The 115,343-nt window shown below is 72.5% G+C and carries 97 protein-coding genes, 1 tRNA gene and 1 riboswitch (1 of these 99 running past the window's edge); of the genes, 62 read left to right on the top strand and 36 right to left on the bottom strand.

Going from position 1 to position 115,343, the window contains the following annotated elements; genetic code table 11:
* A protein-coding gene (locus tag ADL34_RS07280; protein ID WP_062664625.1) for an alpha/beta hydrolase family protein crosses the window boundary here: on the top strand, positions 1-27 show its end. The gene continues 1,128 nt to the left of window position 1, outside the view; only the last 27 of its 1,155 coding nucleotides appear in the window; the start codon falls outside the window, past its left edge; the stop codon is at positions 25-27.
* Here the strand turns inward: ADL34_RS07280 and ADL34_RS07275 are convergent.
* Complete coding sequence (locus tag ADL34_RS07275) at positions 8-1,516, bottom strand: MFS transporter (RefSeq protein WP_062664623.1); 1,509 nt, start codon at positions 1,514-1,516, stop codon at positions 8-10. The two genes, ADL34_RS07280 and ADL34_RS07275, sit on opposite strands and share 20 nt — an antisense overlap.
* Before the next feature lie 391 nt (positions 1,517-1,907).
* Here ADL34_RS07275 and ADL34_RS07270 point away from each other — a divergent pair, with 391 nt between their 5' ends.
* Complete coding sequence (locus tag ADL34_RS07270; RefSeq protein ID WP_062664621.1) at positions 1,908-2,696, top strand: ABC transporter ATP-binding protein; 789 nt, start codon at positions 1,908-1,910, stop codon at positions 2,694-2,696.
* Complete coding sequence (locus ADL34_RS07265; protein ID WP_062664619.1) at positions 2,693-5,263, top strand: ABC transporter permease; 2,571 nt, start codon at positions 2,693-2,695, stop codon at positions 5,261-5,263. The genes ADL34_RS07270 and ADL34_RS07265 overlap by 4 nt, the downstream gene beginning before the upstream one ends.
* Before the next feature lie 79 nt (positions 5,264-5,342).
* Here ADL34_RS07265 and ADL34_RS07260 read toward each other — a convergent pair whose 3' ends face one another.
* The gene (locus ADL34_RS07260; RefSeq protein ID WP_062664617.1) at positions 5,343-6,794 is read right to left on the bottom strand and encodes a DUF2079 domain-containing protein; all 1,452 of its coding nucleotides are present in this window, start codon (positions 6,792-6,794) and stop codon (positions 5,343-5,345) included.
* 192 nt (positions 6,795-6,986) lie between these two features.
* Here ADL34_RS07260 and mfd point away from each other — a divergent pair, with 192 nt between their 5' ends.
* Complete coding sequence (gene mfd / locus ADL34_RS07255; protein ID WP_062664615.1) at positions 6,987-10,517, top strand: transcription-repair coupling factor; 3,531 nt, start codon at positions 6,987-6,989, stop codon at positions 10,515-10,517.
* A 136-nt stretch (positions 10,518-10,653) separates the two neighbouring features.
* Here mfd and ADL34_RS07250 read toward each other — a convergent pair whose 3' ends face one another.
* Complete coding sequence (locus ADL34_RS07250; RefSeq protein WP_062664613.1) at positions 10,654-10,839, bottom strand: Rv0909 family putative TA system antitoxin; 186 nt, start codon at positions 10,837-10,839, stop codon at positions 10,654-10,656.
* A 194-nt stretch (positions 10,840-11,033) separates the two neighbouring features.
* On the opposite strand from ADL34_RS07250, the gene ADL34_RS07245 reads away from it, so the two are divergent.
* The 16 genes from ADL34_RS07245 to ADL34_RS07170 all read left to right on the top strand — a co-directional run bounded on the left by ADL34_RS07245 (position 11,034) and on the right by ADL34_RS07170 (position 28,465).
* Positions 11,034-11,804, top strand: coding sequence for an HNH endonuclease family protein (locus ADL34_RS07245; protein ID WP_062664611.1), 771 nt, complete (start codon positions 11,034-11,036; stop codon positions 11,802-11,804).
* 56 nt (positions 11,805-11,860) lie between these two features.
* Positions 11,861-12,604 (top strand): N-acetyltransferase, encoded by a 744-nt coding sequence (locus tag ADL34_RS07240; RefSeq protein WP_199835531.1) that lies wholly within the window; start codon positions 11,861-11,863, stop codon positions 12,602-12,604.
* Positions 12,605-12,797: 193 nt separating this feature from the next.
* Positions 12,798-13,412, top strand: a complete 615-nt coding sequence (locus ADL34_RS07235) for a hypothetical protein (protein WP_062664610.1) — start codon at positions 12,798-12,800, stop codon at positions 13,410-13,412.
* Positions 13,413-13,450: 38 nt separating this feature from the next.
* On the top strand, positions 13,451-14,944 hold the full coding sequence (locus ADL34_RS07230; RefSeq protein ID WP_267891640.1) for a serine/threonine-protein kinase: 1,494 nt from the start codon (positions 13,451-13,453) through the stop codon (positions 14,942-14,944).
* A gap of 151 nt (positions 14,945-15,095) precedes the next feature.
* Complete coding sequence (locus ADL34_RS07225) at positions 15,096-15,734, top strand: SurA N-terminal domain-containing protein (RefSeq protein WP_062664606.1); 639 nt, start codon at positions 15,096-15,098, stop codon at positions 15,732-15,734.
* Between the two features lie 58 nt (positions 15,735-15,792).
* Complete coding sequence (locus ADL34_RS07220; RefSeq protein ID WP_062664604.1) at positions 15,793-16,770, top strand: nucleoside triphosphate pyrophosphohydrolase; 978 nt, start codon at positions 15,793-15,795, stop codon at positions 16,768-16,770.
* A gap of 19 nt (positions 16,771-16,789) precedes the next feature.
* Positions 16,790-18,094, top strand: a complete 1,305-nt coding sequence (locus ADL34_RS07215) for a cytochrome P450 family protein (RefSeq protein ID WP_062664602.1) — start codon at positions 16,790-16,792, stop codon at positions 18,092-18,094.
* Positions 18,095-18,237: 143 nt separating this feature from the next.
* Positions 18,238-19,236 carry a transglycosylase family protein gene (locus ADL34_RS07210; protein WP_062664600.1) on the top strand — a complete coding sequence of 333 codons (999 nt, stop codon included), beginning with the start codon at positions 18,238-18,240 and terminating at the stop codon, positions 19,234-19,236.
* Between the two features lie 209 nt (positions 19,237-19,445).
* Positions 19,446-19,638, top strand: a riboswitch (cyclic di-AMP (ydaO/yuaA leader).
* Between the two features lie 4 nt (positions 19,639-19,642).
* Positions 19,643-20,320: a transglycosylase family protein gene (locus tag ADL34_RS07205; RefSeq protein ID WP_062664598.1), complete on the top strand. Its 678-nt coding sequence runs from the start codon at positions 19,643-19,645 to the stop codon at positions 20,318-20,320.
* Positions 20,321-20,542: 222 nt separating this feature from the next.
* Positions 20,543-21,823, top strand: coding sequence for a phosphopyruvate hydratase (eno, locus tag ADL34_RS07200; RefSeq protein ID WP_062664659.1), 1,281 nt, complete (start codon positions 20,543-20,545; stop codon positions 21,821-21,823).
* Between the two features lie 93 nt (positions 21,824-21,916).
* Complete coding sequence (locus tag ADL34_RS07195; RefSeq protein WP_062664596.1) at positions 21,917-22,405, top strand: FtsB family cell division protein; 489 nt, start codon at positions 21,917-21,919, stop codon at positions 22,403-22,405.
* A 10-nt stretch (positions 22,406-22,415) separates the two neighbouring features.
* Positions 22,416-22,967 (top strand): DUF501 domain-containing protein, encoded by a 552-nt coding sequence (locus ADL34_RS07190; RefSeq protein ID WP_062664594.1) that lies wholly within the window; start codon positions 22,416-22,418, stop codon positions 22,965-22,967.
* A complete protein-coding gene (locus tag ADL34_RS07185; protein WP_062664592.1) occupies positions 22,964-23,905 on the top strand; it encodes a Ppx/GppA phosphatase family protein in 942 nt (313 codons plus the stop codon). The genes ADL34_RS07190 and ADL34_RS07185 overlap by 4 nt, the downstream gene beginning before the upstream one ends.
* A 151-nt stretch (positions 23,906-24,056) precedes the next feature.
* Complete coding sequence (locus ADL34_RS07180) at positions 24,057-25,061, top strand: DUF2382 domain-containing protein (protein WP_062664590.1); 1,005 nt, start codon at positions 24,057-24,059, stop codon at positions 25,059-25,061.
* Between the two features lie 523 nt (positions 25,062-25,584).
* Positions 25,585-26,976 carry an NAD(P)/FAD-dependent oxidoreductase gene (locus ADL34_RS07175; protein WP_079033991.1) on the top strand — a complete coding sequence of 464 codons (1,392 nt, stop codon included), beginning with the start codon at positions 25,585-25,587 and terminating at the stop codon, positions 26,974-26,976.
* Between the two features lie 190 nt (positions 26,977-27,166).
* Positions 27,167-28,465 (top strand): SAM-dependent methyltransferase, encoded by a 1,299-nt coding sequence (locus ADL34_RS07170; protein WP_062664586.1) that lies wholly within the window; start codon positions 27,167-27,169, stop codon positions 28,463-28,465.
* A 77-nt stretch (positions 28,466-28,542) separates the two neighbouring features.
* Here the strand turns inward: ADL34_RS07170 and ADL34_RS07165 are convergent, their stop codons facing one another.
* Both ADL34_RS07165 and ADL34_RS07160 read right to left on the bottom strand, forming a co-directional pair.
* The gene (locus tag ADL34_RS07165; protein WP_062664584.1) at positions 28,543-31,077 is read right to left on the bottom strand and encodes an ABC transporter permease; all 2,535 of its coding nucleotides are present in this window, start codon (positions 31,075-31,077) and stop codon (positions 28,543-28,545) included.
* Positions 31,077-31,847, bottom strand: coding sequence for an ABC transporter ATP-binding protein (locus ADL34_RS07160; protein ID WP_062664582.1), 771 nt, complete (start codon positions 31,845-31,847; stop codon positions 31,077-31,079). The genes ADL34_RS07165 and ADL34_RS07160 overlap by 1 nt, the downstream gene beginning before the upstream one ends.
* 412 nt (positions 31,848-32,259) lie before the next feature.
* Between ADL34_RS07160 and ADL34_RS07155 the strand changes: the two genes are divergently transcribed.
* Positions 32,260-32,343, top strand: a tRNA-Leu gene (locus ADL34_RS07155).
* Positions 32,344-32,637: 294 nt separating this feature from the next.
* Positions 32,638-33,534 carry a Bax inhibitor-1/YccA family membrane protein gene (locus tag ADL34_RS07150; protein ID WP_062664580.1) on the top strand — a complete coding sequence of 299 codons (897 nt, stop codon included), beginning with the start codon at positions 32,638-32,640 and terminating at the stop codon, positions 33,532-33,534.
* 90 nt (positions 33,535-33,624) lie between these two features.
* On the opposite strand, the gene ADL34_RS07145 is transcribed toward ADL34_RS07150, so the two are convergent.
* Positions 33,625-33,855: a DUF4287 domain-containing protein gene (locus ADL34_RS07145; protein ID WP_062664578.1), complete on the bottom strand. Its 231-nt coding sequence runs from the start codon at positions 33,853-33,855 to the stop codon at positions 33,625-33,627.
* Positions 33,856-33,957: 102 nt separating this feature from the next.
* Between ADL34_RS07145 and ADL34_RS07140 the strand changes: the two genes are divergently transcribed.
* Entirely contained in the window at positions 33,958-34,269 is a 312-nt protein-coding gene (locus ADL34_RS07140; protein WP_225994396.1) for a hypothetical protein, read from the top strand.
* A 14-nt stretch (positions 34,270-34,283) separates the two neighbouring features.
* On the opposite strand, the gene ADL34_RS07135 is transcribed toward ADL34_RS07140, so the two are convergent.
* The 3 genes from ADL34_RS07135 to ADL34_RS07125 all read right to left on the bottom strand — a co-directional run bounded on the left by ADL34_RS07135 (position 34,284) and on the right by ADL34_RS07125 (position 37,881).
* On the bottom strand, positions 34,284-35,105 hold the full coding sequence (locus ADL34_RS07135; RefSeq protein WP_062664575.1) for a hypothetical protein: 822 nt from the start codon (positions 35,103-35,105) through the stop codon (positions 34,284-34,286).
* Positions 35,106-35,388: 283 nt separating this feature from the next.
* Complete coding sequence (locus tag ADL34_RS07130; protein ID WP_062664574.1) at positions 35,389-36,609, bottom strand: acetyl-CoA C-acetyltransferase; 1,221 nt, start codon at positions 36,607-36,609, stop codon at positions 35,389-35,391.
* Between the two features lie 231 nt (positions 36,610-36,840).
* Positions 36,841-37,881, bottom strand: coding sequence for an SGNH/GDSL hydrolase family protein (locus ADL34_RS07125; RefSeq protein WP_062664573.1), 1,041 nt, complete (start codon positions 37,879-37,881; stop codon positions 36,841-36,843).
* Between the two features lie 158 nt (positions 37,882-38,039).
* On the opposite strand from ADL34_RS07125, the gene ADL34_RS07120 reads away from it, so the two are divergent.
* A complete protein-coding gene (locus ADL34_RS07120; protein ID WP_062664572.1) occupies positions 38,040-39,428 on the top strand; it encodes a cystathionine beta-synthase in 1,389 nt (462 codons plus the stop codon).
* Positions 39,429-39,753: 325 nt separating this feature from the next.
* Here the strand turns inward: ADL34_RS07120 and ADL34_RS07115 are convergent, their stop codons facing one another.
* Positions 39,754-40,185, bottom strand: a complete 432-nt coding sequence (locus ADL34_RS07115) for a hypothetical protein (protein ID WP_062664565.1) — start codon at positions 40,183-40,185, stop codon at positions 39,754-39,756.
* A gap of 201 nt (positions 40,186-40,386) precedes the next feature.
* Between ADL34_RS07115 and ADL34_RS07110 the strand changes: the two genes are divergently transcribed.
* From ADL34_RS07110 to ADL34_RS07100, 3 genes are all read left to right on the top strand, one after another.
* Positions 40,387-41,904, top strand: coding sequence for an aromatic amino acid ammonia-lyase (locus tag ADL34_RS07110; protein ID WP_062664563.1), 1,518 nt, complete (start codon positions 40,387-40,389; stop codon positions 41,902-41,904).
* Positions 41,901-42,761, top strand: coding sequence for a MurR/RpiR family transcriptional regulator (locus ADL34_RS07105; RefSeq protein WP_062664561.1), 861 nt, complete (start codon positions 41,901-41,903; stop codon positions 42,759-42,761). Before ADL34_RS07110 ends, ADL34_RS07105 begins: the two co-directional genes overlap by 4 nt.
* Before the next feature lie 134 nt (positions 42,762-42,895).
* Entirely contained in the window at positions 42,896-43,450 is a 555-nt protein-coding gene (locus ADL34_RS07100; RefSeq protein WP_234374964.1) for a hypothetical protein, read from the top strand.
* Positions 43,451-43,460: 10 nt separating this feature from the next.
* On the opposite strand, the gene ADL34_RS07095 is transcribed toward ADL34_RS07100, so the two are convergent.
* From ADL34_RS07095 to ADL34_RS07075, 5 genes are all read right to left on the bottom strand, one after another.
* Complete coding sequence (locus tag ADL34_RS07095) at positions 43,461-43,835, bottom strand: hypothetical protein (protein ID WP_062664557.1); 375 nt, start codon at positions 43,833-43,835, stop codon at positions 43,461-43,463.
* 14 nt (positions 43,836-43,849) lie between these two features.
* Positions 43,850-44,347 carry a roadblock/LC7 domain-containing protein gene (locus tag ADL34_RS07090; protein WP_062664555.1) on the bottom strand — a complete coding sequence of 166 codons (498 nt, stop codon included), beginning with the start codon at positions 44,345-44,347 and terminating at the stop codon, positions 43,850-43,852.
* Positions 44,348-44,429: 82 nt separating this feature from the next.
* Positions 44,430-45,221 (bottom strand): hypothetical protein, encoded by a 792-nt coding sequence (locus ADL34_RS07085; protein ID WP_062664553.1) that lies wholly within the window; start codon positions 45,219-45,221, stop codon positions 44,430-44,432.
* On the bottom strand, positions 45,218-45,610 hold the full coding sequence (locus tag ADL34_RS07080; protein WP_055624228.1) for a hypothetical protein: 393 nt from the start codon (positions 45,608-45,610) through the stop codon (positions 45,218-45,220). The genes ADL34_RS07085 and ADL34_RS07080 overlap by 4 nt, the downstream gene beginning before the upstream one ends.
* A 228-nt stretch (positions 45,611-45,838) precedes the next feature.
* A complete protein-coding gene (locus ADL34_RS07075) occupies positions 45,839-47,251 on the bottom strand; it encodes a diaminopimelate decarboxylase (protein WP_062664657.1) in 1,413 nt (470 codons plus the stop codon).
* A 160-nt stretch (positions 47,252-47,411) separates the two neighbouring features.
* On the opposite strand from ADL34_RS07075, the gene hutU reads away from it, so the two are divergent.
* The 4 genes from hutU (at position 47,412) to hutI (ending at position 53,006) form a co-directional block, all read left to right on the top strand.
* A complete protein-coding gene (gene hutU / locus ADL34_RS07070; RefSeq protein ID WP_062664551.1) occupies positions 47,412-49,076 on the top strand; it encodes a urocanate hydratase in 1,665 nt (554 codons plus the stop codon).
* A gap of 125 nt (positions 49,077-49,201) precedes the next feature.
* Positions 49,202-50,404, top strand: a complete 1,203-nt coding sequence (locus ADL34_RS07065) for an allantoate amidohydrolase (protein WP_079033989.1) — start codon at positions 49,202-49,204, stop codon at positions 50,402-50,404.
* The gene (locus tag ADL34_RS07060; protein WP_062664549.1) at positions 50,401-51,738 is read left to right on the top strand and encodes a formimidoylglutamate deiminase; all 1,338 of its coding nucleotides are present in this window, start codon (positions 50,401-50,403) and stop codon (positions 51,736-51,738) included. The genes ADL34_RS07065 and ADL34_RS07060 overlap by 4 nt, the downstream gene beginning before the upstream one ends.
* Positions 51,735-53,006, top strand: coding sequence for an imidazolonepropionase (hutI, locus tag ADL34_RS07055; RefSeq protein ID WP_062664547.1), 1,272 nt, complete (start codon positions 51,735-51,737; stop codon positions 53,004-53,006). Before ADL34_RS07060 ends, hutI begins: the two co-directional genes overlap by 4 nt.
* Here hutI and ADL34_RS07050 read toward each other — a convergent pair whose 3' ends face one another.
* Both ADL34_RS07050 and ADL34_RS07045 read right to left on the bottom strand, forming a co-directional pair.
* Positions 53,007-54,593 carry an RICIN domain-containing protein gene (locus ADL34_RS07050; RefSeq protein WP_062664545.1) on the bottom strand — a complete coding sequence of 529 codons (1,587 nt, stop codon included), beginning with the start codon at positions 54,591-54,593 and terminating at the stop codon, positions 53,007-53,009.
* Between the two features lie 233 nt (positions 54,594-54,826).
* A complete protein-coding gene (locus ADL34_RS07045; RefSeq protein WP_062664543.1) occupies positions 54,827-55,789 on the bottom strand; it encodes an RNA polymerase sigma factor SigF in 963 nt (320 codons plus the stop codon).
* Between the two features lie 239 nt (positions 55,790-56,028).
* Here ADL34_RS07045 and ADL34_RS07040 point away from each other — a divergent pair, with 239 nt between their 5' ends.
* The 5 genes from ADL34_RS07040 (at position 56,029) to ADL34_RS07020 (ending at position 60,961) form a co-directional block, all read left to right on the top strand.
* Positions 56,029-56,415 carry an STAS domain-containing protein gene (locus ADL34_RS07040; protein WP_062664541.1) on the top strand — a complete coding sequence of 129 codons (387 nt, stop codon included), beginning with the start codon at positions 56,029-56,031 and terminating at the stop codon, positions 56,413-56,415.
* 231 nt (positions 56,416-56,646) lie between these two features.
* Complete coding sequence (locus ADL34_RS07035) at positions 56,647-57,240, top strand: ATP-binding protein (RefSeq protein ID WP_062664539.1); 594 nt, start codon at positions 56,647-56,649, stop codon at positions 57,238-57,240.
* A gap of 302 nt (positions 57,241-57,542) precedes the next feature.
* Complete coding sequence (locus tag ADL34_RS07030; RefSeq protein WP_062664538.1) at positions 57,543-58,244, top strand: hypothetical protein; 702 nt, start codon at positions 57,543-57,545, stop codon at positions 58,242-58,244.
* Positions 58,245-58,544: 300 nt separating this feature from the next.
* Positions 58,545-59,612 carry a hypothetical protein gene (locus ADL34_RS07025; protein ID WP_062664536.1) on the top strand — a complete coding sequence of 356 codons (1,068 nt, stop codon included), beginning with the start codon at positions 58,545-58,547 and terminating at the stop codon, positions 59,610-59,612.
* Between the two features lie 62 nt (positions 59,613-59,674).
* A complete protein-coding gene (locus tag ADL34_RS07020) occupies positions 59,675-60,961 on the top strand; it encodes a hypothetical protein (protein WP_062664534.1) in 1,287 nt (428 codons plus the stop codon).
* A 79-nt stretch (positions 60,962-61,040) separates the two neighbouring features.
* Here ADL34_RS07020 and ADL34_RS07015 read toward each other — a convergent pair whose 3' ends face one another.
* The gene (locus tag ADL34_RS07015) at positions 61,041-62,537 is read right to left on the bottom strand and encodes an oligopeptide:H+ symporter (RefSeq protein WP_062664533.1); all 1,497 of its coding nucleotides are present in this window, start codon (positions 62,535-62,537) and stop codon (positions 61,041-61,043) included.
* A gap of 495 nt (positions 62,538-63,032) precedes the next feature.
* Here ADL34_RS07015 and ADL34_RS07010 point away from each other — a divergent pair, with 495 nt between their 5' ends.
* Together ADL34_RS07010 and ADL34_RS07005 are read left to right on the top strand one after the other, a co-directional pair.
* A complete protein-coding gene (locus tag ADL34_RS07010) occupies positions 63,033-63,710 on the top strand; it encodes a response regulator transcription factor (protein WP_055624243.1) in 678 nt (225 codons plus the stop codon).
* Positions 63,711-63,758: 48 nt separating this feature from the next.
* The gene (locus tag ADL34_RS07005; RefSeq protein WP_062664531.1) at positions 63,759-65,033 is read left to right on the top strand and encodes an ATP-binding protein; all 1,275 of its coding nucleotides are present in this window, start codon (positions 63,759-63,761) and stop codon (positions 65,031-65,033) included.
* A 13-nt stretch (positions 65,034-65,046) separates the two neighbouring features.
* On the opposite strand, the gene ADL34_RS07000 is transcribed toward ADL34_RS07005, so the two are convergent.
* A complete protein-coding gene (locus ADL34_RS07000; RefSeq protein ID WP_062664529.1) occupies positions 65,047-65,601 on the bottom strand; it encodes a GtrA family protein in 555 nt (184 codons plus the stop codon).
* Positions 65,602-65,753: 152 nt separating this feature from the next.
* On the opposite strand from ADL34_RS07000, the gene ADL34_RS06995 reads away from it, so the two are divergent.
* From ADL34_RS06995 to ADL34_RS06980, 4 genes are all read left to right on the top strand, one after another.
* Entirely contained in the window at positions 65,754-66,893 is a 1,140-nt protein-coding gene (locus ADL34_RS06995; protein ID WP_062664527.1) for a 5-(carboxyamino)imidazole ribonucleotide synthase, read from the top strand.
* Complete coding sequence (gene purE, locus ADL34_RS06990; RefSeq protein WP_079033988.1) at positions 66,890-67,417, top strand: 5-(carboxyamino)imidazole ribonucleotide mutase; 528 nt, start codon at positions 66,890-66,892, stop codon at positions 67,415-67,417. The genes ADL34_RS06995 and purE overlap by 4 nt, the downstream gene beginning before the upstream one ends.
* 5 nt (positions 67,418-67,422) lie before the next feature.
* A complete protein-coding gene (locus ADL34_RS06985; RefSeq protein WP_062664524.1) occupies positions 67,423-68,607 on the top strand; it encodes a dipeptidase in 1,185 nt (394 codons plus the stop codon).
* A 131-nt stretch (positions 68,608-68,738) separates the two neighbouring features.
* Positions 68,739-69,851: a dipeptidase gene (locus tag ADL34_RS06980; RefSeq protein ID WP_062664522.1), complete on the top strand. Its 1,113-nt coding sequence runs from the start codon at positions 68,739-68,741 to the stop codon at positions 69,849-69,851.
* A gap of 12 nt (positions 69,852-69,863) precedes the next feature.
* On the opposite strand, the gene ADL34_RS06975 is transcribed toward ADL34_RS06980, so the two are convergent.
* Together ADL34_RS06975 and ADL34_RS06970 are read right to left on the bottom strand one after the other, a co-directional pair.
* Positions 69,864-70,250 carry a VOC family protein gene (locus ADL34_RS06975; protein ID WP_062664521.1) on the bottom strand — a complete coding sequence of 129 codons (387 nt, stop codon included), beginning with the start codon at positions 70,248-70,250 and terminating at the stop codon, positions 69,864-69,866.
* Positions 70,251-70,264: 14 nt separating this feature from the next.
* The gene (locus ADL34_RS06970; protein ID WP_062664519.1) at positions 70,265-70,624 is read right to left on the bottom strand and encodes a VOC family protein; all 360 of its coding nucleotides are present in this window, start codon (positions 70,622-70,624) and stop codon (positions 70,265-70,267) included.
* Between the two features lie 139 nt (positions 70,625-70,763).
* On the opposite strand from ADL34_RS06970, the gene ADL34_RS06965 reads away from it, so the two are divergent.
* Entirely contained in the window at positions 70,764-71,264 is a 501-nt protein-coding gene (locus tag ADL34_RS06965) for a CGNR zinc finger domain-containing protein (RefSeq protein WP_062664517.1), read from the top strand.
* A 143-nt stretch (positions 71,265-71,407) separates the two neighbouring features.
* Here the strand turns inward: ADL34_RS06965 and ADL34_RS06960 are convergent, their stop codons facing one another.
* Positions 71,408-72,751 (bottom strand): UDP-glucose dehydrogenase family protein, encoded by a 1,344-nt coding sequence (locus tag ADL34_RS06960; RefSeq protein ID WP_062664515.1) that lies wholly within the window; start codon positions 72,749-72,751, stop codon positions 71,408-71,410.
* A 191-nt stretch (positions 72,752-72,942) separates the two neighbouring features.
* Here ADL34_RS06960 and ADL34_RS06955 point away from each other — a divergent pair, with 191 nt between their 5' ends.
* Entirely contained in the window at positions 72,943-74,100 is a 1,158-nt protein-coding gene (locus ADL34_RS06955) for an acyl-CoA dehydrogenase (protein WP_062664513.1), read from the top strand.
* A gap of 217 nt (positions 74,101-74,317) precedes the next feature.
* On the top strand, positions 74,318-74,680 hold the full coding sequence (locus tag ADL34_RS06950; RefSeq protein ID WP_062664511.1) for a four-helix bundle copper-binding protein: 363 nt from the start codon (positions 74,318-74,320) through the stop codon (positions 74,678-74,680).
* Positions 74,681-74,742: 62 nt separating this feature from the next.
* Here ADL34_RS06950 and ADL34_RS06945 read toward each other — a convergent pair whose 3' ends face one another.
* Entirely contained in the window at positions 74,743-76,029 is a 1,287-nt protein-coding gene (locus tag ADL34_RS06945) for an LCP family protein (protein ID WP_079033987.1), read from the bottom strand.
* Between the two features lie 119 nt (positions 76,030-76,148).
* Here ADL34_RS06945 and ADL34_RS06940 point away from each other — a divergent pair, with 119 nt between their 5' ends.
* Positions 76,149-76,706, top strand: coding sequence for an acyl-CoA thioesterase (locus tag ADL34_RS06940; protein WP_062664506.1), 558 nt, complete (start codon positions 76,149-76,151; stop codon positions 76,704-76,706).
* An 18-nt stretch (positions 76,707-76,724) separates the two neighbouring features.
* On the opposite strand, the gene ADL34_RS06935 is transcribed toward ADL34_RS06940, so the two are convergent.
* A complete protein-coding gene (locus ADL34_RS06935; RefSeq protein WP_079033986.1) occupies positions 76,725-78,176 on the bottom strand; it encodes an LCP family protein in 1,452 nt (483 codons plus the stop codon).
* Between the two features lie 144 nt (positions 78,177-78,320).
* Here ADL34_RS06935 and ADL34_RS06930 point away from each other — a divergent pair, with 144 nt between their 5' ends.
* Positions 78,321-79,358, top strand: a complete 1,038-nt coding sequence (locus tag ADL34_RS06930) for a glycosyltransferase family 2 protein (RefSeq protein ID WP_062664503.1) — start codon at positions 78,321-78,323, stop codon at positions 79,356-79,358.
* Between the two features lie 69 nt (positions 79,359-79,427).
* Here the strand turns inward: ADL34_RS06930 and ADL34_RS06925 are convergent, their stop codons facing one another.
* From ADL34_RS06925 to ADL34_RS06905, 5 genes are all read right to left on the bottom strand, one after another.
* Complete coding sequence (locus ADL34_RS06925) at positions 79,428-79,895, bottom strand: hypothetical protein (RefSeq protein ID WP_062664501.1); 468 nt, start codon at positions 79,893-79,895, stop codon at positions 79,428-79,430.
* A 220-nt stretch (positions 79,896-80,115) separates the two neighbouring features.
* Positions 80,116-81,720 carry an LCP family protein gene (locus ADL34_RS06920; protein WP_199835533.1) on the bottom strand — a complete coding sequence of 535 codons (1,605 nt, stop codon included), beginning with the start codon at positions 81,718-81,720 and terminating at the stop codon, positions 80,116-80,118.
* 323 nt (positions 81,721-82,043) lie between these two features.
* On the bottom strand, positions 82,044-83,807 hold the full coding sequence (locus ADL34_RS06915; protein ID WP_062664499.1) for an LCP family protein: 1,764 nt from the start codon (positions 83,805-83,807) through the stop codon (positions 82,044-82,046).
* A 225-nt stretch (positions 83,808-84,032) separates the two neighbouring features.
* Positions 84,033-85,172 carry an LCP family protein gene (locus ADL34_RS06910; protein WP_079033985.1) on the bottom strand — a complete coding sequence of 380 codons (1,140 nt, stop codon included), beginning with the start codon at positions 85,170-85,172 and terminating at the stop codon, positions 84,033-84,035.
* A 193-nt stretch (positions 85,173-85,365) separates the two neighbouring features.
* Positions 85,366-86,121, bottom strand: a complete 756-nt coding sequence (locus ADL34_RS06905) for a TIGR03089 family protein (RefSeq protein ID WP_062664495.1) — start codon at positions 86,119-86,121, stop codon at positions 85,366-85,368.
* 140 nt (positions 86,122-86,261) lie between these two features.
* On the opposite strand from ADL34_RS06905, the gene ADL34_RS06900 reads away from it, so the two are divergent.
* Both ADL34_RS06900 and ADL34_RS06895 read left to right on the top strand, forming a co-directional pair.
* The gene (locus ADL34_RS06900; protein WP_063892270.1) at positions 86,262-87,836 is read left to right on the top strand and encodes a peptidoglycan recognition protein; all 1,575 of its coding nucleotides are present in this window, start codon (positions 86,262-86,264) and stop codon (positions 87,834-87,836) included.
* 255 nt (positions 87,837-88,091) lie between these two features.
* Positions 88,092-89,174, top strand: coding sequence for a sugar phosphate nucleotidyltransferase (locus tag ADL34_RS06895; protein ID WP_062664491.1), 1,083 nt, complete (start codon positions 88,092-88,094; stop codon positions 89,172-89,174).
* Between the two features lie 34 nt (positions 89,175-89,208).
* Here the strand turns inward: ADL34_RS06895 and ADL34_RS06890 are convergent, their stop codons facing one another.
* The 4 genes from ADL34_RS06890 to ADL34_RS06875 form a co-directional block, all read right to left on the bottom strand.
* Entirely contained in the window at positions 89,209-90,210 is a 1,002-nt protein-coding gene (locus tag ADL34_RS06890; protein WP_079033984.1) for a DNA-3-methyladenine glycosylase family protein, read from the bottom strand.
* 73 nt (positions 90,211-90,283) lie between these two features.
* Positions 90,284-91,594, bottom strand: a complete 1,311-nt coding sequence (locus tag ADL34_RS06885; protein WP_062664487.1) for a coenzyme F420-0:L-glutamate ligase — start codon at positions 91,592-91,594, stop codon at positions 90,284-90,286.
* On the bottom strand, positions 91,591-92,550 hold the full coding sequence (gene cofD, locus ADL34_RS06880; protein WP_062664486.1) for a 2-phospho-L-lactate transferase: 960 nt from the start codon (positions 92,548-92,550) through the stop codon (positions 91,591-91,593). The genes ADL34_RS06885 and cofD overlap by 4 nt, the downstream gene beginning before the upstream one ends.
* 33 nt (positions 92,551-92,583) lie before the next feature.
* Positions 92,584-93,105 carry a cysteine dioxygenase gene (locus ADL34_RS06875; RefSeq protein ID WP_062664484.1) on the bottom strand — a complete coding sequence of 174 codons (522 nt, stop codon included), beginning with the start codon at positions 93,103-93,105 and terminating at the stop codon, positions 92,584-92,586.
* 648 nt (positions 93,106-93,753) lie between these two features.
* On the opposite strand from ADL34_RS06875, the gene ADL34_RS06870 reads away from it, so the two are divergent.
* The 3 genes from ADL34_RS06870 (at position 93,754) to ADL34_RS06860 (ending at position 99,625) form a co-directional block, all read left to right on the top strand.
* Positions 93,754-94,017 (top strand): WhiB family transcriptional regulator, encoded by a 264-nt coding sequence (locus tag ADL34_RS06870; RefSeq protein WP_003975777.1) that lies wholly within the window; start codon positions 93,754-93,756, stop codon positions 94,015-94,017.
* Positions 94,018-94,271: 254 nt separating this feature from the next.
* Entirely contained in the window at positions 94,272-98,072 is a 3,801-nt protein-coding gene (locus tag ADL34_RS06865; protein WP_079033983.1) for a glycosyltransferase family 2 protein, read from the top strand.
* A complete protein-coding gene (locus ADL34_RS06860) occupies positions 98,069-99,625 on the top strand; it encodes a DUF5719 family protein (protein ID WP_062664480.1) in 1,557 nt (518 codons plus the stop codon). Before ADL34_RS06865 ends, ADL34_RS06860 begins: the two co-directional genes overlap by 4 nt.
* Positions 99,626-99,658: 33 nt before the next feature.
* On the opposite strand, the gene ADL34_RS06855 is transcribed toward ADL34_RS06860, so the two are convergent.
* Complete coding sequence (locus tag ADL34_RS06855; protein WP_079033982.1) at positions 99,659-100,105, bottom strand: metallopeptidase family protein; 447 nt, start codon at positions 100,103-100,105, stop codon at positions 99,659-99,661.
* Positions 100,106-100,396: 291 nt separating this feature from the next.
* Here ADL34_RS06855 and ADL34_RS06850 point away from each other — a divergent pair, with 291 nt between their 5' ends.
* From ADL34_RS06850 to ADL34_RS06825, 7 genes are all read left to right on the top strand, one after another.
* Positions 100,397-100,825: a DUF3499 domain-containing protein gene (locus ADL34_RS06850; RefSeq protein WP_079033994.1), complete on the top strand. Its 429-nt coding sequence runs from the start codon at positions 100,397-100,399 to the stop codon at positions 100,823-100,825.
* A gap of 154 nt (positions 100,826-100,979) precedes the next feature.
* Positions 100,980-102,596: an L-lactate permease gene (locus ADL34_RS06845; RefSeq protein ID WP_062664475.1), complete on the top strand. Its 1,617-nt coding sequence runs from the start codon at positions 100,980-100,982 to the stop codon at positions 102,594-102,596.
* A gap of 114 nt (positions 102,597-102,710) precedes the next feature.
* Complete coding sequence (locus ADL34_RS06840; RefSeq protein ID WP_062664473.1) at positions 102,711-104,075, top strand: phosphomannomutase/phosphoglucomutase; 1,365 nt, start codon at positions 102,711-102,713, stop codon at positions 104,073-104,075.
* A 125-nt stretch (positions 104,076-104,200) separates the two neighbouring features.
* Positions 104,201-104,371: a Trm112 family protein gene (locus ADL34_RS34650; RefSeq protein ID WP_078883827.1), complete on the top strand. Its 171-nt coding sequence runs from the start codon at positions 104,201-104,203 to the stop codon at positions 104,369-104,371.
* A gap of 202 nt (positions 104,372-104,573) precedes the next feature.
* A complete protein-coding gene (locus ADL34_RS06835; protein ID WP_062664471.1) occupies positions 104,574-105,701 on the top strand; it encodes an SIS domain-containing protein in 1,128 nt (375 codons plus the stop codon).
* 134 nt (positions 105,702-105,835) lie between these two features.
* Positions 105,836-106,987, top strand: a complete 1,152-nt coding sequence (manA, locus tag ADL34_RS06830) for a mannose-6-phosphate isomerase, class I (RefSeq protein WP_062664469.1) — start codon at positions 105,836-105,838, stop codon at positions 106,985-106,987.
* A gap of 173 nt (positions 106,988-107,160) precedes the next feature.
* Positions 107,161-108,141, top strand: coding sequence for a cation diffusion facilitator family transporter (locus ADL34_RS06825; protein ID WP_062664467.1), 981 nt, complete (start codon positions 107,161-107,163; stop codon positions 108,139-108,141).
* A 64-nt stretch (positions 108,142-108,205) separates the two neighbouring features.
* Here the strand turns inward: ADL34_RS06825 and ADL34_RS06820 are convergent, their stop codons facing one another.
* The gene (locus ADL34_RS06820) at positions 108,206-110,254 is read right to left on the bottom strand and encodes a fructose-specific PTS transporter subunit EIIC (protein WP_062664465.1); all 2,049 of its coding nucleotides are present in this window, start codon (positions 110,252-110,254) and stop codon (positions 108,206-108,208) included.
* 436 nt (positions 110,255-110,690) lie between these two features.
* Between ADL34_RS06820 and ahcY the strand changes: the two genes are divergently transcribed.
* Together ahcY and ADL34_RS06810 are read left to right on the top strand one after the other, a co-directional pair.
* Complete coding sequence (gene ahcY, locus ADL34_RS06815) at positions 110,691-112,148, top strand: adenosylhomocysteinase (RefSeq protein WP_062664463.1); 1,458 nt, start codon at positions 110,691-110,693, stop codon at positions 112,146-112,148.
* Positions 112,149-112,335: 187 nt separating this feature from the next.
* Positions 112,336-112,950, top strand: a complete 615-nt coding sequence (locus ADL34_RS06810; RefSeq protein ID WP_062664461.1) for a hypothetical protein — start codon at positions 112,336-112,338, stop codon at positions 112,948-112,950.
* Positions 112,951-112,971: 21 nt separating this feature from the next.
* On the opposite strand, the gene ADL34_RS06805 is transcribed toward ADL34_RS06810, so the two are convergent.
* Entirely contained in the window at positions 112,972-113,895 is a 924-nt protein-coding gene (locus tag ADL34_RS06805) for an RDD family protein (protein ID WP_062664459.1), read from the bottom strand.
* A gap of 129 nt (positions 113,896-114,024) precedes the next feature.
* Here ADL34_RS06805 and ADL34_RS06800 point away from each other — a divergent pair, with 129 nt between their 5' ends.
* On the top strand, positions 114,025-115,032 hold the full coding sequence (locus tag ADL34_RS06800) for a stage II sporulation protein M (RefSeq protein WP_062664457.1): 1,008 nt from the start codon (positions 114,025-114,027) through the stop codon (positions 115,030-115,032).
* The last annotated feature ends 311 nt before the right edge of the window (positions 115,033-115,343 follow it).

Raw genomic sequence — 115,343 nt, 5'->3', positions numbered from 1 at the left:
CCGGAGGTCATCGTGCGTCGTCCGTGAGCACCGGGAACGTCCTCGGCGCCACGAACAGCAGCACCAGGAAGGCCAGCGCCGCCGCGCAGGACGCGCCCAGGTACACGGCGTGCACCGCGTCGGCGATGGCCCTCCTGGTGGCCTCCGGGGCGGTGCCGCCGGAGTCCAGGGCACGGGTCACCGCGTCCAGGTCGCCCGCCCCGCCGAGGCGTGCCGCGAGGACGCCGTTGGCCACCGCGCCGAACAGGGCGGCACCGACCGTCTGGCCCGTCTGCCGGCAGAACAGCACCGACGCGGTCGCCGTGCCGCGCTCCGACCAGCCCACGGTCGCCTGCACGCCCACGATCAGCGGGAGTTGGAACAGGCCGAGGGCCGCGCCGAGCAGCAGCATCAGCAGGACCGGCTGCCAGACCGAGCCGGGGTAGGGCAGGAACGGGAACGCGAGCAGGATCAGCGCGGCCGCTCCGATGCCCAGCAGGGCCGTGTCGCGGAAGCCGATCCTGCGGTACACGTGCTGGCTGAGCGCCGCCGACAGCGGCCAGCTCAACGTCCATACGGACAGCACGAATCCGGCGGCCACGGGGGCCAGGCCGAGCACCGACTGGGCGTAGGTGGGCAGGAAGACGGACGGTGCCACCATCAGCAGGCCGAGGGCGCCCAGCGCCAGGTTGACCGCAGCGATGGTGCGGCGCCGCCACACCCAGCCGGGAATGACCGGCTGGGCCGCCCGGCGCTCCACCACGACGACCACCGCGACGAGCGCGAGGCCGGTGCCGAACAGCGCGAGCGACGGGGCGGACAGCCACGGCCAGGCCACCCCGCCCTGCACGAGCGCGGTCAGCAGCACGCCCCCGCAGGCGAACACCGCGAGCGCGCCCGCCCAGTCGACCCGGGCGCGCGTCCCGGGGGCCGGGCGGCGCGGCTCGTGCAGATGGCGTACGACCAGCCACAGCGCGACCGCCCCGACGGGCAGGTTGACCAGGAAGATCCAGCGCCAGTCCGCGTACGCCGCGAGGACGCCGCCGAGGCCCGGTCCCGCGACCGCCGACACCGCCCACACCGTGGACAACCGGGCCTGGATGCGCGGGCGTTCCTCCAGCGGGTACAGATCGGCGGCGAGCGTCTGCACCGTGCCCTGGAGGGCGCCGCCGCCCAGCCCCTGCACGACGCGGAACGCGATGAGCGCGCCCATGTTCCAGGCCGCCGCGCACAGCAGCGACCCCAGCAGGAACAGCGCGGCGCCGGCGACGAGCACCGGTTTGCGGCCGAAGACGTCGGAGAGCTTGCCGTACACCGGCAGGGACACGGTGACGGCGAGCAGATAGCCGGAGAACAGCCAGGAGAAGACGGAGAAGCCGCCGAGGTCGCCGACGATCTGGGGGACGGCCGTGGAGACGATCGTCGCGTCCAGGGCGGCCAGCGCCATCGTGAGCATCAGGGCGGCGACGACCGCCCCGCGCCGGTCCGTCCCGGTGTGCCGTGCGCCGTCGCGCAGCGCGTCCTTCGTGCCGCCCACCGGGGTCCCCTCCGTATGTGTTCCCTGTACATCCATCCGCCGGGGACAGCTTCCCACTTGATCCTCACGCGGCGGGAGGGTGGAGGCTGAGTGGGCCGAAGGGCGCAGCGACCCTGACGCGGGGTCCACCTCAGGGGGGAGAGCCCCTAGGGGTACCTCCGTACCAGGTCTCGGGGAGGGTTGGTACCGGCGGAGGACGAGACGGCGGGGGCCGCGTCCTTAACCTGGCTTTACGCCGCCGGGGGGTGGCTGACCGAACCGCCGGGGGTGGGGTTTTCCCCCGCAGAAGACGGGGCCGGGCACCAGCGCGCCGGACCCCCTCCCGACACGAGACTGAACGCCGTGACGAGATGGCGTCACGCGCCTGCCGAACCGACTTAGGAGACATACCGTGACATCGGCTGTGACCATTCCCAGGCACGGGGGTACTGGAAGGCCCATGGCCGTTGCCGCGAGGGCGCGGCAGGTCGTGAAGGCGTACGGGTCGGGGGAGACCCGCGTCGTCGCCCTGGACCACGTGGACGTGGACATCGCCCGCGGGCAGTTCACCGCGATCATGGGCCCCTCGGGGTCCGGCAAGTCCACCCTGATGCACTGCCTCGCCGGGCTCGACACCGTCACCAGCGGGCAGATCTACCTGGACGAGACCGAGATCACCGGTCTGAAGGACAAGAAGCTCACCCAACTGCGGCGCGACCGCATCGGGTTCATCTTCCAGGCGTTCAACCTGCTGCCCACGCTGAACGCCCTGGAGAACATCACGCTCCCGATGGACATCGCCGGCCGCAAGCCCGACAAGGCGTGGCTGGGGCGGGTCGTGGACACCGTGGGCCTGTCCGATCGGCTCAAGCACCGGCCCACGCAGCTCTCCGGCGGCCAGCAGCAGCGTGTCGCGGTCGCCCGCGCCCTCGCCGCCCGGCCGGAGATCATCTTCGGTGACGAGCCCACCGGAAACCTGGACTCCCGCGCCGGCGCCGAGGTCCTGAGCTTCCTGCGCAGGTCCGTGGACGAGCTGGGGCAGACCATCGTGATGGTCACCCACGACCCGGTCGCCGCGTCCTACGCGGACCGGGTGCTGTACCTCGCAGACGGACGGATCGTCGACGAGATGTACAAGCCCACGGCCGAGGCCGTCCTCGACCGCATGAAGGACTTCGACGCCCGGGGGCGCACGTCATGACCGTCGTGAAGACCTCGCTGCGCAACTTCTTCGCGCACAAGGGCCGGATGGCGCTGTCCGCCGTGGCGGTGCTGCTGTCCGTGGCGTTCGTGTGCGGCACCCTCGTGTTCACCGACACGATGAACACCACCTTCGACAAGCTCTTCGCGGTCACCTCCTCCGACGTCAGCGTCAGCCCCAAGGACTCCGAGGACGAGGACGACGGCGCCGGCACCGGCCGGCCCGCCTCGCTCCCGGCGTCGGTCGTCGAGCAGGTCGCCTCGGTCGAGGGCGTCGAGAAGGCGGAGGGCGCGGTCACGTCGATGAGCGTGACCGTCGTGGACGCCGACAACAAGAACATGGGGTCGTCCACCGGGGCGCCCACCCTCGCCGGCAACTGGACCGAGAACGACCTGCGGTCCATGGAGATCACCTCCGGGCACGCCCCGCGCGGACCCACCGAGGTGATGGTCGACGCCGACACCGCCGACAAGCACGACCTGAAGCTCGGTGACGAACTGCGCACCATCGCCGCCACCGGCGACATCCGCGCGAAGATCGTCGGCATCGCCTCCTGGAAGGTGACCAACCCGGGCGCGGCCGTCGTCTACTTCGACACCGAGACCAGCCAGCGCGCCCTGCTCGGCGCCACCGGCCGGTTCACCCAGGTCTCCGTCACCGCCGAGGACGGCGTGAGCGACGCCCGGCTCAAGCAGGACGTGGCCCAGGCCCTGGACGGCTCGTACAAGATCCAGACGGCCAAGGAGAGCGCCGACGAGAACCGCAAGGACGTCGGCGAGTTCATGGACATCATCAAGTACGCCATGCTCGGCTTCGCCGGCATCGCGTTCCTGGTGGGCATCTTCCTGATCATCAACACCTTCTCGATGCTGGTCGCCCAGCGCACCCGTGAGATCGGCCTGATGCGGGCCATCGGCTCCTCGCGCCGCCAGGTCAACCGATCGGTGCTGGTGGAGGCGCTGCTGCTCGGCTTCGTCGGCTCCGTCCTCGGCGTCGGCGCGGGCGTCGGGATCGCCATCGGCCTGATGAAGCTGATGTCGATGGCCGGCATGAGCCTGTCCACCGACGACCTCACCGTGAAGACGACGACCCCCGTCGTCGGCCTCATCCTCGGTGTCGTCGTGACGGTGCTGGCCGCCTACCTGCCGGCCCGCCGCGCCGGGAAGGTCTCCCCGATGGCCGCCCTGCGCGACGCCGGCACCCCGGCCGACGGCCGGGCCGGCCGGGTGCGGGGCCTGATCGGCCTGGTGCTCACCGGCGGGGGCGCGGCCGCCCTGTACGCGGCGGCCACCGCCGACAAGGCCAGCGACGGCGCGCTGATGCTGGGCGGCGGCGTGGTGCTGTCCCTGATCGGGTTCGTCGTCATCGGCCCGCTCCTCGCGGGCGGTGTCGTCCGGGTGATCAGCGCGGTGCTGCTGCGGGCGTTCGGTCCCGTGGGCCGCATGGCCGAGCGCAATGCCCTGCGCAACCCGCGCCGCACCGGCGCCACCGGCGCCGCCCTGATGATCGGCCTCGCCCTGGTGGCCTGCCTGTCGGTGGTCGGCTCCTCGATGGTCGCCTCGGCGACGAGCGAGCTGGACAAGTCGGTCGGCGCGGACTTCATCGTGCTGAGCCAGCAGCAGCCGATCGTGCCGCAGGCGGAGAAGGCCATGGAGGACAGTCCCGGCCTCGCCCATGTCACCCACTACAAGAGCGTCGACGCCACCCTGACCTCGCCGGACGGCAAGACCGACGACTCCGGGGTCACGGCCGCCGACCCGACGTACGCCGAGGACCTGCGCCGTACGACGACGGAGGGCACCCTGTCCGCCGCCTACGGCAAGGACGCCATGTCGGTCGGCAGCGACTACGCGAAGAAGCACGGCGTGCACGTCGGCGACACGATCACCGTCGCCTTCAAGGGCGGTGAGACGGCGAAGCTGAAGGTCGCCGCGATCACCGACGACGACACCGCCATCGACCAGGGCGCCCGGTACCTGAGCATCGACACGCTCCGGTCGTACCTGCCGGCGGACCGCGTCCCGCAGAACGTGATCATGTTCGCCAAGGCGGAGGACGGCAAGCAGGACGCCGCGTACGCCGCCCTGAAGAAGGCGCTCGACCCGTACCCGCAGTACCAGGTCCGCGACCAGACCGACTACAAGGAGGAGCTGAAGGACCAGATCGGCCAGCTCCTGAACATGGTCTACGGCCTGCTGGCCCTGGCGATCATCGTGGCGGTCCTCGGTGTGGTGAACACCCTGGCCCTGTCGGTGGTCGAGCGGACCCGGGAGATCGGCCTGCTGCGCGCCATCGGCCTCTCCCGCCGGCAGCTCCGCCGCATGATCCGCATGGAGTCCGTGGTGATCGCCCTCTTCGGCGCCCTGCTGGGCCTCGGACTGGGCATGGGCTGGGGCGCGACCGCCCAGCGGCTGCTCGCCCTGGAGGGCCTGGACGTCCTCGACATCCCGTGGGCGACGATCGGCGGGGTGTTCGTCGGATCGGCCTTCGTGGGCCTGTTCGCCGCCCTCGTGCCGGCGTTCCGGGCGGGCCGGATGAACGTGCTCAACGCGATCGCGACCGAGTAGCCACCGCACACGGGGGTTGCGGGGGACGGGCCCGGCCCGGTCCGGAGGGGACACCCTCCCGGCCGGGCCGCCGCTCGTTTCACCGGCCCCGGCGCTCCAGCAGGACGACCCCGTAGGCCATGCCCTGGACGCTGTACCGGGCGCCGGGGTGCAGGGTGCGGGCGTACGCCTCGACGTCGCGGTAGCGCTTGCGGGAGTTGTCCAGGGCGATGTAGTCCGGGTCGACGCCCTGGGTGTTGCTGACCCAGAACACCCGGCAGCGCGAGGTGAGGCGGCTGATCGGGGCGATGTTGGCCTCTACGGAGGCGCCGTCCGGGACCTCGGCGAGCAGGCGCTCGATCGCGGTGACCCGCTCCGGCTTTCGGTAGATCTCGGCCTGGGTCACGGCGGCCAGCGGCAGCGAGGTCGTCAGCGCCAGGGAGGCGCCCGCGACGGCCGCCGGCAGGTGCTGGGCGTACGACCGCAGCCACGGGCGGGGGCTGTGCCGGGCGGTGTGCACGGCGTCGACGAGGGCGAGGGCGGCGACCGGCATCAGGACGGCGCTGTAGTGCCAGTCCGTCCCCCAGTACTGCGGGTAGGAGGAGACGAAGCGCCACCCGACGGTGGGCAGCGCCACGAGCAGCAGCGGGGAGCGCAGGGCGAGCAGCCCGGTCGTCGGTATCAGGATCCAGCCGAGCGTGCGGAGCTTGGTGTCCAGGCCGTCCAGCGGCCCCCCGCCGCCCGACTCGCCCACCTTGTTCCAGTAGTCGTAGGAGCCCGCCGAGTTGAACGCCGGTATCAGCACCAGCAGGGTCACGGCAACGGCCACGGCCCCGAACACGGCGACGCCGACCGCGTACCGGGCCGCGCGCGGGGAGACGCCGCGCGCCCGCCAGGCGACGACCACGGCGAGCGCGCTCAGCGTGAACCCCAGGTCCTCCTTCACGAGGACCAGCGGCAGCGCCCACAGCAGGGCGGCCCGCCAGCGCCGGGCCAGGACGGCCTCCAGCGCGAACGCGAGCAGCGGCACGGCGAAGCAGATCTCGTGGAAGTCGAAGTCGACGGCCTGCTGGATGCCCCAGGACAGCCCGTAGGAGACGCCGACCGCGAGCCCGCGCCCCCGGCCCAGCAGCCGGGCGGCGGCCCGGGCGACCGGGACGGCGGACAGCGCGAACAGCGCGGCCTGCGCGACGAGCAGGGTGACGGACGACGGGAACAGCCGGTACACCGGCGCGAGCAGCACGGTCACCGGGCTGAAGTGGTCGCCGAGGATGTTGAACCCCGGGCCCTTCAGATCGGCGACCGGCGCCTGGAGGTGCGCGTAGGAGCGTATGACCTGCTCGAAGATGCCGAGGTCCCACGAGCGCTGCCCCAGATGGCGGTACCGCCCGACCGACACGACGGCGTACCCGGCGAACAGCGCGAGGGCCAGCACCCAGGCGTCCCACCGCCCGCCCCCGGCCGGCACCGACCCCCCGGCACGCGGCTCGGCCCCCGGTATCGCAGGGTCCGGGGAGGCGTCCGGTGGCGCGGAGGCGGCTCGGGTGGGCATGAGGGGACTTTACGTGGAGGGGGCGGGGAACCGGGCGTGGGGCCGTGACGGGGCCGGGGAGCCGCGGGGGTGATCGTGGGTTGTCCACAGGCCCCGGCGTCCGTCCCCGGGGCGACGTACGCTGGAACACCCGGCCCGTCTCCCGTGTCGGGTCCTTCGCGTTGCCCATCCCTTTGGACGGAAAGCTCCTCCATGAGTCTGCACGGTCTGCTCGACGCCGTAGTCAAGGACGCCGCCCTGGCGGAAGCGATCGCGGCGGCCGCGGACGGCAACCGCATGCACGTCGACCTGGTCGGCCCCCCGGCGGCCCGCCCCTTCGCGATCGCGGCCCTCGCCCGCGAGACCGGCCGCCCCGTCCTCGCCGTCACGGCGACCGGCCGGGAGGCCGAGGACCTGGCGGCGGCGCTGCGCTCCCTGCTGCCCGAGCAGGGCGTCGTGGAGTACCCGTCCTGGGAGACCCTGCCGCACGAGCGCCTCAGCCCCCGCAGCGACACCGTGGGACGCCGCCTGGCCGTGCTGCGCCGGCTCGCCCACCCCCGTCCCGACGACCCGGAGACCGGCCCGGTGTCCGTGGTCGTGGCCCCCGTGCGCTCCGTCCTCCAGCCGCAGGTCAAGGGCCTCGGCGACCTGGAGCCGGTCGCCCTGCGCACCGGGCAGACCGCCGACCTGAACGCCGTGGTGGAGGCCCTCGCGGCAGCCGCGTACGCACGCGTGGAGCTCGTCGAGAAGCGCGGCGAGTTCGCCGTCCGCGGCGGCATCCTCGACGTCTTCCCGCCCACCGAGGAACACCCCCTGCGCGTCGAGTTCTGGGGCGACGACGTCGAGGAGATCCGCTACTTCAAGGTCGCCGACCAGCGCTCCCTGGAGGTCGCCGAACACGGCCTGTGGGCGCCGCCCTGCCGCGAGCTGCTGCTCACCGACGAGGTGCGCGAGCGGGCGCGGGTGCTCGCCGAGGAGCACCCCGAGCTGGGCGAACTGCTCGGCAAGATCGCCGAGGGCATCGCCGTCGAGGGCATGGAGTCCCTCGCGCCGGTCCTGGTCGACGACATGGAGCTGCTGCTCGACGTCCTGCCCAAGGGCTCCATGGCCGTCGTCGCCGACCCCGAGCGGGTCCGCACCCGCGCCGCCGACCTGGTGGCGACCTCGCAGGAGTTCCTGCAGGCGTCCTGGGCGGCCACCGCGGGCGGCGGCGAGGCCCCCATCGACGTCGACGCGGCCTCCCTGTGGTCCATCGCGGACGTCCGGGACCGGGCCCGCGAGCTGGACATGATGTGGTGGTCGGTGTCGCCGTTCGCCGCCGACGACGAGCTCGACGCGGACACCCTCAAGCTGGGCATGCGCGCCCCCGAGTCGTACCGCGGCGACACCGCCAAGGCGCTCGCCGACACCAAGGGCTGGCTCGCCGACGGCTGGCGCACGGTCTTCGTGACCGAGGGCCACGGCCCGGCGGCCCGCACCGTCGAGGTGCTCGGCGGCGAGGGCGTCCCGGCCCGCCTCACGATCGACCTGGAGGAGATCTCCCCGTCCGTCGTGCACGTCGCCTGCGGCTGCATCGACTACGGCTTCGTGGACCCCGCGCTCGGCCTGGCCGTCCTCACCGAGACCGACCTGACCGGGCAGAAGGCGGCCGGCCGCGAGGGCGCCCGGATGCCGGCCCGCCGCCGCAAGACCATCGACCCGCTCACCCTGGAGGCGGGCGACTACATCGTCCACGAGCAGCACGGCGTCGGCCGCTACATCGAGATGGTGCAGCGCACCGTGCAGGGCGCCACCCGCGAGTACCTGGTCGTGGAGTACGCCCCGGCCAAGCGCGGCCAGCCCGGCGACCGGCTGTACATCCCCACCGACCAGCTGGAGCAGATCACCAAGTACGTCGGCGGTGAGTCGCCCACCCTGCACCGGCTCGGCGGCGCCGACTGGACCAAGACCAAGGCGCGCGCCAAGAAGGCCGTCAAGGAGATCGCCGCCGACCTGATCAAGCTCTACAGCGCCCGCATGGCCGCGCCGGGACACGCCTTCGGCGGCGACACCCCCTGGCAGCGCGAGCTGGAGGACGCCTTCCCGTACGCCGAGACCCCGGACCAGCTGACGACGATCGCCGAGGTCAAGGAGGACATGGAGAAGTCGGTCCCGATGGACCGCCTGATCTGCGGCGACGTCGGCTACGGCAAGACCGAGATCGCGGTGCGGGCCGCCTTCAAGGCCGTCCAGGACGGCAAGCAGGTCGCCGTGCTCGTGCCGACGACCCTGCTCGTGCAGCAGCACTTCGGCACGTTCTCCGAGCGCTACTCGCAGTTCCCGGTGAACGTGCGCGCGCTGTCCCGTTTCCAGACCGACACCGAGGCGAAGGCGGTCCTGGAGGGGCTGCGCGACGGCTCGGTGGACATCGTCATCGGCACCCACCGGCTGTTCTCGTCCGAGACCAAGTTCAAGGACCTGGGCCTGGTCATCGTCGACGAGGAGCAGCGCTTCGGCGTCGAGCACAAGGAGCAGCTGAAGAAGCTCCGGGCGAACGTCGACGTCCTGACGATGTCCGCGACCCCGATCCCGCGGACCCTGGAGATGGCGGTCACCGGTATCCGCGAGATGTCCACGATCACCACCCCGCCGGAGGAGCGGCACCCGGTCCTCACCTTCGTCGGGCCGTACGAGGAGAAGCAGATCGGCGCGGCGATCCGCCGTGAGCTGCTGCGCGAGGGCCAGGTCTTCTACATCCACAACCGCGTCGAGTCGATCGACCGGGCCGCCGCCCGGCTCCGCGAGATCGTCCCGGAGGCCCGGATCGCGACGGCCCACGGCCAGATGTCGGAGCAGGCGCTGGAGCAGGTCGTCGTCGACTTCTGGGAGAAGAAGTTCGACGTGCTCGTCTCCACGACGATCGTCGAGTCCGGCATCGACATCTCCAACGCCAACACCCTGATCGTGGAGCGCGGCGACAACTTCGGCCTCTCGCAGCTGCACCAGCTGCGCGGCCGGGTCGGCCGCGGCCGCGAGCGGGGCTACGCGTACTTCCTGTACCCGCCGGAGAAGCCGCTCACGGAGACCGCGCACGAACGGCTGGCCACCATCGCCCAGCACACCGAGATGGGCGCGGGCATGTACGTGGCCATGAAGGACCTGGAGATCCGCGGCGCGGGCAATCTGCTGGGCGGCGAGCAGTCCGGGCACATCGCGGGCGTCGGCTTCGACCTGTACGTCCGCATGGTCGGCGAGGCGGTGGCCGACTACCGCGCCTCGCTGGAGGGCGGCGTCGAGGAGGAGCCGCCGCTGGAGGTCAAGATCGAGCTTCCGGTCGACGCGCACGTCCCGCACGACTACGCGCCGGGCGAGCGGCTGCGTCTGCAGGCCTACCGGGCCATCGCCTCCGCCAACTCGGAGGAGGACATCAAGGCCGTCCGCGAGGAACTCGTCGACCGCTACGGCAAGTTGCCCGAGCCCGTGGAGAACCTGCTGCTGGTGGCCGGGCTGCGGATGCTGGCCCGGGCGTGTGCGGTCGGCGAGGTCGTGCTGCAGGGCAACAACATCCGGTTCGCGCCGGTGGAGCTGCGCGAGTCGCAGGAGCTGCGGCTCAAGCGCCTCTACCCGGGCACGGTCATCAAGCCGTCGGTCCACCAGGTGCTGGTGCCGCGTCCGAAGACCGCGAAGGTGGGCGGAAAGCCGCTGGTCGGCCGGGAGTTGCTGGGCTGGGTCGGGGAGTTCCTGACCTCGGTCCTGGGGTCCTGACGGTGCTGGGGGCCTGACTCACCGGCCCCGACTCGCCGGCGGAACGGCGTCGCCGCCAGGCCCGGCACAGGGAGCCGTCCGCGGGACGTCGGTCCGCGCGGACGGCCTCTCTCGGGCTGGGCGTGGGTCTACGGCCTCACGGCTGGTCGGGCTTGTCACGGTCCATGCCGGCCTGGCGCTCCATGCGCTGCTGGGCGTCGTCGATCCGGCTCTCGTACTTGTTGCCCGTCTTCTCGTTGACCGTTCGCTCCGCGGTGTCGGACATGTCCCCGGCCTTGTCCTGCGCGTGGCGGTTGCTCTTGAACCTGTCGAAGATGCCCATCCAGAGCTCCTTCCCGAGTGACTCACGATCGACGATACGCCGGACTTGCGTGCTATGCGCACTTGGCCGGTTTCTGGTCTGGACCTCCCGGATGCCCCCGTGCGCCGGACGGATACCGTGTGCGCGACAGGGAACCGGGGAAGACACAGCGCTGACCGCGGTACACCGGGGCAGGCAAGGGGAGGGACGGCACCGTGAGGCGTCTGAGGGGTGGGGCGGCGGCCGCCGCCGCGGTGCTGGGCACGGCACTGCTGCTGGGAGGCTGCGAGAACGTCGAGCTGCCCGCACCGGACGGGACGTCCGGCGCCGGTCCGGCCGCCGGCTCCGGACGCGCGGCGAGCCCGCTGGACAACCCCGACGGCACCAGGCCGGGCCTCGCGCCCCTCACCTCGGACGCCGACCGGGCCGAGGCGCGGGCCCTCATCGAGAAGGTCGCCACCAAGGGCCGCGGCCCGAAGACCGGCTACGAACGGGACGCGTTCGGCTACGCCTGGATGGACTCGGCGCCCGGCGGCGTCCCGTTCTCCCGCAACGGCTGCGACACCCGCAACGACCTGCTCAAGCGCGACGGCCAGGACGTGCGCTTCCGCTCCGGCTCGAACTGCGTCGTGATGTCGATGACGCTGGACGACCCGTACACGGGCCGGACCATCGAGTGGGCCAAGTCCCGTGCCACGAGCGTGCAGATCGACCACGTCATGCCGCTGTCCTACGACTGGCAGATGGGCGCCTCGCGCTGGCCCAAGGGCAAGCGGCAGGACATCGCCAACGACCCGCTCAACCTGCTCCCGGTCGACGGTCCCGCCAACAGCTCCAAGGGCGACTCCGGCCCCGCCGCCTGGCTGCCTCCCAGCAAGGCGATCCGCTGCTCCTACGCGGTCCGCTTCGCCCAGGTCTCCCTCAAGTACGAACTGCCGGTCACCAAGGCCGACAAGGAGATCATGCTGCGCCAGTGCGGCGGCTGAACCGGCCCGCGGAAAAGGACTTGGCCGCCCTCGCCGGCCGCCCTACCGTGACCGGCATGGAGACGAAGGTGTGGAGCCTGGCCGAGCGGCCCGAGCGGGCCGGGGCGGTGCTGGCCATGGCGGACAGCTGGCCGGAGGTCGTCCTGCACGACCTCGTGGGGAACAGCCACTACGGCCGCATCCCCGCCGAGCTCCCCGAGTACGTGCTGTTCGCCGAGGACGAGCGGGGCGAGGTCGTCGCCCACGCGTTCAGCGTGCCGTTCGCGCTGCACGCCGAGGGACGCGGCACCCTGCCCGCCCGCGGCTGGGACCAGGTGCTGGCCTGGGCCTTCGCCGACCTGCGCAACGGCACCCGGCCCGACACGGTCAGCGCCATCTCCGTCGTCGTCGCCCCGCACGTCCAGGGCGGCGGCCTGTCCGCCCGGATGCTCGGCGCGATGCGGGACAACGCCCGCGCGCACGGCTTCACCGAGGTCGTCGCGCCGGTCCGGCCCAGCGCCAAGCACCTCGAACCGCACACCCCCGTCGAGGAGTACGTCCGCCGTGTGCGCCCCGACGGGCTCCCGCACGACCCGTGGATGCGGGTCCACGTCCGCGCCGGAGCCACCGTCGACTCCGTCGCCCCGGCCTCGATGACCGTCGTCGGCTCGCTGGAGATGTGGCGCGGCTGGACCGGGCTGCCCTTCGACACCGCGGGGGACGTCGAGGTGGACGGGGCGCTGGTGCCGGTGCGCTGCGAGCCCGAGAGGGACCTGGCGGTGTACGTCGAACCCAACGTGTGGATGCGCCACCCGCTCTGAGGACGGAGCGGAAGCCCGGCCTCCGCCACCTGCGGCGCCGTACGAGGTGATCGGCACGACAACGATCCGGTACAACCGTGACCGGACCTCGGTGTCGGCCTATACGCTCGAAGCGGCCGTCGCGCGACCGAGGTTGCCCCGAGCGTGCGGGACCGGCCGGGTCCGTCCACCTCGTCAGGCATCAGGAGCAGTCATGCAAGGCCACGGCTACCCACAGCCGGTGAAGCGGCCGCCGTCCACCGGGACGCTGGTCTTCCTGCGCGTGCTGTTCGTCGTGGTCTCCGTCATGAGCTTCGGGCTGCTGACGTGGGCGATGATGCTGCGCCTGGCCATCGTGACCCGCCGGGCGGGCGACTGGTGGCTGTTCGGGGCGTCGATCGTGGTGCCCTACTTCGGGCTCTACCTGATCGGCTCCGAGCCCGGCGACGAGATCCACACCGCGGGCGGCTGGCTCGGCCTCCTGCTGTTGCTCGGCGGTGTCGTCGCCGCGGTCGTCTACTACCTCGTCGCCGACATCCGGCACTTCCACCAGGCGCACGCCACGGCCGGATACGCCCCCCAGCCCCAGCCCGGCCCGGCGTACGGCTACCCGCGGCCCCCTTCGCCGTACACCGCGACGACCGTGCCGTCGGTCCCGCCCCACACCCCGGTGCCGCCGGTCCCGCGCGACTCCACGCCCGTGCCGCCGCCCCCGCAGCGCCCCGCGCCCGCCCGCATCGACCAGGTGCGCGCCGAACTCGACGAGCTCAGCGACTATCTGCGCCGCCAGGACGGCCGGCCCGACGGCACCCGCGAGGGCGGGCTGTGACCGCGACGGCGGGACGTGTCGTCTCCGGCCGCTACGAGCTGTCCGCCCTCATCGGGCAGGGCGGCATGGGCCAGGTCTGGACGGCCTACGACCAGCGGCTCGACCGGCGCGTGGCGGTGAAGCTGCTGCGCCCCGACAAGGTGGCCGGGCAGGAGGCGGACGAGCTGCGCCGCCGCTTCGTGCGCGAGTGCCGGGTGACCGCGCAGGTCGACCACCCCGGCCTGGTCACCGTGCACGACGCGGGCAGCGAGGGCGAGGAGCTGTTCCTCGTCATGCAGTACGTCGACGGCGTCGACCTCTCCGCCCACCTCGCCGAACGGGAGCCGTACCCGTGGCCCTGGGCGGTCGCGGTCGCCGCGCAGCTGTGCGCCGTGCTCAGCGCCGTGCACGCGGTGCCGATCGTCCACCGCGACCTCAAGCCACGCAACGTGATGGTGAAGCAGGACGGTGCCGTCACCGTCCTCGACCTGGGCGTCGCCTCCGTCATGGACACCGACACCACCCGTCTCACCCACACCGGCTCCCCGATCGGCTCGCCCGCCTACATGGCCCCCGAGCAGGCGATGGGCGGCGCCGTCGGCCCGTACACCGACCTGTACGCGCTCGGTGTCCTCCTGCACGAACTGCTCAGCGGGGACGTGCCGTTCTCCGGCTCGACCGCGCTCGGCGTGCTGCACCGGCACCTGTACGAGCCGCCGCAGCCGGTGCGCCGGTCCCGCCCCGAGGTCCCCGAGGCGCTGGAGGCGCTGGTCCTGCGCCTGCTGGCCAAGGACCCGCAGCACCGCCCGGCCTCCGCCCAGGAGGTCTACGACGCCCTTGAACAGCTGCTGCCCGCGCGCGGCACACCCACCGGGGAACCCCTCGACCCCACCCGCCCCTTCCTGCGCCCCCACGCGCCCTGGCCGGACCGCGCCCGGACCCCCGCGCCGCAGCCCGCGCCCGCCGCCCCGGCACCGCCCGCCGAGGAGAAGGCCGACGTCGCCCGCGCCGTCGACGAGGTCAAGCGGCTCCTCGGCGAGGGCCGGATCACCCAGGCCGTCGACATCCTCGGCGCGATCCTGCCCGTCGCCGCCGAACAGCACGGCACGCACTCACCGGTCGTGCGCACCCTGCGCAAGCAGTACGCGGCCACGCTCATGGACGACGGCCAGTACCGGCGCGCCCTGCCCGAGCTGCGCCGCCTCGCCGACGAACGGGCCTCCGAGGCCGGCCAGGCCGATCCGCAGTCCCTGCGCTTCCGCTACGACGTCGCCCAGTGCCTGGAACAGCTCGGCGAACCGGCGGCCGCCCTCGCCGAGTACCGCTCACTGCTGCCCTACTACGAGAACCAGTACGTCTCCGGCGACCCCGTCCTCGCCCACGACGTGCGCCGCCGCATCGGGCACCTCCTGCTCGCCCTCGGCGACCGGCCCGCCGCCCACAACACCCTGGCCCGCCTCCTGATGGACGTCGAGCGCCTGCACGGCCCCGCACACCCCCTCGCCGCGGAGGTCCGCCGCACCCTGCAATGGCTGGGCCAGGTCCGCGGGTAGCGGCGCAACGAGGCCGCCGCGCCGGGTGACGGGTGCCCGAAGCCCGCGCGAATCGTTGGTCGAATGGGTTGGCCAGAGCTTGCCCACTGCCTACCATCGATCACCGCAAGACTTTGTGCACCGTCGCACAAGCGCCCCTCGGGAGGTCTCCTTGCACCGCCGCCGTCGTACCGCGCTCCTGCTCTCCGCCGCGCTCGCCGCGGCGCCTCTGCTCACCGCGTGCGGAAGCGACGCGCATCCGGGCGCGGCCGCCGTCGTCGGAGACCAGCGGATCACCGTCGCCCAGCTGGAGAACCGGGTGAGCGAGGTACGGGACGCCCAGCGCGCGGCCGTCCCGGACGAAGCCGCCTACGCCCAGGTCATCGCCAAGTCCGGCACCCTCCCGCGCGACGTGCTGCACACCATGGTCCTCGACCGGGTGCTGCACCGGGCCGCCCTCGACCACGGGGTGAGCGTCACCCGCAAGGAGGTCCAGGAGATGCGGGAGGGCCTGGAGAAGCAGGTCGGCGGCGCGAAGGCGCTCGAGACGTCCTGGCTCCAGCAGTACGGCGTCCCGCCGCAGCGCCTCGACGACAATCTCCGCCTCCAGCTGGAGGCCCAGAAGCTCGCCACCGCGCTCGGCACCGACACCGGCAAGCCCGCCTTCTGGGACGCGCTGGCCGCGGCCTCCAAGAAGCTCGACATCGACCTCAACCCCCGCTACGGCACCTGGGACGCCCGTCAGAGCGCCCGCACGGACGCCAAGGCCCCCTGGCTGCGCGAGGTCACCGCGCCCCAGCAGCCCGCGTAGCCGGCCGGTCCGGGGACGGCCGAAGGGCCGCACCCGGGGCGTGGGTTACGTTCGGAGCGTGAACGCAACCAGTCCCGAAGCCGCCCCCGGCCGTATCGTCCTGCTCACCACCAGCCACCGCGTCGCGCCCGGCCTGCTGTCCTGGCCGGCCTGGCAGGCGCTGCGCACGGCCGACCGGGTGCTGTGCGCGGACGGCGCGCACCCGCAGCTGCCGTATCTGCGCGAGGCCGGGATCACCGTCGACGAGGCCGCCCCGACCGCCGAGCAGCTGGTCGAGGCGTGCTCCGGCGGCCGGACCGCCGTGGTCGTCGCCACCGGCGAGGGCGAGCCCGCGCTCACCGACGGCCTGGCCCGCATGGCCGGCACCGGCCGGGTGCCGATGCCCGAGCTGGAACTCTTGCCCGCCTCCTACGACCTGCCAGGGGCCCGCCTCCTCGACCTGGTCCAGGTCATGGACCGCATCCGCGCCGAGTGCCCCTGGTCCTCCCGGCAGACCCACGAGGGCCTCGCCAAGTACGGCATCGAGGAGGCGTACGAGCTGGTCGAGGCGATCGAGGACGGCGACCGCGACGAGCTGCGCGAGGAACTGGGCGACGTCCTGCTCCAGGTCGTCTTCCACGCGCGGATCGCCGAGGAGCACCCCGAGGCGCCCTTCTCCGTCGACGACGTCGCCGGCGGCATCGTGGCCAAGCTCATCCACCGCCACCCCCATGTCTTCGGCGACGCGACCGCGACGACCCCCGAGGAGGTCCGCGAGCACTGGCTGCGCACGAAGGCCGAGGAGAAGCGGCGGGAGTCCGTCACCGACGGCATCCCGCTCGGGCAGCCCGGCCTGGCCCTCGCGGCGAAGCTGGCCTCCCGGGTCCGCACGGCCGGCCTGGACGTCCCCCTGCCGGCGGGGGAGGGCGTCGGGTACGAGCTGCTCGCGACGGCGGTGCGGGCGGCGGAGGCCGGCGTCGACCCGGAGGCCGCCCTGCGGGTCGCCGCACGGGCCTACCGGGACGCGGTCCGGGCCGCGGAGGGCGTGTCTCCGTAGGGCCGATACCGTCGGGGGCGTGACCGACCAGCCCCACCGCCCCGCCCCCGCCCCCGGCGCTCCCGAGCTGTTCACCTGGGAGTTCGCCACCGACCCGTACCCGGCGTACGCCTGGCTCCGGGAGAACGCGCCCGTGCACCGGACGCGGCTGCCCAGCGGGGTGGAGGCCTGGCTGGTCACCCGGTACGCCGACGCCAAGCAGACGCTCGCCGACAACCGGCTCTCCAAGAACCCGGCGCACCACGCCGAACCCGCCCACGCCAAGGGCAGGACCGGCATCCCCGGTGAGCGCAAGGCCGAGCTGATGACGCATCTGCTGAACATCGACCCGCCGGACCACACCCGGCTGCGGCGGCTCGTCAGCAAGGCGTTCACCCCGCGCCGCGTCGCCGCGTTCGCGCCCCGCGTGCAGGAGCTGACCGACCACCTCATCGACGGGTTCGCCGGGAAGGGGGAGGCCGACCTCATCCACGAGTTCGCCTTCCCGCTGCCCATCTACGCCATCTGCGACCTGCTCGGCGTCCCCCGCGAGGACCAGGACGACTTCCGGGACTGGGCGGGCATGATGATCCGGCACCAGGGCGGCCCGCGCGGCGGGGTCGCCCGCTCCGTGAAGAAGATGCGCGGTTATCTGGCCGATCTCATCCACCGCAAGCGCGAAGCCCTGCCCGACGCGCCCACCCCGGACGAGGACCTCATCTCCGGTCTCATCCGCGCCTCGGACCACGGCGAGCACCTCACCGAGAACGAGGCCGCCGCCATGGCCTTCATCCTGCTGTTCGCCGGCTTCGAGACCACCGTCAACCTCATCGGGAACGGCACCTACGCCCTGCTCACCCACCCCGGCCAGCGCGCCCGGCTCCAGGACTCCCTGGCCGCCCACGACACCGCCCTGCTGGAGACCGGCGTCGAGGAACTGCTGCGCTACGACGGGCCGGTGGAGCTCGCCACCTGGCGGTTCGCCACCGAGCCGCTGACCATCGGCGGGCAGGACATCGCCGCGGGTGACCCGGTGCTGGTCGTCCTGGCCGCCGCCGACCGGGACCCGGACCGGTTCGCCGACCCCGACGTCCTCGACCTCGGGCGGCGCGACAACCAGCACCTCGGCTACGGCCACGGCATCCACTACTGCCTCGGCGCCCCGCTGGCCCGGCTGGAGGGGCAGACGGCCCTCGCCACCCTGCTGACCCGGCTCCCCGACCTCCGACTGGCCGCCGACCCGGCCGAGTTGAGGTGGCGCGGCGGGCTCATCATGCGGGGCCTGCGCACCCTGCCGGTGGAGTTCACCCCGGTCGGAGGCGACCGTTCCGCTCCGCAAACGTGACACGCGCTCACCTCTGTGATCTTCACGTGATCTGCGCGGCATTAACTTGTGACAAGTGATCGTCTGCCTATACGTTCACCCATCAACGAAGGCACGCGGGTTCCGCGCGTCTTGGTCACCGCTGTCTCGCGAAAGGTCCCCGCATGCTCTCCGGGAACGGTCGTCACCGTCGCCCCCGTCAGGCTCCGGCTCTTCTCGTCGCTGCCGGAGTGACCGGCTCCGCGATCGCCATCCCGCTCCTCGGCGCCTCGGGCGCGAGCGCGGCGGACGGCAACGTGTGGGACAAGGTCGCCGACTGCGAGAGCGGCGGCTCCTGGAGCGCGGACACGGGCAACGGGCACTACGGCGGGCTCCAGTTGACCCAGGCGGACTGGGAGAGGTTCGGCGGTCTCGACTACGCCGCCAGCCCGGACCTGGCCAGCCGGTCCCAGCAGATCGCCGTGGCGCAGGACGTCCTCAAGGAGCGCGGGACGGTTCCCTGGGGCACCTGTGCGGTGCTGAACGGGCTCACCAAGAAGTCGGGGGCCATCGACCTCGACACCGGGGTCGCCGAGGGCTCGCCGAGCGAGGTGTCCGGCTCGTCCGGCTTGCTCGATTCGTCCGAATCCTCTGACGCGTCCGGCGATTCGGACGCCTCCGGTGACGCGTCGGGCGCGCCGAGCGCTTCGCCGGACGACTCGTCCGAATCGTCCGACAGCTCCACTTCTTCCCCTTCCTCGTCCGCCAAGGCTGAAAAGCCCGGCAAGTCCGAGAAGGCCGGTAAGTCGGGCGGGGCGACGGCCTCGGAGTCGCCGGACAGCTCCCCCGTGGAGACGCCCGAGAGTGACGATCAGGACAACTTCGGGCAGAGCGTCGGGTCCTGGAGCCTCGTCGACACCGCCGCGATCGAGGACGTACCGGCTGGTTCCGGACGTCACCGCGGCTCCAGCGCCGAGGAGTCCGAGGCCACGGACGTCACCGCCGGCTCCTCCGGCCGTCACGCCTCCTACAAGGTCCGCGCGGGCGACACGCTCGCCTCCATCGCCGACTCCCTTGACGTCGACGGCGGATGGCGCGCGCTGTACGAGGCGAACAAGGCGGCCATCGGTGCCGACGCGAACAGCATCGCCCCCGGTCAGACGCTGGACGTCCCCACCGAATAGCGACCGAACAGGGCCAAAAGAAGCGGCAGTTCGCGTCCTGCTTTCATGGTGAATGTCCGTTTTAGATGGACTGAGAGATAGATCTCAGAAGCCTTGATCGTCTTTGAAAATCCCCGAGCGGCGTGTCTACGGTCGTGACCGCTCGCCACCAGAGCGAGCCCCGACAGCCGTCACGCCGAATCCTGCCGGCGGCCGTACGGGAACAGTCGTCGCGTCATGCGCCGTAGGCAGGAGCGGGGGACCCAAGGTAAGCGCCGGGTCCGGAAGTCGAGGTCCTTCGGGGCCGGACGGCCGGAACCGGCTTGGGGTGAAGTCGCGCAGCACGCACCAGCGATGCGCGACCGGGCAACTCAACCGGCCCGAACCCGACAGCTCACCTCGTAGGCGTCGGTGAGGGGATCTCTCCATGCTGTTCTCCAGCAAGGCCAAGCACCGCCGTCCTTCCAAGGCTGCCCGCGCCATCGCCGTCGTCGGCGTCACCGGCGCCGCCGCCGTCGCCGGCCCCCTGATGGCCGCCGGCAGCGCCTCGGCCGCCACCGCCTCCGAGTGGGACGCCGTCGCCCAGTGCGAGTCCGGCGGCAACTGGTCGATCAACACCGGCAACGGCTACTACGGCGGCCTGCAGTTCTCCGCCTCGACCTGGGCGGCCTACGGCGGCACGCAGTACGCCTCCACCGCCGACCAGGCCAGCAAGGCCCAGCAGATCGCGATAGCCGAGAAGGTCCTCGCGAGCCAGGGCAAGGGCGCCTGGCCGAACTGCGGCACCGGCCTGTCGAGCGCGGCCTACAACGGCTCCTCCGCCACCGGTGGCGAGCAGAGCACCCGCTCCACCGAGGAGAAGCCGGCCTCCCGCTCCGCCGAGCGTCCGGCGGCCGAGAAGAGCACCAAGACCGTCACCACCCCGACCGGCAAGAAGGTCAAGAAGGGCGACGGCGAGTACAAGGTCGTCAAGGGCGACACCCTGAGCACGATCGCCGCCGACCACGACGTCAAGGGCGGCTGGGAGAAGCTCTTCAAGCTGAACAAGGACATCGTCCAGGACGCCGACCTGATCTACCCGGGTCAGCAGCTCCACCTGAAGTAGGACCCACAGGCTCCCCGCCCCGGCGCGTGTTCCCCCGTACGCGCCGGGGCGGGGTTCTGTGTAGATGTAGGGGCCCGCTTTTTGTTCCGTTCGGAAACAATTCGCTCTCGGTTCTGTCCACAGGGCGGTGGACCGCCGGCCGAGGCCCCGGAGCCGGTTAGGCTCATCCCGCAGCACCCACCGCGGGCTGCGTACAGGCTTCACATCACGAAGGAGATGCTCGTGCCGTCCATCGACGTCGTCGTAGCCCGGGAAATCCTGGACTCCCGAGGCAATCCCACGGTCGAGGTCGAGGTCGGCCTCGACGACGGCAGCACGGGTCGTGCCGCCGTCCCGTCCGGCGCCTCCACCGGCGCCTTCGAGGCCATCGAGCTGCGCGACGGTGACACCAACCGTTACCTCGGCAAGGGCGTCGAGAAGGCCGTCCTCGCCGTCATCGAGCAGATCGGCCCGGAGCTCGTCGGCTACGACGCCACCGAGCAGCGTCTGATCGACCAGGCCATGTTCGACCTGGACGCCACCGACAACAAGGGCTCCCTCGGCGCCAACGCCATCCTCGGCGTCTCGCTCGCCGTCGCCCACGCCGCCTCCGAGGCCAGCGACCTCCCGCTCTTCCGCTACCTGGGCGGCCCGAACGCGCACCTGCTGCCGGTGCCGATGATGAACATCCTGAACGGCGGCTCGCACGCCGACTCCAACGTGGACATCCAGGAGTTCATGATCGCCCCGATCGGCGCGGAGTCCTTCTCCGAGGCGCTGCGCTGGGGCGCCGAGGTCTACCACACCCTGAAGAAGGTCCTGAAGAACAAGGGCCTGGCCACCGGCCTCGGCGACGAGGGCGGCTTCGCCCCGAACCTGGGCTCCAACCGCGAGGCCCTCGACCTCATCCTCGAGGCGATCAAGGAAGCCGGCTACACCCCCGGCGAGCAGATCGCCCTGGCCCTCGACGTGGCCGCCTCCGAGTTCTACAAGGACGGCGTCTACACCTTCGAGGGCAAGGAGCGCTCGGCGGCCGAGATGACCGAGTACTACGCGGAGCTCGTCGACGCGTACCCGCTCGTGTCCATCGAGGACCCGCTGTTCGAGGACGACTGGGACGGCTGGAAGACCATCACCGACAAGCTCGGTGACAAGGTCCAGCTCGTCGGCGACGACCTGTTCGTCACCAACCCCGAGCGCCTCGCCCGCGGCATCGAGGAGGGCGCCGCCAACGCCCTGCTGGTGAAGGTGAACCAGATCGGCTCGCTCACCGAGACCCTGGACGCCGTCGAGCTGGCCCAGCGCAACGGCTTCAAGTGCATGATGTCCCACCGCTCCGGCGAGACCGAGGACGTCACCATCGCCGACCTGGCCGTCGCCACCAACTGCGGCCAGATCAAGACCGGCGCCCCGGCCCGCTCCGAGCGCGTCGCCAAGTACAACCAGCTGCTGCGCATCGAGGAGATCCTCGACGACGCCGCGGTGTACGCCGGCCGCAGCGCGTTCCCCCGCTTCAAGGGCTGAGGCACGCACCCGTAGGAAGCGTCGTACGTACGTCCCCGTACTCGGTCCCGTACCGTGTGCGGGGACGTACGCGCGTTGAGACGGAGGCGGGACATGGCCGTGAAGGACCGGGACCGGTTCTCCACCGCGACCAGGATCCGGTTGCTCGGGGAGCAGACGGCGGCCCGCGTCTACCGCTCCCAGACCAAGCGGCAGGCCCGGCGCTCCCGACTCACCGGACGCGCCGCCCTGCTCGCGCTGGTCGTCTGCACCCTCGTCGTCGCCATGGCGTACCCGATAAGGCAGTACGTCTCCCAGCGCGCCGAGATCGCCGACCTCCAGCGGGAGAAGGCCGCGACCGCCCGGCGCGTCGAGGAGCTGCGCGACCTCAAGGCCCGCTGGCAGGACGACGCCTACGCCGAGCAGCAGATCCGGCTGCGGCTGCACTACGTGATGCCCGGTGAGACCGGCTACGTCGTCATCGACCCGGACGCGGCCAAGCAGTCCCGGACCGACCTGGGCGCGGCCCACCGCCCCTGGTACACGAACCTCTGGGAGGGCGTCGACAAGGCCGACGCCGCCCGCAGCGAACAGAGACGATAGAAAGACAGGCATGGAAACGCCCCCGCCGCCCACCCCGCGCACCGAGCCCACCGACGCGGACGTCGAGGCCTTCAAGCAGCAGCTCGGCCGCCCCCCGCGCGGACTGCGCGCGATCGCGCACCGGTGCCCCTGCGGCCAGCCGGACGTGGTCGAGACGGCCCCGCGCCTGCCCGACGGCACTCCCTTCCCGACGCTGTACTACCTGACGTGCCCGAAGGCGTCGTCGGCGATCGGCACGCTGGAGGCCAACGGCGTGATGAAGGAGATGACGGCGCGTCTGGAGAGCGACCCCGAGCTGGCCGCCGCCTACCGCGCGGCGCACGAGGACTACATCCGGCGGCGGGACGAGATCGAGGAGCTGACGGGCTTCCCCAGCGCGGGCGGCATGCCGGACCGCGTGAAGTGCCTGCACGTGCTGGTGGCGCACTCGCTGGCCGCCGGACCCGGCGTCAACCCGCTGGGCGACGAGGCGCTGGCGATGCTGCCGCAGTGGTGGAGCAAGGGCGCCTGCGTGACGCTTCCCGCGCACCCCGAGCGTCCCGAGCAGGAGGGGGACCGGTGACCCGGGTCGCGGCCGTCGACTGCGGCACCAACTCCATCCGGCTGCTCGTCGCCGACGTGCACCCGGACACCGGTGAACTCGTCGAGCTGGACCGGCGGATGACGATCGTGCGGCTCGGCCAGGGCGTCGACCGCACCGGCCGGCTGGCGCCCGAGGCGCTGGAGCGCACCTTCGCCGCCTGCCGCGAGTACGCGGCCGTCATCGCGGAGCACGGCGCCGAGCGGGTGCGGTTCGTGGCCACCTCCGCCTCCCGGGACGCCGAGAACCGCGACGACTTCGTCCGCGGGGTCGTGGACATCCTGGGCGTCGAGCCCGAGGTCGTCACCGGCGACCAGGAGGCCGAGTTCTCCTTCACCGGCGCCACGCGCGAACTGACCGGGCGGGCCGACCTGAAGCGGCCGTACCTCGTCGTGGACATCGGCGGCGGCTCGACCGAGTTCGTCGTCGGCGAGGAGCACGTGCGCTCGGCGCGCTCGGTGGACGTCGGCTGCGTCCGGATGACGGAGCGTCACCTGGTCCAGGACGGCGTCGTCTCCGACCCGCCCTCCGCCGCGCAGATCGAGGCCGTACGGGCCGACATCGAGGCGGCCCTGGACCTCGCCGAGGAGACGGTGCCGCTGCGCGAGGCGCGGACGCTGGTCGGGCTGGCCGGCTCGGTGACCACGGTGTCGGCGATCGCCCAGGACCTGCCGGAGTACGACTCGGCCCGCATCCACCACTCCCGGGTCACCCGGGACCGGGTCCGGGAGATCACCGAGTGGCTGCTGCGCTCCACGCACGCCGAGCGGGCGGCCGTGCCGTCCATGCACCCGGGCCGGGTCGACGTCATCGCGGCGGGCGCCCTGGTGCTGCTCGCGATCATGGAGCGCGTCGGCGCCGAGGAGGTCGTGGTCAGCGAGCACGACATCCTGGACGGCATCGCTTGGTCGCTGGTGTGATCCGTCGGCGCTCGGGGGTGACGCGGGAGCGTCGAGGGGTCGTCGGCACTTTCGAAAAGTAGCCGGTTTTCATCGGCATTAAGTTGTTTTGCCCTTTTTGTGGGGGTGTACCCGCCAAGGGACGAACTCCACGAGAAGGGCGAGGCGAACCATGATCACCAGGGAGCAGATAGGGAACGTCCTGGACCATGCGGTCCTGGGCGAGGACGGCAAGAAGATCGGCGAGGCCAAGCACGTCTACGTCGACGACGCGACGGGCCGCCCGGAGTGGATGTCGGTCAAGACGGGCATGTTCGGCTCCAGCGAGTCCTTCGTACCCATCCGTGACGCCACGGTGGTGGAGGACCACACGGAGGTCCCGTACTCCAAGGGCAGGGTCAAGGACGCCCCGCGTGTCGACGTCGACAGCGGCGGCCACCTCTCCGTGGACGAGGAGCACCGGCTCTACGAGTACTACGGCATCGACTGGGACGCGTCCTGGTCCCAGGCCAACCAGCCCGGCGAGGGCGGCTGGGCGCATGGCGGCGGAACCGGTGCGGCGAGCGCGGGCGGAGTCGCGGGCGCCGCAGGGGCGGCGGGAACCGCCGGAACCGCCGGGACGGGCGGGACCGCCGGAACCGCGGGCACTGCCAGGACCGGCGGAACCGCGGGCACTGCCGGAACGGCCGGCGCCGGCGGGACCACGGGCGCGGCCGGAGCCGCGGGTGCGCCGGGGACCGCCGACGCGGCCATGAAGGCGCGCCGGGACACGGACGACGACGCGATGACGCGTTCCGAGGAGCGCATGCACGTGGGCGTCGAGCGCCGGGAGGCGGGCCGTGCCCGGCTGCGCAAGTACGTCGTCACCGAGGAGGTCCAGCAGACGGTCCCGGTGCGGCACGAAGAGGTGCGCGTGGAGCGCGAGCCCATCACCGACGCCAACCGCGACGCCGCGATGTCCGGCCCGGACATCGGCGAGGCCGAGCACGAGGTCGTCCTGCACGAGGAGCGGCCGGTGACCGAGACGGAGGCCGTGCCGGTGGAGCGGGTCCGCCTAACCACCGAGGAGCACACCGAGCAGGAGACCGTCCACGGCACGGTCCGCAAGGAGCGCATCGCGGCCGAGGCCGAGGAGACCGACGACGGGCCGCACGGCAAGGGGCCGGGTCCCCGTTAGGGCTCTCCTCACGGGTTCCGAGGGCGCCGGCCGAGAGGTGTGCCGGCGCCCGCCGGAGTGCCGGGGCTGATGCCCCCGTCGTGGTGAACGGCGCTGGTCAACAGCCTCCGCTGAGCGGCGGGCGGCACGGGTGAGCGGGCCTGAAGGGGCCTTGCGGGCCGGTCCGGGCATGGCCTCGGAGAAACTTCGTGAAGTTCTTCACAAGGATTTCCGTCAAGTCCGGGGCCCAAGAGGGGCCGGATGGCCCTTCCGAGGGGTGAACAGGCCCTTGAACATGTTCAGATGGGCGGTGTAAGCAGGTTCCTGACGCACCGGCCGGGACCGCGTCCCGACCCCCTCACAGGAGGCTCACCGACACAGAGAGGCAGCTCACGCGGCATTGACAACGGGTCGTAGCGGAACCGGGTTCCCGGTCTCGACCATGACCTGTGTCACGCGGGCCGGGGAGTGTAGCACAGCCCCTGGAAGAGCTTGTGAAGGGGCGCACGAGCGACCCCCCTGAGGCGGGTGGATACTCGATGGCATGAGCACCACGGAGCGTCCCAGGATCCTCGTAGTAGGCGGTGGGTACGTAGGCCTGTACGCAGCTCGGCGCATTCTCAAGAAGATGCGCTACGGCGAGGCGACCGTCACGGTCGTCGACCCCCGGTCGTACATGACCTACCAGCCCTTCCTCCCCGAAACCGCCGCCGGCAGCATCTCCCCGCGCCACGTCGTCGTCCCGCTGCGACGCGTGTTGCCGAAGGCGGAGGTCCTCACCGGCCGGGTCACCACCATCGATCAGGACCGCAAGGTCGCCACGATCGCCCCGCTGGTCGGCGAGGCGTACGAGCTGCCCTTCGACTACCTGGTCATCGCCATGGGCGCGGTCTCCCGCACCTTCCCGATCCCCGGCCTCGCCGAGCAGGGCATCGGCATGAAGGGCATCGAGGAGGCCATCGGCCTGCGCAACCACGTGCTGGAGCAGCTGGACAAGGCCGACTCCACCACCGACGAGGAGATCCGCCGCAAGGCGCTCACCTTCGTCTTCGTCGGCGGCGGCTTCGCCGGTGCCGAGACGATCGGCGAGGTCGAGGACATGGCCCGCGACGCGGCCAAGTACTACTCCAGCGTCAAGCGCGAGGACATGCGGTTCATCCTCGTCGACGCCGCCGACAAGATCCTCCCCGAAGTCGGCCCCAAGCTCGGCCAGTACGGCAAGGAGCACCTGGAGGCCCGCGGGGTCGAGGTCTACCTCTCCACCTCCATGGACTCCTGCGTCGACGGCCACGTCGTGCTGAAGAACGGGCTGGAGGTCGACTCCAACACGATCGTGTGGACGGCCGGCGTCAAGCCCAACCCGGCGCTCTCCCGCTTCGGCCTGCCCCTCGGCCCGCGCGGCCACGTCGACTGCGAGCCGACCCTCCAGGTCGCCGGCACCGACTACATCTGGGCCGCCGGCGACAACGCCCAGGTCCCGGACCTCGTCGGCCGCAAGGCCGGCAACCCCAACGCCTGGTGCCCGCCGAACGCCCAGCACGCGCTGCGCCAGGCCAAGGTCCTCGGCGACAACGTGATCTCCGGCATGCGGGGCTTCCCGCAGAAGGAGTACAGCCACGCCAACAAGGGCGCGGTCGCGGGCCTCGGCCTGCACAAGGGCGTCGCGATGATCGTCATGGGCAAGATGAAGATCAAGCTCAAGGGACGTCTCGCCTGGTACATGCACCGTGGCTACCACGGCATGGCGATGCCGACGTTCAACCGCAAGATCCGCGTCTTCGCCGACTGGACCCTCGGCATGTTCCTCAAGCGCGAGGTCGTGTCGCTCGGCGCCCTGGAGACTCCCCGCGAGGAGTTCTACGAGGCCGCCAAGCCCGCTCCGGTGCCCGCCGCGAGCGCCGCCGCCGACAAGGGCGAGAAGGCCAAGGCCTCCTGACCCTCCCGGTACCCCACCGGCCCCCGGGCCGGCCGAAGGACCTCCCGCCATCCGTGGTGCGGGAGGTCCTTCCGCGTTTGCGGACTCCGTAACGGTTGTTTGCCCAGCCGTGACGCGCGTGGGGGACTGCGCGCGCCCCCCGCAGGTGTTTACGTGGTGTTGGACATTCCGGGATACGGAGGTGTGCGCCATGGCTGACGCCGCGCAGCGGCTGCAGGTCCTTCTCGAACAACTGCTGGGAACGCCCCTCCCGGTGCGCATCCGCGCCTGGGACGGCTCCCGCTCGGGGCCCCCGGGGGCCCCGGCGCTCGTCGTCCGCAACCGCCGTGCCGTGCGCCGCCTGCTCTACCGGCCCGGCGAACTCGGGCTGGCCCGCGCCTGGGTGGCCGGGGACCTGGACATCGAGGGCGACCTCTACACCGCGCTCGACCTGCTCGCCGGACTGGTGTGGGAGCGCGGCGACGACGCCCGCGGCCTGCTGGAGATCCTGCGCGACCCCGAGGCGCGCGCCGCCGTCCGGGGACTGGTGCGGCTCGGCGGGCTCCCGCTGCCGCCCGCGCCCCCGCCGGAGGAGGTGCGCCGGCCCCGGCACCGGCACACCAGACGCACCGACAAGCGGGCCATCAGCCACCACTACGACGTGGGGAACGACTTCTACGAACTCGTCCTCGGCCCGTCCATGGTGTACTCCTGCGCCTACTGGCCGGCCCCGCCCCCCGAGGGCACCCTGGAGGACGCCCAGCGCGACAAGCTCGACCTGGTCTGCCGCAAGCTCGGCCTGAAGGCCGGGATGCGGCTGCTCGACGTCGGCTGCGGCTGGGGCTCCATGGCCGTGCACGCCGCCCGCGAGTACGGCGTGGAGGTCGTCGGCGTCACCCTGTCCCAGGAGCAGGCGGCGTACGCCCGCAAGCGCGTCGCCGACGAGGGCCTGACGGACAAGGTGGAGATCCGCGTCCAGGACTACCGGGACGTCGCCGACGGCCCGTACGACGCCATCTCCTCCATCGGCATGGCCGAGCACGTCGGCGCCGAGCGGTACCTGGAGTACGCGGACGTGCTGCACCGGCTGCTCAAGCCCGGCGGACGGCTGCTCAACCACCAGATCGGGCGCCGCCCGCAGCGCGACGAATCCTCCTACCAGGTCGACGACTTCATCGACGCGTACGTCTTCCCCGACGGCGAGCTCCAGCCGATCGGTGTGACCGTCGCGCAGCTGGAACGCGCCGGGTTCGAAGTGCGGGACGTGGAGTCGCTGCGCGAGCACTACGCCCTGACGCTGCGCCGCTGGGTCACCAACCTGGAGGACCACTGGGACCGGGCCGTCCAGCTCACCGGCCCGGGGCGGGCCCGTGTCTGGCGGCTCTACATGGCCGCCTCCGCGCTGGCGTTCGAGCGCAACCGCATCGGCGTCAACCAGGTGCTGGCCGTGCGCACACCCGACGCCGGCGCCGCCGGGATGCCGCTGCGCGCCCGTGTCTGGGGCGGCTGAGCCGGACCGGGAAGACGAAGGGCCGGGCTCCCCGTGGTGGGGACCCGGCCCTCTTCCGTGCCGCTCGTGCCGTACGGCTACTCGGTCTTGATCGCGTTCAGCATGTTCAGCCGTGCCGCGTTGCGGGCCGGCCACAGCGCGGCCAGGACGCCGACCAGCCCGGCCAGGACCAGGAAGATCCCGATCCGGTCCCAGGGCAGGACCAGGGCGTATCCCGGCACCTGGTCCGCGAAGGTCTCGCCGATCGCCCAGCCGAGGAACGCGCCGAGACCGACGCCGACCACCGCGCCGAACACCGAGATGACGACGGCCTCCAGACGCACCATCCGCTTCACCCGGCGCCGGTCGAGACCGATCGCGCGGAGCATCCCGATCTCCTGCTGCCGCTCGAACACCGACATCGCCAGGGTGTTGACGACACCCAGCACCGCGATGATCAGGGCCATCGCCAGGAGGCCGTACATGATGTTCAGCAGGGTGTTGATGGCACCGCCGAACTCGTTGCGGATGTCCTGCCGGTCCATGATCGTGATCGCGGGGTTGTCGCCCAGCGCGTCGACGAGGACCTGCTCGTTGGCGCCGCTCTGGCCGCCGTCCATCTTCACGAAGACCTGCTGGATGGACGGCCGGGTCTCGTGCGGGCCGACGACGTCGGTGGAGACGACGACGGGGGAGAGGAACTCGCTGTCCTTGAAGACCGCTCCGACCTTCAGCGTCCGCTTCTTCTCGTCGCCGAAGGTGACGGGGACGCTGTCGCCGGTCTTCCAGCCCTTGCCGCGGGCCGTCTTCTCGGCGACGGCGAGCTGCCCGTCGGCGAGGGTGGAGAGGTCGCCGCTCACCAGGTCCATCCGCAGGACCCGCTCGATGTCGCCCGGGGTGACCGCCGAGGCGGAGACGAAGTCGTCGCCGCCGGCCTGGAAGTAGACGCTCTGCTGCGGGGAGACCGCGGAGACGCCGTCGGCCTTCTCCAGCGCGGTCAGCGCGGACCGGTCGAGGTCGCCGCCGTTCGCCATCGAGACCATGTAGTCGGCCTTGATGTTGTCCGTGGTCATCTTGTCGATGGCGGTGCCGACCGTGATGCCGAGCACCGACAGGCCGGTCACCAGCGTCAGCCCGATCGCCAGCGCCGAGGCGGTGGCGCCGGTGCGGCGCGGGTTGCGGACCGCGTTCAGCCCGGCCAGCTTGCCGGCCACGCCGAACGGGCCGACGAGCAGCGGGCGGACCAGCGCGATCACGGGCCGCGAGAGCAGCGGGATCAGCACGATCACACCGATCAGCGCGAGGAACGCGCCCGCCCCGATGAGCATCCGGCCGTCATCGCCGCCGGAGGAGGCGCCCGCGACGATGCCGCCGGCACCGAGCGAGGTGATGGCCGCGCCGAGCGAGTTGCGCAGCACCAGCGACTTGGTGGTGGCCGCCGCGTGGACGCTGTTCATGGCCGCCACCGGCGGGATCTTCGCGGCCCGGCGGCCGGGCAGCCAGGCGGCGAGCATCGTGATCAGCACGCCCACGGCGATCGCGGCGATCACCGGTGTGGCGCCCACGACCAGCGGGCCGTCCGGGATCTTCATCTCGAACGCGGCCATCCCTGAGCGCAGCCCGGCCGCGAGACCGATGCCGAGGACGAAGCCGACGACCGAGGCGACCAGGCCCACCAGCGCGGCCTCCGCGAGCACCGAGCGGGTGATCTGCCGGCGGGAGGCGCCGACGGCCCGCATCAGGGCGATCTCCTTGGTGCGCTGGGCGACCAGCATCGTGAAGGTGTTGGAGATCAGGAAGACGCCGACGAACAGGGCGATGCCCGCGAAGCCCAGCAGCACCTGCTTGAGGCTGCTCATGCCGCGCTCGATGTCGTCGGCCTGCTCGTCCGCGAGCGCCTGGCCAGTGCGGGCCTCGGCGTGCTCCGGCAGCAGCGGCTTCACGGCGTCGAGGATCTTCGCGTCGGACGCGCCGGGGGCGGCGGTGACGGTGGCGCTCTCGAAGTAGCCGGGCTTGAGGTACTGCTTCTGGGCGACGGCGGTGTCGAAGAGGACCAGGCTGCCGCCGGCGTTCACGGCGCCGTCCTCCGTGGTGAACACCCCGCTGAGGGTGTACTCCTTCACCGGGCCGTTGGTCGCCACGCGCACCCGGTCGCCGACCTCGTACTCGCCCTTGGAGGCGGACTCCCGGTCCAGGGCGATCTGGTCGTCCTTCACCGGGCCGGAGCCCTCGGTGAAGGTGTAGGCGGAGTCCTCGCCGTCCTTGCCGGGGGCGAAGTTGGAGCCCTTGTTGGACCAGCCGACGCCGATCAGCTTCCCGTCGGGGTCGGCGACCCCGGCGAAGCCCTCGACCCGGCCGCGGGCGGAGGCCACGCCGTCCACGGCGGCGATCTTCCCGATCGTCCTCGCGGACAGGCCGGGCTCCTCCTCGGGGTCGTCCGGCGAGGCGTACGAGGTGACGGCGACGGCGACGTCGTCGTAGCTCTTCGCCGACTGGTTGCGGAAGGCGTTGGAGAGCGTGTCGGCGAAGACCAGGGTGCCGGAGACGAACGCGACGCCGAGCATGACGGCGAGCACGGTCATCAGCAGACGGGCCTTGTGCGCCAGTACGTTGCGCAGGGCGGTGCGGAACATCAGGAGGTGCGGCCCTTCGCGTCGAACTGCTTCATGAAGTCGAGGACGTTGTCCGCGGTGGGCTTGAACATCTCGTCGACGATCCGGCCGTCGGCGAGGAAGACCACCCGGTCCGCGTAGGAGGCGGCGACCGGGTCGTGGGTCACCATGACCACCGTCTGCCCCATCTCCCGCACGGAGTTGCGCAGGAAGCCGAGCACCTCGGCGCCGGAGCGCGAGTCGAGGTTGCCGGTCGGCTCGTCACCGAAGATGATCTCGGGCCGGGAGGCCAGGGCGCGGGCCACGGCGACGCGCTGCTGCTGACCGCCGGAGAGCTGGGCGGGGCGGTGCCGGAGCCGGTCGGAGAGGCCGACCATGCCGATGACCCGGTCCAGCCACTCCTTGTCGGGCTTGCGGCCCGCGATGTCCATGGGCAGCGTGATGTTCTCCAGCGCCGTGAGCGTCGGCAGCAGGTTGAACGCCTGGAAGATGAAGCCGATCTTGTCCCGGCGCAGCTGGGTGAGCTGCTTGTCCTTCAGGGAGCCCAGCTCGGTGTCGCCGATGCGCACCGACCCGGAGGAGAAGGTGTCCAGGCCCGCCACGCAGTGCATCAGCGTCGACTTGCCGGAACCGGACGGGCCCATGATCGCGGTGAACTCGGCCTGCCGGAACTCGACGGAGACCCGGTCGAGGGCGACCACCTGGGTCTCGCCCTGTCCGTAGATCTTCGACAGATCCGTGGCACGTGCGGCCACGGCGGTGGCGCGGCCGGCGATGGATGCGGTGGTCACGAGAGGGACGCTCCTGGGGGGTGACGGTGTGTTCGAAGGACACGTCCATCGTCCCGGCCGGATCGGGCCGTGTAGTCCATCGCTGTTCCGGTTCCGGGGGGAGACTGCGGACGGACCGCGAGCGCCCGCGTCATACCTGAGGATGACGGGCGCCCGGAGGAGCGGACCGCGCGAGAAGAGGGGCGGGCCGCGCGAGAACAGGTGGGGCGTCCTTGTTCGGACGGTGAAATTCCGTCATTCCGCACACGGCGTCGGCGGCCGCGCGCAACGCTCTTGGCAAGTGCGGATGGCCCGTTCCGTGGGCTGATGCTCCCTCAGACGCCAATAAAATAAGACAACATCGGCTTGCCCGGCCCATGTTCGACAGGCGGCTCCCGATAGGCTCAGGACTTCGATGCGGAGCCCATGGCCTGCCCAGATGGTGGAATGCAGACACGGCGAGCTTAAACCTCGCTGCCCCTTCGCGGGCGTGCCGGTTCAAGTCCGGCTCTGGGCACTTTCCGATCCTCCCCGTCCCCGGTTTCCCTCCCGGCCGCGCACCGCCGGGTGAAGGGCACCCCACCCCGCGAACGCCCCGGACGGCCGTCCGGCGGCCGGGTGATCTCCGTCTGGTTCCGGGCACGTTCCAGTCTGGTCATGAACGCTCCCGGTCATGGCCGGGAATCACCCGGACGCGTAGCGTGTTGGCCAGCAGGAAGAGGGAAAGATCCTCCCCAGGTATTAGGGTCGATCCTTTGCCAATCCATTACTCTTGAGCCAAGGCCGCGCACGGTGGCCATGGAGGAGTGCAATGAGGAGCAGCAACCCGGTCTTCTCGCGACGGGGGTTCAGCCGCGACAACGGCTACGCGGGCTTCAACGCCGCGCCGCAGGCCGGGGGCGCCGCTGTCGGCACGCAGGGCAATCCCTACGCCCAGCCGCAGGCCGGCAACCCGTACGCGCAGAACCCCTACGCGCAGCAGGACCTTCAGTACGGGGCGCCGCCGCAGGCCCCCGCCACCACCGGCCGCATGACGATGGACGACGTCCTCATGCGCACCGGCACCACGCTCGGCGTGCTGATCGTCACGGCGGCCCTCGCCTGGGCGACGCTGCCGGTCGACGACGCGAACATCAGCCGGTCGTACGGCATCGCCATCGGCGCCGGCCTCATCGGCATGGTGCTGGGGCTCGTCCAGTCCTTCAAGCGCAAGGCCTCGCCCGCGCTGATCCTGGCGTACGCCGCGTTCGAGGGCGTGTTCCTCGGCGTCGTCTCCAGCGTCGTGGACAACCGCATCGCCAGCGGTGCGGCCATGCAGGCGGTGCTCGGCACCATGGCGGTCTTCGCCGCGGTCCTGGTCGCCTACAAGGCCGGCTGGATCCGGGTGAACCGGCGCTTCGTCGGCTTCGTGATGGCGGCCGCGCTCGGCTTCATCGTGCTGATGGCGATCAACCTGCTGTTCGCGGTGTTCGGCGGCGGTGACGGCCTCGGCTTCCGCAGCGGCCCGCTCGGCATCCTCTTCGGTGTCGTCGGCATCCTGCTCGGCGCCTGCTTCCTCGCCCTGGACTTCAAGCAGGTCGAGGACGGCATCGCCTACGGCGCTCCGCGCGAGGAGTCCTGGCTGGCGGCCTTCGGCCTGACGCTGACGCTGGTCTGGATCTACATGGAGTTCCTGCGCATCATCGCGATCCTCAACAGCAGCGACTGATCACAGACGGTCGTACGCCGAAGGGCCCCGGGTTCCCACCCGGGGCCCTTCGCGTGTCGTGGCGCGCGTGCGTGCCCCGGCCGGCGGGCCTCAGAGCAGTTTGCGCGCGGCCCTCCTCAGGTCGTACTCATGGATGATCGCCTTCGCGTGGCCGTACGCGAGGTTGTGCTCGTGGCGGAGCCAGCTGACCTTCTCCTCGAAGTTGAAGAGAGCGGGGCCGTCTTCGACGGCACGGAGCCAGTCGGACACTTCACGACCGGTGCAATGAGGGATGCGGGCGAGCAGGTTGCGATGGGTCTCCTCGGAGAAGACTTGGGACATCGGCGCCTCCGAACGCAGGGGATGTAAGCCGGTCCTTCAGGTCACCGTGCCTGAGCGTCCGCCCGTTGGCAACAGTCCCGCCGAGGCGCGTAGGTTGGGGTCGTGGTTGATACGACGCCCCTGACCCGTGCCGTGGATCACTTCGCCGATCGTCTGAGGGCCGCTCCGCAGAGCCGGCTGCAGCGCTCGGCGGCGAGCGAAGCCCTGAGCCTGGCCCGGGAGTTGTCCCGGCGGGCGCAGCTGCTGGAGGAACCGGGGTCCGAGCCCCGGGAGATGCCGGACGCGGGCATGTTCGCCGCGGCGGACCAGATCACCGTCGCCGTGCACGACCTGGCCGTCGTCCTGACGGCCGACGACGAGGTCGAGGACGCGGTACGGCTGGTGGAGGAGGCGCAGAAGCGCGCCGGGGTCTGAGAGCGGACCCGGGACTACAGGGACGCTATGACCCGGTCGGCCAGGATGTAGACGTTCTCGTCACCGCAGGCGAAGGTCAGGGTGTACGCCCCGGAGACACCCGAGCCGCCCAGCAGGACCGGCGTCACGCCGGCGCGCAGGGCCTCGGCCAGCCGTTCGGCCGTCTCGCGGTGACCCGGCGTCATGCACAGCGTGGTGCCGTCGGCGAACACGTACACGTCCAGCGTGCCCAGCGGGCCGGGGCGGACGTCCGTCAGCGCGATGGCCGAGGCGGCCAGGTCCTCCAGGGCGGCCACGGTGCGCTCGTGGTCGTTCACGACGGGCGACTGCACGGGGACGAAGTCCGGGTGGGAGGGGTGCCGGCGGCGGGCGGCGGCCAGCTCGGGCGACTCCGTCGGGGTGCCCGGCTGCACGAGGTCCTTGGCCGAGAACTCCTCGGCCTCCGTGGCCGGCTCGGCGACCGGCTCCAGGTGGTCGAGGCCCGCGAGGTCGGCCTGCCGGGGCAGGAACAGCTCACTGTCGGCGAGGCCCAGCAGCGTGGGCCCGTCGGAGCCGTCCCGGGCCTCCTGCGCGGCCCAGAAGGCACGCGCCTCGGCCAGTTCCCGCTCCCGCTCCTCGGCGAGGGCTTCGGCGACGGCCGCGCGTATCTCGTCCGCGTCGGCGGCGAGCCGGGCCTGCGGGACACGGCCGGCGGTCCGCGCGGCGTTGCCCCGGGCGAGCTCGGCGTGCAGGGCGGCGACCTGCCGGCGCAGCACCATGAGGGTGCGCAGGACGGCGACGCCCACGGCGCCGGTGGCGGCCGTGATGAGCAGCAGGGCGATCGGCATGGCGCTCACTGACGTACTCCCGGTTCAAAGTCGACCCCCGACTTCCTACATCAGCTTGAAGGGCGGACCATCCAGCTGTCAGTGCGTAACGTCACGAACCGGACAGGTCTTTGGCTCGGGGGGCGGGTGGTACAACGGCTCTGAGCTGCGTGAATACCTCCACCGAGGGAGATAGGTCACATCCTGAGGGAGATTGGATCACAAATCGGCCCAGAACCAGGGGGTTTCCCGGGTTCTGGGCCGACGGCTCACACTCGGTCGTGAGGCGACTACGCAGGGGTCGCCGACGGGGTCAGCTGAGGCGCTCGATGACCATGGCCATGCCCTGGCCGCCGCCCACGCACATCGTCTCCAGACCGAACTGCTTGTCGTGGAACTGCAGGGAGTTGATGAGCGTGCCGGTGATGCGGGCGCCGGTCATGCCGAAGGGGTGGCCGACCGCGATGGCGCCGCCGTTGACGTTCAGCTTCTCCAGCGGGATGCCGAGGTCGCGGTAGGAGGGGATCACCTGGGCGGCGAACGCCTCGTTGATCTCGACCAGGTCGATGTCGTCGATGCCCAGGCCGGCGCGGCGCAGCGCCTGCTGGGACGCCTCGACCGGGCCGAGGCCCATGATCTCGGGGGACAGGCCCGAGACACCGGTGGAGACGATGCGGGCGAGCGGGGTGAGGCCGAGCTCGCGGGCCTTGGTGTCCGACATGATGACGACGGCGGCGGCACCGTCGTTCAGCGGGCAGCAGTTGCCGGCGGTGACCAGGCCGTCGGGGCGGAAGACGGGCTTGAGGCCCTGCACGCCCTCCAGGGTGACGCCCGCGCGGGGGCCGTCGTCCTTGCTGACCACGGTGCCGTCGGGGAGGGTCACCGGGGTGATCTCGCGCTCCCAGAAGCCGTTCTTGATGGCTTCCTCGGCGAGGTTCTGCGAGCGGACGCCGAACTCGTCCATGTCCTGCCGGGTGACGCCCTTCCAGCGGGCCAGGTTCTCGGCGGTCTGGCCCATCGCGATGTAGGCGTCCGGTACCAGGCCGTCCTCGCGCGGGTCGTGCCAGGTGGTGCCCTCCTGCTGGGCGACGTCGGCGGTGCGGGCCTCGGCCTCCGCGAAGAACGGGTTGTGCGTGTCGGGCAGGGAGTCGGAGTTGCCCTTGGTGAAGCGGGAGACCATCTCGACGCCGGCCGAGATGAAGACGTCGCCCTCGCCGGCCTTGATGGCGTGCAGGGCCATCCGGCTCGTCTGCAGCGACGAGGAACAGTAACGGGTGATCGTGCAGCCCGGCAGGTGGTCCATCCCCATCTGCACGGCGACGATCCGGCCGAGGTTGTTGCCCTGCTCGCCGCCGGGCAGACCGCAGCCGAGCATCAGGTCGTCGATGTCGCGCGGGTCCAGCTCGGGCACCTTGGCGAGGGCGGCCTGGATGATCGTGGCGGTGAGGTCGTCGGGACGGAGGTCCTTCAGGGAGCCCTTGAAGGCGCGGCCGATGGGGGAGCGGGCGGTCGAGACGATGACGGCTTCGGGCATCACGGCTCCAGTCGAAGGGCGCGGCGCGCGGCGCCTCGTTGCGGGGGCGCCGGCGGAGGGTGCGCGTACCGGTGGGTCGGGCAGGGCTGTGAGGGAAGTTACCCGTCCGTACCCGGAGGGTCACGGGTATCGGGGTGTGACCCTGACCGCAATTGTCTAAGCGCTTGCTTGGTTCACGGTGCCGCCGTGTGGCTCACAGCGCCGCCGTGTGGCTCACGGGGCGACCGTGACTCACGGGGCCTCCCGTACACCGGCCTGCCCGGCCGGCGACGGTTCCGCCTCTCCCAGCCTGCGCCTGCGCCGGCGCTTGAGCAGTGCCCAGGGCCCCTTCGGCCCGGTCGGCATCGCCGCCGTGACCTCCGTACCGGCCTCCGACGCGGCCTCGGCGGCGGCCCGGGCGACCGGCAGGAAGCCCTCGCGGCGGGTGACGTCGGGGCGCTCCTCGTCCGCCGGCCACAGACCGAGCGCCGCGCACAGGGTCGGCAGGACCGCCATCGCCGCGGTCGCGTAGCCCTCCGCGGAGGGGTGGTAGTGGTCGGGCCCGAACAGCTCCCGCGGGTTCGCCTCGAACTCCGGGCCCAGCAGGTCGCCCAGCGACACCGTGCGCCCGCCCTGCTCGACCACCCCGATGGTCTGGGCGGCCGCCAGCTGGCGCGAGGCGCGCCGGGCCAGCCAGCGCAGCGGCTGCTGCACCGGCTCGATCGTGCCCAGGTCGGGACAGGTGCCGACGACGACCTCCGCGCCGGCCGTGCGCAGCCGCCGGACCGCCGAGGACAGGTGCCGTACCGAGCGCGTCGGCGGCATCCGGTGGGTGACGTCGTTGGCGCCGACCATGATCACGCAGATGTCGGGCGGCGCGGCGGGGTCGGCGAGCACCAGGGCCACCTGGCGGTCCAGATCGTCGGACCGGGCCCCCGGCAGCGCCACGTTGCGCAGCACCACCGGGCGTTCCGCCACCGCGGCCAGCCCCGACGCCAGCAGTGCCCCCGGGGTCTGCCCCGCCCGGTGCACGCCCTGCCCGGCGGCGGTCGAGTCGCCCAGCAGCGTCAGGCGCAGCGCGGTCTCGCCCGGGGCGTCGTAGAGGCGGCCGTAGCGGCCGTCGGCGTTCGGGACGTGGTTGGTCGAGCCGTTGCCGACGTGGCGCCTGGCCATCCGCACCTCGGCGAGCAGCAGGCCGACGGTCGCCGCGCCCGCCAGGCCGATACCGCCCCCGCCGTACGCGGCGCCCGCCGCGATCCGTCGGGCCACCCGTGCCCTGGACATGCTCGTCATGCGTCGCCGCCACCTCCTCGTAGCCGTACATCAACTGCTTGCCCCGCACGGACGGTGGCCCAATCCCCACGGCGAGTGAACGACCTTCACGGGTCTCGTGCAGGCCATAGGCTGGCGGAACACCACGACCGCATCTTTTGCAGCATCCGGAGACAACGGTGCATTTCCACGACTCGATGATCAGCCTCGTCGGCAACACCCCGCTGGTGAGGCTCAACCACGTGACCAAGGGCATCCAGGCCACCGTCCTGGCCAAGGTCGAGTACTTCAACCCGGGCGGTTCCGTGAAGGACCGCATCGCCCTGCGCATGATCGAGGCGGCGGAGCAGAGCGGGGAGCTGAAGCCCGGGGGCACCATCGTCGAGCCCACCAGCGGCAACACCGGTGTCGGGCTGGCCATCGTGGCCCAGCAGAAGGGGTACAAGTGCATCTTCGTGTGCCCCGACAAGGTGAGCACCGACAAGATCAACGTGCTGCGCGCGTACGGCGCCGAGGTCGTCGTCTGCCCGACCGCCGTGGACCCCGAGCACCCCGACTCGTACTACAACGTCTCCGACCGGCTGGTGCGCGAGACGCCCGGGGCGTGGAAGCCGGACCAGTACTCCAACCCGAACAACCCGCTCTCCCACTACCACTCGACCGGCCCCGAGCTGTGGGAGCAGACCGAGGGGAAGATCACCCACTTCGTGGCGGGCGTCGGCACCGGCGGCACCATCTCCGGCACCGGCCGCTACCTGAAGGACGTCAGCGACGGCAAGGTGAAGGTCATCGGCGCCGACCCCGAGGGCTCGGTCTACTCCGGCGGCTCCGGCCGGCCGTACCTGGTCGAGGGCGTCGGTGAGGACTTCTGGCCGAGCGCCTACGACCGGACCGTCGCCGACGAGATCGTGCCGGTGTCCGACAAGGACTCCTTCCAGATGACCCGTCGCCTCGCCAAGGAGGAGGGCCTGCTCGTCGGCGGCTCCTGCGGCATGGCGGTCGTCGGCGCGCTGCGGGTGGCCGAGCGGCTCGGCCCGGACGACGTCGTGGTCGTGCTCCTGCCGGACAGTGGTCGCGGCTACCTGTCGAAGATCTTCAACGACGAGTGGATGGCCGACTACGGCTTCCTGGAGGACGAGGGCCCGAACGCCCGCGTCGCCGACGTCCTCAACGACAAGGAGCACGGCGCCATCCCGTCCCTCGTCCACATGCACCCCGACGAGACGGTCGGCGAGGCCATCGAGGTGCTGCGCGAGTACGGCGTCTCGCAGATGCCGATCGTGAAGCCGGGCGCCGGTCACCCCGACGTCATGGCCGCCGAGGTCGTGGGCTCCGTCGTGGAGCGCGAGCTCCTGGACGCGCTGTTCACCAAGAAGGCCTCGCTGGAGGACCCGCTGGAGAAGCACATGTCGGCCCCGCTGCCGCAGGTCGGCTCCGGCGAGCCGGTCGGCGACCTGATGTCGGTGCTGGGCGCCGCGGACGCCGCGATCGTGCTCGTCGAGGGCAAGCCGACCGGGGTCATCAGCCGGCAGGACCTGCTGGCCTTCCTGGCCAAGGGCGGGAAGTAGCGGCGGATCCACGGTGAACGGGCCGGGCCGGCGGCGAACCTGCGGCCGCCGGCCTCGACCGTCGCCGAAGTGGTACGAGCGTGTCACGTCGACGCAGCACACGCTTAACACGCGTCCGGCACATTGATGGGTGTCGGCAGGCGGGCGGGAGCGGCTCCCCGCCCGAGCCGGCGCCGAACGTCCAAGGACCTCCGGAGCGGCTCCCGGACCTCCATGGACGCCGGACGTGAGACCTGGCCCTGACCCGGTCGACGTCCCTCGCGGGGACCGCCGTCGTCCCGCCCCCCGGTGACGGGGGTGCGGCGGTCCCCGCGCACAAATCTCCTCAGTCCTCCCAGGCGTCGTCGCCCTTGCCGGACCCGTGACGCCGGCCCCGGAACAGCCCGGGGTTGGTGCGCAGGACCTGGGCGACGTTCACGCCGACGATCCCGGCCCAGGCGGCCAGCAGTCCCGGCAGATGGGCGATACCGCCGCCGATCGCCGACAGCGGGATCGCCAGGACCAGCGAGACGATGCCGAACCCGAAGCGCTCGCCCCAGCTGTCCGTGGCCTGGGACGACCGGGCGCCCCGGGCCGCGGTCATCTGCTGCTCGGCCAGCTGCCGGCGGAGCCGGCGCTCGACCGCGCCGTCGATGCGCTGGTCGACCTTCTCCAGGAACGAGTCGACCAGCGCGGACTCGTACTCCTCGCCCAGCTCCCTGCGGGCCTGCAGCGTGGCGTCGAGTTCCTTCTTGAGCTCGGGGCCCTGCGCGTCCATTGCCGTCATACGCCCACGGTAGGGAGCGACGGGGGCCTCACGCACTGGGGACAACCCCCCTCTCGCGACGGGGGAAGCCCCGCCCGCCGTCCGGGCGGCACACGACGTACGGGCCGCGATACGAGACCTCCCTTGCCCGGCTGCATAGTGTCATGCAGAGTTCTTCCTGGCTGAATAGAGGCGTGAGGGGAGTGCTGGTCGATGGGGTCGCGGTGTGTGGACCTGCCGGGTGTACCGGCCCCCGGGCACGCCGGGCCGGTCGTCCTCGACGGGGCAGGGCTCGGCGTGGCCGACGTCGTGCTCCTCGCCGACGGCGCCGCGCGCCCGGTGCCCGCGCCCGAGGCGCTCAAGCGGGTCGAGGTGTCCTGGGACGCCGCCCGTCTCATCGCCGCGACCGGACGGGTCTACGGCCGCTCCACCGGGGTCGGCGCCAACCGCAACGAGCCCGTGCCCACGGAGGCCGCCGCCGGGCACGGGCTGCGGCTGCTGCGCAGCCACGCCGGTGCCATCGGCGCGGAGGTGCCCGCCCGGCAGGTGCGGGCCATGCTCGCCATACGCGCCAACCAGCTGCTCGCGGGCGGCGCCGGACTGCGCCCCGGCGTCGTCACCGCCCTGTGCGAGGCGCTGGAGGGCGGCGCCCACCCGGTCGTCAACGAGTTCGGCTCCGTCGGCACCGGCGACATCGCCGCCCTCGCCCAGGCCGGCCTCGCGCTCGCCGGCGAGCACCCCTGGCGCGGCCCCGGCGCCCCCGCGCCGCTGCCGCTCGACAACAACGACGCCCTCGCGTTCATCAGCAGCAACGCCCTCACCCTCGGCCAGGCCGCCCTCGCCCTGCACGAGCTGCGCGGGCTCGTCGGCGCCACCGAGGTCGTCGCCGCCCTCTCCCTGCTCGCCGTCGACGGCTCCCACGAGGCGTACGCCGCCCCCGTCCACGCCGCCCGGCCGCACCGGGGCACCGCGGAGGTGGCCCGCCGGATGCGCCGGCTCGTCGGCGCCGCCGACCGGCCGACCCCGCCGCTCGGCCGCATCCAGGACCCGTACGGCTTCCGCTGCCTGCCCCAGATCCACGGCCCGGCGCACGACGCCGCCGACGCCCTGGAGCAGGTGCTGGGGGTGGAGATGAACGCCGCCGCCGAGAACCCCCTCATCTCCCCCGAGGACATGGCCGCCTACCACCACGGCGGCTTCTACCAGGCGCAGCTCGCCCTCGCCCTCGACCACTTCCGGCTCGCGCTCATGCAGGTCGCCCGGCTGTCGACGTCCCGGCTGTCGACCCTCAACGAACCGGCGTTCACGCGCCTTCGGCCCTTCCTCGCCGACCCCGCGCCCGCAGCGTCCGGCGTGATGATCCTGGAGTACGCCGCCGCGGCCGCCCTCGGCGACCTGCGCGCGTTCTCCGCCCCCGCCTCCCTCGGACACGCTGTACTCTCCCGGGGCGTGGAGGAGCAGGCCAGCTTCGCCTCGCTCGCCGCCCGGCAGACACTGCGCGCGTGCGACGCGTACCGTCTCGTCGTCGGCTGCGAACTCGTCTCCGCCGTACGGGCGTTGCGCCAGCGCGATCTGCGGCCCGACCCCGCGCTGCCGGCGGGCCGGGCGCTGGCGCTGGCCGAGGCGGTGCTCGACGACGACCCGGCCGACCGTCCGCTGACCGGCGACGTGACCGCGGCGGCGGCCCTGCTCGACCGGTTCACCGATCTCTGGAGGGGAAGCGCGGCATGAGTGCCGACAGGAACACGACCGGGACGGACGGTCCCGCCGCGCGGCTCCAGACGCTGTTCGAGGGGCACCGGCTGACACCGACCCAGCGGCGCATCGCGCACAGCATGGTGCGCCGGGCCGCCGACGTGCCCTTCCTGTCCAGCGTGGAGCTGGCCGAACTGGCCGGTGTCAGCCAGCCGTCCGTGACCCGCTTCGCCGTCGCCCTCGGCTTCGACGGCTACCCGGCGCTGCGCCGGCACCTGCGCGAGGTCACCCCCGTCGAGCCCGCGCCGGACACCGGCTCGTACAACGAGTACCAGCAGGCCGTCGAGGCGGAGATCGAGAACCTGCGGCACCTGGCCGAGGCGCTCGCCGACCCGCGTCCCGTGCAGCGCGCCGGGCACGTCCTCGCCGCCTCCCGCCCGCTGCCCGTCCTCGGACTGCGCGCCGCGGCCGCCCAGGCGTACGGCTTCGCGTACTTCGCCGCCAAGGTGCATCCGGACGTCCGGCTGCTGGACGAGGGCGGCACCATGCTCCACGACCGGATCGACGCCGCCGTACGCGCCGGGGCGAGCGCCCTGCTCTGCTTCGCCCTGCCCCGGCACCCGCGCGAGGTCGTGGACACCCTGGCCTACGCCAAGGAGGCCGGGCTGACCGTCGTGACCGTGGCGGACTCCGCGTTCGCGCCCGTCGCCCGGGCCTCCGACCTGCTGCTGCCCGCGGCCGTCGGCACCGGCCTCGCGTTCGACACCGCGTGCGCGCCGATGCTGCTGGGCCGGGTCCTGCTGGAGGCCATGTGCGACGACCTGCCGGACGCCCAGGCGCGTCTGGAGGAGTTCGACGCACGGGCGGCGGCACGAGGGCTCTTCGTGGAGTGAACCGGTCCCCGCGCTCCCGGTGTTCTTAAGGCTCGTCTCACGTTGGCTGGCTAATCTGCCCGCCACGGATGTCTGGACGACAACGAGACGGGAGGCTGAACGTGGTGCGCGGTGGAGGACATGGGCTGGCTCGGGTGGCCGTCGTCGTACGGGCCGGGGCCGCGCCGCTGTGGTGGGCCGGGGTGTGCGCGGCCGGTGTCGGCGCGCTGGTGCCGGGTCTGACGGGGCGCCGGATCGGCGGGCTCGCCGGGGCCGCGCTGTTCCTCGTCGCCCTCGCCGTCGTCGCGTACGTCCGCCGCGGACGGTACGCCGCGCTGATCGGGCCGGCCGCGCGGGCCGCCAAGCAGGACGTGCTCCAGGACCGGGCGGTGAGCGTACGCGCCTGGCGCCGGGGTCACCGCTGGTGGCTGCTGCTCGCCTTCGTCGCCGCCCTGGCCTCCGCGTTCGCGGTGCCGGTGGCCGGCGGGCTGCTGCTGGCGGGCTGCGGGGCGGGGCTGTGGCTCAAGGCGGCCTGGCTGGGCCGCCGTGAGCTGGCCGGGGGCGTCCTGCTGTGGGTGCGGGTCGACTGGCTGGACGCCCGCGCGGGCCGACCGGCCGGCAAGGCCGTGAAGGGCTTCCGCACCACCGGCGTCGCCGCGGGCGACGCGGCCCCGGGCGGGGCCCGCCGCCGCACCGCGGCGCTCGTGTGACGCGGGTGCCCTAGACCTCCAACTCCTCCTCGATCTTCTTCAGCTGGTGCCGGGCCATGGCCAGGTTGGCGCGCTTGGCGTCGAGCACCAGGTACATGAAGAGACCGTTGCCGCCGCGCCCGGTGAGCAGCCGGATCAGGTGGTACTGGTCGTTGAGGGTGATCAGGATGTCCTCGATGCCGCCCTTGAGGCCGAGGTGCTCCATGGTGCGCATCTTGGCCCGGATGACGTCGGTGTTGCCCGCGGCGGCGACGTTGAGGTCGAAGGTCTTGCTGCCGCCGAGGGTGCCGAGGGCCATTCCGCTGGTGTAGTCGACGAGCGCGACGCCGGTCGCCCCCTCGATCGACGCGAGGCATTCCTTCAGAGCGGTCTCGGTGTTGGCCATGACGTGGTTTCCTCTCAACTTTCGGTAGTGGTGCGCGCGTTCGCGGCGGTGCGCGCGGCGCGCGTGCTTCTCGTGCGGGTGGGCATGGGTTTGGCGGGCTCCTTCGCGGAGCTCGTGGCCGGGCTCGGCTTCGGCAGCGCCGCGTCGGCGTCGACGAGTTCGCCGATGCGGGCGCCGGCGCGACGGCCCTCCAGGTGCAGCCGGCCGACGTTGACACCGTCCTCGGCGAGCAGCGTCAGCACGGCGGTGCCGCCGGCGGCGTAGGTGGCGACATAGCCGCCGGTGCCGCGCATGAGCAGTTCGCGGAAGTCGCCCCGGCCGGTCGCGTCCGTCACGCGCATCGCGACACCGAGCGCCGCCGCGGTGAGCGCGGCCAGGCCGTCCGGCTCGACGCCGGGGGTGTCGTGGGCGAGGACGAGGCCGTCGACGCCGGCCGCCAGGGCCCCGGTCAGCTGGGGCACCCGGGCTCTGAGCCGGCGGAACTCGTCGAGTAGAGCGGCCTCGGCCGCCATCAGTTTTCTCCTCTCGGCACGGGACCGCTGGGGCGGGCGGGGCAGCCCGTCCGCCGTGTCGCGGTCCTCGAAGGGTTTGCGGTCAAAGGGCCTCCAGCGCATCCCTGACCCTCTTCAGCAGCGCGACATAGGGATCGCCGGCGCCGTCGGACGGATGGTCCTGGTGGGGCGGTGTCCGCACGCAGACGAGGCCCGCCGCGGCCAGCCGCCGCAGGTGCACCAGGGTGTGGAAGGCGGGCCTGCCCAGCTCCCGCGCGATGTCCACGGCCTTGCGGACGCCGTCCACCCGGGCCAGTACGGCCGCCTGCCGGGAGGGCACCGCGGGCGCCGCGACCGGGTCCGCCCGCACCAGCGGCGCGCCGTCGATCGCCGGGTCCGGCCAGATGTGGCGCAGCAGGGCCCGGCGGCGCAGCGTCTCGCGCTCGAGGTCGTCCACCGGCACCGGGTGCACGGCGGCGAGCCAGTGCGCCCCGCCGTACCGGAAGCGGCCGGGGGTGCTGCTCGGGGCGAGCGCGAAGTACGCCGCGTCGTACAGGGCGCTGACCTGGGTCAGCTCCAGCACGCCGGGGGTGACGCCGTGCCGCAGCAGATGGGCTTCGTCGGCGGTGTCCTCGGCGTCCCGCCACGCGGTGGCGTCGAGACCGCCGTGGGCCGTCAGCAGCGTCCCGAGGCTGGGGGCGAGCGGGCTCTCCGCGTGCACCACCCGGCCGTCGACGAGGTGGAGCGTGCCGTGCTCGCGGTGCAGGACGCCGGTGGCGCGCTCGTCCGCGAGCCGGGTCAGCATCGGGGAGACGACACCCCGGGCCTCCCGGAGGGCCGCCTGCCGGTCCCGGACCGGCAGCCGGGGCGGCGGGGTGCTCGCGACGACGGTCATCCGAGCACCAGCCGTTCGGCCATCTCGCCCAGCCGGATGCGGGCCAGCGCGAGGTTGCCGTCCGAGCGGGCCAGCCACAGGTACAGGCACACGCTGCTGTCGAACGACGTCGGCACGAACCGCAGTACGTGGTAGCTGTCGCGGTTGCTGAGGATCACGTCCTCGACCGGGGGATCCGCGGCGTCGCCGCCGTCCTCCGGGCCGAACGCCTGCTGCTCGGCGGCCAGGCGGGCCAGTTCCGCCGCCTCGGCGGCCGCCGTCTCGTGGTCACCTCCCGGTGGGTCGCCCACCGTGCCCAGGGCCAGCCCGCTCGTCCAGTCCACGAGCGCCGCCCCCCGGGCACCTGGCAGTCGCATCGTCTCCAGCAAGCACTCGTCGATTCCGGGCACCGTCGCTCCCCTCCCGCCTGGGGTCCGGCTGAGTGACCGCCAAACTACGCAACGTGTGTGCGGCGAGTGAGCGTTCGCGCATTTTCCGGTGGAACATGCGCGAAGTGGCTAGGGTGGGTCGACTGAGCACCTGCACAGGGGGCTCGACTGAGCCTGCACAGAGGCCTCGACTGGGCACCTGCACAGGGGAGTTGACCTCCCCTGTTCACAGGTCTCGCCCGGGGTGCGTCAACGGCGCCCGGGCTCGCCGAGGGTGGTGAGCGCGGTGGCGTGCGCCCCTCCGGACTCGGCCACGATCTCCTCGACGGACTGCGGCTCCCGGACCGTCGCGAACGCGACCTCCCCGTCCGTGCCGGCCGCGAAGCCGTACACCCCGGGCCGGGCCAGGGAGTTGTAGGAGTAGTGGTGTGCGAAGTAGTACGCGCCGGTGTCGAGCGCCGCCGCGTGGTCCCCCTGCTCCAGCAGCGGCAGCGAGGCCCGCTCGGCCAGCAGGTCGCCGGAGAAGCAGGCCGGCCCGGCCACGTCCTGCGTCACGTCCGGCCCCTCCTTGGGGCGGCCCTTGGCGTCGTACGCGGCGATCCGCAGCGGCCAGCTGCCCGGCATGTACACCGTGCGCGCGGCCACCTGCACGCCCGCGTGCGTGATCGCGACCGGACGGCCGCCCGCGCTCTTGGCGTACTCGACCCGCGCCACGATCGTGCCGTGCTTGGCCAGCAGGGACCGGCCGAACTCGGTGACCAGGCCGTAGCGGCCGTCGAACAGCCCCGGCACCGCCTCCGCGAGCAGGCGCGCGTACTGCGCGTAGGTCGGGGTGGCCGCGTCCGAGGCGAAGTTCACGGGCAGTCCGCCGCCGAGGTCGAGGGTGTCGATCTGCCGCCGCCCGACCGCCTCGTTGATCTCCTCCGCCAGCGCGTACGCCTCCGCCACCCCCTGCGCCATCAGGGACAGCGGGATGCCCTGCGACCCGGTGTGCGTGTGCAGCCGGGTCAGCCACGGGCGGTCCCGGTACGCCTGGACGACCCAGGCGCGCGCCCCCGGATCGCGCAGCGCCACCCCGAACTTCGAGGTGGGTGTGGCGGTCGACGTGGCCCCGATGGACCCCCCGCCGACCTGCGGGTTCACCCGCAGCCCGAGCGGGGAGCGACGTGTGGCGGCGGGGGTGCCTCCCGTGCCGTCCGGGCCGCCGGCGCGCATCAGGGCGTCCAGCCGCTCCAGCTCCTGCGGATTGTCGGCGTTCACGGCGATGCCGAGGGCGAGCGCCTGGCGCAGCTCCGCCGGGGTCTTCGCGGGCGAGTCCAGGACGGTGGCCTCCGGGCGCAGCCCGGCCGCGCGGGCCAGCGCCAGCTCGCCGGGGCTGGCCACCTCCGCGCCGATCCCCTCCTCGCGCAGCAGCCGCAGCACCGGCACCAGCGGGCACGCCTTGACGGCGAAGGCGTGCAGCACCGGGGTGCCGGGAGCCGTCACGGCGTCGAAGGCCGCCCGCAGCGCCGCCGCCGACTCCCGGATGCCGGTGACGTCCAGCAGACCGACGACGGGGGAGTCCGGGCCGAGCAGCCCCTGTTCCACGGCCGCCCGCACCGCCTCGTCCCGCCGCGCCGCCCGCCGGCCGTCGTGCGCCTCGATACCCGCTGCCTCGCCCACCGCGTTCTCCGTCCCTTCGCCGTCCGTGCCCACGCATCCAGCCAAACACCGACCGGGCGCCCCTGCTGGCGCACGGATGTATTGACTAGCTCTATTCATGAAGTCAGGATGTGAATAGCAACCTCAACAATCATCGTCCTCGTCCGCTGGGAGGCAGACCATGTCAGGACCCCGCACCGTCCGAGCTCCGCGCGGTACGGAACTGAGTGCCCTGGGATGGCAGCAGGAAGCCGCCCTGCGGATGCTCCAGAACAACCTCGACCCCGAGGTCGCAGAGCACCCCGACAAGCTCGTCGTCTACGGCGGCACCGGCAAGGCCGCCCGCGACTGGCGCTCCTTCGACGCCATGGTCCGCACGCTCCGGACCCTCAAGCAGGACGAGACCATGCTGGTCCAGTCCGGCCGCCCGGTCGGCGTCATGCAGACCCACGAGTGGGCCCCGCGCGTCCTCATCGCCAACTCCAACCTGGTCGGCGACTGGGCCAACTGGGAGGAGTTCCGCCGCCTGGAGGCCCTCGGCCTCACCATGTACGGCCAGATGACCGCCGGCTCCTGGATCTACATCGGCACCCAGGGCATCCTCCAGGGCACCTACGAGACGTTCGCCGCCGTCGCCGCGAAGAAGTTCGGCGGCACCCTCGCCGGGACGATCACCCTCACCGCCGGCCTCGGCGGCATGGGCGGCGCCCAGCCGCTCGCCGTCACCATGAACGACGGTGTCGCGATCTGCGTCGACTGCGACCCGCGCGCCATCGAGCGCCGCATCGAGCACCGCTACCTCGACGTGCGCGCCGACTCCCTGGAGCACGCCCTCCAGCTCGCCACCGAGGCCCGCGACGCCCGCCGCCCGCTGTCCATCGGCCTCCTGGGCAACGCCGCCGAGCTGCTTCCGCAGATGCTCGCCGAGGGCGCCCCGATCGACATCGTCACCGACCAGACCTCGGCGCACGACCCGCTGGCCTACCTGCCGGTCGGGGTCGACTTCGACGACATGGCCTCCTACGCGGCCAAGGACCCGGCGGGCTTCACCACGCGTGCCCGTGAGTCCATGGCCCAGCACGTCGAGGCCATGGTCGGCTTCATGGACGCCGGCGCCGAGGTCTTCGACTACGGCAACTCCATCCGCGGTGAGGCCCAGCTCGCCGGGTACGACCGCGCGTTCGCCTTCCCCGGCTTCGTCCCCGCCTACATCCGCCCCCTCTTCTGCGAGGGCAAGGGCCCCTTCCGCTGGGCCGCCCTGTCCGGCGACCCGGCCGACATCGCGAAGACCGACAAGGCGATCCTCGACCTGTTCCCGGAGAACGAGTCCCTCGCCCGCTGGATCAAGATGGCCGGCGAGCGCGTCCACTTCCAGGGGCTGCCCGCCCGGATCTGCTGGCTCGGCTACGGCGAGCGCGACAAGGCCGGCGAGCGCTTCAACGACATGGTCGCGAGCGGCGAGCTGGCCGCGCCGCTGGCCATCGGGCGCGACCACCTCGACTGCGGCTCCGTCGCCTCGCCGTACCGCGAGACCGAGGCCATGCTCGACGGCTCCGACGCGATCGCCGACTGGCCGCTGCTGAACGCCATGGTGAACGTGGCCTCCGGCGCCTCCTGGGTCTCCCTGCACCACGGCGGCGGCGTCGGCATGGGCCGCTCCATCCACGCCGGGCAGGTCACGGTCGCCGACGGCACGAAGCTCGGCGGTGAGAAGATCCGCCGGGTGCTCACCAACGACCCCGGCATGGGCGTCATCCGGCACGTGGACGCCGGCTACGACATCGCGGAGTCCGTCGCCGACGAGCGGCAGGTCCGGGTGCCGATGCGCGAGGGTGACCCGGCGTGAGTGAGAACGGCAACTCCCCGGTGGGGGCGGGCGGTTCGTCGCCGTCCGCGGGTCCGGCTGTGCCCACCCTCCCCCTCGCCCCGCGGAACGACGGGCCGCAGCCTGGCGGCAGCTCGTTCCACGAGATGTGGCGCGAGCTGCGCCCCATCGGGCGGCACCCCGACTCCGGCGGCTACCGCCGCTACGCCTGGACCGGTGCCGATCTCGAGTGCCGGGACTGGTTCGAGGAGCAGGCGCGTGCCCGCGGGCTCGCCTACGAGGTGGACCGCAACGGCAACCAGTGGGCCTGGCTCGGCGACCCCGCCGCCGGAGACGCCGTCGTCACCGGGTCGCACCTGGACTCCGTGCCCGACGGCGGGGCCTTCGACGGCCCCCTCGGCGTGGTGTCCTCGTTCGCCGCGCTCGACGAACTGCGCGCCCGCGGCACGGACCTCGCCAGGCCCCTCGCCGTCGTCAACTTCGGCGACGAGGAGGGCGCCCGCTTCGGGCTGGCCTGCGTCGGCTCCCGGCTCACCGCCGGAGCGCTCACCACCGAGCAGGCGCACCGCCTGACCGACGCCGACGGCACCAGCCTCCCGCGCGCCATGGAGGCCGCCGGATACGACCCCGAGGCCCTCGGCGCCGACCCCGAACGGCTCGCCCGCATCGGGGCCTTCGTCGAGCTGCACGTCGAGCAGGGCCGCGCCCTGGACCTCACCGGCGACCCGGTCGGCATCGCCAGCGCCATCTGGCCGCACGGCCGCTGGCGGTTCGACTTCCGGGGCGAGGCCAACCACGCCGGGACCACCCGGCTCGCCGACCGGCACGACCCGATGCTCCCCTACGCCGAGACGGTGCTCGCCGCCCGCCGCGAGGCCGGGCACACCGGTGCCGTCGCCACCTTCGGCAAGATCGCCGTCGAACCCAACGGCGTCAACGCCATCCCCTCCCTGGTGCGCGGCTGGCTCGACTCCCGCGCCGAGGACCAGACGGCCCTCGACACCGTCGTCGGCGGCATCGAGAAGGCTGCCCGCGCCCACGCCGACGCGCACGGCGTCGGACTCGACGTGGTCCGCGAGTCCTTCACGCCGGTCGTCGAGTTCGACCACGGGCTGCGCGACGAACTGGCCCGCATCCTCGGCAAGGACACCGGCATCACCGTGCCCGTGCTCGGAACCGGCGCCGGACACGACGCCGGAATCCTCTCCGGGCGCATCCCGACCGCCATGCTGTTCGTACGCAACCCCACGGGCGTCTCGCACTCCCCGGCCGAGTTCGCCGCCGAGGACGACTGCGTGGCCGGGGTGCTCGCACTCGCCGACGTACTGGAAGGGCTGGCCCGCAGGTGACAGCGAAGACGTACTGGCTGGAGCACGCCTGGCTCGACACGCACGTCGAGCCGGGCGTCGCCCTGGACGTGGCCGACGGCCGCGTCACCGCCGTCCGCACCGACGTCCCCACCCCGCCGCCCGGCGCCGAGGTCCTGCGCGGACTGACCCTGCCCGGCCTCGCCAACGCGCACAGCCACGCCTTCCACCGCGCCCTGCGCGGCACCGTCCAGGTCGGCTCCGGCACCTTCTGGACCTGGCGCGAGGTCATGTACACCATCGCCGAGCGGCTGACCCCGGAGACCTACCACGCGCTGGCCCGCGCGGTGTACGCCGAGATGGCCCTCGCCGGCGTCACCGCGGTCGGCGAGTTCCACTACGTCCACCACGCGCCCGGCGGCACCCCCTACGCCGACCCCAACGCGATGGGCGAGGCCCTGATCGAGGCCGCCGCCGAGGCCGGCATCCGGATCACCCTCCTCGACACGGCCTACCTCTCTTCCGGCTTCGGCCGCCCGCCCACCGCCCACCAGCTGCGCTTCTCCGACGGGGACGCCGACGCCTGGGCCGAACGCTGTTCACTTCTCAAGGAACACGATCACGCGCGGATCGGCGCGGCCGTCCACTCCGTGCGGGCCGTGCCCGCCGACCAGCTGGCGACGGTCGCCCGCTGGGCCGAGGAGCGGCGCGCCCCGCTCCATGTGCACCTGTCCGAGCAGACCGCCGAGAACGACGCCTGCCGCGAGGCCCACGGCTGCACCCCCACCCAGCTGCTGGCCCTGCACGGCGTGCTCGGCCCGCGCACCACCGGTGTGCACAACACCCACCTGACGCCCGAGGACATCTCCCTCATCGGCGGCAGCGGCACCGGCACCTGCATGTGCCCCACCACCGAGCGCGACCTCGCCGACGGCATCGGACCGGCCGCCGCCCTCCAGAACGAGGGCTCACCGCTGTCCCTCGGCTCCGACAGCCACGCCGTCATCGACCTGCTCGAAGAGGCCCGCGCCCTGGAGCTGAACGAGCGGCTGCGCACCCGCACCCGCGGCCACTGGACGGCGTCCGCCCTGCTGCGGGCCGCCTCCGCCGACGGTCATGCCGCCCTCGGCTGGGACGGGGCGGGCACGCTCGAGCCCGGTGCGCTCGCCGACTTCACGACCGTCGCGCTGGACTCCGTCAGGACGGCAGGGCCGCTTCCGCGGCTCGGGGCCGAGACGGCCGTATTCGCCGCGTCGGCAGCGGACGTGTCGCATACGGTCGTGGCCGGCCGGCACGTCGTACGGGACGGAGTCCACACCCTGGTGCCGGACGTGCCACGAGCCCTCGCGGACGCCGTGGCCGCCCTGCGCGGATGACCCCGGGCCGCTCCGCCCCCCACCCCACCGCCGAGAAGGCAACCAAGGACGCCATGAGCAACGCGACGACCGTCAGCCCCGCCCACTCAGCGAGCACCGCCAGCACGCTCATCACCAACATCACCGCCCTGGTCACCAACGACCCCTCCCTAGGTGACGGTTCCCCCCTCGGACTGGTCCACGACGCGGCGGTCGCCGTCGAGGGCGACCGGGTCGTGTGGACCGGTGATCAAAGGAAAGCACCCGCCACTGACAACCGGGTCGACGCCGGTGGCCGGGCGGTGATCCCGGGCTTCGTCGACTCCCACTCGCACCTCGTCTTCGCGGGCGACCGCACCGAGGAGTTCAACGCCCGGATGTCCGGGCGGCCGTACAGCGCGGGCGGCATCCGCACCACCGTCGCCGCCACGCGCGCCGCGAGCGACGCCGAGCTGGAGGCGAACCTCACCCGGCACCTCGCCGAGGCCCTGCGCCAGGGCACCACGACCTTCGAGACCAAGTCCGGCTACGGCCTGACCGTCGAGGACGAGGCCCGCGCCCTGCGCGTCGCCGCCGCCCACACCGACGAGGTCACCTACCTCGGCGCCCACATCGTCTCCCCGGACCACGCCGACGACCCGGCGGCCTACGTCGACCTCGTGACCGGCCCGATGCTGGACGCCTGCGCCCCGTACGCCCGCTGGATCGACGTGTTCTGCGAGAAGGGCGCCTTCGACGGCGACCAGGCCCGCGCGATCCTCACCGCCGGCAAGGCCCGGGGCCTGCACCCGCGCGTCCACGCCAACCAGCTCTCCTACGGCCCCGGCGTCCAGCTGGCCGTCGAACTGGACGCCGCCAGCGCCGACCACTGCACGCACCTCACGGACGCCGACGTCGACGCGCTCGCCCACAGCCGTACCGTCGCCACCCTGCTGCCCGGCGCCGAGTTCTCCACCCGGGCACAGTGGCCCGACGCCCGGCGGCTGCTCGACGCCGGGGTCACCGTGGCGCTGTCCACCGACTGCAACCCGGGCTCGTCGTACACCTCGTCGGTGCCGTTCTGCGTGGCGCTCGCCGTACGGGACATGGGGATGACGCCCGACGAGGCGGTCTGGTCGGCCACGGCGGGCGGCGCGGCGGCACTGCGCCGTGACGACGTCGGCCGGCTCACCCCGGGCGCCCGCGCCGACCTGCTGCTGCTCGACGCCCCGAGCCATGTGCACCTGGCCTACCGGCCCGGTGTGCCCCTGGTCAGCCAGGTGTGGCGGCGCGGCGTCCGGGTGGCCTGATCAGGCGGCCCCCGCCCGCCAGCGCTGGCCGGCGCCCGCGCCCGCGGGCTCCAGGGACAGCCCGTCGCCCACGCCGCCGTCCGGGGTGAGGGCCGTCCCGAAGGCGATGACGGGGCGGACCAGCCCGTCCCCGTCCACGACGAACATCAGGTTCCGCCCGTTGCGGCCCTCGACGGAGTCGCAGTCCCAGATCCCGACGCCCCGGTCCGTGTCCCCCCGGCTGTCCAGGCAGAAGCCGGGGTCGGCGGCCGACTGGAGCACCCCGCGGTCCTCGTCGACCCGCCAGCGCTGGGTGCGCGACCCGGAGCAGCGGGCCGTGATCACGTCGGTCCCGTCGAAGAAGGCGCCGCCCACGTCCAGGCACAGCCCCGAAGCGGCGTTCACGACCTGCGCGAACGAGGAGGACGGCGGGCGGGCGGCGGACGCCGGCGGCCGTGCCGTCGCCGACTTCGTGGGAGACGGACTCGGGGACGGCGAGGGCGGCTTCCTGGTCCGCGAGGGCGACGGTGACGGCGGTGGGGACGACGTGGACGACGTGGACGACGTGGTCGGCCCGGTCGCCGCGGTACTCGTCACCGCAGGCGGAGGCACGCTCACCGCCGCGCCCGCCGGGTCCCCCGCGTCCGGTCCGGCCTGGGCGACCAGGAACACCACCAGCGGCAGGAGCGCCACTCCGAGCGCCGCCGACACCAGGACGAGTTGACGGCGGTCCGGCCGCGTCTCCCGCGCCCGGCCGGACCGGACCGGCGTGCCCCGGCCGGTCGTCGTCCCACCCCGTGCCGCACCGCCGGTGTACGCCGTCCCGGCCCACGGCAGCAGCCCCTCCGCCAGGGCCGCGCGCGGGGTGTCCCGCAGTGCCGCCAGCTCGGCGTGGGCGGCGGCACAGTGCGGGCAGCGCGCCATGTGAGCCTGCAGATCGGCGCTGTCGCGCGGGCTGTCAGGCCGTACGGACTCCTCGATGAGACGGCCGAAGTCCGGGCAGTCCGGGTCGTCGGAGGCGGCGAGCCGGGTGTGCAGGCAGGCACGGGCGAGCTGCTGGAGTGCCGGGCCGGTGCCGTACGCGACGTCCTCGCGGGTGAGGCCGAGCAGGGCCGCCGTGCGCTCGGGCGGCTCGCCCTCCACGATCCCGTACCAGACCAGGCCCTGGGCGCGGTCCGGCAGGGCCTGGAAGGCGGTGAGCATGGGCGGGAGCGGCCCGTCGGGGCCGGTCGTGCGCAGCAGGAGCAGCAGGGCGGGGTCGAGGCCGGCCGCCCGTTCGTCCGTCGCCCAGGTCCCGGCCGTCCGGGCGGTGAGGAGCAGGAGGTGGTGCCGCCAGGGCAGGCCGGGGTCGAGGCCGCGCGCGGCCCGGCGGGCCGCCGACGTGACGGCCCCGGCGGCCAGTTGACGGGCCAGGGCGTCGTCGGGGGCGCACAGCCGGGCGTAGGCGAGGACGTGCGGGAGGTGCCGGGCGCGCAGCTCCTGGAGCGCGGGGTACGCCGTGGTCGTGTGACCGCGCAGCAGTTCGGTCAGCCGTGCGTCGGAGGTGTCCGCGTGGATCCCGGGACCGGTGTCCCCGCGGTCGTGGCCTGTGCCGTCGGCCCCAGTCATCCCGCCGCCTCCTCGCAGCCGTGCGACCCGCGCGGAGCACGGGCTACCGGCGGGTATGACGGCTCATAGTGGAGGAAGGGGAGCCCTGGGGAAAGGGTTTCTGTCGGTAACCCCCGCGGTCGCCACGTGACCCGCACAGCAGCACTGTGCCCGGTGCCCGGCCGACTCGTTTCGGCGGGGCACCGGGCACAGTCCCGGGGGTCCGGAGGCGTGTCGTCGGCTCCGGCGGCCCGTCACTCCTCGATCGTCAGGCCCTTTCTGAGCCGGACCAGGGTCCGCGACAGCAGGCGCGAGACATGCATCTGGGAGATGCCGAGTTCCTCGCCGATCTCCGACTGGGTCATGCCGGCGACGAACCGCAGGGACAGGATCTTGCGGTCGCGCGGCGGGAGTTCGGCGATGAGCGGCTTGAGGGAGGCGACGTACTCGATGCCCTCGATGCCGTTGTCCTCGTAGCCGATCCGGTCGGCCAGCGCGCCCTCGGCGTCGTCCTCCTCGGGCTGGGCGTCCAGCGAGGAGGCGGTGTAGGCGTTCGACGCGGCCATGCCCTCGACGACCTCGTCACGGGTGAGACCGAGGCGTTCGGCGAGCTCGGCCACCGTGGGGGCGCGGTCGAGCTTCTGGGCGAGTTCGTCGCCGGCCTTGGCCAGGTCGAGCCGGAGCTCCTGCAGGCGGCGCGGCACGCGCACGGACCACGAGGTGTCCCGGAAGAAGCGCTTGATCTCGCCGATGATGGTCGGCATCGCGAAGGTGGGGAACTCCACTCCGCGGCTGAGCTCGAACCGGTCGATCGCCTTGATCAGGCCGATCGTGCCGACCTGGATGATGTCCTCCATCGGCTCGCTGCGCGAGCGGAAGCGGGAGGCGGCGAACTTGACCAGGGCGAGGTTGAGTTCGACGAGCGTGTTGCGGACGTACGAGTAGTCGTGCGTGCCTTCCTCCAGCGACTCCAGCCGCTCGAAGAGGGTCTTGGACAGGGCCCGCGCGTCCACCGGCCCCACCTCGTCGTACGGCGGGATCTCCGGAAGCCCGGCGAGTACGTCGTCGTGGGCGAGGTCCTGAGCGAAGTCCTGGCCGAGGGCCAGTTCGGCGGATACGCCGCCGCGCTCGATGGGATCCAGATGTTCCGGTCGGGATGCCGACGTCGCGACGGGGGTATGCGATGCGTCGAGCCGGGGTGACATGATGTCCTCCATCGTTCTCGGCATATGGCTGCCGAAGCCTTTGCGTGCACTGCGGTGTGCGGCGCCTCCAAAGCCGGCCGAGTCGGTTGCGTGTCTCTACTAGCCCTATCGGCTTTCCGGAGCCCACCGCAAGTGCGCTCTGTTCCGAAATGTCCGTTTGTGGGTGGATGTTCGGGTGTTGGAGGGCGTAGGGAAGGCGTAGTGTTCGTCAGCGTCAGTCAGCAGCCACGACGTCGGGAGTGAGAGACGGCATGGACCGCGGGACGGTCGGCAGCGCACAGTCTGGCCGACTTCTGGTGGAGGTTCGCGAAGAGGGCTCCAGCGCCGTCGTGACCCCGGTGGGTGAGTTGGACCACCACACCGCAGATCTGTTGCGTGAGCCACTCGAGGAGTGCCTCACGAAGGGTTTCAGCCGACTGGTGGTCGACTGTTCCCGGCTGGAGTTCTGCGACTCGACGGGGCTGAACGTGCTGCTCGGGGCGCGTCTGAAGGCGGAGGCGGCCGGTGGCGGAGTCCACCTGGCCGGAATGCAGCCCGTCGTCGCGCGCGTGTTCGAGATCACGGGCGCCGAGGCCGTCTTCACGGTCCACGACACCCTCGAGGACGCCCTCGCCGACGGGACCGCCGGCTCCGGCTGACCTCGTGTGTCGCCCTCGCAACGGACGTCACATGATTCGGCCGAAGAGAAGGGGTGTTCCTCCGCCCGGGTCGGGCAGGAGACATCCTGGAACCGTCGGCTGTGACGTCGGCCACCGGCGAGGGCCGTGACCGGCACACCGGGCACGGATCGTGTACTGGTGTACTGACTCTGCGTACAGACCGTTGAAGAGTTGAACGATGAACTGGTGAATCGGTGAGGTGAAGCGCTGATGAGCACCACCCGGCCTTTCTCGCCGGGCGACCGCGGCCCAGAGCCCAGCGGCGCTTCCGGGGTGTCCGGGGCCGCCGCTCCGGCACCGGACCACGCCTCGGGGGGGTCACCGGCCGCGGAGGCGTCCGCGGGGGGCTCCGGGGCGTCCCTGGCGTCCGTGGAGCCCGCGCAGCAGACCGCGGGGCGTCAGGTCCGCACGCTGGACTTCGCGGACCAGAGCGGCGTCGTCCCGCTCGCCCGTGACTTCGCCCGCCAGGCGCTGTACGCGTGGGGCTGGCTGCCGGCGGCCTCCGCCGACCGGCGGGCCGCCGCCGAGGACGTGCTGCTGGTGGTCTCCGAGCTCGTCACCAACGCCTGCCTGCACGCCGAGGGCCCCGACGCGCTGCTGATCGCCTACGACAACAAGGTCATCCGGGTCGAGGTGTCCGACAAGGGCACCGGTCAGCCCGCCCCCCGTACGCCGCATCGCGCGGGCCGCCCCGGCGGCCACGGCATGTTCATCGTGCAGCGCCTGTGCCTGGACTGGGGCGTCGTCCGTACGCCCGGGCAGGCCGGGAAGACCGTGTGGGCGGAGCTGGGCGCACCGGCCTGACCCGTCCGGCCGCGGGGAGAATCGGTTTTCCCGTGGCCTTTTCGTTCGCGGGGCCTGGCCCGTTCGCCGCGCGTCCCCGGCCGCTCTGCGTTCCCCGCCCGGCGTTCCTGGCTCGTCCGTCTTCCGTGCCCGTCCGTCTTCCGTGCCCGTCCGTCCCGTGTTCCCGGGGTCCCCGGGGTGTCACCCCTCCATCCAACGCGCTCACGATCGCCACAAGTCCGGCGTGCGCCGTCTCTTCCTTCCTCGAGGCCCCGGGCGTACCTTGACGGCCGATCTGATACACCGTCAGGAATGAGGGGACCGTGTCGAAGCAGAAGCGAACCGCCGCGCTCGCGACGGCCGCGGCCCTGGCCGGTTCGGCGGTGCTGCTGACCGCCCCCGCGGCCCGGGCCGAGGTCGTCGACGTCGACTACGCCTGCAAGACGCCGATCGGCGACAAGAGCGCCGTCTCGCCCATCGACATCAAGGGCGTCCGCGGCGGCACCGGTTACAAGATCACGATGTCGTGGCAGAAGGGCGTCTCGTCCAGCCCGGTCGAGCTCGGCAAGGGCGCGATGAGCCCGAGCGCCACCATCGAGCTGGGCGGAGCGGACAGCGGCACCCTGAAGGTGACCGGCCCGTCCAACCAGGATGCGATACCGGCCGACACCCCCATCAGGGTCAGTGACCTGACGGGCACTTACACGCCGGGCAGGAGCGGCAAGGTCACCTTCACCGCGGGCGTGCTCACCATCAAGGCGCTCGGCACGACGACGACCTGCACGCCCACCAACGATCCCGGGCCCTCGCTCACCCTCGACGTGACGGCGGCGGGCGGCGGGGGAGCGAGCGGCGGGGGAACCGGCGGCACCGCCACCTCGGGCGGCGGCCGGGCGGCCGGGCTGCCGCGCACCGGGCCCGAGGAGTCCGCGATCGCCCTCGGCACGCTCGGCGGCACGGTCCTGCTGGCGGGCGCGGCGGGCGCGCTGTGGCTGACGCGGCGGCACCGGCCCGCCGCCCGCTGACCGCTCGCCCCAGACGCCGGAGCCACCGATGCCGTCAGCCGTCCGCGTCCTGTGCCGGTCCCTGCCCCTGCCCCTGCTCGCGCCGGCGGCGGCCACCCCGCCGGCCGCCGCCGACACGCCCTGGTCGGCCGCGCCCTCCGGTGACGGCGTCGGGCGCCACGTCCGTCGCGTCGGCCCGCTTCGTGCCCTGGGGCCCGGTGACGGGAACGGCGGGGGGCCGGCGGCGTGGGCCGGCCTGATGGCCGTACGGCGGTGGCGGCGCGGGCCGCTGAGGCGGGGCGGGTCGGGGGGAGCGGGCGCATGAAGGGCGGGGTGCGGTGGGCGGTGCTGGTGGCGGTGCTCGCGCTGCTGCTGCTGCCCCCCGTGGCGGGGACGGCGGCGGCGGTGGACCGGCCCACGGTGCGGCTGTCCGCCTCCCAGGCGGGTACGGGCGGTTCGGTCACCGTCAGCGGCAGCGGCTGGCGGCCCCGGGCCCTGCTGATGCTTCTCGTGTGCGGGCAGGCCGTCCCGACGACCGGGGTGCGCGGCGGCACCGACTCCTGTGCCAACGCCGACGGCCGGGCCGTGACGACGGACGCCGAGGGGCGCTTCCGGCGGAAGCTGCCGGTGGCCGAGCCGCCGGTGCCGTGCCCCTGTGTCGTGCACGTGGCGACGGCGACCGGGCCGAGGGCCGAGGCCGACGCCGTCCTCCAGGTCGCCGGGCACGCCGTGGAGCCGCTGCCCGCCGAACCGCTGGGCGGACGCCTGTCCGTGCTCACTGACACCCGGCTGGACGGCTCGGACGGCCTGCTCACCTGGTTCGGCGCGCCGCCGAGACGCACGCTCGTCCTCACCGTCGGCAACGTGGGCACCTCACCGGTGCGCGACCCGGTATTCCAGGTGGGGACCTCCCACGGGGTGTTCGCCCCGCAGTGGGAGGAGCAGCGGTGGCGCGGCACGCTCCGGCCCGGCGCGAAGGCTCGTGTCGAACTGCCCGTGGAGCTCGCCGCCGGGGCGCACGGCGCCTACACGGTGTCCCTGAGGTACGGCGGACGGGTGCTGGCCGAGCAGCCCTGGGACGTGGGCCGCCCGTGGGGCGTGACCCTGTTCTGGTCGCTGGCGGCGGTGGTCGTGCCGGCCGCGGTCTTCCGCGCCGGGATGGCGGTCGTGGACCGGGTCCGGCCCCGGCGGACCGCCCGCCGCCGGCCCCGGATGCGCCTGCCCGGACCGGCCCTGCGTCTTCCCGGGCTGCGGCCCGCCGCGCGGGCACGGCACTCCTCGCGCCCGGCCTCGTCCCTGCCCTGGTTCACCCCGGACCGCGATCCGGGCGCACCGCCTGCCGACAGCCCCCCGCGTCCTGCGACCCCCACCAGGAAGGGACCCCCGTGAGCGAGCCCAGGAGAGCCACCACCCCCAGGACCCGAAGAGCGGGCGCGGCCGGCGCCGCCCTGATGCTCGGCGGCGCCGGGCTGCTGCTGGGCGTGTCCGCCGCTCCGGCGCAGGCGGCCGAGGTGTCGTACGCGACCGAGTGCGTGCCGCCCCCGATCTCCGGGCTGCCGCCGGTCCAGGGCACCACGACCGTGGCGGTCGACGCTCCCGCGCAGGCCAGGACCGGCGACGAGGTCGAGATCGTCTGGACGTTCGTCCGGGCCGCGTCGAAGAACCCGGACATCCTCGACCTGGCCGAGGACACCGTCCAGCCGACCGGCACCCTCAAGGCGGCCGGCGCGCAGACGGCGGACGTCGTCCTGCGGGGCCCCCGGGAGAACCCGCCGATCCCCAAGGGCGGCGAGATGAAGCTGTCCACGATGAAGGGCACGCTGAAGCTCACGTCGCCCGGCGAGGTCACCCTGACCCCGGACGCGTACACCATCAACGTCAACAGGCCGATCTCGACGGACACCGTGTGCACGCCGAAGGAGCCCGTGCGGCCCGCTGCGACGATCACGGTGACCGACGGCGGCGGGGACCCGGGCGGTACGACGGGCGGGGAGCCCACGGACGAGCCGACCGGGCCGACCGCCACCCCGACGGACCCGCCGACCTCGTCTCCTTCGCCGAGTGGGAGCGAACCCGGCGACGACGGAGGGCAGGACGCCGTCACCGGCGAGGAGGTCCAGGTCCCCTATGCCTGCAAGACGCCGATCGGGGACCGGAACGCCACCTCGCCGGTCCGTGTCGACGCCACGCGCGACGGCGGGAGCTTCGCCCTCACCGTCCGGTTCCGCGGCTCCGTGATGGACAGCCCCGCCGACATCCCGAAGGGCTCGGTGAAGCCGTCGATGGAGGTGGTCCTCGGCGGCGCCGACCGGGGCACGGTGCATGTGGAGGGGCCCGCGAACGCCGAGGCCATCAAGGCGGGCGACCCGATCGGGATCCCCGACCTGACGGGCACGTACCGGCCGGGCGCGAGCGGGCGCTCGACGCTGGCGCCGGGCGTGCTCACGGTCGAGGCCCTCGGCACGACGACGACCTGCACCCCGGAGAAGTCCCTGGTCTCCCTGACCCTGGACACCACGGAGCAGGAGGGCGGCGCCTCCGGCGGCGGCGCGGCCGGGGGCGCAGCGGGCGGAGGCGCCGCGGGGGGAGCGGCGGGAGGCTCCTCCGCCGTGTCCGGCGGCCTCGCGGCGACCGGCGCTGACGACCGCGGCAGCCTGAAGGCGCTCGGGCTGGTGGGGGGAACCCTCCTGCTGCTGGGCGGCGCGGTGTTCACGTTCCTGCCGGGGCGCCCGCGCTGAGCCGCCGCGTCCGGGAACGCCGGAGGGCCACCGCGCGCGTGGCGTGCGGTGGCCCTCCGGGCGGACTCGGGGACGGGCGTCAGTTGACGCTGCCCATGAGCTCCTTGACCTTCTTGCGGTACATCCAGACCGCGAACCCGGCGACCACGGCGAGCGTGGCCTCCAGCGTGACGATGCCCGTCTTGTTCAGGTCGACGCCCGCGATGGAGAGCAGACCGGTGGTGGCGTCACCCGCGGTGACGGCCAGGAACCAGACACCCATCATCTGGGAGGCGTACTTGGCCGGGGCCATCTTCGTGGTGACCGACAGGCCGACCGGGGACAGCATCAGCTCACCGACGGTCTGCACGAAGTAGATCGCCGCCAGCCACAGCGCGGCCGCCTTGTGGCCGCCGTCGGCGATCGACAGCGGGGCCAGGAAGAGGAAGAAGGACGCGCCGACCAGGATCAGGCCCATGGCGAACTTCGACGCGGTGCTCGGCTCCTTGCCGCGCTTGGCCAGCGCGAGCCACAGCCAGGCGAAGACCGGCGCCAGCGCCATGATCATGACCGGGTTGACCGACTGGTACCAGGAGACCGGGAACTCCCAGCCGAAGACCGAGTTGTCGGCCGAGGACTCGGCGAACAGGGAGACGGTCGAGCCACCCTGGTCGTAGATCATCCAGAACACGGCGGCGGCGACGAAGAACCAGATGTACGCGGTCAGCTTGGACTGCTCGCCGCGGTCGAGCTGCTTGTCGCGCTTCATCCGGCCGATGACCATGACCGGGATGACCAGACCGGCGACGGTGATCGGGACGAGCAGCCAGTTCAGCGTGTAGACGCCGGAGAAGCCGACGATCGCGTAGAACACCGCGGCGACGGCGGCCCAGAAGAACGCCTTGCGCAGGGTCGCGGCCTTCTGCTCGGCGGTCAGCGGCGTGGGGACGACGTCCGACTTGGCGCTCAGGTGGCGGCTGCCCAGCAGGAACTGGGCGAGACCCAGCGCCATGCCCAGCGCGGCGAGCGCGAAGCCCAGGTGCCAGTTGACGTTCTCACCGATGGTGCCGATGACCAGAGGGGCGGCGAAGGCGCCCAGGTTGATCCCGATGTAGAAGATCGTGAAGCCACCGTCGCGGCGCGGGTCCTCCGGGCCGTTGTAGAGGTGGCCGACCATCGTCGAGATGTTGGCCTTCAGCAGGCCGGACCCGATCGCCACCAGGCCGAGGCCGGCGAAGAAGCTGCCGGACCAGGGGAGGGCCAGCGTCAGGTGGCCGAGCATGATGACGGCACCGGCCACGGCCACCGTCTTGCGCGGGCCGAGCACGCGGTCGGCGAACCAGCCGCCGGGCAGGGCGAGCAGGTAGACGAGCGAGAGGTAGACCGAGTAGATCGCCGTGGCCGTGGTGGCACTGAGGCCGAGGCCGGCCGGAGCGACGAGGTACAGCGGGAGCAGAGCCCTCATGCCGTAGTAGGAGAAACGCTCCCACATCTCGGTCATGAAGAGAGTGGCCAGGCCGCGGGGGTGGCCGAAGAAGGTGCGATCGGAACCGGGGATTCCGGTGGGGGCCGAGTCCTTCGTCAGGCTGGACGCCATGGTCGTTCCTTGCTGTCGGGACGCGCATGCGACATGGAGCGGTCACGCGCCCGGTGGGGGGGCGGCCGGCACCGACGGACGAGACCGTCGCCCCCACGCCCTGGGGGAGTCCGTCCGGATGAGGAGCGGAAGACGGCGACCGTCGGGATCCACGCCCCCGCCATCGGAGGCCCGGCCACAGGTCATTGCTGCACGGGGCCGGGAACGGCCCCTACGCAAGAGAGACCCCCGGCGTCAAGTGGCCGGAGGTCCCCGCAGTGCTACAGGCGTAGATTCACCATACGTCACGACACCGCCCCATATGGAAGGGCTTGAGACGCGAATCACAGGTTTGGACGCAACCGTGCACACCTATTCGAAGGCCCCTCCAGGGTCGCACCTTCCACGTATGGTCTGTACCACTCCCGAAGAAGGTAAGAAGAGCGACGGAGGACGGTAAGAACCAAGGGGCCGATCCCACCCCGGCGCCCGATGCGGGCGGACTACCATCAGCTCATGACCCGAGTACTGCTCGCCGAGGACGACGCGTCCATTTCGGAGCCGCTGGCCCGCGCACTGCGCCGGGAAGGGTACGAGGTCGAGGTCCGCGAGGACGGGCCCACCGCCCTCGACGCCGGAATGCAGGGCGGCATCGACCTCGTCGTGCTGGATCTCGGGCTGCCCGGCATGGACGGCCTCGAGGTGGCCCGCCGGCTGCGGGCCGACGGTCACGCCGTGCCCATCCTGATCCTGACCGCGCGCGCCGACGAGGTCGACACCGTCGTGGGTCTCGACGCGGGCGCCGACGACTACGTCACCAAGCCGTTCCGGCTCGCCGAACTGCTCGCGCGCGTCCGGGCCCTGCTGCGGCGCGGCTCCGCCGAGCCCCAGCAGCCGCCCGCCACGCACGGCGTGCGGATCGACGTCGAGTCGCACCGCGCCTGGATGGGCGACGAGGAACTCCAGCTCACCGCCAAGGAGTTCGACCTGCTGCGGGTGCTGGTGCGCGACGCGGGCCGGGTGGTCACCCGCGACCAGCTGATGCGCGAGGTCTGGGACACCACCTGGTGGTCCTCGACCAAGACCCTCGACATGCACATCTCCTGGCTGCGTAAGAAGTTGGGCGACGACGCGGCGAACCCCCGCTACATCGCGACGGTGCGGGGCGTGGGTTTCCGCTTCGAGAAGAGCTGAGCCGCGGGCCCGCACCGGTTCCCGAGCCCGACAGGTGAGTAACACGCCATGCGCCGCCGACTGATCCAGTCCACCCTTGCCGTCGTCCTCGTCGTGATCGCCGTGTTCGGGGTGTCGCTGGTCATCGTCGAGACCCGGACGATCAGCAACACCGCGCAGGAGCGGGTGGACACCGAGGCGGTGCGGCTCGCCAGCATCGTCGACAGCCGGCTGCTCGGCGACGAGACCGTCGACGCCGCCGTGCTGCGCGACCAGATCCAGGGCGACCGCTACGCCGAGATCCGCATCCCCGGCAAGCCCGTGATCGAGGTCGGCGACCGGCCCGGCGGCGACGTCATCAGCGCGCGCGAGCGGGGCGAGGAGGGCGAGTCGGTCACCGTGCTGGAGCCGCGCTCGTCGGTGACCCGCGAGGTCGGCCGGACGCTGCTGATCATCGCCGCGGTGGCCCTGCTCGCGGTGATCGCGGCCGTCCTGCTCGCGGTGCGCCAGGCCAGCCGGCTGGCCTCACCGCTCACCGACCTCGCCGAGACGGCGGAACGGCTCGGCTCGGGCGACCCCCGCCCCCGCCACAAGCGCTACGGCGTGCCCGAGCTGGACCGGGTGGCCGACGTGCTGGACTCCTCCGCCGAGCGCATCGCGCGGATGCTGACCGCGGAGCGGCGGCTGGCCGCCGACGCCTCGCACCAGCTGCGCACGCCGCTGACCGCGCTGTCCATGCGGCTGGAGGAGATCACCCTCACCGACGACCCCGACACGGTGAAGGAGGAGGCGACCATCGCGCTGGCACAGGTGGAGCGCCTGACGGACGTGGTGGAGCGGCTGCTGACCAACTCCCGCGACCCCCGCAGCGGCTCCGCGGTCACCTTCGACCTCGACGAGGTGATCCAGCAGCAGCTCGCGGAGTGGCGCCCGGCGTACCGCAGCGCGGGGCGGGCCATCGTCAGCTCGGGCAAACGGCACCTGACGGCGGTCGGCACCCCCGGGGCGGTCGCGCAGGTGCTGGCCGCCCTGATCGAGAACTCGCTCATGCACGGCGGCGGGACGGTGGCGCTGCGCACCCGCGTCACCGGCAACCAGGCGGTCATCGAGGTCACGGACGAGGGGCCCGGCATCCCGGCCGACCTGGGGGCCCGGATCTTCGAGCGCGCCATCAGCGGCCGCAACTCCACCGGGATCGGCCTGGCGGTCGCCCGCGACCTCGCCGAGGCGGACGGGGGGCGGCTGGAGATGCTGCAGACGAACCCGCCGGTCTTCGCCCTGTTCCTGTCCCGCACGGCCCCACCGAAGAAGACCTCCGGGGACACCGAGCGCACGGTCCGCTAGGCAGTGCGCGCTCTCAGCTCACGTGCTGGCGGGAGGAGGTCTCGTCCGAGCCCGAGCGGGACTCCGGGCGCGGTTCCCCGCCGGCCACGGGGTCCTTCTGCACCGGCAGCGCACGGAACACCCACGTGCGGTACGACCAGAAGCGGAACAGCGTCGCGATGCCGATGCCGAGGAACTTGAAGATGTTGCTCTGCAGCGGGCTGTCCCAGCCGAACCCGTAGGTCGCCGTGTAGAGCACCCCGTTCTCGATGACCAGGCCCGCGACGCTGAACAGCAGGAAGAGGGTCATCTCCTTGGTGCGCCGGCTCTTGTCGCGGTCGCGGTAGGTGAAGTACCGGAAGCCGATGTAGTTGAAGATGATCGCGATGACGGTCGCGATGACGCTCGCCCGCACCACCGGCAGATCGGTGACCTGCCGTACCAGGTTGAACACGAGCAGGTTGACCAGCAGCCCCGCCCCGCCCACCGCGCCGAACTTGGCGACCTCGCGGGCCAGCCGGTCGAGGCGCTGCCGCACCGTAGTGCGCGCCGCAGGCGCCTCCTGAAGCCCCGAGGAACCACGTTCCATGGTCGTGAAGGCTCCTGTCGGTCGGTGGTCGTCAACCCACCCATGCTATCCACCCCCCTCGGTGATCGCCCGCGCGTGACGTCCCGGGTCGGGAAGAGCCCTGGAAAAGTCCGGTAAGAGGGGTGCCGCCGCGCGGCCGATACTCTAGGGGCGTGACGTTTCCGGTAGTCGGCATGGTCGGCGGGGGTCAGCTCGCTCGTATGACACACGAGGCGGGCATTCCGCTCGGCATCAGGTTCAAGCTCCTCAGTGACACTCCTCAGGATTCCGCGGCGCAGGTCGTCGGTGATGTCGTCGTAGGCGACTACCGCGACCTGGACACGCTGCGCGCGTTCGCGCAAGGGTGCGATGTGATCACCTTCGATCACGAACATGTACCCACCGAGCACCTCAGGGCCCTGGAGGCGGACGGCATCCCCGTGCGCCCCGGCCCCGACGCGCTCGTGCACGCCCAGGACAAGGGCGTGATGCGGGCGAGGCTCGATGCGATCGGGGTGCCCTGCCCCCGGCACCGCATCGTGAGCGACCCGCAGGACGTCGCCGCGTTCGCCGCCGAGGGGGACGGCTTCCCGGTCGTCCTGAAGACGGTCCGCGGCGGCTACGACGGCAAGGGCGTCTGGGTCGTCGACTCCGCCGAGGAGGCCGCCGAGCCGTTCCGCGCCGGCGTCCCGGTCCTCGCCGAGGAGAAGGTCGACTACGTCCGCGAGCTCGCCGCCAACGTCGTGCGCTCCCCGCACGGTCAGGCCGTCGCCTACCCGGTCGTCGAGTCGCAGCAGGTGAACGGCGTCTGCGACACCGTGATCGCCCCGGCCCCTGACCTGGACGAGGCCCTCGCCCTGCGGGCCGAGGAGATGGCGCTGCGGATCGCGAAGGAGCTCGGCGTCGTCGGGCACCTCGCCGTCGAGCTGTTCCAGACCCGCGACGGCCGCATCCTCGTCAACGAGCTGGCGATGCGCCCGCACAACTCCGGTCACTGGAGCCAGGACGGCGCGATCACCAGCCAGTTCGCCAATCACGTCCGGGCCGTCCTGGACCTCCCGCTCGGCGACCCGCGCCCCCGCGCGAAGTGGACCGTCATGGTCAACGTCCTCGGCGGCGACTACCCGGACATGTACTCGGCGTACCTGCACTGCATGGCCCGCGACCCCCAGCTCAAGATCCACATGTACGGCAAGGACGTGAAGCCCGGCCGCAAGGTCGGTCACGTGAACACCTACGGCGACGACCTCGACGACGTGCTGGAGCGCGCCCGTCACGCTGCCGGCTACCTGAGAGGCACGATCACCGAATGAGCCCTGTTGTTGGCATCGTCATGGGGTCGGACAGTGACTGGCCCGTCATGGAGGCCGCCGCCAAGGCCCTCGACGAGTTCGAGATCGCGTACGAGGTCGACGTCGTCTCCGCGCACCGCATGCCCCGCGAGATGATCACCTACGGTGAGCAGGCGGCCGAGCGCGGGCTGAAGGTGATCATCGCCGGGGCGGGCGGCGCCGCCCATCTGCCGGGCATGCTCGCGTCCGTCACCCCGCTGCCCGTCATCGGCGTCCCCGTCCCGCTGAAGTACCTCGACGGCATGGACTCCCTGCTGTCCATCGTGCAGATGCCGGCCGGTGTGCCCGTCGCCACCGTCTCCGTCGCCGGCGCCCGCAACGCCGGCCTGCTCGCCGCCCGCATCCTCGCCACGCACGACGAGGAACTGCTCCAGCGGATGAGCGAGTTCCAGCAGGAGCTGAACGACCAGGCGACCGAGAAGGGCAAGCGGCTGCGGTCCAAGGTCGAGGGCGCGGCCGGCTTCGGCTTCGGCGCCGGGAAGTGACGCCGATGACCTCCCTGGAGACCGCCCGGGACCTGCTGCGCGAGTTCCCGGTCGTCGACGGCCACAACGACCTGCCCTGGGCCCTGCGCGAACAGGTCCGCTACGACATCGCCGCCCGCGACATAGCCGCCGACCAGAGCGCCCACCTGCACACCGACATCCCGCGGCTGCGCGCGGGCGGTGTGGGCGCCCAGTTCTGGTCGGTGTACGTCCGCTCGGACTACGCCGGCGACCAGGCGGTCAGCGCCACGCTGGAGCAGATCGACTGCGTACGGCAGCTGCTGGCCCGCCATCCCGCCGACCTGCGCCCGGCGCTGACGGCCGCCGACATGGAGGCGGCCCGCGCCGAGGGCCGTATCGCCTCCCTGATGGGGGCCGAGGGCGGCCACTCGATCGCGGAGTCCCTGGCCACGCTGCGGGCGCTGTACGCCCTCGGCGTCCGCTACATGACGCTCACGCACAACGACAACATCGCCTGGGCCGACTCGGCGACCGACGAGCCCGGCGTGGGCGGCCTGTCCGCCTTCGGGCGCGAGGTCGTGCGGGAGATGAACCGCGAGGGCATGCTGGTCGACCTCTCGCACGTGGCGGCCACGACGATGCGCGACGCGCTCGACACCACCGCCGCCCCGGTGATCTTCTCCCACTCCTCGTCCCGCGCGGTCTGCGACCACCCGCGCAACATCCCCGACGACGTGCTGGAACGGCTCCCCGCCAACGGCGGCGTCGCGATGGTCACGTTCGTGCCGAAGTTCGTCCTCCAGGCGGCCGTCGACTGGACCGCCGCCGCGGACGAGAACATGCGGGCGCACGGCTTCCACCACCTCGACACCACCGCCGAGGCGATGAAGGTGCACCGCGCCTTCGAGGAGAGCAACCCGCGCCCGGTCGCCACCGTGGCCACGGTCGCCGACCACCTCGACCACATGCGCGAGGTCGCCGGGATCGACCACCTCGGCATCGGCGGCGACTACGACGGCACCGCGTTCACGCCCGAGGGCCTGAACGACGTCACCGGCTACCCGAACCTGATCGCCGAGCTGCTGGACCGCGGCTGGTCGAGGACCGACCTGGCCAAGCTGACCTGGCGCAACGCCGTCCGGGTGCTCGGCGCCGCCGAGGACGTGGCCCGCGACCTGCAGGCCACCCGCGGACCGTCCAACGCCACCCTCGCGGAGCTGGACGCCTGACCCGGGGGGTGGGCGGGCCGGCCGTGTCCCGCCTACCCCCGAACGCCCCACCCACCGAGAAGCGCCCGCGCCCCCGTGCGACGGTGAACCGTACCGCTGATCAGCACCGCCGATCCCGTACGGAGACCGCCATGGCAGAGCTCAAGTACGACGCCGGGGCCGAGGGCGGCGCGACGGACGATCTGCCCGCGCCGGTCATCGGGGAACACCCCGGACCCGCCCGGGAGCCCGCGGCGGCCGACCTGCTCGCACGAGCCCGCGCCCTGCTCGACGCCCACCCCGTCGCCGACGGCCACAGCGGCCTGTCCCGGGCGCTGCGCCCCCTGTCCTGGTTCGACCTGGAACTCGGCGAGAGCGCCGTCGACACCGATGTGCCGCGGCTGCGCGAGGGCCGCGTCGGGGCGCTCTTCTGGGCGCTGCACCTGCCGGACGGCATGACCGGCGACCGGGCCGTCGGCGCCACCCTGGACCAGCTCGACCTCGTCAGGACCGTCGTCCGCGCCCACCCGGACGGTCTGCGCCTGGCCGGCGCGCCCGGCCCGGTCACCGACGTCCGGCACAGCGGCCGTACCGCCGTCCTGCCCGGGCCCGCCGCGGCCGTCGCCCTCGGCGACTCGCTCGGCATCCTGCGCTGCCTGCACGGCCTCGGGCTGCGCGCCCTGACGCTCACCGGGGTGTCCTGGGCCGGCGAGACGGGACTCACCCGGTTCGGCGAGGAGGTGCTGCGCGAGATGAACCGGCTCGGTGTGCTGGCCGACCTCTCCGGCGCCGGCCCCGACACCGTCCGCCGGGCCTGCGCGGTCTCCAAGGCGCCGGTGCTGTGCACCCGCTCGGCGGCCCGCGCCCTGCGCCCGCACCCCGCCAACCTCCCCGACGACCTGCTGACCGCGCTCGGCGCCGCCAAGGGGCTGTGCATGGTGCCGCTCACCGCCGAGCAGACCGGCCCGTCCGTCCGGGACGTCGCCGACCACCTCGACCATGTGCGCGCGCTGGCCGGGGCGGACTGCGTCGGCCTGTCCGGCACCTACGACACCGGCAGCGCCCACCCCCAGGACCTGGCCGACGTCTCCGGCTACCCGCGGCTCGTCGCCGAGCTGCTGCGCCGCGACTGGTCCGAGACCGACATCGCCCAGCTGACCTGGGGGAACGTCCAGCGGGTGCTGCGCGAGGCCGACTTCGCCGCCCGCGAGGCGCAGCGCCGCCGCGCACCCTCGACGGCCACGATCACCGACCTGGACGGCTGACCGCAGCCCGGCTCAGCCCTCGTCGATCCGGCACAGGCAGAACGGATGGCCCACCGGGTCGGCGTACACCCGGAAGCCCTCCTCGTCCTGCGCCCGGAGCAGCCGCGCCCCCAGCTTCAGCACCTTCTCCTGCGCCAGGTCGACCTCCTCCCAGGTGGACCCGGCGTCGAAGTCGAGGTGGAACTGCTGCGAGTCGTGGTCGGCCCGCGGCCAGTCCGGCGGGGCGTACCCGGGCGCCCGCTGGAAGGCCAGCCGGGGCCCGTCCGGGAGCCGCAGCACGACCCAGTCCGGGTCCTCGTCCTCGGGGGTCCCGCCGCCGACGCCCGCGTAGAAGCGGGCCAGGGCGCGCGGGTCCGGGCAGTCGACGACGACGGAACGCAGACGCGCCGCGGGTGCCATGGGGGTCCTCCTCGTCAGCAGGCGCAGAGGCAGAACGGGTGCCCCGCCGGGTCCGCGTAAACCCGGAAGGTCCGCTCGCGGTCGTCGGTCTCCAGCGGCGTCGCGCCCAGCTCCAGCACCGCCTTCTCGGCCGTGTCCAGGTCCGGGACCGTCAGGTCCAGATGGAACTGCTGCGACTGCTCCGGCGAGGGCCAGCGCGGCGGCACGTAGCCGGGGGCGGCCTGGAAGGCGAGCGTCGGCCCGCCGGGCACCTTCAGGTCCACCCAGTCGCCCTCGTCCACGATCGTGCCGTCGAGCACCTTGGCGTAGAACTCGGCGAGCGCGCGCGGGTCGGGACAGTCCAGGACGACGGAGCCCACTTCGGCGATGGCCATGATCTTCTCCTCGAAGCCTCGGGGTTATCAGGCGGGGTTACCGTCAGACTGAGTCAACCGGTAACCGGGTTACCTCATGTTCCCGTACAGGGGGTAACGTCGCAAGGGGATATGCGAGAAACGGAGACAAGCGGCAGCCATGAGTGAAAGATCGCCCGCGCCCGGCGCCCTGGAACTGGTCCAGGCCCTGGTCAACACGGTGGACCTGGAGTCCGGCGCCGACGCGCTCGACACGGCCGAGGGCCGGGCGCGTTTCGGGCTGGCCGAACAGGACCTGCCCGCCGGGCGCGAGCTGCGGGAGTCCCTGCGCGTGGCCCTCCTCGCCCACGCCGGGCACCCGCCGCACCGCACGGTCACCCCGCTCGGCGACCTGCTGGCCGCCGCCCCCCTCGTGGTGGCCGTCGACCCCGCGGACGGCTCGGCCCGGCTCACCCCCGCCGGTGCCGCGTCCCTGTCCTCCCGGGTCGCCGCCGCCGTCGCCCAGAGCCTCGTGGACGGCACCTGGGCGCGCCTGAAGGCCTGCGAGGCGGCCGACTGCCACTGGGCGTACTACGACCGCAGCCCGGCGGGCCGCGGCCGCTGGTGCTCCATGCAGGTGTGCGGGTCGCGCGCCAAGATGCGCCGGTACCGTGCGAAATGAGCCACCCGGCCCACCTTTTAACAAGGTTGTTGAAGATTCATTCGGCAATGCGCGGTGGTGTGCGGCAGAATGCCAAGGACGCCGTTTCGGCCGACTGAGCCTCGGCCGAAACGGCGTCCTCCGTAAGACGTCGAGAAGCGCGGCTACGCGGTCGGCCGGCCCATCGCCCGGTACGTCCAGCCCGCGCCCCGCCACAGCTCCGGGTCCAGCGCGTTGCGGCCGTCCAGGATCAGACGCGCCGCCGCCACCTCGCCCAGCTCCCGCGGGTCCAGCTCACGGAACTCCCGCCACTCCGTCAGATGCAGCACCACGTCCGCACCCCGCACCGCCTCGACCGCGGTGTCCGCGTACCCGAGCGTCGGGAACAGCCGCCGGGCGTTCGCCATGCCCTTCGGGTCGTACACCGTGACCTGGCCGCCCTGCAGATGGATCTGCCCGGCCACGTTCAGCGCCGGCGAGTCGCGCACGTCGTCCGAGTCGGGCTTGAACGTGGCGCCCAGCACGGCGACGCGCTTGCCGAGGAACGGCCCGCCGCCCAGCGCCTCGCGGGCCAGCTCCACCATCTGACCGCGCTGGCGCATGTTGATCGAGTCGATCTCGCGCAGGAACGTCAGCGCCTGGTCCGCGCCCAGCTCGCCCGCGCGCGCCATGAACGCCCGGATGTCCTTCGGCAGGCAGCCGCCGCCGAACCCGATGCCGGCCCGCAGGAACTTCTTGCCGATCCGGTCGTCGTGCCCGATGGCCTCCGCGAGCTTCGCGACATCGCCGCCGGCCGCCTCGCACACCTCCGCCATCGCGTTGATGAAGGAGATCTTCGTGGCGAGGAACGAGTTCGCCGAGGTCTTCACCAGCTCGGCCGTCGGGAAGTCCGTCACCACGAAGGGGGAGCCGTTCGCGATCGGCGTCGCGTACACCTCGCGCAGCAGCTTCTCCGCGCGCTCGCTGCGCACCCCCACCACGATCCGGTCCGGGTGCAGCGTGTCCTGAACGGCGAAGCCCTCCCGCAGGAACTCCGGGTTCCAGGCCAGCTCCACCTCGCCGCCGCCGGGCGCCAGTTCGTGCAGCCGCGCCGCGAGGCGGTCCGCGCTGCCCACCGGCACCGTCGACTTGCCGACGACCAGGCACGGCTTGCTCAGATGCTTGGCGAGCGACTCGACCGCCGCGTCGACGTACGACATGTCGCACGCGTACTCACCGTGCTTCTGCGGCGTGTTCACGCAGACGAAGTGCACGTCGCCGAACTCGGCGACCTCCGCCCAGTCCATCGTGAACCGCAGCCGCCCGGTCGAGCCATCGATCCCGGCGACGTGCTTGCGCAGCAGGTCCTCCAGGCCCGGCTCGAACATCGGCACCTCGCCGCGGCCCAGCATCTCGATCTTCTCGGGCACCACGTCCAGACCCAGCACCTCGAACCCGAGCTCGGCCATGGCCGCGGCGTGCGTGGCGCCGAGATAGCCGGTGCCGATCACGGTGATCTTGAGGGCCATGGGGGGACTCCAGGAGTGAGGACGGGCGGTGCGCGCCCGAGCATAGTCAACGGGCCCGGCGGGCAGATTCCCCGCTGTCGCCAAGCTCACGTATCAGTCCTGAGGGGCGACCTCTAAAATTTGAGTTACTTAACGGTAATTAGCGTCGGCATCACCCTTGCCACACGAGCGTCCCTGGAGCGTGAGAGACCTTGGCCGGATCGGCTGACTTCGACCTGTACCGCCCGACCGAGGAGCACGACATGCTCCGCGACGCGATCCGCTCGCTGGCCGAGGCGAAGATCGCGCCGCACGCCACGGCGGTGGACGAGGAGGCGCGCTTCCCGCAGGAGGCGCACGACGCCCTCGTGGCCAACGACCTGCACGCCGTGCACGTCCCCGAGGAGTACGGCGGCGCGGGCGCCGACGCCCTCGCCACGGTCATCGTGATCGAGGAGGTGGCCCGCGTCTGCGCGTCCTCCTCCCTCATCCCGGCCGTGAACAAGCTCGGCTCCCTGCCGGTCATCCTCTCCGGCTCCGAGGAGCTGAAGAAGAAGTACATGGCCCCGCTCGCCAAGGGCGACGGCATGTTCTCCTACTGCCTCTCCGAGCCCGACGCGGGCTCCGACGCGGCCGGCATGAAGACCAAGGCCGTCCGCGACGGCGACCACTGGGTCCTCAACGGCGTCAAGCGCTGGATCACCAACGCGGGCGTCTCCGAGTTCTACACGGTCATGGCGGTCACCGACCCGGCCAAGCGCTCCAAGGGCATCTCGGCCTTCGTGGTCGAGAAGGGCGACGAGGGCGTCTCCTTCGGCGCTCCGGAGAAGAAGCTCGGCATCAAGGGCTCCCCGACCCGTGAGGTCTACCTCGACAACGTCCGCATCCCCGCCGACCGCATGATCGGCGAGGAGGGCACCGGCTTCGCCACCGCGATGAAGACGCTGGACCACACCCGCATCACCATCGCCGCCCAGGCCCTCGGCATCGCCCAGGGCGCCCTCGACTACGCCAAGGGCTACGTCCAGGAGCGCAAGCAGTTCGGCAAGCCCATCGCCGACTTCCAGGGCATCCAGTTCATGCTCGCCGACATGGCCATGAAGATCTCGGCCGCCCGCGCCCTGACCTACCAGGCCGCCGCCGCCTCCGAGCGCGGCGACGCCGACCTCACCTACCTCGGCGCCGCGGCCAAGTGTTTCGCCTCCGACGTCGCCATGGAGGTCACCACCGACGCCGTCCAGCTCCTCGGCGGCTACGGCTACACCCGCGACTACCCGGTGGAGCGCATGATGCGCGACGCCAAGATCACCCAGATCTACGAGGGCACGAACCAGGTCCAGCGGATCGTGATGGCACGCAACCTGCCGTAACCCCACGGGACTTGACGGAGAAGGGCGTCCGGGTACTCCGGGCGCCCTTCACTCGTTCGGGCTCGTGACGGCGGACCGGGTGGAATACGGAAGTGTGCACTGTGTGCGGCTTCTGTCGGGAAATGGTGGCGAACGCCCGATGGCGCCCCGCTCCGGGCGGGCGTAGGACGGAAGGGCACGGGGCCCGGCCCGGGCTCCCGCGTCCCCAGGAGGAGTCATGACCCAGCACGGAACCATGCCCGCCATGACCAAGGAGATGCAGGACTGCGTCGACGCCTGCATGACCTGCCACACCGTCTGCGAGGAGACCATGAGCTCCGTCATGCAGATGGGCGGCCAGGGCCAGATGCAGGTCATGCGCGCGCTGATGGACTGCGCCGAGACCACGCGCATGTGCGCCGACATGATGATGCGCCGCTCGCCGATGTCGGCGGAGATGTGCGCGATGTGCGCCAAGGCGTGCGAGATGTGCGCGGAGGCGTGTATGTCCATGCCGGACGATCCGCAGATGATGCGCTGCGCCGAGGCGTGTCGCCGCTGCGCCGCGACCTGTCGCGCGATGGCCGGCGCCACGATGTGACACCGCCCGGCAGACGGACGAGGGCACCCCGGCCGGGGTGCCCTCGCTCGTGCTTGGGTGGGCTACTTGGCCGAGACGGTCACCGTCTCGTCGTTCTTCAGCTCCTCCACCAGCTTCTTCACCTTCGCGGTGTCCCACTGGAGGTTGCCGTTGGCGGAGTTGCCCGAGATCGGCATGTTCATCGACGTGCCGTCACCGCCGCTGACGCCCTTCATCGCCCAGAACATGGACGCCAGGTCCCACAGGCCCATGTCCTCGTCGACGATCAGCGAGTCCAGGCCCGCGCCCATCGTCGGGTAGAGCTTGAAGGGGTTCAGGACCGTTCCCGGGGTCGCCACCTGGTTCGCCAGGGCCGACAGGAACTTCTGCTGGTTCTTGGTGCGGTCCAGGTCGGAGCCGGGCAGCGCGTACCGGGTGCGGACGAAGGCCAGGGACTCCTCGCCGTTCAGGGTCTGCTTGCCCTTCTTGAAGTCGGCGCCGGACTTCTTGTCCTTGATGTCCCGGGGGATGTCGATCTCGACGCCGCCGACCGAGTCCACGATGTTCGCGAAGCCGGCGAAGCCGATCTCGACGTAGTGGTCGATGTGCAGGCCGGTGTTCGCCTCGACGGTGCGCACCAGCAGCTCGGGGCCGTCCTCCGCGTAGGCGGCGTTCAGCTTCGTCTGGCGTCCGGTGCCCTGGTAGAGCTTCCCGGAGTCCGAGCCCTTGTACGACGGGATCGTGATGTTCGAGTCGCGGGGCAGCGAGATCAGCGTGGGGCTGCCGCTCCCGGTGTGCAGGATCATCATCGAGTCCGTGCGCTTGCCCTCGGCGGACCCGGTGTGCAGGTTCTTCTTCTGCTCGTCGGTCATGCCCTCACGGCTGTCGGAGCCGACGATCAGGTAGTTGGTGCCCTCGCCCGCCTCCGGCCGGTCGATGACCTTGGACAGGTCGACCTCGCGGTTGAGCTTGGAGTCGGCCCAGAAGTACGTGGCGACGCTCGTCACGACCAGCAGCGTGACCAGGGTGATCGCGGTCACCTTGATCCGGCGCCGCCAGTTCGGCGCGGGCCGGGGACCGCGGGGTCCGGCGCCGTCGTGACCGCCGCCTCCGCCGCCGTACACCTGGCCGGTGTTGTAGCCGCTGTCGTACCCGTCGTCGTAGCCGCCGGCGCCGTGACCGCCGTGACCCTGGCCGTCGACGTACGACGGCTGCCGGGGCACACCGCCGTAGCCCTGCCCGGGCTGGGCGCCCTGGCCGCGGCGGACCTGCCGCATCACACGGGCGCTCTCCGGACGCGCGCTCGCGCTGCCGCGTCCGTAACCGGTGCCGCGGTCGTCGCCATCCCATCCCTGGGGCCAGTCATTCATGCGCCCAAGTGTGCAGGGCACGACCGGGTCCCCCACAAGGTTCGAAGGAAAATAGAGGCACGGCTGTTGCGAACCCAACACAAAGTCCGCGATTCCCACCGCGGCATAAGGTGGAGGCCATGACAGACCAGGCCACCACCGCGGAAGCGGACAGCGCGGAGATCCCGGGCAAGCCGATCTCCGCGTCCCGCACCACCCTCAGCCACATCATGACCCACAGCGACACCAACCTCCTGGGCACCGTGCACGGCGGTGTGATCATGAAACTGGTGGACGACGCGGCGGGGGCGGTGGCCGGCCGGCACAGCGGCGGTCCCGCCGTCACCGCCTCCATGGACGAGATGGCCTTCCTGGAGCCGGTCCGCGTGGGCGACCTGGTCCATGTGAAGGCCCAGGTCAACTGGACCGGCCGGACCTCGATGGAGGTCGGCGTACGGGTCCTGGCCGAGCGCTGGAACGAGTCGACGCCGCCCACCCAGGTCGGCTCCGCCTACCTGGTCTTCGCCGCGGTGGACGCCGACGGCAAGCCGCGCCGGGTCCCGCCGGTGATACCGGAGACCGACCGTGACCGGCGCCGCAACCAGGAGGCGCAGATCCGCCGCACCCACCGCCTGGCCCGCCGCCGAGCCATCATGGAGCTGCGCGCGAAGCGGGCCGCGGAGGGCTTCGACGACTGACGGGGCCGACGGCGTCCGTCAGGCGCAGCCCGCCTCGTCGCCCCGCAGCACCACCGTCTCCCGCGTGGGGTCCTCGGCGCGCACCTTGCGGACCGTGCCGAAGTCCGTCCCCACGATCACCTTCAGAGTGGGGCCCAGCCCCTTGACCGCGCGCAGCTCGCTGCCGGGCAGGGCGGCGGCGAGGGACTTCGCCGAGCGGTCCCAGCCGGGGTCGTGGGCGACGACCGTCCGCTTCACCGAGCGGTCGGCCGCGTCCACCGGCTGTCCCGTCGTACGGAACCCGACGGCCGCGAGGGCCGCGTCGGCGCGCTTGCCGAGGCCCGTCCGGTGGGTGCCGTTCTCCACCTGGACGCGGATCTGCTGCGGGGCGACCTCGACGGTGACGGCCTTGCGCTTCGTGCGGTGCGCGGCCAGCGGGCGGTCCTCGCGCAGGGCGCGGAACAGCCGCTCGGCGCGTGCCGTGTCCCACTTCACCGTGGAGCCGATGCCTTTCACCAGGTAGCCGAGCTCCCCGATCGGGACGGTGGCGAACTCCGACGACGAGGGGGAGAAGTTCCGCATCGCGCGTCCCAGGTCCAGCAGCTCGCCCGTGCCGAAGCCCTTGTCGGCCCGGACCGAGCCGAGTACGGCCCGGGTCACGTCCCGGAAGCGGATGGGGTTCAGCAGGATGCCGGACGACGTGGCCCGTTCGATCAGGGCCGCCATGAAGCGCTGCTGGCGCTGGACCCGCCCCAGGTCGGCGTCGCCGTCGATGTGCCGGGCGCGGACGAACTGCAGGGCCTCGCCGCCCATCAGCTTGTGGTCGCCGGCGGGCAGGTCCAGGCCGGTGTAGGAGTCCTTCAGCGGGGCGGAGGTGCAGATCCGCACGCCGCCGAGCACGTCGACCGTCTTCATGAAGCTGGTGAAGTCGACCTCCAGATAGTGGTCGATCTTGACGTGGGTCATGTGCTCGACCGTGCGGACGGTGAGGCGGGGGCCGCCTTCCGCGTACGCCGCGTTGATCTTGATGGGGTGGGCGGGCCGTCCGTCGGCGGCGGGCACCTCGGCGTAGGAGTCGCGCGGCAGGCTCACCACGCTCGCCCGCTCCCGGTCCTCCGAGATGTGCACGAGCATGATCGTGTCGGTGCAGTGGCAGGGCGCGCCGCCCAGCCGGTACTTGCGCCGTTCCTGCGCGGTGATGCGGTCGCGGCCGTCGGTGCCGACCAGCAGGACGTTCATCCCGTGCCCGCCCTGCGGCCGGTTCTTCATGTCCCGGAACGGGTCCACGCGCGCGATCTTCGCGTCCAGGCTGGTCACCACCGCGTGCCCGATCCCGGCGGAGGCCAGGACGACGACGGAGAGCGTGGTCACCGCCCGCATGGCCCAGCGCGGCCTCCTGCGCCGGCCGGGCGCGACCGGCCGTGCCCCGCCGCGGGACGGCTGCGGGCTGCGCTGCGGGGAGCCGGAGGTGCGTCGGGGCGGCGTGGGCATGAAGGGATACCTCCGCTGGGGGCGTGCCCCTGGGGGCCGTACGTGGGATCCGTGAGCACCGTAGGCCCATACGATCTGCTGCCCGGTGCACCGGACACGGCGGGGCGCACCCGTGTCCCCCGTTCGCGGTAACGTGAGCCCCCTATGAACGCCAATCCCGACGTGCAGCTCCCCGCCGTGTCCGTCATCATGCCCGTCCTCAACGAGGAGCGGCATCTGCGCGGAGCCGTCCAAGCGATCCTCGCGCAGGAGTACGCCGGCGAGATGGAGGTCGTGATCGCCCTCGGTCCGTCCACGGACCGCACGGACGAGATCGCCGCCGAGCTCGTGGCCGAAGACCCGCGCGTTCACACCGTCCCGAACCCGACCGGCCGTACGCCCGCCGCCCTCAACGCGGCGATCAAGGCGTCCCGCCACCCGATCGTCGTCCGTGTCGACGGGCACGGCATGCTCTCGCCGAACTACATCGCGACCGCGGTGCGGCTCCTGGAGGAGACCGGCGCGCAGAACGTCGGCGGCATCATGCACGCCGAGGGCGAGAACGCCTGGGAGCAGGCCGTCGCCGCCGCGATGACGTCGAAGATCGGTGTGGGCAACGCCGCCTTCCACACGGGCGGTGAGGCGCAGGCCGCCGAGACCGTGTACCTGGGTGTCTTCCGGCGCGAGGCGCTGGAGCAGCAGGGCGGCTACAACGAGGAGTTCATCCGCGCCCAGGACTGGGAGCTGAACTTCCGCATCCGCGAGGCGGGCGGCCTGATCTGGTTCTCGCCGGAGCTGAAGGTGTCGTACCGCCCGCGGCCGAGCGTGAGGGCGCTCGCCAAGCAGTACAAGGACTACGGCCGCTGGCGTCATGTCGTCGCCCGCTACCACGCCGGCTCCATCAACCTGCGCTATCTGGCGCCGCCGACGGCGGTCTGCGCGATCGCGGCGGGTCTGGTGCTCGGCGTCGCGGTGACGCCGTGGGCGCTGGTCGTGCCCGGCGGCTACCTCGCGGCCATCGCCGCGGGCTCGGTCCCGGCCGGCAGGGGACTGCCGCTGAAGGCCCGCCTCCAGATCCCGGTGGCCCTGGCCACCATGCACATGTCCTGGGGCTACGGCTTCCTGACGAGCCCGCGCTCACTGGCACGCAAGGTCATCGCCTCGCGCCGCCCGGCGGTACGCGACGTCGACGCGGTCTCCTGACACGACACCCGGGAAACGAGCGGGGGTTGCCGCGGCGATGCCGCGACAACCCCCGTCCTCACGCGGACGTCAGCCGCAGTGGAAGTAGCCCGACGGCGGAACGTGGTCCTGCAGGAAGTTGGCGCCGCCGTTGGGGCGCCACATGTCCAGCTCGAAGTTGATACAGGTGTTCTTGCCGTTGACCTTCACGGGCCCGGCCTCGTAGCTGAAGTAGCCGTTGTCGTTGTCGTGCCCGCCGGCCTTGGTCCACAGGTCCAGGTTCATCCGGGAGCTGACACCGTAGTAGGAGCCCGCCTTGACCGACCGCGCGCAGTTGTAGGTGCCGTCCCAGTACAGGTAGGTCGTGGCGACGAGCGGGTGCGAACTGACCGTGTAGTCGTAGTGCTTGATCTGGTCGATCAGGGTTCCGCTGCAGCCGGCCTGCGCCGCGGCCTGCGCCGCGGGGGCGGTGGCCAGGGGGACCCCGACGCCCAGGCCGAGGACCATGGCCCCGGTGGTGATCCAGCGGGTGGCTGTGAACTTCACGCTCTTGTGCATCAGTTGCAGACCTCTCACGTGCGCGACGGATCGGACCCGCCCTCGCGGGCTTTGTGAGCGCAGCCCTGCGTGAACGGCTCCAAGATCGTGGCATGTTCCGGTCACTGAGTGATCGTTCGTGTTCGCCTATGACCGAAGATCGCTGCCGGTTGGCCATAAAGAAACGGGATCGCCCTCACGTCGAGGGCGATCCCGCGGGTGGACACGGCGTCCGGGGTGACTACCAGCGGTAGGGCGCGTACACCTCCATGCACGCGTCCTCGTCCGAACCGTTGATCGCGTCGGAGTCGTCCGGCAGGCTGCCCGCCGAGGGCTTGGACTGCTTCGGATACGCGGTGCCGGTACGCCAGTCGGAGCCGACGACGACCGTGACGCCCGAGACGTCGGTGGACCGGCGGACCGAACTCTCAGGAATGCCCAGCGCCTTGGCGACCTGCACCGCGTCGCCCTTGAGGTCCTCACTGGGGTACCGCACCACGGTGCGCTCCTCGGAGACCGCCGGCGACGAGTCCTGCGACGCCTGGGTGTAGCCCTTGTCCACCAGGTGCCGGGCGATCGCGTGGGCCCGGCCGGAGACGGGCGCGAGGGTGGCGGTCCTGGTCCCGTTCACCACCGAGACGCCGATCCCCCCGGGGGCGGACGTCGGGGCGGTGGTGGCCTCCTTCTCCGCGTCGCCGTCCTTGCCCTGGTCCTTCTTCTTGCCGTTCTTGTCGAACGGCACGTCCTCGCGGAGCATCTGCCACATCTTGCCGGCGCTCGCCGCCGGGACGAGGTGGTTGGCGTTCTGCGGGTCCTGGACGTTCGGCATCGTCGTCATCGTGATGCGGTCCGTGGGCACGGACTTGAGCTGCATGCCGAGGTCGTACAGCTTCTTCACGGTGCCGATCTCCTCGGAGACCGTCAGCGACTTCGTCGCCGCCTCGGCAAGGTTCATCAGGCGCCCGGTGTCCGTGAAGACGTTCTGCTTCTTCAGCGTGCGGATCATCGAGTTCATGTACATGTGCTGGGCGCGTGCCCGCAGCGGGTCGCTGCCCCACGCGTGCCGGGTGCGCAGCCACTGCAGCGCCTGCTTGCCCTCGACGTCCTTGCGGCCGGCCTTCATCTTCAGGCCGGAACCGCCGGGCACCCCCGGCAGCGGACGGTCCCACACGTTCTGCTTCACACAGACCTCGACGCCGCCGATGGCGTCCGCCATGCTCACCACGCCGGCGAAGTCGATCGTCATCCAGTGGTCGATGTAGACCCCGGTGAGGTTCTGCCAGGTGGCCAGGGTGCAGCCGGCCCCACCGCGGGCCAGGGACGTGTTGATGATGTCGTTCGTGGCCGGGTAGGTGTCGCCGGTCTCGGGATCCGTGCACTTGGGGATGTCGACCCGGGTGTCCCGCGGGATGCTGACCACCGCGGCGCTCTCACGGTCCGCCGACAGGTGGATGAGCATCTGCACGTCGCCCAGCGGCGGGTTGCCCCGGTTGTCCCGGCTGCCGCCCAGCGCGACGTTCGCGTCCGAGTTGCGGCTGTCGGAGCCGATCAGCAGGATGTTCATCGGCGTCTGGCCCGCGGCGTTCGGCTCGGCCTTCTTCGCCTTGGAGTCGCCGCTGCTGCGCTCGCCCTTCTCGATGTTGCCGTTCAGATGCCGGTAGTACAGATACCCGGCACCGGCGGTCCCGAGTATGACGACCGCCAGGATCGTCGCCGACCAGCGCAGCGCACGCCGCTTGCGGCCACCCTTGCCGGGCCCTCGGCCGCCGTCGCCTCTCCCGCCGCGCCGCCCGCCGCCGTCCTGGCCGGCCGGCGTGTCCTGACCGGGCTGCCGGGTGAGCGACATCGTGTCGTCCACAGCGGGGACCTCCCCCCGCACACCGCTCTGCGCCAACTCTCTGCCCTTCCCCACCCTTGGCCCGCACACCGTCGCTCCGCGCAGGACCTCCCTGTCCGCGGCGGAGCGAACTCCGTATCAAGCCAACCTGTCCGACACCGGTCCGCGATCTGTCAGACCACCTGGGGTCCGATCCGGGTTCGCCATGTGCCGGCAAAATCCACGCCCGGCACGGCCGCACGGCGTGCCGGGCGACACCGCCCGGCACGACCACGTCCTGTGTCAGACCAACGAGAGCCCGGCACAGTTGCGTTCCCGGCCGGAAACCGTGGTCACTTCGCGCACTCCACCTTGTCCGCGGTGGACTTCTCCACGTCGGGCGCCTTGGTCGGAGCCGTCAGGGGCACCCCCGCCCCCTTGAAGTCCTTGCCCAGCGTCAGCGTCATCGTGGGCAGGCCCTGGGCGTTGGTGACGCTCTTGCCGGGCTTCATCGCCGCGCCGGACAGCCCCATGATGGCGGCGAGCCGGCGTGCCTGGTCCGCCTGGTCCGGCGCGTACTCCAGCGTCGTCTTCGAAAGAGACGCGGGCGCGTTGCCCGCGTTCTCCGACTTGGTGACGTTCTCCTCGGTCTGCAGCCAGGACAGGGTCTCCTGCGCGCTGCCCGCCGGGGCCCCGCCGTTCATGATCCGCACCCGCACCTCGGAGGCGTCGGCCTTGGAGCCCTTGAGCCGGGCCGCCACCGCGGAGGCCTCCTTCTTCTTCTGCTGTTTGATCTCGGTGAAGGAGACGTCGTTCTGGATCGCCTGGAAGACCTCCGGCGCCTTCGACGGGTTGAGCACGACGGTCACCTTGACCTTCTCGGCCGGGTTGTCGATCACCGGGACCGTGGTGAAGGTCAGGTTCTTGACGTTGAGCTTGCCCAGCTCCAGACCGAGGTCCTTCAGCTTGTCGATGCTGTCGAGCTGGGAGTCGACGGTGAGCGCCTTGGTGCCGGCCTCGGCCAGCGTGAACATCTTCGTGGGGCTCTTGAGCGTGTCGTTCGACTTCAGCTTGCGCATCAGCGCGCTGAGGAACTGCTGCTGGAGCCCGATCCGGCTCAGGTCGCCGCCCAGGCCGACCGAGTGCCGGGTGCGGACGAAGGCGAGGGCCTGCTCGCCCTCGATGACGTGCTTGCCCTTCGGCAGGTTCAGGTGCGAGTCCGGGTCGTCGATGTCCTTGCCCAGACAGACCTCGACGCCGCCGACGGCCGACGTCAGCGTCTTCACCGCGTTGAAGTCGGCGACCATGAAGTTGTCCGGCTTGATCCCCGTCAGCTCCGTCACCGTGCGCATGGTGCAGCTGGGCGTACGGCCCGCCTGGCCGAGGCTCTTGTTGAAGCGGGTGCCGGTCTCGCCCTGGATGACCTTCCGGCTGCCGTCCTCCTGCTCGGTGGGGCAGTCGGGGATGTCCACGATCAGGTCGCGCGGGATGCTCAGCGCGGTGGCGTTCGACCGGTCCTTGGAGACGTGCAGCAGGATCGTGGTGTCGGCGTGGCCGGCGCTGCCGGAGTCGCCGTACTTCTCGTTGCCCGCGCCGGTGCGCTTGTCCGTGCCGATGAGCAGGATGTTGATGGCCTTGTCCTTGCTGAAGCCACCGGTGCTCGCGCCGTCGTCGGACACGGACTGGATGTTGTCGTTGAGGTGCTCCAGATAGAGGTAGGCCCCGGCCGCGGCGGCGACCACGACGAACGCCATCACGCCACCGGTCCACAGCACGGCCTTCTTGGCCCGGCTCTTCTTCTTGACGGGCCGGCGCGAACGGCGTCCCGGCGGCTCCTCGGGCTCCCCCCGGCGCCGGCGCTGGGCCGGGACCTCACGGCCCGGCGCGGGCCGCTGCTCAGGGGCGGCGGACCGGTCACGGGCGCCACCCCCCGGGCGCCCCGCGCCACCGGGTCCCGCGGGCCCACCGGCACGGGGGCCCGGCCTGCGCGGACCGGGAACCGGTGATTGCGGTCCGGAAGGAGTCAGTCGCAGTTCGTATTCGCCGGTGTTCGGATTGAGCACCCACTGGTCTGCGGGATCGATGTCATCCGCCCGCCCACGGCCTTGCGCGTCCACGGTTGTCTGAATCCTCCGTCGGGGCCACGCGGCGCCTACCCCCTCCAAGGCGCTCGGGTCTCTCGGTCGAACAGTGCGCGAGCCCAAGTACGGCAGGGTGCGCCAGGGCGCTCACACTATCCGCCCAGTTCAGCGTCGAGCGAGAACGGTGACAAATTCCACGTCCCTACAACTGGGCAATTCCGCCCAATCCCCTGGACAGGTCCCCTTGACTTGGGATGCGCTTTACTCGCAGCCGCTCTCGGCGGCCGTGTTGCCGCGGAACGTGGGCGCCGGGGACGCGGAACTCCCCTGCCCCGATTCGCCCCGGGAACGCGGGGATTTCCCCCGGGAATCCGCGACGGCCACCGGCCGGTCCAGGCGCAGCCGCTCGAAGAGGCGCTGCGCCTCGGGTTCCACCAACTGGTCACGATTGGCGTTGTAGACGTAGGACTCACGCGGGACCGTCAGGAATTGGACGCGTTCGGTGGGGATGTCGCGCATACCGCGGACGAGATCGTACAAACCACGCAGACTGGCCAGCGCAGGGTCGGTGGTGAGGGAGGACGTCGCCGCGTCCAGCACCGGATAGAGCCGTACCGGGTTCAGCAGGACGTCGTTGCTCTGCACCTTGTGCACCAGTGCGGCGAGGAAACGCTGCTGGCGCTCCATGCGGTCGGTGTCGCTGCCGTTGCCGAGGGACTTGCGGGCGCGGACGTAGCCGAGGGCCTGCTCGCCGTCGAGCGTCACCTTCCCGGCCGGCAGGCGGAGCTTGGCCGCCTTGTCGCGGATGGGTTTCGTCAGGCAGATCTCCACGCCGTCGACGGCGTCCACCATCTCCTTGAACCCGTGGAAGTCCACGACCATGTGGTGGTCCACCCGGATGTCGGTCATCCGCTCCACGGTGCGGATCGTGCAGGCCGAACCGCCCACCTGGAAGGCGTGGTTGAACATCGCGAACATGGGACGGCTGCGCCCTCCGCCGGCGCGCCGGCAGCCGGGGACGTCGACCATCAGGTCCCGGGGTATGGACACGGCCGTCGCGCTGCGGTGGTCGGCGGACAGGTGCAGCAGGATCGTGGTGTCGGACCGCTCGCTCCCCGAGTCGCGCCCGTAGCGCCGGTTGCCGTCGCCGGACCGCGAGTCCGAGCCGATGACGAGGATGTTCTGCGCCCCCCGCACGGCCGCGCTCGGCCGTTCCTTCTCGTACCGGGCGAGTTCGGCGGCGGCGGCCTCGTCCGGGGTGATGTTCCCGTCGAGCTTGGCGTACACCAGCCAGCCGGTCCCGGCGGCGGCGGCGAGCAGCAGTCCGGCGCCGACGGCCCCCCGCCGCACCCATGTCCTCCTGGCCGACGCCCCCCGGCGCGAGCGTGCGGTCTCGGTCACGGCTGGGTCCACCCCTCATGACATGGCGCGTGCGGTGTGGGCTGCTCCTACGACCATGGCGCCGATGCCGTCCGGGGGGCGGGTGGTGCTGCGCCGAACGGGTGACGGGGGCGGGGTGCCGGGGCCACCTCGGCGGGCGGTGGAGTGCCGGAACCGCCTCGGCGGGCCGTGTGTGATGAGGGGCGGGACCGCCTCAGCGGGCGGTGGCGGTCACCCGTTCCGCCTCGATCCGCTTGGCGAGGGCCTCGTCGTCCAGCCCGTCGGCGTTGCGGCACAGCACGACCGAGCCGCCCGTCGCCAGAGCTCCGAACAGCCCGGCGCCGAGCCCCTCCCAGGTGTCGTACGGCAGCGTGGACAGGATGCGCGAGCCCGGCCCGGTCAGGCCGAGCCCCGGCGCCTCGGCGCGGGCCCGCTCCACCACCTCGGCGGCGCTGAACTCGCGCCCGGCGACGATCAGCGCCGGCTCGTCGGGGTCGACCGGCGTGAACGGCGCGAAGCGGTCGCCCTGGCCCGGCACCTCCACCGCGTAGTCGGTGAAGCCCTCCGGGGGCTGCGGGAAACGGCCGCCGAGCGGCCGCAGCGCCAGCGCCACCCGCTCGCCCCGGCAGGCCCGCGCGGCCTCCAGCGTGTCCGGTCCGCTCACCACCACGTCGGCGGCCGCCGGGTCACCGCCGACGTCCGCGAGCGCGCCCACCGAGGAGCAGGCCAGCAGCCACACGGCCGTCTGCCAGTGCGCGGGCAGCAGCAGGGTGACCCGATCGCCCGGACCGGCGTTCAGGTCGCCCTGGAGCAGGTTCGCGGTCTTGGCCACCCAATTGGCGAAGGTGGCCACGGACAATTCGACGCGTTCCCCGGTGGCGTCGTCGTAGAAGGTCACCAGGGGGCGTCCGGGATCCGCGGCGAGCGCGGAACGCAGCAGGTCGGCAGGGGTGCGATCGGTGGCGTTCACCCGGAAAAGGGTACGCGGGCGCCCGGAGTCGCACCCCCCGGCGGCACCAACGCCCCGACACCGGTTCGGCCGAACACCCGCCGACGCCCCGTCAAGTCCTCGATGGACAGGTTTGTATGACTATGTTCAACATCAGGGGTATGCGTGGATTCCTTGCTTCCTCGATCGGTGTCACGTGCGCGGCCGCTCTCGCTCTCCCGCTCACCCCACCCGCCGTCGCCGCGACCGGGAGACCGGTGCCCGGCGCGGAAGCGGCCACGAGCGCGGCCCTGACGGCCGGCCCGTCGGCGCGCCGGGAGAGCGCCGGGCCGAGCGCCGCCGGCAGCACCCAGTCCCTGCCCCTCACCCCTCTCACCCGCGAGCGTGCCGCGGACGACCCCGCCGAACAGGGGCTGTCCCGCCGGACCGTACGTCCCTTCTCCCTCGTCGGCGTCGTCTGGGACGACCCGGCCGCCGAACTCCTCGGCCGTGTCCAGGTCCGCACCCGGGAGGCCGCCACCGGCGTCTGGTCGGGCTGGCAGGACGTCGAGACCCACAACGCCGACCACGCGGCCGACCCGGACACCGCGGAGGGCGCCCCCGGGCGCCTGCGCGGCTCGACGGCCCCCCTCTGGGTCGGCGCGTCGAACGGCGTCGAACTACGGGTCACCCCGGAAGGCACCGACCCCGAACCCGGGAAGACCTCGGCGACCGGCGACGGCACGGCCGCGAAACCCGGCAAGACCCCGGCGACCGGCGACGGCACGGGCACGAAACCCGGGAAGACCCCGGCGACCGGCGACAGCACGAAACCCGAGAAGACCCCGGCCACCGGCGACAGCACGGTGGCCACCCCCGCGCCCGCGCCCGCCTCCGCGACGCCCCTGCCCGCCGGCCTGCGCCTGGAACTCGTCGACCCCGGCGAGGCCACCCAGGACGAGACGCTCGGCGCGGCCCGCCCCGGCGCCCTGCAGCCGGAGACCGCCGAGGCCGTCGCCGCCTCCACCGCCAACGCCGAACTCGCCGCCGCGGGCGCCACGGAGATCCCCGCCCTCGGCCGGGCCGAGACCGAGCGCGAGCTGCTGACCCTGCGCGGCAGCGAACTGACGGCGGCCCAGAAGGCGAAGCCGTACATCGGGCCGCGGCCGGGCATCGTCACCCGGCGCGGCTGGGGGGCCAACGAGCGGTGGCGGGAGAGCCGGTTCGTCTACACGAGCAAGGTGAAGGCGGCCTTCGTCCACCACACGGCCACGGGCAACAAGTACACCTGCGCGCAGGCCCCTTCGGTCATCCGCGGTATCTACCGCTACCACGTCGTGAGCATGGGCTGGCGCGACATCGGCTACAACTTCCTCGTCGACAAGTGCGGGCGGATCTACGAGGGCCGGGCCGGGGGCGTGGCGAAGGCCGTCCTGGGCGCCCACACCCGCGGGTTCAACACGAACAGCATGGGGATCGCCGTCCTCGGCACCTACGGCTCGAAGAAGCCGTCCAAGGCCGCCGTGAAGGCCGTCGCGCGCCTCACCGCCTGGAAGCTCGGCCTCTTCGGCGCCAATCCGCGCGGAAAGACATATCTGACGTCCGGCGGTGGCAATCTCTACCGAAAGGGAAAGAACGTACGACTGAATGTGATCTCCGGTCACCGGGACGGCTTCTCCACTGCGTGCCCGGGGCTCCAGCTCTACCGCAAGCTCGGCTCGACCCGCTCGACGTCCGCCCGTTACCAGGGACGCTGACCGCGGGAGAAGCCAACGGGGAAGGACGTCCAGGGAACCCGTCACGGCCGGCAGAGGTCTGACAGGGGGCCCTGGACGTCGTCCGGTCGAAGGGGGACTCATGGGGGGCCATGGGGTCGCATTCACCGCCGTCGGGGGACGAGGGGCGGGACACGAGGCACCGCACTGCCGTCGAGGGCACCGCGCAACGGTCTGCATACACTGGCCGGCCGAAAGACAGTTCGGGCCGGTCCCGGCAGGAAGCAGAGACGACAGGTGACAGAAGCGATCCTCCTGGTCGGCGGCAAGGGCACTCGGCTGCGTCCGCTCACCGTGCACACGCCGAAGCCGATGGTCCCGGCGGCCGGGGTCCCGTTCCTCACGCACCAGCTGGCGAGAGCGAGAGCGGCGGGCGTCGACCACATCGTGCTGGCGACGTCCTATCTGGCCGAGGTCTTCGAGCCGTACTTCGGCGACGGCTCCTCGCTCGGACTGCATCTGGAGTACGTGACGGAGGAGGAGCCCCTCGGCACCGGCGGCGCCATCCGCAACGTCGCCTCCCGGCTGCGCTCCGCGCCCGACGACCCGGTCCTGATCTTCAACGGCGACATCCTGACCGGCCTGGACATCCCCGCCCTGGTCCGTACGCACGAGACCACGGGCGCGGACGTCTCCCTGCACCTGACGAAGGTCACCGACCCCCGGGCCTACGGTCTGGTCCCCACCGACGACACCGGCCGCGTCACGGCGTTCCTCGAGAAGCCGCAGACCCCGGAGGAGATCGTCACCGACCAGATCAACGCGGGCGCCTACGTCTTCCGCCGCTCGGTCATCGACACCATCCCGGCGGGCCGTCCCGTCTCCGTGGAGCGCGAGACCTTCCCCGACCTGCTGTCGGCCGGCGCGCACCTGCAGGGCATGGTCGACTCCACCTACTGGCTCGACCTGGGCACGCCCGCCGCGTTCGTGCGCGGCTCCGCGGACCTCGTCCTCGGCCGGGCCCCGTCGCCCGCCGTGCCGGGACGCTGCGGCGACCGTCTCGTCCTGCCCACGGCCACGGTGGCCGCCGACGCCAAGCTGACCGGCGGCACGGTGGTCGGCGAGGGCGCGTTCGTCGCCGAGGGCGCCCGCGTCTTCGGCAGCACGATCCTGCCCGGTGCCGTCATCGAGCCCGGCGCGGTCATCACCGACTCGCTCATCGGCACCCGCGCCCGGGTGGGCGAGCGCTCGGTCCTCACCGGCACGGTCATCGGCGACGGCGCGGTGGTCGGCGCCGACAACGAACTGCGCGAGGGGGCGCGGATCTGGTGCGACGCCCGTATCCCGGCGGGCGCGGTGCGCTTCTCACCGGACCTCTAGCCAGGCGCCGGGTGACGGTGGGCCCGGCCCGCCGTCACCAGCGCCCGATGTCCACCCGCGGCATCTTCGGGTGCCGGCGCGCCGGCACCCGCCCGCTGAGCAGGATCAGCCGGGCCGCCCGGTGCCGCTGCCCCGCGTACGGCTCCAGCAGCTCCAGCATCACGGCGTCGTCCGCGTCCCGGTCCCCGGCCAGCGCGAACCCCACGATCCCCGGAAGGTGCACGTCCCCCACGGTCACCGCGTCCGCCGCGCCATGGCTGCGCTGCACGACCTCGGCCGACGTCCACGGCCCGATCCCCGGCACCAGCTCCAGCCGGGCCTGCGCCTCGGCCGGCTGCATCCGCACCGCCTCCTCCATCCGGGCGGCGACCCGCACGGCCCGCAGGACCGTCGACGCCCGCTTGTTGTCCACGCCGGCCCGGTGCCACTCCCAGGACGGGATCAGCGCCCAGGTCCGCGGGTGGGGCATGACGCACATCCGCTCGGGCGCGGGCCCCGGCGCCGGTTCGCCGTACGCGCGCACCAGCAGCCGCCACGCCCGGTACGCCTCGTCGGTCGTGACCTTCTGCTCCAGGATCGACGGGATCAGCGATTCCATCACCAGACCGGTGCGGGTCAGCCGCAGCCCGGGCCGCCGGTGCCGGGCCTGGGCGACCACCCGGTGCCGGGGCACGAAGACGGACGGGTCGTCGGCGGCGCCGAGCATGTCCGGCAGCTGTTCCAGCAGCCACTCGGCGCCCGGCCCCCACGCCTCGCCCCGCACCTCGGCCCCGCGCGCGGTGACCCGCAGCGTGCCGGGCCCGGCCGGAGTCAGCGCGGTCCGCCACACGGCGCCGTCGGGCGTCGCCCGGAACGTCGGGTCACCCGGCCCGCGCCGCAGCGGCCCCAGCACCAGACCGAGGTCGAGCGGCCCGTCCGGCGTCCAGGTCCGCACGCGCGCGGGCGCCGGCGCCTGACGCGGCACCCCCGCGGGTACGGCGACCTGCCCGCCGCGCACGGTCGTACGCGTGGGCCGCTGGGGGAATCGTCCTGCCACGGTGTCCTCGGGGTGGGGGAGGGGCGTGCGCCGAAGGGGGCGCCCTACGAGCGTAGGCGCTCCGCGGGGTGCGTCAGCGCACCTCGACGAAGGACGACGCCTCCCGCTCCGGACGGGGCCGCGGCTCCTGCGCCGGATGCCCGACCGCCACGGCACCCATCGGGTCCCAGTCCGCGGCCAGTCCGAGCACGTCGCGCACGACGTCCCGGCAGAACATCGTCGACGACACCCAGGCCGAGCCGAGCCGCTCCCCGGCCAGCGCGACCAGGAAGTTCTGCACACCGGCGCCGGCCGCGACGACGAACATCTCCCGCTCGGCGGCGTCCCGGCGCGGGTCGCCGTACGTGTGTGCGCCGTCCATCACCAGGCAGGGCACCACCAGGTACGGGGCGTGGCGCAGCACGTCGCCGCGCCGCACCCGCTTGGCGATGGACTCCTCGCTCTTGCCGTCGCGGCGCAGGTCGGCGATCCACGCCTCCTTCATGGCGTCGAGCAGCCGGGTGCGGGCGCCGGCCGACTCCAGCAGCACGAACCGCCAGGGCGTCGTGTGGTGCGGGGCGGGCGCGGTGACGGCCGCGGCGACCGCGCGGCGCACGACCCCCGGGTCGACGGGCTCGTCCGTGAACGCCCGCACGGTACGGCGCTGGGTGACGGCCTCCCGGACGGCCTCCGACGTCCCGAGCCGGAACATGTCGTCGCGCGCCTCGCGGACCAGGGCCCGCGCGCCCGTGCCGTCGTCCTCGGCCAGGGTGTGCGCGAGGCCGCGCACCACGGCGACGGGCAGCCCCGCGGCCTTGCCCTTCACCAGGTCACCGGCGGCGGCGAGTTCGTCGGCCGTCGCCACGACGGTCGCGCTCAGCGGGTTGCCGTGGGCGTCCTCGCCGCCGCGCAGGTCGTCGAGGACCCGCACGCCGGCGGCGCCGATCGCGACGTCCGTGAGCCCCGTCCGCCACGGCCGCCCGAAGGTGTCGGTGACGACGACGCCGACGTCGACGCCGAGCGCGTCGCGCAGCCCGTCGCGGATCGCCCGCGCGGAGGCGTCCGGGTCCTCGGGCAGCAGCAGCACGGTCCCGGGCCGGGTGTTGGAGGCGTCGACCCCGGCGGCCGCCATCACCAGTCCCTGCCGGTTCTCCACGATGCGCAGGGGGCCGCGGCGCGCCACGACCCGGACGGTCTCCGCGTCGATCGCGGCCTCCCGGTCGGCGGCCTCGACGATCCGGCCCTCGGCCTTGGACACGATCTTCGACGTGACCAGGAGGACGTCGCCGTCTGCGAGTCCGGGCTCGGCCGCGGCGATCAGCTTGGCGAGGTCGTCGCCCGGCCGGACCTCGGGCATCCCGGGCACGGCCCAGACGCGGAACCCCTCCGCGGACGGCCCGTTCACGCGTCCCGCACCTCCTCGGCCAGCGTCAGCGCCTCCCGGGCCATCTGCGCGGCCGCGTCCAGGTCGGTCATCATCAGCGGTACGGCCCGGCAGCGGATGCCGGCCGCCTCGACCCGCTCCACGGCCTTCTCGTCCACGGTGTCGACGAGCCAGCCGTCCAGCAGGCCCGAGCCGTAGTGCTCGGCGACCGCCGCGGCCGACGACTCCACACCGACCGCCGCGAGGACCTTGTCGGCCATCCCCCGCACCGGCGCGCCCCCGACGATGGGGGAGAGGCCCACGACCGGCACGCCCGCCTCGGCGATGGCCTCGCGGATGCCGGGAACGGCCAGGATGGTGCCGACCGAGACGACCGGGTTGGACGGCGGGAACAGCACGAGGTCCGCCTGCCCGATCGCCTCCAGGACGCCCGGCGCCGGCTTGGCCTGCTCGGCGCCGACCGGGACGATCGCCTCGGCGGGCACGGAGGCGCGCAGCCGCACCCAGTACTCCTGGAAGTGCACGGCCTTGCGCTCGCCGTCGACCTCGACGGCGACATGCGTCTCCACGCGGTCGTCCGTCATGGGGATCAGCCGCACGCCGGGCTGCCAGCGGTCGCACAGCGCCTGCGTCACGGCGCTCAGCGGGTATCCGGCGCCGATCATCTGCGTCCGCACGATGTGCGTGGCGAAGTCCCGGTCGCCGAGGCCGAACCACTCCGGGCCCACCCCGTAGGCGGCGAGCTCCTCCTTCAGATGGAAGGTCTCGTCGGCCCGGCCCCAGCCCTGCTCCTCGTTGATGCCGCCGCCGAGCGTGTACATCACCGTGTCGAGGTCCGGGCAGACCTTCAGCCCGAAGAGGTGGATGTCGTCCCCGGTGTTGCCGATGACCGTGATGTCCGCGTCCGGCGCGGCCCGCTTCAGACCACGCAGGAACCGGGCACCGCCGATGCCGCCTGCCAGAACCACAATGCGCATGGCCCAAGTCTGGCAGGCGGGTGCGACAACGCGTCAGGCGGTCACCGGGCGCGCCTCGCAGGCGGCGGGCGCCGCGGCTGCACGGAGGTGGGAGCGGGGGACCATCGGCATCTCGGTCAGGCCGGGGAAGTAGACGTGCAGGCTCACGGCGGGCTCCAGCGCGTCGTTCACCACGTCGTGGGTGTAGCCGGGCGCGAAGACGCGCTCGTCACCGGGGCGCAGCGCGCGCGTGCCGCGTTCCGTGTGCTCGGTCAGGGTGCCCTCCAGCACCGTGAGCACGCCGGAGGACGGACCGTGGTCGTGCGGGCCGCTGCCCTGTCCGGGCACCCAGGACAGCAGCCACACCTCGTAGCCGGGACCGGTGCGCAGCCGGTGGTACCAGCGGGTCGTGGCGTCGTACTGGACCAGGTGCTCCCACTGCGACCGGTCGGCGGCGAGGGAGCGGGCCAGGCCGACGAACTCCGCCACGGTGGACGGGTGCTCGCGCGGGGCCTGGAGGAGGTGCGGGACTTCGAGGATGTCGCCGGCGATCTGGAGGTCGCTGTCGCTGTTCATGGGTGCGGTGGTTCCTCGGTGAAAGAAGGTCAGAGGGAACGACAGCCGCGTAATGGTGGACGCGGCCTTCAGCCGGAGCGGGATGGGCTCAACAGCTGGGACAGCAACAGCAGCAGAACGCGCGGGCGGCACCGAGGGACCCGGCGGTGCGGGTCGAGGTGAGTGCCGGGTTCGCGAGCATGCCCACAAGGACAGCGGTTCACGCCCCCACTGTCAACTCGACGCCCGGTGATGTGGCACAGCTTTCACCCCATCCGGTTCATCTGTCTGGCGAAAGGTTTGTGCACCGGGTTGCCGGGACACATGGCGCACATCCGGGCGCACGGGCGTCGTTGTGATCCTGTGATCGGACTGTGATCCGGTTCGCATCCGCGCGTGTGTGCAACGAGATCGAACGGCTGGACGTCTCTTCCTGTACAAGCTCTGCGCGGGACGGCGTTCCCGTACGGGCCCCGTCCGGTTGTCAAGGTTTAGGACGATTTGAACACTTTCCGCTAGGCCTTGGTTCCGCAGAGTGAATAAGGGGCCCAATAGCAGATCTCGGCTTGACTCGCCCGGAGCAGCACACTTGTAATTTCACTCGTGTCGTTCAGCCGAAATCGGTAACGGCTACATCACGGGGACGCGAAAGACGGACGAGGGGCGCACATGACCGAGCTGGTGCAGCAACTGCTGGTCGACGACGCGGACGAGGAGCTCGGCTGGCAGGAGCGCGCACTGTGCGCCCAGACCGACCCCGAGTCCTTCTTCCCCGAGAAGGGCGGCTCGACCCGGGAGGCCAAGAAGGTCTGCCTCGCCTGCGAGGTCCGCTCCGAGTGCCTCGAGTACGCCCTCGCCAACGACGAGCGCTTCGGGATCTGGGGCGGCCTGTCCGAGCGCGAGCGGCGCCGGCTGAAGAAGGCGGCCGTCTGACCGCACGGCCGGCGGCCCGGCCGTGTTCCCTGCCGGAGAGCTGAGGCGGGGCGCGCCGGCGCGAAACCGTACGTACCTCCGCATCTCCCAACGTCTCGAACAGATCTCGAACGGCCCGTCGCGGGTGGGTTGTCCACAGGCGGCGGGCCGCTGTGATGCCCAGCCAGTAGTGTGGGCGCTCGTCCGAGACGTCCCGCTGTCCCCCGGGGACACAGGCGTCCACCGCAGTCCATCGAACCGGGGCCTGTACCTCGATGTCCGTGCACAGCCACACGGCAGCCCAGCACGACGCCGCTGCCACACCTGAGTTCCCGCGTCATGTGGTGACCGCGGTCCTCGTCTCCCACGACGGCGCCCGCTGGCTGCCCGACGCGCTCGCCGGGCTGCTGGGCCAGGAGCGCCCCGTCCAGTCCGCCGTCGCCGCGGACACCGGCAGCGCCGACCACTCCGCGCAGCTGCTCACCGACGCCCTCGGCGACGACCGCGTCCTGCACCTCGCCCGGCGCACCGGCTTCGGCCAGGCCGTCGAGGAGGCCAATCGCACGGCCCCCGTCCTCACCCCGGACGACCTCACCTATCTCAAGCGGCCCAGCGGCTGGGACCCCGTCACCCGCACCTGGCGCGACGACGCCTACGACCTGCCCGAACTCCCCCACGGGGAGCCGGTGCAGTGGCTGTGGCTCCTGCACGACGACTGCGCACCCGAACCCGACGCCCTGGCCCAGCTGCTGCGCGTCGTGGAGAACGAGCTCGAGCTGGGCCGCGACGACGTCGCCGTCGTCGGCCCCAAGCTGCGCGGCTGGTACGACCGCCGGGCGCTCCTGGAGGTCGGCGTCACCATCGCCAACTCCGGCCGCCGCTGGACCGGCCTGGACCGCCGCGAACAGGACCAGGGACAGCACGACCACGTACGCCCGGTCCTGTCCGTCTCCACCGCCGGCATGCTGATCCGGCGCGACGTCTTCGAGGAGCTCGGCGGCTTCGACCGGCACCTGCCCCTCATGCGGGACGACGTCGACCTGTGCTGGCGCGCCACCGCCGCCGGCCATCGCGTCCTCATCGCCCCCGAGGCCGTCGTCCGGCACGCCGAGGCCGCCTCCCGCGAGCGCCGCGCCGTCGACTGCGTGGGCCGCACCGCCGCCTCCCCGCACAAGGTCGACAAGGCCGGCGCCGTCTACACCCTCCTCGTCAACACCCGTGGCGCCGCGCTGCCCTGGGTGCTGGTGCGCCTCGTCCTCGGCACCGTCCTGCGCACCCTCGCCTACCTCGTCGGCAAGGTCCCCGGGCAGGCCCTCGACGAGATCCGCGGCCTCATGGGCACCCTGCTGCGCCCCGAGCGGATCATCGCCGGCCGGCGCCGGCGCGGCGCCCCCGTCATCGACAAGGGCGAGCTGCGCGCCCTGTTCCCCCCGCCCGGCGCGACCGTGCGGGCCACCGTCGAACAGGTCGCGAGCAGCGTCGTCGGCCGCTCCGACCCCGAAGTCGCCTCCGGCGCGGGCCGGCACGGCAGCGCGATCGAGTCCGGACCCGGCGGCGACGACGCCGACTTCCTGGAGATCGAGCAGTTCGCGCGCCTCAAGCGCATCGCCCGCAAGCCCGCCCCGGTGCTCTTCCTCGTCCTGCTGCTCGTCTCGCTGATCGCCTGCCGTGAACTCCTCGGCGGCGGCGCGCTGGCGGGCGGCGCCCTGCTGCCCGCCCCGGCCGACGCCGGCGAGCTGTGGGCGCACTACGTGGACGCCTGGCACCCCGTCGGCGCCGGCGGCACCGCCTCCGCCCCGCCGTACCTCGCGATCGTCGCGACGCTCGCCTCCCTCCTGCTCGGCTCCACCGGGTTCGCCGTCACCGTCCTGCTCGTCGGCTCGGTGCCGCTGGCCGGGCTCACCGCGTACTTCGCCTCGCGCCCGCTCGTCGAGTCCCGTCTGCTGCGCGCGTGGGCGGCCGTCGTGTACGCCTTCCTGCCCGCCGCCACCGGAGCCCTCGCCGGCGGCCGGATCGGCACCGCCGTCCTCGCCGTGCTGCTGCCGCTGATCGCGCGCGCCGGCATCGCGGCCAGCGGCCTGGCGCACCCCGACGGCACCCGCGGAAGCTGGCGCGCCACCTGGGCCTACGCCCTGCTGCTGACCGTCACCACCGCCTTCACACCGATCGTGTGGCCGATCGCGCTGGTCCTCGGTCTCGCCCTGCTCGCGGTGCGCCGCACCGACATCACCGCCTACGGGCTGCGCTTCCTCGCCCAGCTCGGCGTGCCCCTGCTGGTGCTCGCCCCCTGGTCGCTGTCGCTGCTGCCGTTCGGCTTCTTCCAGGAGGCCGGCCTGGACTTCGGCCCCTCGGCCGCGTCCGCCCTCGACCTGCTCAACGCCAGCCCCGGCGGCCCCGGCACGGTGGACGGGCTGATGCTCGTCGGGATCGTGCTGGCCGCGCTGGCCGCCCTGCTGCGCTCCGAGCGGCAGCCGGCCATCCGGACGGCGTGGGCGGTCGCGCTGCTCGGCCTCGTCTTCGCGGTCCTGTCCAACCGCTCGGCCTGGGCCGGGCCCGCCACCCTCGTGTACGGCCTCGCCCTGCTGGCCGCCGCCCTGCTCGGCGCCGACGGGGCACGCGCCCGCGTGGCCGAGCAGAGCTTCGGCTGGCGCCAGCCGGTCGCCGCCCTGGTCGCCTTCGCCGCCGCGGCGGGGCCGTTCCTGCTCGCCGCCGGCTGGATGATCCGCGGCGCCGACGGACCGCTGGAGCGACGCAACCCCGTGCAGGTGCCCGCGTTCGTCGCCGAGGAGAGCGGCACCCGCGACCAGGCCCGCACCCTCGTCCTCGACAGCGACTCCTCGGCCCGCGTCGGCTATGTCCTGGTCCGCGGCTCCGGCGCCCGCCTCGGCGACGCCGAACTCGCCCTGGCCGACGGGGAGAACACCCGGCTGGACAAGATCGTGGCCAACCTCGTCGCCGGCTCCGGCGCCGACCAGGCCGACCAGCTCGGCGCGTTCGCCGTGCGCTACGTCCTCGTCAGCAAGGGCGCGCCGCGCGAGGTCGCGCGCGTGCTGGACGCCACGCCCGGTCTGTCGCGGCTCAGCCAGCAGAAGGGCAGCGCCCTCTGGCGGATCGACCGGCAGGTCTCCCGCGCGGCGATCGTCGCCGGGTCCGGAGCCGCGTCCGCCGCGCCCGAGCCCGTCGCGGCCGGACCGGTGGACATCCACACCACGATCAAGGCGGGTGCCGAGGGCCGCGTCCTGCGCCTCGCCGACACCGCCGACGACGGCTGGACCGCCACCCTGGACGGCAGCCCGCTCACCCCGACGACCGTCGACGGCTGGGCGCAGGGCTTCGAACTGCCCGCCGCCGGCGGCACCCTGGACGTCACCTACGACGACCCCTTCACCCACACCGCCTGGCTGTGGGCGCAGGGACTCCTGGCCGTCGTCCTCGTCGTGATGGCCCTCCCGGGCCGGCGCCGCGACATCGACGACGACCTGCCCGAGGAGGAGCCCGTCCCCGCCGAGGCCATGGCCGGCGAGGGGCGGCGGGCCCGCAGGCTGCGCGCCCAGGCGGAGGCCGAGGCGGCCGCGGCCGCTCCGCAGACGGACGCCGCCGACGCCGCCGCCTCCGAGGCCGGCGCCTTCGACGCCGACGGCTTCCCGCTCCCGCCCGCACAGCCGCCGGCCCCGGCGGACATCCCGCAGCAGGGCTCCTACGGCGAGTGGGACACCCCCGGCCGCCCGAGCCCGGGCCCCGAGTACGGCGGCTACCAGGGCGACCAGTACCAGGGTGATCAGTACGAGGACGCCCAGCAGTACCAGGACGGGCAGCAGTACCAGGACGCCCAGCGGTACGAGAACGGACAGCAGTACCAGGACGCCCAGCAGTACACGGGCGGCTACGACCAGCAGTACCAGGGCGATCCGTACCAGGGCGCCCCGTACGACCCGTACGCGTACGGCGGGCAGGACCAGACCGGGGCCTACGACGCCTCCTACGGCCAGACCTACCCGCAGGGCTACGACCCCGCGTACGACCCGGCGCGGCAGGATCCGCACGGCAGCGAGCGTTCCGACGGGAGCCAGCAGTGAACCGCACCACCCTGTCCCTGATCGCCGGTGCCACCGCCCTCGCCGCCGTCACCGGGTTCGCGGCCGTCACCTCCCCGGACACGTCCGGGACCGGCACGGCCGCCGCGGCCGCCGAACTGCCCGTGGAGCGCACGAGCCTGACCTGCCCCACGCCGAGCGTCTCGGACCTGGCGGAGACGACGTACACCTCGTTCACGCCCGTCATCAAGGGGACGGGCGCCGAGGGCAAGGCCGAACTGCGCCCGGCCGCCACCGAGTCGACGGACGGCAAGCCCGGCAAGGACGGCAAGAAGGAGCCGGACAAGGACGCCAAGGACGGCAAGGACGCCAAGGGCGGGAAGGGCAAGACCGACACCGCCGCGAAGCCGGTCCTGGCGGCCAAGGAGCCGGGCAAGCCGGTCGCCGTGGAGGACTCCGGCTCGGAGTCGCCGGCGCTGGCCGGGACCGCCGACGGGAAGTTCGCGCCCGGCTGGACCGTGCAGCAGACCACCGAGGTCGCCGCGGGCACCGGCCGCGGTCTGCTCGGCGTCACCTGCACGGCACCGGACACCGACTTCTGGTTCCCGGGCGCCAGCACGGCGGCCGACCGCACGGACTACGTCCACCTGGTGAACCCGGACGACTCCGCCGCCGTCGTCGACATCGAGCTGTACGGCCGGGACGGCGCCCTGGAGACCACCGCGGGTGAGGGCATCACGGTCCCGCCGCACTCCGACGACCCGGTCCTGCTGTCCACCCTCACCACCGAGAAGCAGGACAACATGACCGTGCACGTGAGCGTGCGCAGCGGCCGTGTGGGCGCCTCGGTGCAGGCTCTGGACGACAAGCTGGGCGGCGACTGGCTGAGCGCGTCCGTCGACCCCACCGGGAGCCTCGTGATACCCGGCATCCCGAAGGACGCGACGGCGGTGCGGCTGGTCGCGTTCGCGCCCGGCGACGCGGACGCGGACCTGAAGGTGCGGCTCGCCTCGCCCTCCGGTCAGATCACCCCGGCCGGCCACGAGACGCTGCATCTGAAGGCCGGCATGACCGGCGCGGTGGACCTCGGCGACGTGATGCGCGGCGAGCCGGGCTCGCTGGTGCTGACCCCGACGGGCCGCTCGGTGCCGGTGGTCGCCGCGGTGCGCGTGGTGCGCGGCAAGGGCGCCGGGCAGGAGACGGCGTTCATACCGGCGACCCGGCCGGTCGGCACGCGGGCGACCGTCGTGGACAACCGGGCGAAGGGCACGACCCTGTCGCTGACGGCGCCGTTCGGTGCGGCCGAGGTCAAGGTCACCGCGTCCGCCGGCAGCGAGGGCGGCACGGCGGCGTCGAAGTCGTTCACGATCAAGGCGGGGACGACCCAGCAGATCGAGGCACCGGTACCGAGCGGCCTGAAGGGCACCTACGCCCTGACGGTGGAGTCGGTGTCCGGCGGCGAGGTCCACGGGGCCCGGACGCTCACCGACGGGAAGGACGGCGTCTCCGCCTTCACCGTGCAGACCCTGCCCGACGACCGCGGCCTGGTGGCCGTCCCGGACGCCGAGCAGGACCTCTCGGTGCTCCAGAAATAGGCGTTTGACCCCGGTGCCGGTCCGGCCCCGGGGTCAGTCCTCCCCGTACCGGGGGTCGACCGTCTCGGGGGTCAGTCCCAGCACCTCGGCGACCTGTTCCACGACCACCTCGTGCACGAGGGCCGCGCGCTCGTCCCGGCCCTTGGTGCGGATCTCCACCGGCCTGCGGTAGACGACCACCCGGGCCGGACGGCCGTCGCGCGCGGCGACGGTGCCGCCGAGCGGGACCGCCTCGTCGTTCCAGCTGCCGGTGCCGTCCAGGCGCGGCACCTCCAGGACGAGGAAATCGATGTCGGCGAGCTGCGGCCAGCGGCGTTCCAGGCGCTCCACGGAGTCCTGGACCAGGTCGGCGAACGCGTCGGCGCGACTGGCGGCCAGAGGGACCTGGGGTGGTGCGATCGGGCCGCGCATGCCCCGTCCGTGGCGATCACGGCGGCGGGGCCCGGGGCCGACGGCACGGGGCGGTACGGGGGTGTCCATCACTGACGAAGCGTAGTCCCCGTGGCCGCCGCACGCCGGATCTCCGTGCGCCCGTCGGGCCGGTGTGCGCCGGGCCGTACCGCATGTCGGCAGATGACCATTCCAGCCAAGCTTGGGCTCGTTTCCGTATCTCTCCCAGACCGATGACGTCGTGGTAATTGACGGGGTTTGTGGTGAGTGGTGACCACTTCCGGTCGGAGCCATTTACGGGCGCCTTCTGTCTCCGCAGGTCACAGAGGTGGGGTGAATGGGGCGTGTGGGGTGTTTCACGCCACGACACGGTGGGGTGACCTGGGGGAGAGTCGTCGCGGCCCGCTCAAGAGTGCGGTACCGTCCAACGTCGTGAGCCCTGTACGTCGCTGTTCGCGCACCGCTTGCGGCCGTCCCGCCGTAGCGACGCTGACGTACGTCTACGCCGACTCGACCGCGGTACTCGGCCCGCTCGCCACCTACGCCGAACCCCACTGCTACGACCTGTGCGCCGAGCACTCCGAGCGCCTGACCGCCCCGCGCGGGTGGGAGGTCGTACGGCTGCTGGACGGTTCCGCTCCGGCCCGCCCGAGCGGGGACGACCTGGAAGCGCTTGCCAACGCCGTGCGCGAGGCCGCCCGTCCGCAGGAGCGCGCCGCCGGGGCCGGCGGCGGCGGTGGGCGCGGGGCCGACCCGATGGAAGTCGCCCGGCGAGGTCACCTGCGCGTGCTGCGGTCGCCCGACAACTGACGTCCGGCCCTCCAGCCGCTTTCCTTCACACCTTCCCCGCGATCTCCTCGCCCCGGGTGCCGCACGCCCATTGACGCCGGGTTGTCGCGGACACGACCATTCCTACGCCGGAACGAGAAATCGCTTTCCGTATGGCGGAATCCGGGGAGGCGTCGTGTACGTGCAGGAACTCGAGCCCGTCGGCGGCTCCCTCGGTCTGTCCGCCCTGGTGGCGGCCCTGCCGCTGGTGATCGTCCTCGTCCTGCTGGGCGCGGTCCGCATGAAGGCGCACCTGGCCGGACTCACGGGGCTTCTGAGCGCCGTCCTGGTCGCCTGGCTCGCCTACGGCATGCCGCTCGACCAGACGCTCTCCAGCGCCGCCCAGGGAGCCGTCTTCGGCCTCTTCCCCATCCTGTGGATCGTCGTCAACGCCCTGTGGGTGTACCGGATGATGGTCCGCACCCGGCACTTCGACATCCTGCGCAGGTCCTTCGGCCGGCTCTCCGACGACCCGCGCATCCAGGCGCTCGTCGTCGCCTTCTGCTTCGGCGCCCTGCTGGAGGCCCTCGCCGGGTTCGGGGCCCCCGTCGCCATCTGCTCGGTCATGCTCGTGGCGCTGGGCTTCGATCCGGTCCGGGCCGCGGTCGTCGCGCTCGTCGCCAACACCGCGCCCGTGGCCTTCGGCGCGATGGGCACCCCCGTGGTCACCCTGGCCCAGGTCACCGGACTGCCGCTGGACGACGTCGCGTCCGTGGTGGGCCGTCAGACACCGCTGCTGGCCCTCGTGGTGCCGCTCCTGCTGGTCGGCCTCGTGGACGGCAGGCGGGGCCTGCGCGAGACCTGGGTGCCGGCCCTGGTGTGCGGAGTCGCCTTCGCCGTGGCCCAGTTCGCCGCCTCCAACTACGTCTCCGCCCAACTCGCCGACATCGGCGCCGCCCTCGCCGGCGCCGGCGCCCTCGTCGCCGTACCGCACGCGCGTGTGCCCGCCACCGAGGCCGTACGCGCGTCCGTGCTCACCGGGACCCGCAGCGAGGAACTGGACGAGGACGACCCGCGCGCGGAGGTCGTCCGTGCCTACGCCCCCTACGCGCTGATCGTGGTGATCTTCTCCGTCGCGCAGATCCCGCCGGTCAAGGACTGGCTGGCCCGCGCGACCCAGACCTACGACTGGCCCTTCCTCGACGTCGCCGACTCCGGCGGCACCCCGGTCGGCGCCAACGTCTTCAGCTGGCCGATCGTCTCCACCGGCGGCACGCTCGTGCTGCTCGCAGGCCTGGGCACGGCGGTCGTGCTGGGCGTGCACGCGCGCGTGGCCGTCAAGGAGTGGCTGGCGACCGTGCACGAGCTGCGGTACGCCATCCTGACCGTGACGTCCGTGCTGGCCCTCGCCTACGTCATGAACCTCTCCGGACAGGCCGCCACCATCGGCCACTTCGTCGCCGCGGCCGGCGCCGGACTCGCCTTCCTGTCACCGGCGCTGGGCTGGTTCGGCGTGGCCGTCTCGGGCTCCGACACCTCCGCCAACGCCCTCTTCGGAGCCCTGCAGGTCACCGCCGCCCGTCAATCGGGACTGTCGCCGGACCTCCTTGCCGCGGCCAACAGTTCGGGCGGTGTGCTCGGCAAGATGATCTCGCCGCAGAACCTCACCATCGCGTGCGCGGCCGTCGGTCTCGCGGGCCGCGAGGGCGACCTGCTGCGCAAGGTCCTGCCCTGGAGCCTGGGCCTGCTGCTGCTCATGTGCCTGATCGTGGTCGGCCAGAGCTCCCCCGTGCTCGGCTGGATGCTGCCCTGACCTCCCCGCCGACGGCCGGGTTACGTCTGTGGGTCCACTCGGGACCGGGCCACCCCGCTGTCGGTGCGGACGGGTAGTTTGGGGCCCCGGTGAGGACTTTCAGGAGGGTTGCCCGTGGCTGCTGATCTGTCGCAGATCGTGAAGGCGTACGACGTGCGTGGAGTGGTCCCGGACCAGTGGGACGAGCCGCTGGCCGAGCTGTTCGGCGCGGCCTTCGCGCAGGTGACCGGCGCGAGCGCGATCGTGACCGGCCACGACATGCGGCCCTCGTCGCCCGGTCTGTCCGCGGCCTTCGCGCGCGGAGCGGCCCGGCGGGGCGTGGACGTCACCGAGATCGGCCTGTGCTCCACCGACCAGCTGTACTACGCCTCGGGCGCGCTGGACCTGCCCGGCGCCATGTTCACGGCCTCGCACAACCCCGCGCAGTACAACGGCATCAAGATGTGCCGCGCCGGCGCCGCCCCGGTCGGCCAGGACACCGGCCTCGCCGACATCCGCGCCCTGGTCGAGGAGTGGACCGTCTCGGGTGCCCCCGCCCCGGCCGCCACGGCCGGCGCCGTCACCCGCCGGGACACCCTGGAGGACTACGCGGCGCACCTGCGCTCCCTCGTCGACCTCACCGCGATCCGCCCCCTGAAGGTCGTCGTCGACGCGGGCAACGGCATGGGCGGCCACACCGTCCCGACCGTCTTCGCGGGCCTCCCGCTCGACGTCGTCCCGATGTACTTCGAGCTGGACGGCACCTTCCCCAACCACGAGGCGAACCCACTGGACCCGGCGAACATCGTCGACCTGCAGCAGCGGGTCCGCGAGGAGGGCGCCGACCTCGGCATCGCCTTCGACGGCGACGCCGACCGGTGCTTCGTCGTCGACGAGCGCGGCGAGCCCGTCTCGCCGTCCGCCGTCACCGCCCTCGTCGCCGCCCGCGAACTCGCCCGCTACGGCGGGCAGGGCACGGTCATCCACAACCTGATCACCTCGTGGTCCGTCCCCGAGGTCGTCCGGGAGCACGGCGGCACGCCCGTCCGCACCCGCGTCGGACACTCCTTCATCAAGGCCGAGATGGCGAAGTCCGGCGCGATCTTCGGCGGCGAGCACTCCGCGCACTACTACTTCAAGGACTTCTGGAACGCCGACACCGGCATGCTGGCCGCCCTCCACGTCCTCGCGGCGCTCGGCGGCCAGGACGGCACCCTGTCCCGGCTGGTCGCCCAGTACGACCGTTACGCCGGCTCCGGCGAGATCAACTCCACCGTCGCCGACCAGGCGGACCGCCTCGCCGCGATCCGGGCCGCCTACGAGGGACAGGACGGCGTGACCCTGGACGACCTCGACGGCCTCACGGTGACGTCCGCCGACTGGTGGTTCAACGTCCGCCCGTCCAACACCGAGCCCCTCCTGCGGCTCAACGCCGAGGCCCGCGACGAGGCCACGATGGCGAAGGTGCGGGACGAGGCCCTGGCCATCATCAGAGCCTGAGCCCCGCGCGGGGCCGCCCCGGCCGCCCCGCAGGGCAGCGCCCGCGAGCCGCCCCCACCGGCGGTACGCTGACCGGGCACATCCGCACACGCGAGCACCACCGAAACGCCCCGAAGGGACCCGCCATGCCGCTGGAAGCCGGCCTCCTGGAGATCCTCGCCTGCCCGGCCTGCCACGCCCCCCTGGAGGAGCAGGACACCGAGCTGGTCTGCACCGGACAGGACTGCGGTCTGGCGTACCCCGTCCGCGACGGCATCCCCGTCCTCCTGGTCGACGAGGCCCGCCGCCCCGCGTAGCACCCACTGCACGGCCGGGGGCCGGTGGGCTCACGGCCGGCGCCGGCGGGCCCTCCAGGACCCGGCGGCACCGCACGGAGACACCCCGCACGACGACTCCGTACGAAGACACCCCGCACCAAGACCCCGCACGAAGCACCCGCACCGACGCACCGGCACGACAGAGCCGCCAGACGACCCGGCGATCGGAGGCCCTCCGCCCATGCTCGACGAATCGCTGCTCGACGCGCCGGAAGCGCTCGCGGAGGCCGACCGCCGTGCCCTGCTGCGCGGCGCGGCCGAGGCGGGCGCCCGCGTCCGCACCGCCGCCCGGCACGCCACCGAGGCAGGCGTCCACGACCTCAAGCCCGACGGACGCCCCCGCGGCATCCTGATCGCGGGGCCCGGCGCCGCCGCCATCTGCGTCGCCGACCTCCTCGGCACGCTCGCCGGCGCCACCAGCCCCGTGGCCCGCCTCGCGCCGACCGGCGTCGCACCGGCCGGAGGCGCCCTGCGCTGGGAGCTGCCGGGCTGGACCGGCTCCGTCGACCTGCTGCTGATCGCCACCCCCGACGGCAGCGAGCCGGGCCTGTCGCTGCTGGCCGAGCAGGCCTACCGGCGCGGCTGCACCGTCGTCGCCGTGTCCCCCGCCGACTCCCCGCTCGCCGAGGCCGTGCGCGACAGCCACGGCCTGTTCGTGCCGATGGCGACCGCGCCCTACGAACTGGACACCCCGCTCGCCGCCTCCTCGCCCGGCGTGCTGTGGGCGCTGCTGACCCCCCTCCTCGCGCTGCTCGACCGGACCGGGATCGTCGCGGCCCCGCCCGACGTCGTGCAGAAGGTCGCCGACCGCCTCGACCTCGTCGCCGAGCGCTGCGGACCCGCCGTCGCGACGTACAGCAACCCGGCCAAGACGCTCGCCGCCGAAATTGCCGACGCGCTCCCGCTGGTGTGGACGGAAGGCGTGTCCGCGGGCCCGGCCGGCCGCCGGTTCGCCGCCGCGCTCGCCGAGCTCTCCGGCCACCCCTCCCTCGTGGCCGAACTGCCCGAGGCCCTCTCCGCGCACAGCGCCCTGCTCGCCGGCCGGCTCGCGGCCGGCGCCGACCCCGACGACTTCTTCCGGGACCGCGTCGAGGAGCCCGCGGCCCTGCACGCGCGCGTGGTGCTGCTGCGCGACCGGCCGATCGGCGGCCTCACCGCGGCGCCCGCCGCCCGCGACCTGGCCCTCAGCCACGACACCCCGATCAGCGAGCTCGAACCGGAGCCCGGCGACGAGCTGGAGACCCTCGCGGAACTGATCGCCGTCACGGATTTCGCCGCCGTCTACCTGGCGCTCGCCTCGGGCGCCTAGACCTGTCCCGGGGCGCACCGGGCGGCCGTACGCGCGCGCATCGCCGTACGAGGGCCCGGGCGCGCCTCGTGTCCCACCGAAGACCCGCGCTCGTACGCGCCGGCACGCACGCACAGAGAGCAGGCAGAACCCGCATGGACCGCCTCGACAACACCGTCCGTCCCTACGCCTGGGGTTCCACCACCGCCCTCCCGGGCCTCCTCGGCGTCGAGCCGACCGGCGAACCGCAGGCGGAGATGTGGATGGGCGCCCACCCCGGCGCCCCCTCGCGCACGGCCCGCGGCACCCTCGTCGAGGTCATCGAGGCCGACCCCGAACGCGAACTGGGCGCGGCGACCGTCGCCAAGTTCGGCCCCCGCCTGCCCTTCCTCCTCAAGCTCCTCGCCGCCGGCGCCCCGCTCTCCCTCCAGGTCCACCCCGACCTCGCGCAGGCGAGGCAGGGGTACGAGGACGAGGAGCGCCGCGGCATCCCCGTGGACGCCGGGCACCGCAACTACAAGGACGCCAACCACAAGCCCGAACTGATCTGCGCGCTCACCGAGTTCGACGGCCTGTGCGGCTTCCGCGACCCCCTCCGGGCCGCCGCCCTGCTGGACGCCCTCGGCGTCGACTCCCTCAAGCCGTACGTCGACCTGCTGCACGCGCGCCCCGAGGAGGCGGCCCTGCGCGAGGTGCTGACCGCAATCCTCACCGCCGACCGCGACGCCATGGCCCACACCGTCGCCGAGGCCGCGGCCGCCTGCGACCGCCTCGGCGGCGAGCACGCCCCGTACGCCGGCATCGCCCACCACTACCCCGGCGACCCCGGCGTCATCGCCGCCATGCTCCTCAACCACGTCCGGCTGCAGCCCGGCGAAGCCCTGTTCCTCGGCGCCGGCATCCCGCACGCCTACTTGAACGGGCTCGGCGTCGAGCTCATGGCCAACTCCGACAACGTCCTGCGCTGCGGCCTCACCCCCAAGCACGTCGACGTCCCCGAACTCCTGCGCATCGTCCGCTTCGAGGCGGGCGACCCCGGAGTGCTGCGCCCGGAGGCCGCACCCGACGGCGAGGAGGTCTACGAGACCCCGATCGACGAGTTCCGGCTCTCCCGGTACGTCCTCCCGGAGGGCACCACCGCCCACGACCTCACCCGCGCGACCCCGCAGATCCTGCTCTGCACGTCGGGTTCCGTCCGCGCCGGGGAACACGACCTGACGCCGGGTCGGTCGGTCTTCGTCCCGGCGGGCGAGAAGGCCGAAGTGTCCGGTGCCGGCACGCTGTTCCGGGCCACGGTCGTCGCCTGACCGAGGGCATCCGGCGACCCGGCGTCCCGGGCGCCGGCCCGGCTGCGACAATGGCCCACCGGCAAAGGCCGGGCAAAGCCGACCGGGGGCAGCGAGCCCTCGCCGACGACGCCCGGACGACGCCAGGACGACGTAGACACGAAGGCTCCGAAGGCGAAGGGACAACGCGACACATGAGCGCGTCAGGCGGTACCAAGGCGATCGTGGCGGCACTCGCCGCCAACCTCGCGATCGCTGCATCGAAGTTCGTGGCGTTCGCGTTCAGCGGCTCGTCGTCGATGCTCGCCGAAGGCGTGCACTCGCTCGCCGACTCCGGCAACCAGGCCCTGCTGCTCGTCGGCGGCAAGAAGGCCCAGCGCGAGGCGACCCCCCAACACCCCTTCGGCTACGGCCGCGAGCGCTACATCTACGCCTTCCTCGTCTCGATCATCCTGTTCTCGGTCGGCGGCATGTTCGCCCTCTACGAGGGCTACGAGAAGATCAAGCACCCCCACGAGATCGAGCACTGGTACTGGCCGGTCGGCGTCCTCGTGTTCGCGATCATCGCCGAAAGCTTCTCCTTCCGGACGGCCATCAAGGAGTCCAACGTCACCCGCCGCGGGAAGTCCTGGAAGGAGTTCGTCCGCCACGCCAAGGCGCCCGAGCTCCCCGTCGTCCTCCTCGAGGACCTCGGCGCGCTGGTCGGTCTGATCCTGGCCCTCGGCGGCGTCGGCCTCGCCCTGCTGACCGGCGACGGCGTCTGGGACGGCGTCGGCACCATCTGCATCGGCGTCCTGCTCGTCCTGATCGCGGTCGTCCTGGCCATCGAGACCAAGTCGCTGCTGCTCGGCGAGTCCGCGGGCGCCGAGGAGACCAGGCGGATCGAGGCCGCCGTCGTCGACGGCGACACCGTCACCGGCATCATCCACATGCGCACGCTCCACCTCGGCCCCGAGGAACTCCTCGTCGCCGCCAAGATCGCGGTGCGGCACGACGACACGGCCGGTGAGGTCGCCGCCGCCATCAACGCCGCCGAGGCCCGCATCCGCGAGGCCGTCCCGATCGCCCGCGTCATCTACCTCGAACCCGACATCTACAGCGAGGCCGAGGCGGCCAAGGGCGCCGACCCCGAGGCGACGCCGGGCGGCCCCACCCCGCAGGACACCGCCCACTGACACCCGCTCACCCCGAGGGGCCCGCCGGAACACTTCCGGCGGGCCCCTCGGCATGTGATCCCCGCTAACCGACCTCGCGCAGCACCTCCACGACGGCCCCCTCGTCCGGCGCGGCCAGCAGCCGCTCCCTGAAGCCGGCATCCGTCAGCTTCCGCGACAGCAGCGCCAGGATGCGCAGATGCTCGTCACCCGCGGCCGCCTCCGGTACGGCGATCATGAACACCAGCCGGGCCTTCGTACCGTCCGGGGAGTCCCACTCGACGCCCTCGGCGGAGCGGGCGAAACCGACGACCGGCGCGCTCACCGCGTCCGTCTTGGCGTGCGGGACCGCGATCTCCTCACCGAGCCCGGTCGTGCCCTGCTCCTCCCGCCGCAGCGCGGTCGCCACCAACTCGTCCTCGTCCACGACCCGGCCGCTGCGCGCCAGCAGGGCGGCCATCTCGCGGATCGCGGCCGCCTTGTCCGCCGCGTCCAGCCGGACCCGCACCGTGCGCTCGGTCAGATGACCGGAGAGCACCTCCCCGGCCCCACCCGCGGACGACGCGGAGGAGGCGGGCACGGCGGCAGCGGACTCCACCGGCGCCGCGGCCCCACCGGCACCCGCACCGACCGGCACGGGCTCCGGTGCAACCGCACCCGCCCCGGCCGGCGCCACCGCGCCCCGCCGGCCGCGCTCGCTCACGTCGACCAGGGCGACCGTCGTCAACGCGGTCACCACCGACCCGATCACCACGGCCACGAAGAACATCGGCACCCCGCTCACCGCGCCCAGCACGGCCACGATCGGCCCGCCGTGCGGCACGGCGTCCTCGACCCCGGCCACTCCGGCGATCGCCCCGGCGACCGCACCGCCCAGCATGTTGGCCGGGATGACCTGCGCGGGCCGCGCCGCCGCGAACGGGATCGCGCCCTCGGAGATGCCGAAGCAGCCCATGAACAGCGCGGCGAACCCGGTCTCGCGCTCCTGTTCGGAGTACAGGCGCCTGCGCAGCAGCGTGGCCAGGCCCTGGCCCAGCGGCATCACCGGGATCGCGGCCGCGCACATGCCCATGACGGTCTGGTTCCCGGTCGCGATGAGCCCGGCGCCGAAGAGGAACGCCGTCTTGTTGACCGGCCCGCCCATGTCGAACGCGATCATCAGGCCGAGGATCGCGCCCAGCAGGACCGCGCTGGTCCCCGTCATCCCGCCGAGCCAGTCGGTCAGGTGCTCGAACACCCAGGAGATCGGCTTGCCGATGACGTGGATGAAGAACAGCCCGAGCGCCGTGGTCGCCACGATCGGGATCACGATGATCGGCATGATGGGCTGCGCGAACTTCGGGACCTTGACCTTCTTGATCCACCGCACCAGATACCCGGCGAGGAACCCGGTCACGATGGCCCCGATGAACCCGGCGCCCGCCTTGGAGTCGTACAGCTCCCCGGTGTTCGCGATCCAGCCGCCGATCATGCCCGGCACGAGCGCGGGCCGGTCGCCGATGGCATAGGCGATGTAGCCGGACAGGATCGGCACCATCAGCGTGAAGCCGATGACGCCGATGTTGTTCACGTCCATCCAGAAGGAGTCCTTCGGGATGACGAGGCCGCCCGACGGGTCCGTGTGCCCGCCCAGCGACAGCGATATCGCGATCAGCAGCCCGCCGACCACGACGAACGGGATCATGTAGCTGACCCCGTTCATCAGCGCCTTGTACCCGGCGCCACGCTCCCGGCCGCCAGCGGAGGCGGGGGCGGTGGGGGCGCCCCCTGCCACGTGCACGGGTGCCGACAGCACTCGGTCGATCAGCTGCTCGGGGTGCCGGATGCCCTCCGCCACCCCCACGGTCAGGACCCGCTTGCCCGCGAAACGGCTCAGGTCCACGTCCTTGTCGGCGGCGACGATCACCCCGTCCGCCTGGGCGACATCGTTGTCATCGAGGACGTTCTCCGCCCCGATGGATCCCTGGGTCTCCACCTTCATGTCGATGCCACGGCTCTCGGCGGCCTGCGCGAGCTTCTCGGCGGCCATGTACGTGTGGGCGATGCCGGTCGGGCACGCGGTCACGGCGAGCAACCTCACACTGCGCTGCTCGCCACCGCCGCCCGTGGGGGGAGGGCCGGCTGGACTGGTCACGTCGATCTCCTAACGCCATGTCCCGCGCGCCCACCGTCCCAGGTGCCGCGCGGGCCGATCAGGGGTCCCGATCTGCGGGGCATCCTGCACCACCACGCGGCCGACTCGAAAGAGACTGCCACCCCTCACCGCGGTCCCGCCCCCGGCCTCCGCGCGGCCTTCACCCGCTCTGCGCACGCCCCCCGGGATGGCGCGAACCGTTCGGAGGCGGGCTGGGGATCGCGGGGCATCCCGGTGTAGCTTGGAACGGAGCCAGACGTCGCTGCTGATGGCGGTCGGGCGGTCCCACCGCGGACCGGCCGAGGGAGAGAGGGCCTCCGACGACTGCGCTGCGCGCACGCGGGCACGCCTGTGCCCTCTTCGGGGCACCCCGGTGTCCGCCGCCGCGCAGACCAGCCGTACCCACCCTCGCCCCGATACCGAGGAGCAGCCCGTAATGACGACTGTCGACAGCCGACAGGACTTCAAGGTCGCCGACCTCTCCCTGGCCGCGTTCGGCCGCAAGGAGATCACCCTCGCCGAGCACGAGATGCCCGGCCTGATGGCGATCCGCAAGGAGTACGCCGAGGCGCAGCCGCTGGCCGGCGCCCGCATCACCGGCTCGCTGCACATGACCGTGCAGACGGCCGTGCTGATCGAGACCCTGGCCGCGCTCGGCGCCCAGGTCCGCTGGGCCTCCTGCAACATCTTCTCCACCCAGGACCACGCCGCCGCCGCGATCGCCGTCGGCCCGAACGGCACCCCGGAGAACCCGCAGGGCATCCCGGTCTTCGCCTGGAAGGGCGAAACGCTGGAGGAGTACTGGTGGTGCACCGAGCAGGCGCTGACCTGGCCGGACAGCCCCACCGGCGGCCCGAACATGATCCTCGACGACGGCGGTGACGCCACCCTCCTCGTCCACAAGGGCGTCGAGTACGAGAAGGACGGCAAGGTCCCGGACGTCGACACCGCCGAGTCCGACGAGCACCGCGTCATCCTCGAGCTCCTGCACCGCACCATCACGGACGGCTCGCAGAAGTGGACCCAGCTGGCGTCCGAGATCCGCGGTGTCACCGAGGAGACCACGACCGGCGTCCACCGCCTGTACGAGATGCAGCGCGACGGGGTCCTCCTGTTCCCGGCGATCAACGTGAACGACGCCGTCACCAAGTCGAAGTTCGACAACAAGTACGGCTGCCGCCACTCCCTCATCGACGGCATCAACCGCGCCACCGACGTCCTGATCGGCGGCAAGACCGCCGTCGTCTGCGGCTACGGCGACGTGGGCAAGGGCTGCGCGGAGTCCCTCCGCGGCCAGGGCGCCCGCGTGATCGTCACCGAGATCGACCCGATCTGCGCGCTGCAGGCGGCGATGGACGGCTACCAGGTCACGACCCTCGACGAGGTGATCGACAAGGCCGACATCTTCATCACCACGACCGGCAACAAGGACATCATCATGGCCTCGGACATGGCCAAGATGAAGCACCAGGCGATCGTCGGCAACATCGGCCACTTCGACAACGAGATCGACATGGCCGGCCTCGCCAAGGTCCCCGGCATCGTCAAGGACGAGGTCAAGCCGCAGGTCCACACCTGGACCTTCCCGGACGGCAAGGTGATCATCGTGCTGTCCGAGGGCCGCCTGCTGAACCTGGGCAACGCCACCGGCCACCCGTCCTTCGTGATGTCCAACTCGTTCGCGGACCAGACCCTGGCCCAGATCGAGCTGTTCACCAAGCCTGACGAGTACCCGACCGGCGTCTACACGCTGCCCAAGCACCTGGACGAGAAGGTCGCCCGTCTCCACCTGGACGCGCTCGGCGTGAAGCTGACCAAGCTCCGCCCCGAGCAGGCCGCGTACATCGGCGTCGAGGTCGACGGCCCCTTCAAGCCGGACCACTACCGCTACTGAGCGAGCACTCCGCTCCCTCGGCAGCAGCCGATCCACCGAGGCAGGCCCCCGCACCCCCGTGCCGGGGGCCTGCCCCTTTGGCCCGTACGCCCCTCGCGCGTACGCAACTCGGCCCGCGCGGCCGGACCAGCCCGTCACGACCGGACCGCTCGCGAGACCGGACCGCCCGTCAAGCCCCAGGACCCCGATGCCCCGCGGCCGTTATTCGCTCCTCGATCCGCACGATCACACCCCCCTCGCCCAAGAACACTTCCAGTGCGCCCCCGGCCCGTCCGGCTGGCGCTACGTCGCCCGGCGCACCACCCCCGCCGGCCAGGACAGCGGCTCCGTCGACCTCACCCTCGACGCGCTCGGCCGCCCCCTCCGCCTGGAACTGCACGCCGGGGACTGGCAGGTCCGCGGCGCCGCCCTCGACGGCGTCACCTGGGTGCGCACCGACCCCACGGGGACCGAGGCGACCGAAGGCAACGTGCCCGCCCACGCCTTCACCGGGACGTCCCCCGCGTTCCTCGTCGCCACCACCCGTCTGCTGCGCCTCACCCCTTCCGCCTCCGCTACCCGCGTACGCCTGGTGGCCCTCACGGACCCGGTCCTCGCCCCCCGCACCGTGGACCAGTCCTGGGCACTGGTGAACAGCGAAACACACGCCACTGACAACGGCCCCCTGACCGTGGACGAGTACGAGGTCACCGCCCTGGACACGGGCGAGCGGCACACCGTCCACATCGCCGGCGACGTGGTCCTCGCGGCCCCCGGCATCGAGCTGGAGGACCTGGACTCCCCGCCGTCGACGTTCAATTGACCGAGACCCCGGCCGAAGGGATCAGGCGGGCGGAACGAACCCGGTGGACGGCCGCGAGCCGCCGGACCGGTCCTCGGCGGGCGGGTCCTGCGGCACCGGGCGATAGGGCTCCGAGGGCTCCAGCCGATAGGGCGCGGCCTCCTGAGGCGCGGGCATTCCTGCGGGAGCGACGCTCGGACGGTCACCGCCCTGCGGTGCCGCGGCGAAGGCGCGGCGGGCCTCCCGCGTCTGCCGCTCGTGCAGCACCGCGGCGAGATAGGCGGCGGGCGGGACGCCCGGCGGCACCGGCGCGCCCGTACGGCCCGCCAGCTCCGTCGCGAGCCGCTGCGCCATGCTCCAGCCGACCTGCGGATCCAGGGTCTGCATGCGCGTGAGGTACTGCCGGACGGAGAGCCACAGCCCGTCCGGCACGGCCGACAGATCGAGCGCCGAGAACCGCCCCGCCAGCCACGGCGGAGGCGGCGGAACGAACCCCGTCCGCGCAGCAGGCACCCGTTCCCGTACGACGAGCGTCCCGGCGAAGACGTCCCCGAGCCGCCGTCCGCGCGCGGAGACGAGCGACGCGATGACGGCGATCACGCCGAGCGTCAGCAGGATCTCGATGACACCGATGAGACCCCGCACCAGGGCGTGCCGGAACCGGATCGGCCCCCCGTCGTCCCGCACCACCCGAAGCCCGCAGGCCAGCTTCCCCAGCGAGCGCCCATGGCTGAGCGTCTCGACCGCGATCGGCCCGCCGACCAGCAGCAACACGAACAGCCCGACCGACAGCGCGGCCTGCGCCGCCTCGTCCAGCGACGCCGTCGCGGCCACCACACTGATGGTCACGACGATGTACGCCACCACGGCCACCGCCAGATCCAGCAGCACGGCCAAGGCCCTGCTGGGCAGCTTCGCGGGGCGCAGCTCCAGCGCCACCGCCTCGCCCGTCACCAGCTCACTCACGCCGACCGTCCTTCCCTGACCTGCCCCTTGAGCAGCCAGTCTGCCAAGCTGAGGGCGCGTCGCGCCGCAGTACGACAAGCTGACGTCCACCAGGAACCGCCGACGAACAGCCGGGGAGCAGGAAAGCAGATGGACCTCGACGTCTTCGTCACCGCCCACCGGGCGGAGTGGGACCGCCTCGACACCCTGCTGGGCCGGCAACGCAGGCTCACGGGCGCCGAGACCGACGAACTCGTCGTCCTCTACCAGCGGGCGGCCACGCACCTGTCCCTGATCCAGTCCAGCGCACCGGATCCCCAGCTGACCGGCCGCCTCAGCCAGCTCGTGGCCCGCGCGCGCAGCGCCGTCACCGGCACCCGCCGAGCCTCCTGGCGCGACGTGACCCGCTTCTTCGCGCACAGCTTCCCCGCCGCGGTCTACCGCTGCCGCCACTGGTGGGTGCCGACCGCGCTCCTGTCCACGCTGGTGGCGGTCCTCCTCGGATGGTGGATCGGCACCCACCCCGAAGTGCAGGCCACCATCGCGGCCCCCAGTCAGCTCCGGGAACTCACCCGCCCCGGCGGCCAGTACGAGACGTACTACTCCAGCCATCCGGCGGCGTCGTTCGCGGCCCAGGTCTGGACGAACAACGCTTGGGCGGCCGCGCTCTGCCTGATCCTCGGCGTCTTCCTGGGCCTGCCCGTGCTCTGGATCCTCTTCCAGAACATGCTCAACGTCGGCGTCGGCATCGGCCTGATGTCGTCGGCAGGACGCCTGGACACCTTCCTCGGCCTGATCCTCCCGCACGGCCTGCTGGAGCTCACGGCGGTCTTCGTCGCCGCCGGCACCGGCCTCCGCCTCGGCTGGACCCTGATCGACCCCGGCCCTCGCAGCCGGCGCTCCGCCCTGGCGGAGGAAGGCCGAGCCGCCCTCGGCATGGCGATAGGCCTCGCGCTCGTCCTCTTCGTGTCCGGCGCCATCGAAGGCTTCGTGACCCCCTCGGGACTGCCCACCTGGGCACGCATCACCATCGGCGTCCTCGCCGAACTGGCCTTCCTCGTCTACGTCTATGTCGTCGGCGGCCGAGCCGCGCGTGAGGGCGATACGGGTGATGTCGAGCAGGCCGAGCGCAGCGCGGCCGTGCCGACCGCCGCTTGATGTGCGTACGGGCCTGATGAGCTGCTAGTCTCCTCTTCGCCCCGCAAGAGCCGTTGACACGGCGCGAGCGGGGAGGTAGATTAGAACAGTTGCCTGGAAGCGGACGCAGTCCGATCCGGGCGGTTGAGAACCTATCTGCTTCGGTGGAACATCGATTCCCGAGAAGCCTCTCCCGATGAATCGGAAAAGAACGGCCGGTCAGTCCGGTCCAAAACTTCTGATAAAGTCGGAACCGCCGGAAAGGGAAACGCGGAAGCGGGAACCTGGAAAGCACCGAGGAAATCGGATCGGAAAGATCTGATAGAGTCGGA

The organism is Streptomyces sp. NRRL WC-3605 (assembly GCF_001509795.1).
Lineage (GTDB): Bacteria > Actinomycetota > Actinomycetes > Streptomycetales > Streptomycetaceae > Streptomyces > Streptomyces viridochromogenes.
The sequence above is the reverse complement of the archived record's forward strand: the minus strand, read 5'-3'. Positions and strand labels throughout refer to the sequence as shown.

What these genes read in the sequence shown, in the direction of transcription:
- ADL34_RS07110 (WP_062664563.1), top strand. Translation starts at nt 40,387, where the DNA reads ATGGGGTCGCGGTGTGTGGACCTGCCGGGTGTACCGGCCCCCGGGCAC.
- ADL34_RS06835 (WP_062664471.1), top strand. Translation starts at nt 104,574, where the DNA reads ATGCTCGACGAATCGCTGCTCGACGCGCCGGAAGCGCTCGCGGAGGCC.
- ADL34_RS06980 (WP_062664522.1), top strand. Translation starts at nt 68,739, where the DNA reads ATGGCAGAGCTCAAGTACGACGCCGGGGCCGAGGGCGGCGCGACGGAC.
- ADL34_RS07035 (WP_062664539.1), top strand. Translation starts at nt 56,647, where the DNA reads ATGAGCACCACCCGGCCTTTCTCGCCGGGCGACCGCGGCCCAGAGCCC.
- ADL34_RS07145 (WP_062664578.1), bottom strand. Translation starts at nt 33,855, where the DNA reads ATGTCCCAAGTCTTCTCCGAGGAGACCCATCGCAACCTGCTCGCCCGC.
- ADL34_RS07005 (WP_062664531.1), top strand. Translation starts at nt 63,759, where the DNA reads ATGCGCCGCCGACTGATCCAGTCCACCCTTGCCGTCGTCCTCGTCGTG.
- ADL34_RS07175 (WP_079033991.1), top strand. Translation starts at nt 25,585, where the DNA reads ATGAGCACCACGGAGCGTCCCAGGATCCTCGTAGTAGGCGGTGGGTAC.
- ADL34_RS07150 (WP_062664580.1), top strand. Translation starts at nt 32,638, where the DNA reads ATGAGGAGCAGCAACCCGGTCTTCTCGCGACGGGGGTTCAGCCGCGAC.
- ADL34_RS07190 (WP_062664594.1), top strand. Translation starts at nt 22,416, where the DNA reads ATGGAAACGCCCCCGCCGCCCACCCCGCGCACCGAGCCCACCGACGCG.
- ADL34_RS06940 (WP_062664506.1), top strand. Translation starts at nt 76,149, where the DNA reads ATGACAGACCAGGCCACCACCGCGGAAGCGGACAGCGCGGAGATCCCG.
- ADL34_RS06930 (WP_062664503.1), top strand. Translation starts at nt 78,321, where the DNA reads ATGAACGCCAATCCCGACGTGCAGCTCCCCGCCGTGTCCGTCATCATG.
- ADL34_RS06825 (WP_062664467.1), top strand. Translation starts at nt 107,161, where the DNA reads ATGAGCGCGTCAGGCGGTACCAAGGCGATCGTGGCGGCACTCGCCGCC.
- ADL34_RS07115 (WP_062664565.1), bottom strand. Translation starts at nt 40,185, where the DNA reads ATGGACGCGCAGGGCCCCGAGCTCAAGAAGGAACTCGACGCCACGCTG.
- ADL34_RS07025 (WP_062664536.1), top strand. Translation starts at nt 58,545, where the DNA reads ATGAAGGGCGGGGTGCGGTGGGCGGTGCTGGTGGCGGTGCTCGCGCTG.
- ADL34_RS06950 (WP_062664511.1), top strand. Translation starts at nt 74,318, where the DNA reads ATGACCCAGCACGGAACCATGCCCGCCATGACCAAGGAGATGCAGGAC.
- ADL34_RS07260 (WP_062664617.1), bottom strand. Translation starts at nt 6,794, where the DNA reads ATGCCCACCCGAGCCGCCTCCGCGCCACCGGACGCCTCCCCGGACCCT.
- ADL34_RS07125 (WP_062664573.1), bottom strand. Translation starts at nt 37,881, where the DNA reads ATGACGAGCATGTCCAGGGCACGGGTGGCCCGACGGATCGCGGCGGGC.
- ADL34_RS06875 (WP_062664484.1), bottom strand. Translation starts at nt 93,105, where the DNA reads ATGAACAGCGACAGCGACCTCCAGATCGCCGGCGACATCCTCGAAGTC.
- ADL34_RS07090 (WP_062664555.1), bottom strand. Translation starts at nt 44,347, where the DNA reads ATGGCGGCCGAGGCCGCTCTACTCGACGAGTTCCGCCGGCTCAGAGCC.
- ADL34_RS07085 (WP_062664553.1), bottom strand. Translation starts at nt 45,221, where the DNA reads ATGACCGTCGTCGCGAGCACCCCGCCGCCCCGGCTGCCGGTCCGGGAC.
- mfd (WP_062664615.1), top strand. Translation starts at nt 6,987, where the DNA reads ATGAGTCTGCACGGTCTGCTCGACGCCGTAGTCAAGGACGCCGCCCTG.
- ADL34_RS07095 (WP_062664557.1), bottom strand. Translation starts at nt 43,835, where the DNA reads ATGGCCAACACCGAGACCGCTCTGAAGGAATGCCTCGCGTCGATCGAG.
- ADL34_RS06945 (WP_079033987.1), bottom strand. Translation starts at nt 76,029, where the DNA reads ATGAATGACTGGCCCCAGGGATGGGATGGCGACGACCGCGGCACCGGT.
- cofD (WP_062664486.1), bottom strand. Translation starts at nt 92,550, where the DNA reads ATGCGCATTGTGGTTCTGGCAGGCGGCATCGGCGGTGCCCGGTTCCTG.
- ADL34_RS07065 (WP_079033989.1), top strand. Translation starts at nt 49,202, where the DNA reads ATGTGGCGCGAGCTGCGCCCCATCGGGCGGCACCCCGACTCCGGCGGC.
- ADL34_RS06810 (WP_062664461.1), top strand. Translation starts at nt 112,336, where the DNA reads ATGCCCCGCGGCCGTTATTCGCTCCTCGATCCGCACGATCACACCCCC.
- manA (WP_062664469.1), top strand. Translation starts at nt 105,836, where the DNA reads ATGGACCGCCTCGACAACACCGTCCGTCCCTACGCCTGGGGTTCCACC.
- ADL34_RS07105 (WP_062664561.1), top strand. Translation starts at nt 41,901, where the DNA reads ATGAGTGCCGACAGGAACACGACCGGGACGGACGGTCCCGCCGCGCGG.
- ADL34_RS06800 (WP_062664457.1), top strand. Translation starts at nt 114,025, where the DNA reads ATGGACCTCGACGTCTTCGTCACCGCCCACCGGGCGGAGTGGGACCGC.
- ADL34_RS07015 (WP_062664533.1), bottom strand. Translation starts at nt 62,537, where the DNA reads ATGGCGTCCAGCCTGACGAAGGACTCGGCCCCCACCGGAATCCCCGGT.
- ADL34_RS07250 (WP_062664613.1), bottom strand. Translation starts at nt 10,839, where the DNA reads ATGGGCATCTTCGACAGGTTCAAGAGCAACCGCCACGCGCAGGACAAG.
- hutI (WP_062664547.1), top strand. Translation starts at nt 51,735, where the DNA reads ATGACCCCGGGCCGCTCCGCCCCCCACCCCACCGCCGAGAAGGCAACC.
- ADL34_RS07210 (WP_062664600.1), top strand. Translation starts at nt 18,238, where the DNA reads ATGCTCTCCGGGAACGGTCGTCACCGTCGCCCCCGTCAGGCTCCGGCT.
- ADL34_RS34650 (WP_078883827.1), top strand. Translation starts at nt 104,201, where the DNA reads ATGCCGCTGGAAGCCGGCCTCCTGGAGATCCTCGCCTGCCCGGCCTGC.
- ADL34_RS06975 (WP_062664521.1), bottom strand. Translation starts at nt 70,250, where the DNA reads ATGGCACCCGCGGCGCGTCTGCGTTCCGTCGTCGTCGACTGCCCGGAC.
- ADL34_RS06870 (WP_003975777.1), top strand. Translation starts at nt 93,754, where the DNA reads ATGACCGAGCTGGTGCAGCAACTGCTGGTCGACGACGCGGACGAGGAG.
- ADL34_RS07170 (WP_062664586.1), top strand. Translation starts at nt 27,167, where the DNA reads ATGGCTGACGCCGCGCAGCGGCTGCAGGTCCTTCTCGAACAACTGCTG.
- ADL34_RS06925 (WP_062664501.1), bottom strand. Translation starts at nt 79,895, where the DNA reads ATGCACAAGAGCGTGAAGTTCACAGCCACCCGCTGGATCACCACCGGG.
- ADL34_RS07265 (WP_062664619.1), top strand. Translation starts at nt 2,693, where the DNA reads ATGACCGTCGTGAAGACCTCGCTGCGCAACTTCTTCGCGCACAAGGGC.
- ADL34_RS06855 (WP_079033982.1), bottom strand. Translation starts at nt 100,105, where the DNA reads ATGGACACCCCCGTACCGCCCCGTGCCGTCGGCCCCGGGCCCCGCCGC.
- ADL34_RS07040 (WP_062664541.1), top strand. Translation starts at nt 56,029, where the DNA reads ATGGACCGCGGGACGGTCGGCAGCGCACAGTCTGGCCGACTTCTGGTG.
- ADL34_RS06970 (WP_062664519.1), bottom strand. Translation starts at nt 70,624, where the DNA reads ATGGCCATCGCCGAAGTGGGCTCCGTCGTCCTGGACTGTCCCGACCCG.
- ADL34_RS06985 (WP_062664524.1), top strand. Translation starts at nt 67,423, where the DNA reads ATGACCTCCCTGGAGACCGCCCGGGACCTGCTGCGCGAGTTCCCGGTC.
- ADL34_RS07045 (WP_062664543.1), bottom strand. Translation starts at nt 55,789, where the DNA reads ATGGAGGACATCATGTCACCCCGGCTCGACGCATCGCATACCCCCGTC.
- ADL34_RS06900 (WP_063892270.1), top strand. Translation starts at nt 86,262, where the DNA reads ATGCGTGGATTCCTTGCTTCCTCGATCGGTGTCACGTGCGCGGCCGCT.
- ADL34_RS07180 (WP_062664590.1), top strand. Translation starts at nt 24,057, where the DNA reads ATGATCACCAGGGAGCAGATAGGGAACGTCCTGGACCATGCGGTCCTG.
- ADL34_RS07050 (WP_062664545.1), bottom strand. Translation starts at nt 54,593, where the DNA reads ATGACTGGGGCCGACGGCACAGGCCACGACCGCGGGGACACCGGTCCC.
- ADL34_RS06865 (WP_079033983.1), top strand. Translation starts at nt 94,272, where the DNA reads ATGTCCGTGCACAGCCACACGGCAGCCCAGCACGACGCCGCTGCCACA.
- ADL34_RS07195 (WP_062664596.1), top strand. Translation starts at nt 21,917, where the DNA reads ATGGCCGTGAAGGACCGGGACCGGTTCTCCACCGCGACCAGGATCCGG.
- ADL34_RS07165 (WP_062664584.1), bottom strand. Translation starts at nt 31,077, where the DNA reads ATGTTCCGCACCGCCCTGCGCAACGTACTGGCGCACAAGGCCCGTCTG.
- ADL34_RS07235 (WP_062664610.1), top strand. Translation starts at nt 12,798, where the DNA reads ATGCAAGGCCACGGCTACCCACAGCCGGTGAAGCGGCCGCCGTCCACC.
- ADL34_RS07205 (WP_062664598.1), top strand. Translation starts at nt 19,643, where the DNA reads ATGCTGTTCTCCAGCAAGGCCAAGCACCGCCGTCCTTCCAAGGCTGCC.
- ahcY (WP_062664463.1), top strand. Translation starts at nt 110,691, where the DNA reads ATGACGACTGTCGACAGCCGACAGGACTTCAAGGTCGCCGACCTCTCC.
- ADL34_RS07240 (WP_199835531.1), top strand. Translation starts at nt 11,861, where the DNA reads ATGGAGACGAAGGTGTGGAGCCTGGCCGAGCGGCCCGAGCGGGCCGGG.
- ADL34_RS06960 (WP_062664515.1), bottom strand. Translation starts at nt 72,751, where the DNA reads ATGGCCCTCAAGATCACCGTGATCGGCACCGGCTATCTCGGCGCCACG.
- ADL34_RS07000 (WP_062664529.1), bottom strand. Translation starts at nt 65,601, where the DNA reads ATGGAACGTGGTTCCTCGGGGCTTCAGGAGGCGCCTGCGGCGCGCACT.
- ADL34_RS06935 (WP_079033986.1), bottom strand. Translation starts at nt 78,176, where the DNA reads ATGCCCACGCCGCCCCGACGCACCTCCGGCTCCCCGCAGCGCAGCCCG.
- ADL34_RS07130 (WP_062664574.1), bottom strand. Translation starts at nt 36,609, where the DNA reads ATGCCCGAAGCCGTCATCGTCTCGACCGCCCGCTCCCCCATCGGCCGC.
- ADL34_RS07020 (WP_062664534.1), top strand. Translation starts at nt 59,675, where the DNA reads ATGCTCGGCGGCGCCGGGCTGCTGCTGGGCGTGTCCGCCGCTCCGGCG.
- purE (WP_079033988.1), top strand. Translation starts at nt 66,890, where the DNA reads ATGAGCCCTGTTGTTGGCATCGTCATGGGGTCGGACAGTGACTGGCCC.
- ADL34_RS06965 (WP_062664517.1), top strand. Translation starts at nt 70,764, where the DNA reads ATGAGTGAAAGATCGCCCGCGCCCGGCGCCCTGGAACTGGTCCAGGCC.
- ADL34_RS06920 (WP_199835533.1), bottom strand. Translation starts at nt 81,720, where the DNA reads ATGTCGCTCACCCGGCAGCCCGGTCAGGACACGCCGGCCGGCCAGGAC.
- hutU (WP_062664551.1), top strand. Translation starts at nt 47,412, where the DNA reads ATGTCAGGACCCCGCACCGTCCGAGCTCCGCGCGGTACGGAACTGAGT.
- ADL34_RS07010 (WP_055624243.1), top strand. Translation starts at nt 63,033, where the DNA reads ATGACCCGAGTACTGCTCGCCGAGGACGACGCGTCCATTTCGGAGCCG.